The 91,471-nt window shown below is 36.3% G+C and carries 100 protein-coding genes and 2 pseudogenes (1 of these 102 running past the window's edge); 16 read left to right on the forward strand and 86 right to left on the reverse strand.

Annotated features, from left to right (window positions below; translation table 11 throughout):
- The 15 genes from ACZ5V8_RS11640 to ACZ5V8_RS11710 all read right to left on the reverse strand — a co-directional run.
- On the reverse strand, positions 1 to 1,072 hold the 5' portion of the coding sequence (locus ACZ5V8_RS11640; RefSeq protein WP_464218867.1) for a radical SAM protein. 104 nt of this gene lie to the left of the window's left edge; 1,072 of the gene's 1,176 nt are visible here — the first part of the coding sequence; the start codon lies at positions 1,070 to 1,072; the stop codon falls past the left edge of the window.
- A complete protein-coding gene (locus ACZ5V8_RS11645) occupies positions 1,072 to 1,371 on the reverse strand; it encodes a hypothetical protein (RefSeq protein ID WP_464218868.1) in 300 nt (99 codons plus the stop codon). Before ACZ5V8_RS11645 ends, ACZ5V8_RS11640 begins: the two co-directional genes overlap by 1 nt.
- Positions 1,372 to 1,504: 133 nt before the next feature.
- Complete coding sequence (locus tag ACZ5V8_RS11650; protein WP_464218869.1) at positions 1,505 to 2,608, reverse strand: radical SAM protein; 1,104 nt, start codon at positions 2,606 to 2,608, stop codon at positions 1,505 to 1,507.
- Positions 2,605 to 3,426 (reverse strand): hypothetical protein, encoded by an 822-nt coding sequence (locus ACZ5V8_RS11655; RefSeq protein ID WP_464218870.1) that lies wholly within the window; start codon positions 3,424 to 3,426, stop codon positions 2,605 to 2,607. Before ACZ5V8_RS11655 ends, ACZ5V8_RS11650 begins: the two co-directional genes overlap by 4 nt.
- Positions 3,426 to 3,806, reverse strand: a complete 381-nt coding sequence (locus ACZ5V8_RS11660; RefSeq protein WP_464218871.1) for a hypothetical protein — start codon at positions 3,804 to 3,806, stop codon at positions 3,426 to 3,428. The genes ACZ5V8_RS11655 and ACZ5V8_RS11660 overlap by 1 nt, the downstream gene beginning before the upstream one ends.
- A gap of 33 nt (positions 3,807 to 3,839) precedes the next feature.
- Positions 3,840 to 5,186, reverse strand: coding sequence for a type IV pilin protein (locus ACZ5V8_RS11665; protein ID WP_464218872.1), 1,347 nt, complete (start codon positions 5,184 to 5,186; stop codon positions 3,840 to 3,842).
- Between the two features lie 40 nt (positions 5,187 to 5,226).
- Complete coding sequence (locus tag ACZ5V8_RS11670; RefSeq protein WP_464218873.1) at positions 5,227 to 5,799, reverse strand: type 4 pilus major pilin; 573 nt, start codon at positions 5,797 to 5,799, stop codon at positions 5,227 to 5,229.
- A 42-nt stretch (positions 5,800 to 5,841) separates the two neighbouring features.
- Complete coding sequence (locus tag ACZ5V8_RS11675) at positions 5,842 to 7,002, reverse strand: type II secretion system F family protein (protein ID WP_464218874.1); 1,161 nt, start codon at positions 7,000 to 7,002, stop codon at positions 5,842 to 5,844.
- Positions 6,999 to 8,816: a GspE/PulE family protein gene (locus tag ACZ5V8_RS11680; RefSeq protein WP_464218875.1), complete on the reverse strand. Its 1,818-nt coding sequence runs from the start codon at positions 8,814 to 8,816 to the stop codon at positions 6,999 to 7,001. The genes ACZ5V8_RS11675 and ACZ5V8_RS11680 overlap by 4 nt, the downstream gene beginning before the upstream one ends.
- A 32-nt stretch (positions 8,817 to 8,848) precedes the next feature.
- Complete coding sequence (gene pilP / locus ACZ5V8_RS11685; RefSeq protein WP_464218876.1) at positions 8,849 to 9,403, reverse strand: type IV pilus biogenesis protein PilP; 555 nt, start codon at positions 9,401 to 9,403, stop codon at positions 8,849 to 8,851.
- Complete coding sequence (locus ACZ5V8_RS11690; protein WP_464218877.1) at positions 9,396 to 10,763, reverse strand: hypothetical protein; 1,368 nt, start codon at positions 10,761 to 10,763, stop codon at positions 9,396 to 9,398. Before ACZ5V8_RS11690 ends, pilP begins: the two co-directional genes overlap by 8 nt.
- A gap of 9 nt (positions 10,764 to 10,772) precedes the next feature.
- A complete protein-coding gene (locus ACZ5V8_RS11695) occupies positions 10,773 to 12,428 on the reverse strand; it encodes a hypothetical protein (protein WP_464218878.1) in 1,656 nt (551 codons plus the stop codon).
- A gap of 215 nt (positions 12,429 to 12,643) precedes the next feature.
- On the reverse strand, positions 12,644 to 13,057 hold the full coding sequence (locus ACZ5V8_RS11700) for a helix-turn-helix transcriptional regulator (protein ID WP_464218879.1): 414 nt from the start codon (positions 13,055 to 13,057) through the stop codon (positions 12,644 to 12,646).
- Positions 13,058 to 13,107: 50 nt separating this feature from the next.
- Complete coding sequence (locus ACZ5V8_RS11705; protein ID WP_464218880.1) at positions 13,108 to 14,364, reverse strand: WD40/YVTN/BNR-like repeat-containing protein; 1,257 nt, start codon at positions 14,362 to 14,364, stop codon at positions 13,108 to 13,110.
- 27 nt (positions 14,365 to 14,391) lie between these two features.
- Entirely contained in the window at positions 14,392 to 14,556 is a 165-nt protein-coding gene (locus ACZ5V8_RS11710; RefSeq protein WP_464218881.1) for a hypothetical protein, read from the reverse strand.
- Positions 14,557 to 14,694: 138 nt separating this feature from the next.
- Here ACZ5V8_RS11710 and ACZ5V8_RS11715 point away from each other — a divergent pair, with 138 nt between their 5' ends.
- A complete protein-coding gene (locus ACZ5V8_RS11715; RefSeq protein WP_464218882.1) occupies positions 14,695 to 15,945 on the forward strand; it encodes a hypothetical protein in 1,251 nt (416 codons plus the stop codon).
- Here ACZ5V8_RS11715 and ACZ5V8_RS11720 read toward each other — a convergent pair.
- The 13 genes from ACZ5V8_RS11720 to ACZ5V8_RS11780 form a co-directional block, all read right to left on the reverse strand.
- The gene (locus ACZ5V8_RS11720) at positions 15,942 to 16,664 is read right to left on the reverse strand and encodes an SAM-dependent methyltransferase (protein WP_464218883.1); all 723 of its coding nucleotides are present in this window, start codon (positions 16,662 to 16,664) and stop codon (positions 15,942 to 15,944) included. The two genes, ACZ5V8_RS11715 and ACZ5V8_RS11720, sit on opposite strands and share 4 nt — an antisense overlap.
- Before the next feature lie 6 nt (positions 16,665 to 16,670).
- Positions 16,671 to 16,793: a hypothetical protein gene (locus ACZ5V8_RS11725; protein ID WP_464218884.1), complete on the reverse strand. Its 123-nt coding sequence runs from the start codon at positions 16,791 to 16,793 to the stop codon at positions 16,671 to 16,673.
- A gap of 135 nt (positions 16,794 to 16,928) precedes the next feature.
- The gene (locus tag ACZ5V8_RS11730) at positions 16,929 to 17,855 is read right to left on the reverse strand and encodes a substrate-binding domain-containing protein (protein ID WP_464218739.1); all 927 of its coding nucleotides are present in this window, start codon (positions 17,853 to 17,855) and stop codon (positions 16,929 to 16,931) included.
- 2 nt (positions 17,856 to 17,857) lie between these two features.
- On the reverse strand, positions 17,858 to 19,279 hold the full coding sequence (locus ACZ5V8_RS11735) for a hypothetical protein (protein ID WP_464218740.1): 1,422 nt from the start codon (positions 19,277 to 19,279) through the stop codon (positions 17,858 to 17,860).
- Positions 19,276 to 20,712, reverse strand: a complete 1,437-nt coding sequence (locus tag ACZ5V8_RS11740; RefSeq protein ID WP_464218742.1) for a peptide MFS transporter — start codon at positions 20,710 to 20,712, stop codon at positions 19,276 to 19,278. The genes ACZ5V8_RS11735 and ACZ5V8_RS11740 overlap by 4 nt, the downstream gene beginning before the upstream one ends.
- A gap of 80 nt (positions 20,713 to 20,792) precedes the next feature.
- Positions 20,793 to 22,073, reverse strand: coding sequence for a hypothetical protein (locus tag ACZ5V8_RS11745; RefSeq protein ID WP_464218743.1), 1,281 nt, complete (start codon positions 22,071 to 22,073; stop codon positions 20,793 to 20,795).
- Between the two features lie 147 nt (positions 22,074 to 22,220).
- Positions 22,221 to 23,180 carry a ParB/RepB/Spo0J family partition protein gene (locus ACZ5V8_RS11750; RefSeq protein WP_464218744.1) on the reverse strand — a complete coding sequence of 320 codons (960 nt, stop codon included), beginning with the start codon at positions 23,178 to 23,180 and terminating at the stop codon, positions 22,221 to 22,223.
- On the reverse strand, positions 23,173 to 24,255 hold the full coding sequence (locus ACZ5V8_RS11755; protein WP_464218745.1) for a ParA family protein: 1,083 nt from the start codon (positions 24,253 to 24,255) through the stop codon (positions 23,173 to 23,175). The genes ACZ5V8_RS11750 and ACZ5V8_RS11755 overlap by 8 nt, the downstream gene beginning before the upstream one ends.
- A gap of 66 nt (positions 24,256 to 24,321) precedes the next feature.
- Entirely contained in the window at positions 24,322 to 24,834 is a 513-nt protein-coding gene (locus ACZ5V8_RS11760) for a hypothetical protein (RefSeq protein ID WP_464218746.1), read from the reverse strand.
- A gap of 9 nt (positions 24,835 to 24,843) precedes the next feature.
- The gene (locus ACZ5V8_RS11765) at positions 24,844 to 25,656 is read right to left on the reverse strand and encodes a prepilin peptidase (RefSeq protein WP_464218747.1); all 813 of its coding nucleotides are present in this window, start codon (positions 25,654 to 25,656) and stop codon (positions 24,844 to 24,846) included.
- Between the two features lie 8 nt (positions 25,657 to 25,664).
- On the reverse strand, positions 25,665 to 26,576 hold the full coding sequence (locus ACZ5V8_RS11770; protein WP_464218748.1) for a phage integrase N-terminal domain-containing protein: 912 nt from the start codon (positions 26,574 to 26,576) through the stop codon (positions 25,665 to 25,667).
- Positions 26,573 to 27,382, reverse strand: coding sequence for a phage integrase N-terminal domain-containing protein (locus ACZ5V8_RS11775; protein WP_464218749.1), 810 nt, complete (start codon positions 27,380 to 27,382; stop codon positions 26,573 to 26,575). Before ACZ5V8_RS11775 ends, ACZ5V8_RS11770 begins: the two co-directional genes overlap by 4 nt.
- Positions 27,383 to 27,934: 552 nt before the next feature.
- Entirely contained in the window at positions 27,935 to 28,339 is a 405-nt protein-coding gene (locus tag ACZ5V8_RS11780; protein WP_464218750.1) for a hypothetical protein, read from the reverse strand.
- 1,103 nt (positions 28,340 to 29,442) lie between these two features.
- On the opposite strand from ACZ5V8_RS11780, the gene ACZ5V8_RS11785 reads away from it, so the two are divergent.
- A complete protein-coding gene (locus tag ACZ5V8_RS11785; RefSeq protein ID WP_464218751.1) occupies positions 29,443 to 30,963 on the forward strand; it encodes an NAD(P)H-hydrate dehydratase in 1,521 nt (506 codons plus the stop codon).
- On the opposite strand, the gene ACZ5V8_RS11790 is transcribed toward ACZ5V8_RS11785, so the two are convergent.
- The 4 genes from ACZ5V8_RS11790 to ACZ5V8_RS11805 all read right to left on the reverse strand — a co-directional run bounded on the left by ACZ5V8_RS11790 (position 30,948) and on the right by ACZ5V8_RS11805 (position 34,288).
- Positions 30,948 to 32,357, reverse strand: a complete 1,410-nt coding sequence (locus tag ACZ5V8_RS11790; RefSeq protein ID WP_464218752.1) for a cryptochrome/photolyase family protein — start codon at positions 32,355 to 32,357, stop codon at positions 30,948 to 30,950. The two genes, ACZ5V8_RS11785 and ACZ5V8_RS11790, sit on opposite strands and share 16 nt — an antisense overlap.
- Before the next feature lie 12 nt (positions 32,358 to 32,369).
- Entirely contained in the window at positions 32,370 to 33,203 is an 834-nt protein-coding gene (locus ACZ5V8_RS11795; protein WP_464218753.1) for a MipA/OmpV family protein, read from the reverse strand.
- A gap of 43 nt (positions 33,204 to 33,246) precedes the next feature.
- The gene (locus ACZ5V8_RS11800) at positions 33,247 to 33,693 is read right to left on the reverse strand and encodes a lipocalin family protein (RefSeq protein WP_464218754.1); all 447 of its coding nucleotides are present in this window, start codon (positions 33,691 to 33,693) and stop codon (positions 33,247 to 33,249) included.
- A 184-nt stretch (positions 33,694 to 33,877) separates the two neighbouring features.
- Positions 33,878 to 34,288 carry a hypothetical protein gene (locus tag ACZ5V8_RS11805; protein WP_464218755.1) on the reverse strand — a complete coding sequence of 137 codons (411 nt, stop codon included), beginning with the start codon at positions 34,286 to 34,288 and terminating at the stop codon, positions 33,878 to 33,880.
- 338 nt (positions 34,289 to 34,626) lie between these two features.
- Between ACZ5V8_RS11805 and ACZ5V8_RS11810 the strand changes: the two genes are divergently transcribed.
- The 6 genes from ACZ5V8_RS11810 to ACZ5V8_RS11835 all read left to right on the forward strand — a co-directional run bounded on the left by ACZ5V8_RS11810 (position 34,627) and on the right by ACZ5V8_RS11835 (position 38,127).
- Entirely contained in the window at positions 34,627 to 34,950 is a 324-nt protein-coding gene (locus ACZ5V8_RS11810) for a YbjQ family protein (protein WP_464218756.1), read from the forward strand.
- 17 nt (positions 34,951 to 34,967) lie between these two features.
- Complete coding sequence (locus tag ACZ5V8_RS11815; protein WP_464218757.1) at positions 34,968 to 36,230, forward strand: DNA polymerase Y family protein; 1,263 nt, start codon at positions 34,968 to 34,970, stop codon at positions 36,228 to 36,230.
- Between the two features lie 124 nt (positions 36,231 to 36,354).
- On the forward strand, positions 36,355 to 36,954 hold the full coding sequence (gene lexA, locus ACZ5V8_RS11820) for a transcriptional repressor LexA (protein WP_464218758.1): 600 nt from the start codon (positions 36,355 to 36,357) through the stop codon (positions 36,952 to 36,954).
- Between the two features lie 14 nt (positions 36,955 to 36,968).
- Positions 36,969 to 37,370: a hypothetical protein gene (locus tag ACZ5V8_RS11825; RefSeq protein WP_464218759.1), complete on the forward strand. Its 402-nt coding sequence runs from the start codon at positions 36,969 to 36,971 to the stop codon at positions 37,368 to 37,370.
- Between the two features lie 191 nt (positions 37,371 to 37,561).
- Complete coding sequence (locus tag ACZ5V8_RS11830; protein WP_464218760.1) at positions 37,562 to 37,849, forward strand: hypothetical protein; 288 nt, start codon at positions 37,562 to 37,564, stop codon at positions 37,847 to 37,849.
- Between the two features lie 56 nt (positions 37,850 to 37,905).
- A complete protein-coding gene (locus ACZ5V8_RS11835) occupies positions 37,906 to 38,127 on the forward strand; it encodes a hypothetical protein (protein ID WP_192485208.1) in 222 nt (73 codons plus the stop codon).
- Between the two features lie 2 nt (positions 38,128 to 38,129).
- On the opposite strand, the gene ACZ5V8_RS11840 is transcribed toward ACZ5V8_RS11835, so the two are convergent.
- The 28 genes from ACZ5V8_RS11840 to ACZ5V8_RS11975 form a co-directional block, all read right to left on the reverse strand.
- On the reverse strand, positions 38,130 to 38,969 hold the full coding sequence (locus tag ACZ5V8_RS11840) for a DNA/RNA non-specific endonuclease (protein ID WP_464218761.1): 840 nt from the start codon (positions 38,967 to 38,969) through the stop codon (positions 38,130 to 38,132).
- Between the two features lie 116 nt (positions 38,970 to 39,085).
- Positions 39,086 to 39,373: a hypothetical protein gene (locus ACZ5V8_RS11845; RefSeq protein WP_464218762.1), complete on the reverse strand. Its 288-nt coding sequence runs from the start codon at positions 39,371 to 39,373 to the stop codon at positions 39,086 to 39,088.
- Entirely contained in the window at positions 39,370 to 39,672 is a 303-nt protein-coding gene (locus ACZ5V8_RS11850; RefSeq protein ID WP_117002135.1) for an HU family DNA-binding protein, read from the reverse strand. Before ACZ5V8_RS11850 ends, ACZ5V8_RS11845 begins: the two co-directional genes overlap by 4 nt.
- 158 nt (positions 39,673 to 39,830) lie before the next feature.
- Positions 39,831 to 42,590, reverse strand: coding sequence for a DUF6876 family protein (locus ACZ5V8_RS11855; protein ID WP_464218763.1), 2,760 nt, complete (start codon positions 42,588 to 42,590; stop codon positions 39,831 to 39,833).
- A 111-nt stretch (positions 42,591 to 42,701) separates the two neighbouring features.
- Positions 42,702 to 43,274, reverse strand: coding sequence for a hypothetical protein (locus ACZ5V8_RS11860; RefSeq protein ID WP_464218764.1), 573 nt, complete (start codon positions 43,272 to 43,274; stop codon positions 42,702 to 42,704).
- A 10-nt stretch (positions 43,275 to 43,284) separates the two neighbouring features.
- On the reverse strand, positions 43,285 to 44,328 hold the full coding sequence (locus ACZ5V8_RS11865) for a DUF6094 domain-containing protein (RefSeq protein ID WP_464218765.1): 1,044 nt from the start codon (positions 44,326 to 44,328) through the stop codon (positions 43,285 to 43,287).
- The gene (locus tag ACZ5V8_RS11870) at positions 44,325 to 45,008 is read right to left on the reverse strand and encodes a hypothetical protein (RefSeq protein WP_464218766.1); all 684 of its coding nucleotides are present in this window, start codon (positions 45,006 to 45,008) and stop codon (positions 44,325 to 44,327) included. The genes ACZ5V8_RS11865 and ACZ5V8_RS11870 overlap by 4 nt, the downstream gene beginning before the upstream one ends.
- 104 nt (positions 45,009 to 45,112) lie before the next feature.
- Positions 45,113 to 45,652: a hypothetical protein gene (locus ACZ5V8_RS11875; protein ID WP_464218767.1), complete on the reverse strand. Its 540-nt coding sequence runs from the start codon at positions 45,650 to 45,652 to the stop codon at positions 45,113 to 45,115.
- 91 nt (positions 45,653 to 45,743) lie between these two features.
- Positions 45,744 to 45,962 carry a hypothetical protein gene (locus ACZ5V8_RS11880; RefSeq protein ID WP_464218768.1) on the reverse strand — a complete coding sequence of 73 codons (219 nt, stop codon included), beginning with the start codon at positions 45,960 to 45,962 and terminating at the stop codon, positions 45,744 to 45,746.
- A 75-nt stretch (positions 45,963 to 46,037) separates the two neighbouring features.
- The gene (locus ACZ5V8_RS11885) at positions 46,038 to 46,217 is read right to left on the reverse strand and encodes a hypothetical protein (protein ID WP_464218769.1); all 180 of its coding nucleotides are present in this window, start codon (positions 46,215 to 46,217) and stop codon (positions 46,038 to 46,040) included.
- The gene (locus ACZ5V8_RS11890) at positions 46,217 to 46,648 is read right to left on the reverse strand and encodes a hypothetical protein (protein WP_464218770.1); all 432 of its coding nucleotides are present in this window, start codon (positions 46,646 to 46,648) and stop codon (positions 46,217 to 46,219) included. Before ACZ5V8_RS11890 ends, ACZ5V8_RS11885 begins: the two co-directional genes overlap by 1 nt.
- Before the next feature lie 13 nt (positions 46,649 to 46,661).
- Positions 46,662 to 47,153, reverse strand: a complete 492-nt coding sequence (locus ACZ5V8_RS11895; RefSeq protein ID WP_464218771.1) for a hypothetical protein — start codon at positions 47,151 to 47,153, stop codon at positions 46,662 to 46,664.
- A gap of 68 nt (positions 47,154 to 47,221) precedes the next feature.
- On the reverse strand, positions 47,222 to 47,671 hold the full coding sequence (locus tag ACZ5V8_RS11900; protein ID WP_464218772.1) for a hypothetical protein: 450 nt from the start codon (positions 47,669 to 47,671) through the stop codon (positions 47,222 to 47,224).
- Positions 47,672 to 47,756: 85 nt separating this feature from the next.
- The gene (locus ACZ5V8_RS11905) at positions 47,757 to 48,482 is read right to left on the reverse strand and encodes a DUF2786 domain-containing protein (protein WP_464218773.1); all 726 of its coding nucleotides are present in this window, start codon (positions 48,480 to 48,482) and stop codon (positions 47,757 to 47,759) included.
- 47 nt (positions 48,483 to 48,529) lie between these two features.
- Positions 48,530 to 49,027, reverse strand: a complete 498-nt coding sequence (locus ACZ5V8_RS11910) for a DUF1281 family ferredoxin-like fold protein (RefSeq protein ID WP_464218774.1) — start codon at positions 49,025 to 49,027, stop codon at positions 48,530 to 48,532.
- 122 nt (positions 49,028 to 49,149) lie between these two features.
- A complete protein-coding gene (locus tag ACZ5V8_RS11915; RefSeq protein ID WP_464218775.1) occupies positions 49,150 to 49,515 on the reverse strand; it encodes a hypothetical protein in 366 nt (121 codons plus the stop codon).
- Positions 49,516 to 49,598: 83 nt separating this feature from the next.
- On the reverse strand, positions 49,599 to 50,675 hold the full coding sequence (locus ACZ5V8_RS11920) for a toprim domain-containing protein (RefSeq protein ID WP_464218776.1): 1,077 nt from the start codon (positions 50,673 to 50,675) through the stop codon (positions 49,599 to 49,601).
- A 105-nt stretch (positions 50,676 to 50,780) separates the two neighbouring features.
- Positions 50,781 to 51,140 carry a hypothetical protein gene (locus ACZ5V8_RS11925; RefSeq protein ID WP_464218777.1) on the reverse strand — a complete coding sequence of 120 codons (360 nt, stop codon included), beginning with the start codon at positions 51,138 to 51,140 and terminating at the stop codon, positions 50,781 to 50,783.
- 111 nt (positions 51,141 to 51,251) lie between these two features.
- Positions 51,252 to 52,202, reverse strand: a complete 951-nt coding sequence (locus tag ACZ5V8_RS11930) for a hypothetical protein (protein ID WP_464218778.1) — start codon at positions 52,200 to 52,202, stop codon at positions 51,252 to 51,254.
- A gap of 81 nt (positions 52,203 to 52,283) precedes the next feature.
- Positions 52,284 to 52,502, reverse strand: a complete 219-nt coding sequence (locus ACZ5V8_RS11935; protein WP_464218779.1) for a hypothetical protein — start codon at positions 52,500 to 52,502, stop codon at positions 52,284 to 52,286.
- A gap of 87 nt (positions 52,503 to 52,589) precedes the next feature.
- A complete protein-coding gene (locus ACZ5V8_RS11940; protein ID WP_464218780.1) occupies positions 52,590 to 53,117 on the reverse strand; it encodes a hypothetical protein in 528 nt (175 codons plus the stop codon).
- Positions 53,118 to 53,138: 21 nt separating this feature from the next.
- Positions 53,139 to 53,405, reverse strand: coding sequence for a hypothetical protein (locus tag ACZ5V8_RS11945; RefSeq protein ID WP_464218781.1), 267 nt, complete (start codon positions 53,403 to 53,405; stop codon positions 53,139 to 53,141).
- A gap of 81 nt (positions 53,406 to 53,486) precedes the next feature.
- A complete protein-coding gene (locus tag ACZ5V8_RS11950; protein ID WP_464218782.1) occupies positions 53,487 to 53,924 on the reverse strand; it encodes a hypothetical protein in 438 nt (145 codons plus the stop codon).
- A 620-nt stretch (positions 53,925 to 54,544) separates the two neighbouring features.
- Positions 54,545 to 54,838 carry a hypothetical protein gene (locus ACZ5V8_RS11955; RefSeq protein WP_203249970.1) on the reverse strand — a complete coding sequence of 98 codons (294 nt, stop codon included), beginning with the start codon at positions 54,836 to 54,838 and terminating at the stop codon, positions 54,545 to 54,547.
- On the reverse strand, positions 54,825 to 55,139 hold the full coding sequence (locus tag ACZ5V8_RS11960; protein WP_203249971.1) for a YqfO family protein: 315 nt from the start codon (positions 55,137 to 55,139) through the stop codon (positions 54,825 to 54,827). Before ACZ5V8_RS11960 ends, ACZ5V8_RS11955 begins: the two co-directional genes overlap by 14 nt.
- A 3-nt stretch (positions 55,140 to 55,142) precedes the next feature.
- A complete protein-coding gene (locus ACZ5V8_RS11965) occupies positions 55,143 to 55,352 on the reverse strand; it encodes a hypothetical protein (protein WP_203249972.1) in 210 nt (69 codons plus the stop codon).
- Positions 55,352 to 55,861 (reverse strand): PaaI family thioesterase, encoded by a 510-nt coding sequence (locus tag ACZ5V8_RS11970; RefSeq protein WP_464218783.1) that lies wholly within the window; start codon positions 55,859 to 55,861, stop codon positions 55,352 to 55,354. The genes ACZ5V8_RS11965 and ACZ5V8_RS11970 overlap by 1 nt, the downstream gene beginning before the upstream one ends.
- Complete coding sequence (locus ACZ5V8_RS11975) at positions 55,854 to 56,072, reverse strand: hypothetical protein (protein ID WP_464218784.1); 219 nt, start codon at positions 56,070 to 56,072, stop codon at positions 55,854 to 55,856. Before ACZ5V8_RS11975 ends, ACZ5V8_RS11970 begins: the two co-directional genes overlap by 8 nt.
- Positions 56,073 to 56,210: 138 nt before the next feature.
- Here ACZ5V8_RS11975 and ACZ5V8_RS11980 point away from each other — a divergent pair, with 138 nt between their 5' ends.
- Positions 56,211 to 57,635: an ERCC4 domain-containing protein gene (locus ACZ5V8_RS11980; protein WP_464218785.1), complete on the forward strand. Its 1,425-nt coding sequence runs from the start codon at positions 56,211 to 56,213 to the stop codon at positions 57,633 to 57,635.
- A gap of 457 nt (positions 57,636 to 58,092) precedes the next feature.
- Positions 58,093 to 59,484, forward strand: a complete 1,392-nt coding sequence (locus tag ACZ5V8_RS11985; protein ID WP_464218786.1) for an NAD(P)-binding domain-containing protein — start codon at positions 58,093 to 58,095, stop codon at positions 59,482 to 59,484.
- Here the strand turns inward: ACZ5V8_RS11985 and ACZ5V8_RS11990 are convergent.
- The gene (locus ACZ5V8_RS11990; RefSeq protein WP_464218787.1) at positions 59,440 to 60,624 is read right to left on the reverse strand and encodes a hypothetical protein; all 1,185 of its coding nucleotides are present in this window, start codon (positions 60,622 to 60,624) and stop codon (positions 59,440 to 59,442) included. The two genes, ACZ5V8_RS11985 and ACZ5V8_RS11990, sit on opposite strands and share 45 nt — an antisense overlap.
- A 604-nt stretch (positions 60,625 to 61,228) precedes the next feature.
- Between ACZ5V8_RS11990 and ltrA the strand changes: the two genes are divergently transcribed.
- Complete coding sequence (ltrA, locus tag ACZ5V8_RS11995) at positions 61,229 to 62,572, forward strand: group II intron reverse transcriptase/maturase (protein ID WP_464218788.1); 1,344 nt, start codon at positions 61,229 to 61,231, stop codon at positions 62,570 to 62,572.
- Positions 62,573 to 62,844: 272 nt separating this feature from the next.
- On the opposite strand, the gene ACZ5V8_RS12000 is transcribed toward ltrA, so the two are convergent.
- The 12 genes from ACZ5V8_RS12000 to ACZ5V8_RS12055 form a co-directional block, all read right to left on the reverse strand.
- The gene (locus ACZ5V8_RS12000) at positions 62,845 to 63,675 is read right to left on the reverse strand and encodes a class I SAM-dependent methyltransferase (RefSeq protein WP_464218789.1); all 831 of its coding nucleotides are present in this window, start codon (positions 63,673 to 63,675) and stop codon (positions 62,845 to 62,847) included.
- A gap of 588 nt (positions 63,676 to 64,263) precedes the next feature.
- Complete coding sequence (locus tag ACZ5V8_RS12005) at positions 64,264 to 64,686, reverse strand: hypothetical protein (RefSeq protein ID WP_464218790.1); 423 nt, start codon at positions 64,684 to 64,686, stop codon at positions 64,264 to 64,266.
- On the reverse strand, positions 64,673 to 65,701 hold the full coding sequence (locus ACZ5V8_RS12010; protein ID WP_464218791.1) for a site-specific integrase: 1,029 nt from the start codon (positions 65,699 to 65,701) through the stop codon (positions 64,673 to 64,675). The genes ACZ5V8_RS12005 and ACZ5V8_RS12010 overlap by 14 nt, the downstream gene beginning before the upstream one ends.
- A complete protein-coding gene (locus ACZ5V8_RS12015) occupies positions 65,694 to 66,182 on the reverse strand; it encodes a hypothetical protein (RefSeq protein WP_464218792.1) in 489 nt (162 codons plus the stop codon). The genes ACZ5V8_RS12010 and ACZ5V8_RS12015 overlap by 8 nt, the downstream gene beginning before the upstream one ends.
- Positions 66,160 to 66,420: a hypothetical protein gene (locus ACZ5V8_RS12020; protein WP_464218793.1), complete on the reverse strand. Its 261-nt coding sequence runs from the start codon at positions 66,418 to 66,420 to the stop codon at positions 66,160 to 66,162. The genes ACZ5V8_RS12015 and ACZ5V8_RS12020 overlap by 23 nt, the downstream gene beginning before the upstream one ends.
- Positions 66,421 to 66,533: 113 nt before the next feature.
- On the reverse strand, positions 66,534 to 66,851 hold the full coding sequence (locus ACZ5V8_RS12025) for a hypothetical protein (protein WP_464218794.1): 318 nt from the start codon (positions 66,849 to 66,851) through the stop codon (positions 66,534 to 66,536).
- A gap of 2 nt (positions 66,852 to 66,853) precedes the next feature.
- Positions 66,854 to 67,171, reverse strand: a complete 318-nt coding sequence (locus ACZ5V8_RS12030) for a hypothetical protein (protein ID WP_464218795.1) — start codon at positions 67,169 to 67,171, stop codon at positions 66,854 to 66,856.
- On the reverse strand, positions 67,164 to 67,409 hold the full coding sequence (locus ACZ5V8_RS12035; protein WP_464218796.1) for a hypothetical protein: 246 nt from the start codon (positions 67,407 to 67,409) through the stop codon (positions 67,164 to 67,166). The genes ACZ5V8_RS12030 and ACZ5V8_RS12035 overlap by 8 nt, the downstream gene beginning before the upstream one ends.
- A gap of 36 nt (positions 67,410 to 67,445) precedes the next feature.
- Entirely contained in the window at positions 67,446 to 68,021 is a 576-nt protein-coding gene (locus tag ACZ5V8_RS12040) for a DNA-binding protein (RefSeq protein WP_464218797.1), read from the reverse strand.
- Positions 68,022 to 68,035: 14 nt separating this feature from the next.
- Positions 68,036 to 68,692 carry an ATP-binding protein gene (locus ACZ5V8_RS12045; protein ID WP_464218798.1) on the reverse strand — a complete coding sequence of 219 codons (657 nt, stop codon included), beginning with the start codon at positions 68,690 to 68,692 and terminating at the stop codon, positions 68,036 to 68,038.
- A gap of 3 nt (positions 68,693 to 68,695) precedes the next feature.
- Positions 68,696 to 69,211, reverse strand: a complete 516-nt coding sequence (locus ACZ5V8_RS12050; protein ID WP_464218799.1) for an HD domain-containing protein — start codon at positions 69,209 to 69,211, stop codon at positions 68,696 to 68,698.
- Positions 69,212 to 69,220: 9 nt separating this feature from the next.
- A complete protein-coding gene (locus ACZ5V8_RS12055; protein WP_464218800.1) occupies positions 69,221 to 70,174 on the reverse strand; it encodes a recombination-associated protein RdgC in 954 nt (317 codons plus the stop codon).
- A 755-nt stretch (positions 70,175 to 70,929) separates the two neighbouring features.
- On the opposite strand from ACZ5V8_RS12055, the gene ACZ5V8_RS12060 reads away from it, so the two are divergent.
- Positions 70,930 to 71,874 (forward strand): COG2958 family protein, encoded by a 945-nt coding sequence (locus ACZ5V8_RS12060; RefSeq protein ID WP_464218801.1) that lies wholly within the window; start codon positions 70,930 to 70,932, stop codon positions 71,872 to 71,874.
- A gap of 193 nt (positions 71,875 to 72,067) precedes the next feature.
- On the opposite strand, the gene ACZ5V8_RS12065 is transcribed toward ACZ5V8_RS12060, so the two are convergent.
- From ACZ5V8_RS12065 to ACZ5V8_RS12080, 4 genes are all read right to left on the reverse strand, one after another.
- Complete coding sequence (locus ACZ5V8_RS12065; protein WP_464218802.1) at positions 72,068 to 73,762, reverse strand: AlwI family type II restriction endonuclease; 1,695 nt, start codon at positions 73,760 to 73,762, stop codon at positions 72,068 to 72,070.
- Entirely contained in the window at positions 73,762 to 75,663 is a 1,902-nt protein-coding gene (locus ACZ5V8_RS12070) for a Dam family site-specific DNA-(adenine-N6)-methyltransferase (protein WP_464218803.1), read from the reverse strand. Before ACZ5V8_RS12070 ends, ACZ5V8_RS12065 begins: the two co-directional genes overlap by 1 nt.
- Before the next feature lie 120 nt (positions 75,664 to 75,783).
- Positions 75,784 to 77,253: a YfjI family protein gene (locus ACZ5V8_RS12075; RefSeq protein WP_464218804.1), complete on the reverse strand. Its 1,470-nt coding sequence runs from the start codon at positions 77,251 to 77,253 to the stop codon at positions 75,784 to 75,786.
- Entirely contained in the window at positions 77,246 to 78,253 is a 1,008-nt protein-coding gene (locus ACZ5V8_RS12080; protein WP_464218805.1) for a recombination-associated protein RdgC, read from the reverse strand. The genes ACZ5V8_RS12075 and ACZ5V8_RS12080 overlap by 8 nt, the downstream gene beginning before the upstream one ends.
- 197 nt (positions 78,254 to 78,450) lie before the next feature.
- Between ACZ5V8_RS12080 and ACZ5V8_RS12085 the strand changes: the two genes are divergently transcribed.
- The gene (locus tag ACZ5V8_RS12085; protein ID WP_464218806.1) at positions 78,451 to 79,518 is read left to right on the forward strand and encodes an IS701 family transposase; all 1,068 of its coding nucleotides are present in this window, start codon (positions 78,451 to 78,453) and stop codon (positions 79,516 to 79,518) included.
- Here the strand turns inward: ACZ5V8_RS12085 and ACZ5V8_RS12090 are convergent.
- Positions 79,508 to 79,633 (reverse strand): hypothetical protein, encoded by a 126-nt coding sequence (locus ACZ5V8_RS12090; protein ID WP_464218807.1) that lies wholly within the window; start codon positions 79,631 to 79,633, stop codon positions 79,508 to 79,510. The genes ACZ5V8_RS12085 and ACZ5V8_RS12090 overlap by 11 nt on opposite strands.
- A gap of 321 nt (positions 79,634 to 79,954) precedes the next feature.
- On the opposite strand from ACZ5V8_RS12090, the gene ACZ5V8_RS12095 reads away from it, so the two are divergent.
- Positions 79,955 to 80,371, forward strand: a complete 417-nt coding sequence (locus tag ACZ5V8_RS12095; RefSeq protein ID WP_464218885.1) for an Mpo1 family 2-hydroxy fatty acid dioxygenase — start codon at positions 79,955 to 79,957, stop codon at positions 80,369 to 80,371.
- 43 nt (positions 80,372 to 80,414) lie between these two features.
- Positions 80,415 to 80,975, forward strand: a complete 561-nt coding sequence (locus ACZ5V8_RS12100; RefSeq protein ID WP_464218808.1) for an L-threonylcarbamoyladenylate synthase — start codon at positions 80,415 to 80,417, stop codon at positions 80,973 to 80,975.
- Here ACZ5V8_RS12100 and ACZ5V8_RS12105 read toward each other — a convergent pair whose 3' ends face one another.
- The 3 genes and pseudogenes from ACZ5V8_RS12105 to ACZ5V8_RS12115 form a co-directional block, all read right to left on the reverse strand.
- Positions 80,976 to 82,358: an aldehyde dehydrogenase family protein gene (locus ACZ5V8_RS12105; RefSeq protein WP_464218809.1), complete on the reverse strand. Its 1,383-nt coding sequence runs from the start codon at positions 82,356 to 82,358 to the stop codon at positions 80,976 to 80,978. It abuts the gene before it with no gap.
- Positions 82,359 to 82,387: 29 nt separating this feature from the next.
- On the reverse strand, positions 82,388 to 83,701 hold the full coding sequence (locus ACZ5V8_RS12110) for a thiamine pyrophosphate-dependent enzyme (protein ID WP_464218886.1): 1,314 nt from the start codon (positions 83,699 to 83,701) through the stop codon (positions 82,388 to 82,390).
- Positions 83,699 to 84,034 (reverse strand): annotated as a pseudogene (locus tag ACZ5V8_RS12115) (thiamine pyrophosphate-binding protein); the annotation flags it as partial. The pseudogene ACZ5V8_RS12115 and the gene ACZ5V8_RS12110, both read right to left, overlap by 3 nt.
- 320 nt (positions 84,035 to 84,354) lie before the next feature.
- On the opposite strand from ACZ5V8_RS12115, the pseudogene ACZ5V8_RS12120 reads away from it, so the two are divergent.
- A pseudogene (locus tag ACZ5V8_RS12120) lies at positions 84,355 to 85,404 on the forward strand (MFS transporter); the annotation flags it as partial.
- A 2-nt stretch (positions 85,405 to 85,406) separates the two neighbouring features.
- Here ACZ5V8_RS12120 and ACZ5V8_RS12125 read toward each other — a convergent pair.
- From ACZ5V8_RS12125 to ACZ5V8_RS12145, 5 genes are all read right to left on the reverse strand, one after another.
- Positions 85,407 to 87,374, reverse strand: coding sequence for an LTA synthase family protein (locus tag ACZ5V8_RS12125; RefSeq protein ID WP_464218810.1), 1,968 nt, complete (start codon positions 87,372 to 87,374; stop codon positions 85,407 to 85,409).
- 27 nt (positions 87,375 to 87,401) lie between these two features.
- On the reverse strand, positions 87,402 to 88,904 hold the full coding sequence (locus ACZ5V8_RS12130; RefSeq protein WP_464218811.1) for a glycosyltransferase family 39 protein: 1,503 nt from the start codon (positions 88,902 to 88,904) through the stop codon (positions 87,402 to 87,404).
- Between the two features lie 189 nt (positions 88,905 to 89,093).
- Complete coding sequence (locus ACZ5V8_RS12135) at positions 89,094 to 89,378, reverse strand: hypothetical protein (protein WP_464218812.1); 285 nt, start codon at positions 89,376 to 89,378, stop codon at positions 89,094 to 89,096.
- A 191-nt stretch (positions 89,379 to 89,569) separates the two neighbouring features.
- The gene (locus ACZ5V8_RS12140) at positions 89,570 to 90,322 is read right to left on the reverse strand and encodes an MFS transporter (protein WP_464218813.1); all 753 of its coding nucleotides are present in this window, start codon (positions 90,320 to 90,322) and stop codon (positions 89,570 to 89,572) included.
- Positions 90,315 to 91,382 carry an IS701 family transposase gene (locus tag ACZ5V8_RS12145; RefSeq protein ID WP_464218806.1) on the reverse strand — a complete coding sequence of 356 codons (1,068 nt, stop codon included), beginning with the start codon at positions 91,380 to 91,382 and terminating at the stop codon, positions 90,315 to 90,317. The genes ACZ5V8_RS12140 and ACZ5V8_RS12145 overlap by 8 nt, the downstream gene beginning before the upstream one ends.
- Between the last annotated feature and the right edge of the window lie 89 nt (positions 91,383 to 91,471).

A 91,471-nucleotide genomic window follows, 5' to 3' on the forward strand; every position in this document is an offset into this window, starting at 1 on the left:
CTTTCGTTAACAGCGCCTTCCATGTTTCACAATAATAAAATTTACTGCTAATGCTGCCATCAAATAACATACTGTCAGAGGGGCATCCCCCCTGACATTCTCTAAAATGCGGGCATTTAACACAGTCAAGATGCACCTGATAGCGCCTTGACTTAATGACGCGTAATGCTTGCGCCTCATTAAGATGATGGGTAAAAGTCTCTTGAGGTACCTGCTTATTATCGACTACCAAATCAAAGACATTACCAAAGGAAAAATCTTTATTACGTGTATCTGAAGATACTGCACAATTATATAAATCTCCATTAGGCTCAACAGATAGAAAACGTCCACCGCATGATCGCGTGTAAGGACATTTATGTGACTTATGAACACCTAATACACTGTAGAGGAAATCAGCTAAAGGAATAACGTCAAATGCAGGTGCATCATTCACCCATCTATCCCATAACGCCAGTAGCGTTTGCGTATATTTATGCGCACTCATCAGCACACCATGATCTTTAACCCGCCCCTGTGGACGCATATAATTAATGCGAATGGATGGCGCTTTATCGCCATGACTGATCGCTAAATCATACATTTTTACTGCCTGATCAATATTTTCATCAGAATAGGTGCCAATAATGCCTGTGCTAAACCCGTCATCAATAATGTTTTTTAACTTCCACTTAAAGACCTTTTCAAACTTTGCAGCATCCCCAAATATGGTACGCATGCCACCATATTCAAATGACGTGCTGATACAACCATTAAAAACCTGATCAATCGTATCCTTCCAACGCGTAGATTTATATAAGGTAATATTTGACTGCATTTCAAAACGTACATCAGGATGCGTTAACTTGGCATATTCATAACAACTGGTATAAAACTGAGGTGACATTAAAAGCGGCTCACCACCATGCCATATCCACTGTACCTGCTGGTTTAATCCAGGCTTTAACGTATCCCAGATATGCATGAACTTTTCAACTGTCCACTTTTCTTTGTCATAAGGAATAGCACTGCAATAACTGCAATCAGCATTACATGCCTTGGTTGGCTTAGCAATAACAACAAAAATATTCATCACTGCCACGCCTTACTTAAAATATTACACATACTTAATTGTGCATTAGCCACTCTCGCAATCATTACCTTTCGTATTTCTGCGCTTTGATTATTTTTATTATGATTCAAATGCACATCATACTTTCTGCACCATTTACGCACGGTATTTACAGAGTATGAACTGATTAAAACCACGTCCTCATAGACAAGTCCACGCTTTTCAAAACTCTTTAGAACAGCTTTAACTGGCTTATGATAGGTAGACTCTGCCCATTGACAAAAAGGTTTCCTTGATATTTTCTCTTGCACTTTTTTCATCTAACATAGACTCATCACGTGATTGATAACTTATCTTGTCATAAAATAATTTAAGACCTACCCCCCTAAAGTGGGGTGAAAGCAAAAATAACTAAAAAAATTCAACAAAATGCAAATGCGAGTGTGAAAAAGGCTAATTCGTATGGCTTGAGCGGCTTTTAAAGTCAATATAGCGAAATAATAGCGTCTTAAACTCAGCTGACTGGCATCTTGATTTAATATGATTTAAAAATACTTTATATCCCATACATTCTTCCTGATTTTGCGGCATATGAAGACACACTCGACGATTGCAGTTTTTAAAAAATTCACATGACAGGCAACCTGATTGAAAGCTTTGCTGTTGATACTTGATGTTCTTCAGCCGATCAGGTGAAAAGAGTATTTCATTCGGGGCACGACTATTCAATCTCCCAACACCTTTATCAATCGCTGATTGTATGGTGCAAGTACTTACTTTCCCATCCGGCTCAATCACAAAAAAGCCTTTCTGACAGCCTTCTTCTTGAATCATCGGTAAATTTAACGCAATTCTGGGATAGCTCTTACAGATATCAACATTGATATATTCACCTTTTGCATAAGCATCTAAAACCCAATCGAATATACGGCAGTACATTTGTGACTGCTCTAAATTACTGGGAATTTCTGCCTGCTGTGACTCAGGTACACCTGTTTTAAAGAACTGTGATATCTGCACATTCTCAACACCATAGCTCATTAAGGTATCCATTAGATAAGATTCTCGACCTATTTCACTTTTCGTTAGAGTACAGTTGACAATCATCGGCTTACCAAGCTTTTTGACAGCATGATATTTTTTTAACCATAACTGGTGATAATTGTTAACTGAACCATTGATTTTACGCGTACTGAAATCTAATGATGTTTTTATCAAATCAACATATTTATTGATATAAGCGGCATGTTCATCGCGATAAGCAATCAATGACGTGTTAATACGATGCTCAATCATGGTATCACTGGCCAAGGTGTTTTTAATACAATTATAGGCATTGGCTAGGAAATCATAATTAAGTGTCAGTGGCTCACCACCTGTAAAACTCAGTCGCAACGTTTTTTCATTCTTAAGTTTAAGGTTTGTGTTAACCAAGTTACCAATGCGCTCATAAAAGTCATTCGTTAAGCGTAATTTATTGTGACGATTAACCAGAGGAATCATGCAGTGATCACACCCCACATTGCACCAGTTAGTCAAGCGAACCTGAAGCATCATACCGGCATTCTACTATAGTAGTCATAATCAACATCACAACGATAAGCCTGATATTGATCCTGATTTGATATCAGCTGATTAATCGTTAAAGCCGCAGCAATATCATGTAAACGCTTTTCATATATGTTTTCATGTGTTTTTAAATGTCTTCTACCAATAATCAACCCCTGGCGTCGCCTTATCGTGTTTTGATCGTACTTCTCCAGGTGTCTTGCTTGGTCAATCCCTGTGTGTATGACACAATCTGCACTGAATCCCATATAGCACTTAGGCACAAAGCATGACTTAATTATCTTGAATATACCCCTGTAATATTTAATCTGATTATTTTTAATCATTTTAATCGTGCATGAGCGTTTATGAAATGAAGGGTAATCGAGTAACAAAGTAGAGTTCAATTTCAACCGTGAATATTGTGTATAGTGTCCTTTTATATCGGGCAAAAAAGGATAAGCGCATTGATACTGCGTCGTCTGTTCATTAGGGTGTAGCTTAAAACTAATATCCAAAAGATGCGCTGGTAGTATGTCTATATTATCTTTTTGGCATAGCTCATGCCATACTCTGTCTATTGACCTTAGATCGATAGCTGTATTTTTGTATACATAAAGCGCAAGCTTATGATCAAAAAAAGTATGGATGCCCCTTTTAGTATGATCAACATTAATGGTCGTATAGAAAGGTGAAAGACATACCAGTATCTTTGAGTCAGGGTAATGCTTTAATAGACTGGCCAGTGTAATCACAGTTAAATAATCATCATTGTTATTAACAATAAAATCATAATGTTTAACCTTAACTGGCGGCTCTAAAATCATTAGTAATGCCCTCTCCCACAATCACTATGATTTGAATAGCACGGGGTGTACGACTCAACATAGCAAGGTGTCACTATATCCTGCTGATTACTGATACCATTAATATTATTAGAGTCATTATTATTATCACCGCTGCTCATAAGGTTACGATTTTCATGTAAAATCTGCCCTGGGCTTTTATAAAACATTTCAGCATTTGCCTGCTGTTGAACAGCATTCGATGGTATGACAGGCAAATCTTTGGCTTTTGACTGGCTGATAGCCTGACCCAGAGCCTCAACTGAATTAATAGAATGTGTCGTATCTGCATAAACGGTGCTTGATAATATAATGGCTTCTGATGCCAGTGATACCAAAATTGCTCTATTAATATTTCCCATTGTGTTAGCACTCCTTATTTATTTTATTTTTCATTATTTATTGGAATAGTCACAGTAAATCTCAGCAATAGCTTCAAATTGAGTGAGGTTGTGCTGTATAATTTGCCATCCATTACCATTTGTCTGCGCTCGAACACCAGAAGCTGCATAAGGCACAGTAAAGCTAACTGTGGTATATACAACATGTCCCGGAGATATTTCACGATATGGTGCTGAGAACTTTACTGGAAACTGTTTTACTTCCTGCATTTGTGGTAATAGGAATATCTTATTGATACCACCTGTTGCAGCACAGTGTGCATCAAAGGGAACAAATGTTGTATTCTGATTAATGGTATAACTGCGCACAAATACCATCCCCAGATAATCAGTCAACTTAGTATTGCCTTTACTGGCGATCGTCAGGTCATTGACATGTACATTAGAATCCCCCTTAACACCATTTTGCTTGCCAAGATAAACATCACCACCGCTATTACGATTCAGCGATAATTCGCCAACTGAGTTAATGCCAATATTATTATTAGCTGACATCGTAATATTTCCATTACCATCGCCAAGCTTAACTGAGCTTGCTGCACCAGATAACAGTAAAGGTGCACCATTTGATGTAATCTCAGCTTGGGTAGCTGACTGCATTGAAATGGTTGATACATTTAACAACTGACGTTTATTATCGGCAATAGCAGGATTATAGGTAATATTGTTCTGCATGGAGTTGCCGCCATCCACACGTAACCAGACATCTTTTGTTCCTTGTAAGGTGATGTTGACCTGAAAGGTTGCATTGACTTTATCAAAGTTATAACTGGTAATCCCATTGAATGCGCCATTGGACACTGACCCATAATATGCGCGCGCTGCATTAACAACACTTGCTGCAAGACCTGGATCAGGTTTTAAGACACCATTTGTTGTCATACTGGTAATCGCACCAAAATTAATTGTCACACTTAAACGACTGCTACCTCCAATGTTATTCACCGTCACTACAGGTGGTGTTCGCATTAATTGTGAATTAATAATAAAGCCACAGGGTAAGTAAACCGTAGCTGAACTACCACCGCAGCTCGTTGGCAAAAGCCAGGTTACACCAGTAAACGTATCACCTGCATGCACAGTATCTGTAGCAAGCTTAGCATCAACCGCAGCAATATATTGTGCAACATTGTTACCTGTTGCCCTTGCCTCTGATTCACGTGCCTTATAGCTGCTCCATGACATATATGCTATCAATAATAGCCCAGCAATCACAAGTACCATCGACAATTCAATCAATGAAAATCCTGCCTGTTTATCAAATTTCAGCAAATGCAATTTCTGGTTTTTCTGATCGCTTTTATGATTCTGATTACTTAGCTGCTGGCTAAAAACTCGCATAAAGCACTCCATTAAATATAAGTTAAAAGCATTTAAAAAATTAGTAGAAAGTCAGAGCAAGCGTTGCTGGATCAGCACCTGCACATGCTGTAGCTAAGGTATCTGACGTTGCAACCGCCTGACCATTTGCCGTCACGCCCAGTGAATTGCCATGCAGATACTTTGCCCCTATCGTTGTACAATTATCTTTAGGTATATTGGTTACTGTGACCTGAAACTGCGTATTGTTATAAGGCGCAACCGTAATAACAGAGGTATTATCCTTACCATACCAACTGGTACCAATGACCTGAGCACCTGCTGCTCCATGCAGCATATCTGGCATGACAAAACCGGCATTAATGACAGTTTGCGTAGTCAGTCCGGTGTAATCACCACCAGAAGGTCGGTATAATTTTGTTACCCCCTCAGAAATCATTGATATCTGCTTAGTCATGTCTTCGTTTTTAACATTACCTGACAGGCTGTTATACAAAATAATAGCGCTAATAACGATAATAGCAGCAACAGTTAGAACCAGCGCTAACTCAATCAATGAAAAGCCCTGTTGGTTTCGATATTTTCTGTATTTGTTATATTTACTGTGTTTTGTTAAAAGTTTGTCTATTCTCATTTTAATCTCCTTTAATTAATCTCGTGTTAAAAATTATAAATATTATGCTGAAATGGTACCCAGTGCCTGAAGTGCGATAACAAAGAAAGCCAAATATGACCCCATAGCTAGAAAGAAAAGCCCTGAAATAAACTTAAATGAACGCTTAATCTGATTAATCTGTTCATCAAAATAATTAACAGCCAAATCATAAATCCCCTCGCCCAGTTTACCCGCATCTGAGTAAACCCCTATTAATGCCGAGATATTGCGATCAAAAAAACCAGTATTCATCAAAGTTTCACCAGGCTCTGCACCTTGATCAAGAAAAGCAAGCATAGCATTCACATATGAGGCAGTATAACTGTTGGCATTGTTTCTTATACTCAACAAAGAGAAATGCAAAGATGTCTGAACATTATGCTTATCTTTATTACTGTCCTTATTGTGACTGCTTAGCAGCAATGACAGGGATACCAGAAATTTAACCGTCGATATTTTTTTATAAATTGAAAATGGCGGGAAGTAGTCCAGTATTTGACGCACTTTGTTCTTCTGCTGAGGAATGATGACGACGATTGCCACCAACAGCACCATTAAAATGGCAGAAATAATAAAAACATGATCAACCATCCACTGATTAAAATGGCTGAATTTAAGTGTAATAGCAGGCATTTTATCTTTTGGAATTGATGCATTAAGGCTGGGCATAAGTTTCATTGCAGAAAAATACATCATTCCCACCATAGCGACTATAAACATGGCAGGCTTTGTCATGCTGATCAGGATTGCTTTAATTAGTGCTCCTTGTTTATCGGCATGCTTGACGACATTCTCCAGACCATTAGCTATTTCATAACTGTCGGACGATAGAATTGACATCTCAGACTTAGGAATATAAGGAGCAATGGCATCAAAAAAGTTCATCCCTAATTTGCTGTAACGAAAATTCACATCATCAAGTATCGATATCAAAAGCGCATCTTGGTTAAATAGCTTGCGCCCACATTTCTTAAAGTTATAACTCATTCTCTCTAACGCCATATTCATTGACATTCCTGAGCCTAAAAGCATCTTTAAAGATTTATAGAGCTTCATGCGTTTACTACTTGTAAATTGACTAGCAAGCCATTTCACCTGTAGCTTGGGATATAAATGTAGTTGGTTGCCAAATCTGTCCTGCGCTGGTTTGAATATACTGATGATATTAAATGCCATACTCATGCCATAGCCTTATTCAATATACTTTTAAGGTGCTCCTGTTCTACTAATTCGCCTTCTGTTCCTGCATCTAAAGCACCTACTTTATATTCAACAGAGTAAGGACATATCTGACCTTTAAATACCTTAATCAATGCATCTTCCTTAATAGTCATTCCACCAACACTTCGCCAGGCTCGATAGGCACTTATCAGATCTCCTTTTCTGATGTTTTGCAGAATGTTAGCATTCGGCTTAAGGAATTCAGCGATGACTGTTCTACCAACCACGCCTGAATGATCACAATGTTCACATCCACCGGTATTGCGAATACGAACTTTATGAATCACATGCTCTGGTAATGCGTAAGCTTTAATCACATCAAGCAATGTTTGCTGGATACTCATGTAATCCTTATTTTTATTTATAGCTTCATCGATAGTTAGAGCGCATGATGGGCAAAGCGTCTGCACTAATGTCTGATACACAATAAGCTGTAAGAAATTCAGTGAACATACCACGTCACGATCAATCCCTATACCACATAAACGCTCAATGGTTGAGATTGCATCCTGTGCATGCAGGGTTGAAAAGAATACATGACCCGACTGAATTGCTTTCTGGCTGAACTTTGCAGTACCTTCGTCACGAATTTCATTGCAGTAAATCATATCTGGATCCAGACGAACCATCTGCTTAAGAGCCAGATTAAATTTGTGTGTGATCTCAGCCTCACTGAATTGAACTGAGTCGTGCACAGCTAACTGATCTACACCATCGATAATATATTCAACCGGAGATTCGACGGAATAGAACTTTTTAGTGCCAGCCGTGACACGAACAAAGTTGGAAATCAAGGTCGTTAATGCCGTTGATTTTCCAGAACCTGTTGTACCTGAAAATAGAATACCACCATGTGGTAACTTAAGCACGTCATTGAAATACTTTATCTGTGTTTGACTATAACCCAGATCTTCAAATGATTTAATGGATGTTTTATCCGTTGAAAGTATACGCATCACCACAACATAAGACTTACTCAACGCCACATCTTTAATATTAGGAGATTCAATAGCGTGCGAAGCAAATCTTATTCGATATCTACGCTGGTTAACGACGCGCTCGAAAACAGTCTGCTGCATTCTTCCTGGGTCAAACATCTTCTCTTTCTGACCTTCAACACCCTTCGTGTTATACATTGCTCTCATCATTTTATTGGCAAACTGCGAGTCATAATTTGCATAGGCGCATCGTTTAATTTCATCATGAACTCTTAACGAAACTTCACATACCTGACCACGAACCCTAAAATGAATATCAGACGCATCCTGTTCTATTGCATGAGCCAACAGATTATCAAATTCAGTTGCTAATGCTTCTTTAGAGTGATTGAGGTCACTGCTTTTGATTTTTTGCAAGCAATCACTTAATACAACCGCTCTGGCAATAATCGTTTTAACTGCCTTTAAGTCATATTCCTTCAGAGCTTCTGTTTTATACTTCGCGAGTTTATCAGCAAGCTCTTTATTAGGCGTTAAATTAATTGACTGTATCACCGCTAAAGCACGCTGACCATCTGACAGTATATGCTGCACAAATAAAAACTGTGACTGCTCTTCTTTGCTGAAGCATCGAGTGTGTGATGGATCACAGTAAAGTAGCTTTTCTGCCTTTATATTTAATTCATCAAAACTATTACACACATTAAGGTTGCGCTGCGATGTAACTATCTGCTTAGCATCAAGTACAGATTTAGATGGTGATATATGCCTTGTTGTTTCAAGCTCCGGTATTAATTTACCTCGGCTTCTAGAGTTGATCCATGATTTTATCTGCATAATAATACCCACTTATTTATTAGTTTGATCTGTTATTTTTGAGTTAAGTACAGATACTTTTTCTGTTTCTTCACAGTGTTGTACAAAACAATTTGTGTTTGATGCACAGCGATGACTTTCCAGACACCATCGAGACTGTCGCCTTTCTTCACAGGAATAACATTACTGCCATACTCAATAACAGCTGTTAGATCATCACCCATGCCATAAACCTGCTTTAGCCCATAGTCGTACTGTGGCAGTAATGTCTGACTTTCAACTTCATGAACTGGTTTAGTGGCCTGTGGCAATGCTACAGGCGCTTGCGCCACAGGTGTTTTATTCTTGCTTAAATGTTTTAACTTTTGCTGTAGCGTCTGTGCTTTAACCTGTGCTTCAAGTAATTCATTGTGAGCGCTTTGCATATCTGTCTGCTCAGAAAGCTGCTGCATATTTTCAAGATAATTGTCAGCACCCAAAGAAGCACCCTGTAACGCAAAGAGCATTAAACCGATTAGACTAACTTTACCTGCTACTCTTACTGCACTTAGTTCTTTTAATTCTTGTAGCACTTTTGACTGTTTTATTTCACTTATCTGTCTATTCATACATATTTCCTTCAAATTGCCATTTTTTAATTTGCCCATGATCAAACACCATATTGAATGCCTTAATCGTTAAATAGGCATTGTTTGTTGTTGCTTTAATTAATTGCTTAAATGCTGTAATTCCTTCACCTGAAACACTCATCATCTGTATGTGATTACCCGTGTTATCTGATAGCGTTTTATCTAACGTATAGGTCAGATGGTTATCCTGCAATTTACTGATTAAAGAGGATAAAGCGTTAAACCTGCCTTTTTTGTCTTTGAAATCTGCCAGTGTTATATTGTAAACATGTTGTTGTGATCTTGATGACAAATAGTCAAATCTAATCGTTAATGCTGCTGAGTTGGTGTTTTTGGCTACTTCCATCTGTGTGGCATTGATATCCTGTTTCAAAAGAATTAAATCATTCATATTTGCATAGTGCATACGTTGATACGTCACCACCAGATCACTGGTTTTTTCGGCATTAAATTGTATGCCTGAGATTTGCCAACCATGGTTATAATAAGACATATGATTAACTGCACTTAAAAAGTTACTTAACACATAAAAAGCATTTTTTGACTGAATGTTTTTTATAAACAAATCGTGCTGACGTTTTAAATTTTCTGCCTGAATCTTCTGCCTTTCTAACTGCTGCTGCTGTAAAGCTCTTTCTCTAGCTGCTTGGTCTAAATGCGATTTATAGTATGAATAGCCATACCAAATTGCAGAAATCACAATAATGACCGCAATAACTACATATTTAATCTTTGGCTTTTTGATAATGGTAACGCTATATTTACGCCACGATGGGTCTGTATGTGATAAAAGTCCTGATAGATTCAATGTCTGTATTTCAACAGCATCTATTAATCCACTTAACGCAATCAGTGATTCATCTTCTATATCCAGACATACCGTATAAGGTTTTGCATTTCCTTTAATTCGGTAGCCTACATATGGCAAAGCAGAAATAAGTGCATCATGCGATAATAGTTCATCACCTGAAGTATTAATATCCATCTGACTTTCCTGCGTAATGCTACCATCCCTTAGTAATGCATCCGTTGCTTCCTGATGAGAGAGTAAAGTACCACTACTGACCACAGCACCTCTTTCTATCATACAAAGCCAGTAAAGCGGTTTGCCATTGTTATCTGTCAGACCTAACTTATCAGTGATAAAAAGCAGGTTTTCAAACTGGTCTGCCAATATCGCTGCAACAGATATCTTGGCAATATTAGCCTTATCATGTGTGATAGCAGTTCGTTTTGAACTGGCTTGATAAAAGCCAGTTTGACCGAGATTATCTCGATAAAATTCTTTTTTACTGGCAGTAGCTACCCAGGTAAGGTCAAATGCATATTTATCTAACATCAAATCCCCCTATTTACCTATAATGTATGGGGTAACAATGACGACCGTCACTGTATGATCATGATTCGCTGCATTATTCCCACCAGCCAGTATCGTGCCAGGAATTACTGAGTTTTGACCCGTTGTATCCTCACTGTTTTGAAACCCCGTCAATACAATTGTTTGACCCGATGTTAGCACTACTTTAGGAATCATGAATGATTTATTTCTAATATCAGGCAACTGCATATAACTGCCCTGATCATCAATCTTTACATTCTCCATGTTAAGCAGTGTGGCAATACTTACCGTCAGATTGATCATGACTGAGTTATTGCCGATCAGTTTAGGCGTAACTGCAACGTTGTAGCCAACGTTAACAGTTCCTGGTGTTGCGCTTTTTTGAATATTATCGCTACTTGACCCACTGCCACCTAGTGTATTAACCGTGACCTGTTTGATATAGCTGATTGATCTTTGATTTTGTATAGGAACAACTGAGTTGTTTGCCGTATAAACAGTTGTTGAAGTCACCTTTGAGGTCTTGCCAAGTTTGTTTAGCGCGTTAACAATTAACTGTGAACCAGCAAAGGGTCCATGTGATATCCCACCTGATATCTTTGCTGTCTGTATTGTACTATTCAACGCATCACTTGTAGCTACCGGAATTGGTGTGGTGTCCCAATCCAAAGATCCAGAAGTAACTTTATACATCAGGTTCCAGTTAAAGCCATAATTCTGCGCATTAGTTTGCTGCACATCGTATATATCAACTCTAACAGCAATACTTTTGCTAACCGTTTTATTGATTGTTTCAATATAGTTTGAAACCAGCTTCATCTGAGGTGGCGTGGTCACAACCGTGATATATCCTGTTTCCGGTGATGATTCAACATGACCATCCTTACCAATAAAAGATTTAATCGTATCAATCACTTTATTCCAAGCTTTATCATCCGTTGAGTCATATGCAGTTTTAGTATTCTGAACTCCTTGAACTTCAGGTGAGTTACTGTCAATACTGGTTTTTCTACTTAGTACACCTGGCAAATCATCAAGCAAAAAGAATTTGGTATCATAATAATAAAAGTCTACAGAGTTTGATTTTTCATTATATCTCCACCACAACCCATAATTTTTAGCTAACAAAGATAAGAGTGTCTTAACATCCCCCGTGTAATATAATGATGTTTTAGAGTCTAGCAAGCTGCTATCTTTACTTTGCGAGTTATTATTACTGGTATCCTGCATCACAATAACAGGTTGCACAGAGGTGCTGCTATCTGCATTGACCGTTTTTTTCTGATCAGATGCAGAAGCATTCTCTAAAAACCCATAAGCATCTGAGGTAATACCCATTGGAATATTTGTCTGTGAACCAATTAACTTAAGAATATTCTGAATTGTCATTGGTTGCGAAGTATTAAAGGTTATCTTCTCATTAAAAATATCTGGTAACTTAGTGGTGTTATCCATTCGCTTAAATGCTTTACTTGCCACATAAATATTGTTGTTATAACTGATCAGATCTGGCTTGTAAGTATTCATCTTATCTGCAATCTGATTGGCCTTATCAATATTATGCTTGGCGATATCATCTGTTTCCTGCATTTGCGCACAACCCAAGAGGCCTGATGACACTAATGCCATCACACATAAATTGCACCAGAGCTTTTTATTGAACATATGGTTCTCCATGTTTAGTGTTTTCATTTGCTAAATTGCTGAGTTAGCTATCTCATAGAGACCATATTGCCTGAGTTTTAAGGTCAACCTACCCCCCTAAAGTGGGGTGAAAGTGAAAATAATTTGATTTTTTTGATTACTGATAAATAAAATTGGTAATAGATAGATTAAGGCGACAAAAGAATACATAAAGTGGATGTAAAAGGGTTCTTAGCTTATAAATTAGCTTCCCCCAGCATAATGCCAAAATAAAACCCTAGCTGAAGCAGTGTTTTAACACCAAACTTAGTTTTTGTGATTGCGACAATCTCTTTAGCATAATCAAGAGAAATGTTCATTGCAGTAGAAGTTTCAGAAACGGTCATGCCTTCAATTTGATATAACATTAATTCAAGCTCTCTCGGCTTGATTTTATTTTCACCGACTTTTAGCGTGAAACTAGTGTCTTTTTTTTTACTGTTTTTATATTGATCTAACAAAGTGATATTTGACTTTAATGCCTCATGCAACCCCTTATGATCTGACACACCTGCAATTTTCATCAATGACCTTAAGTACTCAGGATGAAGTTTGATCATGGCATCAAATGAGAATTCAGAGCAAGTTTGCTTTTTAACTGGTGCGCTCATACTTATTTCTCCTCTCTTTTATTTCAGATACTATACAACTACTTACAATATCAAGTATTACTAGTGGCAATACTCAACGATGATCCTTCAGATAATTTAGTAATCTTGCTTCCAGTCTGAGCAATCTGTTGCCAGTTTCCCGTATTATCATATTTAAATATCTGTCCTGTATTACCTGATGTGGCCAGATAAATAATTTCGTTATCCATCCCTCTTTCAATATAAAAGTCATTGGTATCCTGTGTATTTACAACTGGGTTAAGTGAGCTATCCCACATGCCGGGGTTATTGATATATCGATATGTATTATCATTAGTAGCAAAGGACATCAATAAGTCTCCACTGTTTCTATCAAATCCAAACCCAAGGACATTGTATGATGCAGGACCTGTTGGCAAATTGACCGCTGACCAATTTCCAGCTGAAGTAGCCTTATAAAACTTAGTTGTGGCACCCTGTTTACCAGCAACAAAAACGCTATCATTTGTTTGTACTGCCATATCATTAATTTCTGTCAAACTTGGAGGTGAGTCAAAAACAGACCATGAATTATTTTGATACTTGAATATTGACCCACTTCCTGCCCCCGCCGCAAATAAACTGTTATCTGATGTGAAAGCAATTGCCATCACTGAGGTGATGCCTATATTACCTAAATCACGCCACGTAGCACCGTCTTCATTTAACTGATAAACATGTCCATTATCTCCACCGATATATACAACGCCATAATGATCTACATTTAAAGCAGTTACATTTGTTACTGCCGCTGGTTTACTGATAGTACTCCAGTTAGTATCTGATGCTTTTTTATAATGTATAGTGCCATCGATACCCAGAGAATAAAGAACTCCTGTATCAGTAAGGTTATAGCTTAGCGATTGAGCTACATTGTTAATGATTATACCGTTACTCTGTGTTTTAAACCCTTCTGTATAGCCAACCGTATTTTTGGCATTTACATAGCCATAGCAACTTTGACCAGGTTGCAATACAGTTAATTGATCACATGAATCTGGACAAGTCGTCGGTGTACACCATGAAGTATTGCTAGTGCCATCATAAACAGTAAAGTTAGAAGAGTCATCTGGTAGTCCAAAGTCAATATGACCAGTTGCATACTGATCGTTATTAGTAACAGTCATCTTAATAGATGCACCAGACATTTGCGTAAAGCTTACCGTAACTTTACCATATTCTTGTGGACCTGGTGATGCTCCACCCTTACCTCCACCGCCACCACAGGCTGATAATATTGCTGATGATGCAATGATAGACGCTGCTAATGTTAATTTCCTTGTATTCATTTTTCTCTCCGGGTTTATTAATATTAATTAAGTAGATGAAACTGATTCAGACTGAAGTTTTGCCTGAGTTATGTATTTAGATTTTAAGTCGTAGAATTCCTTTGCACGTTGTTTTGCAAGCTCTTTTTTAAAATCGACAATTTCTACTTGTTCATTATGAGTTCTATTATTATCAGTCTGTACTGGTTGCATGGCAAATCCCTCTGATTTTATCTGGTTATAAATAACATGTCTGTTTAAACATGTTATTTATAATATTTTGTTTTTCTTTCATTGTCAACTGGGATCGTCTATATTAATCAATACGTTAATTTTAAAGATCTGAATCAGATGCTCAGTAGAAAAAAAACTGACTGGAGTGAAATTAAGTCAGAGGTTAAGGAATTAAATTATCCCTTATTTGAAATAGTTGATGCACTTAACCCAAATTTGACAATTGATAAAATTACCTATCCATATGGTTTTACTATATCTGATAACAAGTATTTTTATTCCCCAAATGAAAATTCTGGATTTGACGCTATTGACGCTAAATTAATCCCGTTATTCCTTAGTAGAGATAAGAAGTTGGAAATTTTTATTGAGTCAGATAACAGATTGATTCCTGACACCATATATCACAAAGGTGATTTTTTTCCTATTATATCAGGTGTTGGCAATAATGAAGTGATTACACGCCCACAGTCACCATACACTTGGGTGGCTGGGTTGCGTAACATTATTATTACACCGGCACAATTGAATAAAAATTACAATAGATATAGAGAGGAGAGAAATATTGATATCAACCTTAATATTGATAATCCAGAGTCTCACTTTCAACTTATAAAAAATTTTTCTGATCATTACATGAGAGATTGGAAAGCAAGTTTTTATACATTTGGTCAAGAATGGCTTGATAAAATCAATAATGATAAAAACTGGAGTGATTTTAAATTATTTCTAATTGATAGAGAAAGAAATGTTGATAGCTACAGAGCAAATATAGTTTTTTTAGAGTATGCCATGAATGAAATTATACTTAACAATAAGATTAATATTATGCAGCATACATTTGAGCTAATGAAACAGATAATAGCAATTGCTCTTGGTTTCATGCCATCTTATAGACCATCTTTAGACGATACTGGATTACCAACTCATGAATTCATAACTGATTATTTAAATACATACAGGTCAAGTACTATACCTTTCATCTACGAACCTGCCTACATTAATGACAGTGGTAATATTTTATATTTATCAGTGTCCGCAGCAAATTATTTCCTTAATGAAAGGAAGAACATCAGACTAACATATTATCTTGATGAGCTTCACAAATACTTTTATTTTATTCTAGAGGGACTTTCTAAACATAGGTTAACTCAAGGCTCTGCTTATGGTTGCTTGCATAATAAATTAGAGCTTAAATATTATTGTACGCAAGGAAGTAAAGACTACCTCCTTGGGTCTAGTGATTTATATAATAATGACGCTAGATTTTCATCTTTGCGAGATAAATATAAAAATAAAGTAGCTGATAATTTCGTACAGAGAACGATATTCAATCAAGCGGTAATTTCAATAAAAATGAATAGTTAACTTAATCTTGGAGGCAATATTAAAGTTGTCAGGCTAGAAATCATATCTTTAGATAAATCATCCAAAATAACTGACTGTATAATTGAATTTACTCCCTCATATAAAGTAGCTTCATAAATAATGCATGTTTGATTTGGAGTATAAAATTTTCGGAGATAACTCTTGAGGGAGTCGAATTCTCGGTTTATAGTTTTATGGACGTGACCTTTTTCATTTATGAAACCAGCCTGCAATATAGTCAAATAAGATTTTGTACTTATATTAATCTCCCTATTTAAAAGATCTTGCCCCATATATATTTGCATGCCATATTCAGCCGGATCAATATTTAAATCACTAAACATACAATCAATAGATGAAATAGCAGGACATGATATAATATTGATGTCTTTTTTACTTGCTAACTCAATAATTTTTTGTGCTGGGTTAACACAAAATAAGGGATGTCCATAAAATATTGTACAAATGTTCTCATATTCATCTATTATCTCGATTACAAAATCAACAATCTTCTGATAGCACTCTTGTCTATTTTCAGTTGAATAGTAAATCTTGCTTAGATCATATGATTTATTTGAATTTTCTTCTACATACTCTTCCATTATTGGCTCATTAAGTAAATATAAAACCACATCAGCTCTCTTTATATAAAGCTGAGATTCATAACTCAAGTGCGCTATTGATTTTATGCCAGAACCAAGAATGCAGAGATTCTTCATATATGTCTATTTTACTCCATCACAATAAGCTTCTTTTATCTGGCTTTCATCACGTACTATCTTAGAATCATGATGTTTTATATGTTTTTGATAGCTCCCTATCAACTTTACATATTCTTCTTTAGTCATTTTAACCCCTTTTATATTAACTAAAATATCTAATTTATAATGTTATTTTAGATTAAATATCTAAAAGTGCAAATCTTATTGCTTAAATAGATGAGTTGAACTCATTTTTCTCATCAAACATGCGTTAGTCAATAACTAGTGTGTTGATGTAATTAGTTTAACATCTATTTTATGCTTATCATGCTTACTATATGGTGATCCTTTTAAATAGTTCATGGCCACCTCTGCTGCCATATTACCTAATTTTAATGGTTGCTGTTCAATCGTTGCATTTATAAGTTTTTCCTTTACTGCTTTTATTGCCTCCGGAATTCCATCATAACCCACAATTACTATATCGCGTTTTAATATTTTAGCAGCATTAGCTGCACCCAAAGCCATTAAATCATTTTGAGCGAAAATAGCATTGATTTCATTATTAGCTGCCAATATTTTATAGGTTATATGTTCAGCCATATCTTTATCATAATTAGCAGGGTACGATGCAATGATTCTAGCTTTTGAATTTTTTATTACATCATTAAATTTTTCTGACCTCAGCTTTGTTGAAGATGCTCCAACATTACCAGTTAACTCTAGTATCCTAGCATCATTGCCTAATTTCAGAAGAATATAATTAGCTGCTAGCATAGCGCCTTGAGTATTATTTGATTCAATATGCGAATATACTTTTATTCCATGAACTTGCCTATCTACAGTGATTATTTTAACCCCCTTACTTTCTGCATATTTTATTGCATTATTAGATAAATATGAGTCAACAGGATTAAATATAATAACCTTAAACCCTCGGTCTGTTAAATTTTTTAAATCTCTTGATGAAAGAGAAATATTATCATCAGAGTTCAGGACTGTAGCACTAAACCCATTTTTATTAAGTTTATTGTATACACCTAAGGCTATATAGCCAAAAAAATCATTATTTAAATTAGACATTATAATGCCTACTTTAGTATCGTCCCCACGTCTAGAATACACTATTGAGTAAATCATAAATATAGCTATAAATAATAGTGAAAACAATAGTATTAATTGAGCTTTACTTATAAAACGAAGGTACATATTTAAATCTTAGCCTTAATGATATGTGACACGATTAATAAAATCATAGTAAATAAAAATAAAATTATAAAAGCAACTATAAGTGCTTGTTTCATATAGTACAGTTGAATCAATTTATCTCCAGTAAAAATGAGTTTACTTGTAATGGTTCCTACAATTGTAGGAGTAATACTTTTCATCATAAATCCAATAATTCCTAAGAAAATTTCTTGATTATTATTTGGGATAAGTCTTTCAACAAGCGTATAGCCTAAAGGTTGCATAATAACTTCACTGATGGTTATCGCGGAAATAAACGCAAATATGGTAGTCATATTTACCTCTAAAGAACTAGATAAACTTATTGATATCATTGTTATACCATAGCCTATAGCAATAAATATGAAACCAAATTTAAATGATAAATCATAACTTATCTTACTTCCTGAATAACACCAAATAGCGATTAGGCTTATTAAAATTAAAATGGTTGTATTAACTATTCCTACCCACTCAGATCCGCCGTAAAAAATGAGACCAAATAAATTATTATTGCTATAGGTTACTATCATTTCATTGGCTAAGAAATACATCATATAATATGCAATCCAAAATATAGAAATATATAAAAGGTAATATATAAATAAATATTTTTTTACTCTCTTTACTTTTTTCTTACCCAAAGATCCTTTAAATATAAAAGCCAATAGGTATATTATAATTCCAATAGTAATTAGCAAAATTAAAATATCACATACCCAGCCATAATTAATGCTAAAACTAACATAGGCAATTAAAATCAGAGCAACTAAAATTACACAAAAAGCGGATTGCCGGATCAAAAAGAAGTCATTTAAACTCTTTCTAAGAATTAGAAATTTATGACCATATATATAAACAGCTATAGTAAGAAAAGAAAAGACCAAACCACTTAAAAATAAAGCACCAAAGTCAATCACTAAAATACCAATAAAGGCACCTAGCATTAAGCCAAAATTGAAAAACAAGATATCTATTGTATAAATAATTTTATCAAGTCTTTGATCTGCATTTACACTCTTCAGGTAGTAGTTGATAAATACTATTAATGATGATATTGAAAAGCCATAACCAACTATATAAAACGACAACCCAATTTTAATCAAATTAATATTATTAAATGCTAATATATAGGTTCCTATTATTTGCAGTATCAATGAGTACGTCATCAACTGCTTAAAGTTAATTACTCTTGTCCCAATGACAGCTGCAATAGCTCCTATTATTCCAGAAATCGCCATTGCATGATATATGATAGATATTATTGAATCAGTTGCTAATGGTTGATTATCAAATAAATGCCTATACATTGAATAAAAAAACATGCCATAAGTTGCTGATAACAAGCCTCCTAACAAAAATAAAATCATTAATGGCTGCTTTGGGATTTTTTTAATATTTATCATTTAAATAGTTTTCCTCTTTTAATAAGGATTAAAATAATTGCGGCAGCTATTGATAACAAGCTCAATATTAAAAATACTAACGAATAATTTGAGTTATTGACTAATGGACTATTATCTTTGATATTAAAATTAACAGCTCCTGAAAAATAACTGGAAATAACACTTGCTGTACTGCCACACAACAGCATCCATGTACCCATCATCAAACCTTGTAGCCTTATTGGCGCAAGTTCTGCAATCATAGCATATCCTATAGGTGCTACCATCAATTCACCAATAGACTGGAAAAAGAAAAACAAACTAATCCATAACACCGAGCTTTGTCCTTGGGCATTAGCAAATAAAATGCCAACAGGCAAGAATGCTAAACCAACCCCAATACTTAATAACCCTATGGAAAATTGTACTGATACAGTAAGTTTCGTTTTTTCCCTAATCTTTGCAAATACTGGTGGCAGCAAGAATCCACCAACAGTAATCACAATAACGTTAATGTTGCTTAACCACTGAGGTGTTATTTTGTAACCAAAGAGCTGCATATTAACATTGTGAGCTGCAAACAGAGTAATTGCCATTGGAGCAAGATAATACATTGACCAAAAGATCATTGCGAAAATCGCTAATACCACATATTGCCGTATATTTGACTTATCTTTTAGCCGCGGCTGTTGATTAGCCAACCAAAGATAAAACACAATAAAGCAAGCAGATACAATTAGCACAACCTTTTTCAATGAAAACGGATTTATCAGGGATAAATAAATCACTGGGATCAATATTACAAAAACTAGGCACATCAAAATAAAACGCTTATTGATGATCGACTTTCCATGCGTCTTAATTGCATAGATGAGTGAAGTTTCTTGGTCTGCTATTGATTTCCAACCTAACAAAACAATTATTATCGCAATAATATTAAAAATTGATGCAATTATAAAAAGCTTATTGTATGCGTGACTTAACTGAAAGTAGCCAGCAGCCGTGTAACCAAAGAAAAAACCAATATTACTTCCTGCATAATTCCACAAAAAAGCTTTTTCACGTTTTGGATGATCATGTTGGCATCTTTGAGTGATCATCATATTTAAACAAGGTGTATTTATACCAACGCCTATTAAAAATAACGTTAATCCTAAATACATTGCTGTAGTACCTGATGCAACAAGCACAAAACAAGCAACCGTCTGAAAAATCATTCCTAAAACAAAGAGTACACGATAGCTACTAAGTAAACCGCCTAGATAGCTGCCAATCATGTGCAATCCATAATTATACACAAGAAAAACAGCAACAATTGCATAAGCATTACTTGAACTGTAATGAAAAGCCTCTGTCATATATAGCGCTAAGCTTGAATATAATACTGCAAAACTTACTGTAGAAAAAATCTGAGTAAGAAAAATAATCAGTAAGCTGTTTTTTAGTATTCTCAATATAAAACTCCTATCAAAATTTATTATCCATAGATAACTTTTTTTATTTTATCTATTTAATTAAGGTAAATAAATAGCCATCAAGAAACAAAGCCATATGGCTTAGAGTATTGTCTATTACCTGCATTGCATAACATTTTTTTAACGATACTAAGGCAATGCTTAAACCCCTTACCTCGGAAATGATACTCAGGGTTTGAAATTTGATATTCAATCCATGAATAGACCTCACTAATGCTACCAATCACTGCTTTGCCTGTAGTGTCTAAACATTTTAAAGTTTGAATGATCGCAATATGTTGTCGAGCTGTTAGTGTTTTCTTGCGTTTATCTTCTGCTTCAAAAATAGCTTTTTTATATTTCAATCTTTTATCGCCAGTCGGAAGAATAGTATTATCACCTTTTTTCCTTAGTTCAATTTTGATTGCGTCACTTATCATCTCTATTTGATTATGGTATATCCCCGCTTCTTGTAGCTCAACAAGAGTATCAAATAGAGAAATGAAGTCTAGAGAGTTTTTTTCTGCAAGGTTTATTACCGCTTGCTCTGCTTCTTCTGTCATTTTTTCTAAATCATAAGTGAAAACTAAATTAACAGATTTAACAATTTGAGAAATTTGATTATCTAAGCATTTAGATTGTTGGTATTTATTATAATTGTTATTTTCTTCTTTTATTGTTTTTTCTTTTATATAGGATTCCGCCAAATTTGCGGAGTCTGATCCCGCCATTTTGGCGGGGTCTAATTGTAGGGCTGTTAAATCGTCTTGTTCATCACTACTAATACAATCTGTGGTAATAGCTGTTTCGATACCGTGCTCTTCTTTTTCTATGGTTGAAAATGTATTATGCGAATGGTTTTGATTTGGGTATATATCTATATCAGCTACATCATTCTCACCTCTATTAGCTTTATTTAAAGTTATTGATTCGTTATCTGATTGACTAGATGTAACGGTTGTTAGTACATCTTGAATAGTAGAATTATATTCTTTTTTAGAATTTACATTATTCTTTTTATCGACATTAAGAAGCTGATCAATATGACTCATGATGCTTTTAAATTTATCAGTGATATAAATTTTTGTTCTTACTGCTCCATCGTAACATTTAATTTTCACTCGATCTATCCAGTCATTTTTATCAAGATCTGCTAAAGCTCTTTCGCATGAGCGTTCTTTAAATCCAGTCTCTTCAGAGATGTAATTAATATTAGGCAAAAGAAAGAATGGTTTTCCTTGTTCATCATAATATTTAGTTCCTTGGACTCTAAAAAACAACAAATCTGCTATTTCAGCATAATTGTGATTACCTATCTCTTGGCGTAAAATCTTACGACCAGCATGAAAAATTGTAGACATAAAACACTCCTTATATAGTTCATTGACAAATAAAGAGAATTCCATTATATTTAGAAGTGCGAACTGTCTAATTTAAAAAACGGACTCCCTTTAAAAGTCTTTTTTTGATTAGGCCTCTTTCGGGGGATAAGTCCCCCGGGGGACAAATCAAGATTTATCAATGTTATTTTCAATAAAGCTCTTTAAAGCCTCATATAGATCTTCCTTACGTAATCGTTGTTTTTCAAATAGAGATGTTATATCTCTTGGGAAATGTATACTTGGACAGTGATTATTGTCTTTTCTTATTGTGAATAAGTGCCTACCATCTGAACTGTATACTTTATTGTTAAAGTCATCGTCTTGCTTTTTTGAATTATATTTTTTAATGTGATTTTGGATTTTGCTATGCCCGTATTCGCCAGATTCAATTTTGGTCGCAATTGAAATTATGGCATCTATATTTTCACCATTCTTAGTTGAAGTATATATTGATTCTGCTGTAGTAGCTGATATCTTAGACATGTCAGATATTTTATTGGTGATTGACTCTGGAATCCTTGAAAAACACATTAGCTTAGATATTTTTTGCTTAGATATTCCTGTTTTGTCAACTATATCTTTCTGCTTCAGTATATTGTTAGATATGAATTTATTGATTTGAAGATAGAGTGAGTAGTCAGAATTGTCTTCTCTATTTCTATTTTCTGATAGTAACTGTAAAGCAGACGTGGCTAGATCTATGTCTTTAACAACAACTTTGAGCTTTAGATTTTTTAATATTGCGGCTCGGTATCGACGTTCACCAAAAATTAGCTCATATGTTTTTCCATCTTTAGGGTTGTATCTGACCGTACATGGTTGTAACTGCCCAACTGATAACATATTATTTGCTAAGTTATCTAATTTATCAAAATCTAACTTGTCTCTATCAACCTTGTATTGTGATATATAGACATCACCAGTGTCTATTTCTATTATTGACTCTTCATCGCCAGTTTTTCCAGAAGGGTCATCAAAAATTTTTCTGTTTTTATATTCAGAATCATCTGATGTTGAAACAGAAATAGGAACCTTATTAGATTTTGGTTGATTAAAAAAATTATTTATTAAATCTTTTTTACTCATTACTATCTCCCGTCTGCTTAACCAGTTTATTCCATATTGAAGTTATTATTCCATAGTAGTCATCAGCTAGGTTGGAAGTAGGCGCATATTCAAAAATAGATTGATGAGCTGCTCTTGCTTCTTGTGCTACTATGGATCTTCTTGTTGGCATAGGAATTATTGAGTTTTTATATAAACTCAGGTATTGAGCATAAATATTCTGACTTACGGTGTTATTTTCAAGCATTGATGGAATCATTAAGTAATGGTCCCATTGCAGATGCATTGTGCTTTGAAAGTCTGCTACTTCACCAAGATTAGTTTGAAGTGCTTCATAGCATTCTATTTCACATGCAGCTGGCATAATTACGTTATTAGCAGCTACTAATGCATTTTCTGTTAGGTCATTCCACCCTGGTGTACAATCAAATAAGATAATATCGTAATTGCTTAGTTTTTTAATAAGTTTTTCTTTAAATATATATTCTCTTCTATTTTCGACTCTCATCTTTTTTGCCATAAAATTTAAGTCTGGAGTTTCTGGAATAATGTCTAAAGTTGGTAAGTCTGTGTTTAATATTACTTTATCTATAGGCGCCATTTCAAAGAGAAAGTGATGAAGTCCTAAATGGCTAGATTTACCAATATCATCAAAATTTTCTACTGGTTCAGGAGGTAGGATATAGCGTGTCAGTGATCTTTGGAAGTCGAGACCAATTACAAGAGTTTTTATTCCGTTAAAAGCAAGTGTTCTTCCTAAGTTAGCAGTCAGGGTTGTTTTTGACACACCGCCTTTAGGTGTATATACACTTATTATTAATTGTTCATCTGGTTTACGCAAGAATCCAAATTTTTCTCCAATTTTTGGGAGTTGATTAGTTTTCCACTGCCTTATTGATATGCTTCCTCTTTTCCCAGAGAAAGATTGTGGTATTTCCCCTTTTTTCTCGGCATATATAATAGGAGTTTTCGTAGATGTGTTTAATCTAAATAATTTTACTAGATCACTAGTTGTCCAATTCTTGTCCATGTAGGCAAACCCTTTTAAACCTTTATATGCAATTAAAATGCTAAAACCGATTAAAGTCAATAACATTAGATAATATTTTTTGATAATTATTCACTTTCATAAACCATAGTTTCAGAGTGTGACGTTCTTTCATTATTCCCAACTGATTAATGTAAACAGGCTGTGATCGCTCAATAAACCATGGTTTAATGTTGGATCGAATACAGTTAAATTAAATTCACATAAGTTAGCGTGTTGATTACTATGTATTAAAATTGGCTGCAATGGAGCATCGTTATACTTTGTGTTTTTCTTAATGTGTATGGGTAAAATAACAGCCTTTGAACACTTCGTTTGTTCACAAAAGTGGGAGTCTTCATGAATGGTTACTGATGTTTTAAATATGTGACAGGCTATCATTTTGGGTTTGTATGGATTAAAAGCTGCTAATATATCCGCGTGATATTTATCAAAGTTCTTGTTCCTATAATCACAAAAATCTTTAATGTTGGTTCCACGATATGCTGGATCATTTTCAATAAAATTAATAATGTCTTTGTCCTCATAATCAATATACATTACATTATCTGGTTCATGTATTCCATGTGGCGTAACTGTTTTATTAAATATCTCAATAAGTTCACTTTGATGTTTTTGTAGAGACATGACTAACCCTTAATAAAAAATAAAATTGTTTATCGGTTTCTGAAAAATCCAGAAGGTGAATGTGGCAATAGCTATTGCTGTTCCATAAGGTATGTATTTATTTTTTTGATCATTTAGCAGCAGAAAGTAAATTAGGACGCTGTAAAGCGATGATAACAGCAAAATGACAGGGAGCGATGCAAAGCCAAACCATGCTCCTATTGCTGCAAACAATTTAAAATCGCCATTTCCCATTGTTTTCTTTTTGATGATCAGACCAAAAGATACTGCTATAGCGAAGAAAAGCAAATATCCCAGAAGGGCACCAGTAACAGAATTACCAAAGGATGTTAATCCATCAAAAAAATTAAGTGTTAAACCAATTAGGATTAAAGGTATCGTAATAGTATCCGGCAGTAACAGATGTTTGAAATCAATGAATGCCAGAGCAATTAATGAGAGCCATAAAAGACATAACGCGATAGTGACTATAGTAATTCCGTATACGGCTAGCGTATAAACGCAAATAATGGTGCTTATAATCTCAATTGACGGATATCTTATAGAAACATTTATTTTGCAATTTCTACATCGTCCTTTAAGCATTACATAGCTAAGGACTGGGATATTATCTAAAGGTCTTAGATTATAATGGCAGTGTGTGCATTGAGAGGGCTTAAGTAGATTAATCTTTTGTGAGGTCGCGTCTGCATAACCAGAGATAATAAGCGGTAATCTGTAGATCACTACATTCAAAAAACTGCCAAAAGCCAATGCGATAATTGATGCAAATCCAATTGTTATGCAGTTTAAAGGTATTAGTGAAGCGTTAATAAAAGACATTCAAAACCTCACCCGATGTAATTTTTAATTATGGCCACTCTGGAATGGCCAAGTTCATTCGATATGATTAATCGTGCATCTCTATCAATCTTTTTTTGTGAAGCTGATAACTCCTTCCTTTTTGGACCACCAGCAATAGGGCAATCCCATCCGTTCCCCTTAGATGCTATATTAACGATTTCTTTATAGCGATTCTGAGCATAAGCGTGACGTAAGCCATGTAAGTTATATAAGTTGTTCTCTCGTGTAACACGGTCATAAATTTTACGCTGTTGAATATAGCTTTTATTCTTTGGAATCATCGAACCATTACCGGCAAGTTGTCTAGCTTTTTGGATGACTTCTAACTGTCTCTCATTGCTGATTGGAATAGTGCGCTCTATGCCGCCTTTTGTCCAACTTCCTTGAAGTTTTAGGTAGTACTGCCCAGATTCATTTTGCTGTAATGCTTCTTTTGGTTTTATTTTTAGGCACTCTTCGCGTCGTAAGCCAAATTCTTTTTGCAGTTGAATTGAACAGTATAGATTCTTGTCTTTAATTTTATCGATGTTGATAGCATGAATGGCTTTATTTTCAGTTGGAATGTAAGAGCGCTTTGCTATGCCATACTGGCTATTTGATTTGTCAATGACGTGATTTCGATTATAATGCTCACAAACCTTACGTAGATCAGACATTCTATTTTTAATGGTACCAGTAGATACACCCTCTTCTTTCCAATGTGCAACTAACTCATTTACATGATTAGCTTTTAAATTGCGTATATGACGGATGTTATAGCCAATCTGATGTAAATCACCAAAACACGTTTTTAATCGCTCAGTCATGCTCTGTCTTGTGGCAAATGACATATTTGCTTTATTCTTAGCTGAAAACTGGTGAATAGAATAATTTACCTCTTTAAGCGCTCGCTTACTCATGATAAAAATTCCATTAATTTACGTATCTCAGTGAAACCCATATCAGACATCACCATTTTATAGGCCTTATCTTTATCAACTTTTTTTCGCTCAAGCTCTGCCAGTTTATTGCGCGCATAAAAATGGCGCATGTCTACACGCTCCTTAATTCCGCATTGGTATAATTCGGCTTTGTAGAGGTAGATGAGTAGGTTCTCAGGTATAATATCTATAATCGTAGGATGCGTATGTGTTAAGCTACGGCGATTTTTGATTGCTATTTTTTGCGATTGCGACATGATAGATACGTAGCGACTTTTTCTATTGTGTGAAATTTTCCTTGATATAAACAGGTCATCTTTTTGTATTGCTGAGCCTAAGTCAATTCTTATCGATTCAAGATGACTGAGACCAAACTGAAACTGAAAATCAAGTATTGATTTTACAAGAGGGTTAAATACCTGATCAGAAATAGAAGCATCAATATATGCACGCACCTTGTTCTTAGGACGTTGTAGATTCATGGCTTTTAATGTTGGAAAATCTGGCTCGGTTCCAGTTGAAAGGATAAACCACTTTAAAATTGAAATTTTATTGCGGATAGTAGAGATGGAGTTATTATTTTTTCTCCAGTGATCCACTAATTTTTGCAGATGCTCTGCATTAATTAGCTTTAAACTTTGTTGTGCAATAGACAGATACATCAGGTCATCTACGATGCGCACAAGCACATTCTTTCTTTGAACCCTATAAGTAGGTGTTCCCTGTGTTACTTTATCAGTTACTGCAAATACTTCTTTAAGAAGCTTTAACTTTAAATATTTCATCCATACGTCTCTGGCGTTATATCTCTCGCGCGTTTAGTGTTATGACCGCTAAATTATGTTTTTCAACATAAAGTCCCTTTAGTTAAGGGAAGAGCGGTATTTTGTGACATAATCTTCACAAAGCGTATTTCTCTGTTGGCCACTACGCCAACTTGTCATCTTTTTCATCTTTTTCATTTTGTCTTTCCTTTTTTATTGAACAATCTTTTTTTTCAAAAACCGATACTGCCATAGATTCAAAATCAACCTACCCCACTTTAGGGGGGTAAAAGTGAAAATAATTGAAATTTTTATTCATAGCGTTATCTGTTCTATTTTTAATCTGTTTTGAAATTTTGTTTTCTGGAAACTGTTTTATTTTGCCTGTAGGCATTTTTTCGTCTTTTAAATCTGTTGTCTTATTTCTTATATTTGCACGGTTTTAAAACCGACCTACACCACAATTGTGGTGTTTTCTTTAAATTTTTTTCATTTTTTTATGTTTTTGAATCTTAATTTCTTTCATGAATGTTTTTTGATCTTTCATTTTTATGAATGCATGTGTCTATATGTCTACATATCATTAATAAGTTTCATTTTTTCAATAATATCGTTTTCTACTGAATTTATGTTTTCTTCTGTCATTAACGCGTTAATGATAACGCGGATGTCAGGTGAGTAGCCTTGTATGTTGTTTTCAAGTATGTAAGTTTTGATTGTCTGCTTTGCTTTTTCTAAACTATCTTCATGGATTAATTTGTTCAGGAACATCCCGTAGGATGGCATAAAGTTGTATATGTCATTTATTTTTTTGATTCGTGATTTAATTTCTTCTTTATTTTTCTTAAAGTCTTCTGCGTTATTATCTAATTTTGTTTCGTCTCGTATTTCATTTGCGATTTTGACTAATTTTTTATAATTCTCATCGGTATAAATTGACTGTTGTTCGGTTGTCTTTTTCTCTATATAGTCGTTCATATTTTGTCCTTTATCGTGTTCTTTATTTTTTGATATGCTTTTTTCAAGTGTGACTTTTTCTACATACTATTTTTTTGCATACGTGTTTTTTATGTCTTATTTTTAATTTTCATTTGTCGATGTTTTAAAGATTAACAACAACTGTGACACAATCTACGTACAGAAGGTGTAAAGGAATGGATACATAGCTTGTTCATTCGATAGGGCTACATATAAGGAACGGACATATAACGAGTATATGTGGGGGAATCATTCTAGAAGCATAAACTGCTTTAGAATGGCTGATATACGATTAACTCTCTTTGCTGGCTATGCCGACTAGCGACACAAGATTATTCGGTAATAAACTAAAACCCTAGCAATCGTATTCATCAACGGACACCTTGCTATTTAGGAACCAACTTTTTGTGGCAACTAAGTAGTGTGGCATGACTCACCGGTGTACATGCGCGACAAAAGACATTTTTCAATGTTTCTGGCATTCCAGCCTTCATCAGTTCTGCTTTAAGTTATGGCGATAAATCGCTTTGTTTTTATGTTATGGAATTTTTACTGAGTCTGCAAGTACAAAATGGCTGTATTTTACGCTGCCATTCGCAAATATGAGGAATGCTAAAAGCGGTGACTAAATTATAGTCTGTTTGTCGAATTTAGGCCGCAGGCCCTTTCTGTCTATTCGGGTTGCTCTTGTTTAACTGCGCTCAATGCTTGTAAAACAAGGGAGCAGCTCATTGCTGCATAGCAACCCTCATTGACAGCAGGGCGGGGAAAATGAATCACTGATCTCATTGATCGTGATGGATGTTTTAAGAAACTTCGGGTCGTGCCTTCCCTGCGTCACTGTCCAAACAGTGACGCAGGGAAGGCTACGAAGCCAGTCATTATTTAAGGCTTTCCCAAGTGGATAAGCCTCAACAAATGACCACGAGCACAGCTCTAAATATAGCGATAATTCTCATTGAATTAATCGTTATAATTTTTGCCTTAATGGCAAAAAACAACTCATTGTTGTAGTTAAAAACTCAATATTAACAGAGCATTGGTTACATAATGATTTATTATGTATTATAAATAATTGGAGTTATTGCTAACGGAAAAATGATATGTTTGATAATGCACTTTATACTGCTGAACAGTCAAAAAAGATTGATCAATTTATTATAAATCACGTAAACATTAATGGACTTGACCTGATGTCAAAAGCGGCTTTTGCCTGTTTTTTTGAAATTCAAAAGGAATTATGCGATCGAATTACTGTAGTTTGTGGTATGGGTAATAATGCAGGTGATGGCCTAATGCTTGCAGCTATTTGCCACATGTCGGGCATAAAGGTTACTGTTTATCTTTGCAATTCAGTAGAACGATTAACCCCTGACAGTCGATATATGTTTGATCATGCTGAATCAATAGGCGTTGATATAAAACAAATTGAAAACATTGATGATTCCTTCATTGGTAGCTTATCAAGCTCTGATATTGTAGTTGACGCTATTTTTGGTACGGGTGTAAATCGAGATATTCATGGCGTATTTGAGATGGTGATAAACAGTATTAATCAGTACAGCAGAAACACACTAAGCGTAGATGTGCCTTCAGGCATTTGTGCCAATACAGGCAAAGTCTTTAATGTTGCGATATTAGCGCAAAAAACGGTGACTTTTATTTGTAAAAAAGTCGGCTTGTACACAGGTTATGCACCTAATTATACTGGTGTAAACGTGTTTGCTCCTCTAGTTGATTTTCCTGTTGAGATCGATGAGATTCCAGTTGCTGAGATGCTTGAGAAATCAGTTATAGCTAAATATTCATCATTACTTCCCAATAAACCAATCATTAATAAGAGCGATAAAGGTCATCTTGCTATTGTTGCAGGAGACAAGGGCATGTTTGGTGCAGCAGTTCTTGCTGGAATGGCCGCCTTAAAATCTGGGGCAGGGCGTGTCAGTGTTTTCACTCACCCTGATAATGATTGTAGCACCCTTAATTCTGTTCATCCTGAGATTATGTGCCATAAGCTACATTCAGCAACTGAGTTATTAAAGCAGCAAGATAAATTTAACGTAATTGCTATAGGTTGTGGCTTATCAGCCGGACTAGATTGGTCAGAGCAGATTATCCCTTCAATTCTTAATATTGATAAAACCATGATTATAGATGCTGGGGCTTTAGATTTTTTAAAGATAGGAGAAACAGCTTTTTCTTCATCAAAAATTATTACTCCACATGAGGGCGAGGCAGCAAGAATCTTGAATATCAATGCAAATTGCATTCGTAATGATCGTATTAAAGCGGTTAAAAACCTCGCTGAGACATTTAACTTATCGGTTTTATTAAAGGGCTGTGGTAGCCTAATTTATACGGAAAGCAAACTTCATTTAAGTCCCTATGGACATAATATATTGGCAACAGCTGGCTCTGGTGACTTACTAACAGGAATTATTGGCGGTCTAGCTGCCCAGCTCAATTCAATAGAGCATGCTTCTTTGTGTGCCCTATTGCTCCAAGGTCTTGCTGCTGAAAATTATGTGAAAAAATATGGTCATTATGGATTTACAGCTTCTATGTTGTTAGATGAGGTTATCTTGATAATGAATAATATATCATCTTATTATGATAGAGACTGAAATGCCTGCAACGCAAGTTCTCGTGAAATTTTTATATCAACAATTGGCAAAGGATAGCTTTTTCCCAAATTAATCTCTGCTTTCATTAAAATGTCTTTAGGCGCTTCCCATGGACTAAAAATATATTTATCAGGTAACTTTGCAATTTCAGGAATGAATTGTCTGATATAGTCTCCGTTAGGATCAAATTTTTGACCTTGAGTCACTGGGTTAAAGATACGAAAGTAGGGCGCTGCGTCAGTACCACATCCAGCTACCCATTGCCAGCTTGCAGCATTGTTAGCAAGGTCTGCATCTAAAAGCGTATCCCAGAACCAGCGCTCGCCATGATGCCAATGAATTCTTAAATTTTTCACAAGAAATGAGGCAACTATCATACGCACACGATTATGCATATAACCAGTCTGCCATAACTGACGCATACCAGCATCAACCATTGGAACGCCAGTTTGCCCCGCCTGCCATGCTTTAAGCCATGAAGTGTCATCAACCCATGGGAATGTATCAAATTTGGGCCTTAAATTTTTTTCAGGTATTTTGGGGTGATGATAAAGTAGGTGGTAGGAAAATTCACGCCAGCCTAACTGACTACAAAAAGTATCCGTATTTGTGTCATGCTCAATACTTTGTAGAGCATCCCATACCTGATGGGGCGATATTTCGCCAAAATGTAAATATGGTGATAGCTGTGAGGTATGATTTGCAGAAGGAATGTCTCTTCCATTTTTATACTTATTTAAACTATTGTTGATAAAGTTATCAAGAGATTCAAGAGCAGCTTTTTCACTGACATTCCAATGTGATTGAAATTTTTCAGCCCATGGAATTTGAGAAAGTAAACCAAGTGATTTAATACCATCAGTATATTGATCGTTGATTAATTGCAAATTATTCGGTGCTGGTAAAGGTTGTCTTGGCGATTCTGCCTGCAAGCATCCTTTACGATAAAAAGGGGTAAATACTTTATAGGGCAAACCTTCAGCATTTTTGATTTGCCATGGTTCCCATAATAAAAGGCTATTACTACTTTCTACTGTTATCTCATGGTTTTTTAAATCTTCTTTTATTTTGGTATCTCTGTATATCTGCCACGGCTCATAACATCTGTTCCAATAGATGGCGTCTACATCAAAACGCTTGATCAAGTCCTTCAATATATCAAGAGGGTCACCTCTGTAAACGGACAAATTATGATTAAGTGAATTATTAAGCGATATTAGTGATTGATATAGCCACCAGCAACTGGCACTTCCGGGTAAATATCTGCCAGCATTGACATCATCAAAAATATAAATTGGCAGTACACGACCATGGCTGAGTGCTTTTATCAAAGATGGGTTATCCGAGATACGTAAATCTTGACGAAACCAGTGAATTGAGATTTTATCTGACATGATTTAATACACTTAAGTAAAGCTGAAATTATATGTGAGTGAGAGTACAGTGGTAAAAATATAACGCTGACTAACCATCGGGCTATCATAAATCTGATCGGGTAATCGATTAAGTCTAGTCGCAACAAATAGATTCCAGCGTTTTGAAAAATTGATCAGCATGTTTACCCCTAGATATGGACTTAAAGCACCGTTTGTACTGTATTCAGGTAAACCTGATCGAGTGGCTTCTGATGCGCTAATACCATAAAAGTAGTTTGTGATTTGCTCACTGCTATAGGTAACACCTAATGATGGTGTGATAAAAAATAAGAATTTACTGCTGACAGGTAAAAAAAGCTTTTTACTATACTCAGCGCTTAACAGATAGCCATTGGTCTTTGTGGTGACATCAATATTCGCACCAAGGTTAATATCACCGTATGTGCTTTTGAAAGATTGGCTTAGACCGAGCATAAAAAGATAGTTTCTATTATCCAAGAGCCTTAGCTGAAGATCATTGCTTTTATCTGCTTTAAATACTTCAGGGTATAAAAACAACTGGATTTTACTAGCGGTGTTATTTGTATGGAAAAAACGATATGAGGCATAAGGTCCATTTAACGTCAGATCTTCACCTTTATAACTGATTACGGGTACAGGAAGTATCGTAGGGTCAGTATCTTTATATGGGTTGGGAGAAAAAATACCAGCAAATCCAATACCAAAAGGATATTGCACTGGACTAAATTTTTCGACAGTGTTGTCCTTATTTTCTGAATTCTCCTTGTCATTAGAAAGATCCTTTGATTGATTAGCTGATAGTATAATGGGTGTTGCTAAAATGATATAGAGTAGCTTTTTCATGTAACCTCTTAGTTAAAGAATTTTTTTGATAGAATCACCACATTTAGCAGTCGGTGTTGTCAGCACTAATTAGCTTACTCAAGTCGTAGCCCTGAGATAATGCAACTTTCTTCATTAAATTAAAAGATTTTTTGTCTACAGATTTAGTTCTACTGAGAAACCAAAGATATTCTCTTGATGGTTCTCCCACTACGGCATATTTATAATTAGACGAGACGTATAAAATCCAGTAATTACCAGTGAATGGCCAGAAAAATCTCACCTTGAGTTTGCTATTATCATCATGATTGACGCGCCATGCCTTTGCAGTTGATGTTTTAATAACGCCATTCTTATTGCACTGATTGGTGACAGATATATAGTCATTATCGATGATTTTATAGTCGGCCGTAGAGCATGCGCAACCTTTCTGGAAACTATTAGGCAGTCTAGCAATTTCATGCCATTTGCCCATATACTTATTCAACTCGACATTTTGTGCAACTCTCATCGGTTTATAATTTGCACATCCACTGACAAAAAGAAAAAACAATGCAGTCCATGGTTTATATGATTTTATCAAGGTATGACTTCCTGTATAAATGATTTTGATTATAACTTATTAGTTTATCGATATTATCATGATTTGAAATGCCTTTATTAATATAAAATTAGGATGCCAGATTATTATGCTGTTAATGAATTAGCTTACTTGGCATTGAATTTTGTTCCAAATCATAAATATGCTTCACTTTTTCGGAAGCTATTTGCAGATCAATCATTAAAGGACGATAACTTGGGTTTGATGTAGCCTTACTGACACAATTTTCATAAATATCAATCTTGCTCGTAATACTATCCTTTACGAGCTCATGATAAAGCTTGGATTTTTCAAGCAATTCATATGTTGTCAAACAGGTGCCAAAATTGATAGGTACTTTGTTTAAGTTAATGATGAATTCATAGCTTAGAATTTTTTGGTGTTGATCCTGTGCAATGCCGATACCACCGTCAGCATGGAATAGTTTTAATGTGCGCTTTAACAGTTTTTTAGCTTTTTCAAAATTTTGCTGATCTTCGGTTGTTTTAAAAACAATATCACTCATATCATTCATATGTCTATATTTACGTTAAGTTCTCAAGCTTTGTGCTAATATTGTGTCTGTAATGACTTAATTCAAGCATTAAGTAAGTTGAATAATGATAACTTCTTCTTTTTTGATAATGGGGTGCTATATGAATGCAATTATAATGATATTGATGTTTTTGCTTACAACGGCTGTGGCTTTTTGTCTTTTTGTATTGCAGGACAATGTGTATTCAAATCTAAGAGAATTAAAAATTCTGATTTCAATAGTGGTGAGTTTTCTCCCTGCTTATTTTATTATCTGTAAAATAAAGCAAATAATAAAATTAAAACAAATCAATCAGGAAGGTATTTAGTATGCTTGTTGTAACAACCAATGAAATCCCGAATAAAAAGATTATAGAAGTAAAAGGTGTGGCACATGGCATTATCGTGCGTACGCCAACGTGGACACAGGGATTTTTCGGTGGATTGAAAAAGATTATTGGTGGTAATAATCAAGCCTATGCAAATATGGCTAATCAAAGCCGTGAGGATGCCTATCAGAATATGATTGAGCACGCTCAATCACTTGGTGCGAATGCGATCGTTGCTTTTCGCTATGATACCTCAAGTATGGATGGCAATGGCGAAGCAATCAGCGAGGTATTTTGTTATGGCACAGCGGTGGTTATTGAGTAGGGTGGTTTGCCGTTATTATGTCATTTTACTGTCCTGATACTAAAACACATTGGACAACCTGTGTCTGCTTAACTGACCTGATGGCATTTTTCCCATCGTGTGAGCAGGTTGATTTTCCAGAATTGCGCGGATGTCCTGTGGCGGTGACGAATGGTGATAAAGGAACAACAATCATATCTTCAAGCTATGAAGCGCGCGATTATGGCATTAAAACCGGCATGAAAATGTCTGAAGCGCTAAAGCTTTGCCCGCAACTGATAAAGCGTCCATCAAGACCGGATCGCTATGCTGAAATTTCTGGCAATATCATGCGGGCACTGATGGATATTACACCAGATATTAGTGTTTACAGTATTGATGAATGTTACATTGATTTAATGCCTGTTTTAAAGCTCTATGGCTCGGTTAAAATTATTGCTGAGAAGATCAGAAAAACCGTGTTTGAAGCAAGTGGTGGCATTCGCTGTTCCATTGGTATTACTGAAGGTCAGCTAACAGCAAAATATTGCGCCAGGAATAAAGGTGAAACAAGCATTGTGACGCCTGATCAGATCAAGTCATATATTGGTAGGGCATCTATCGGTGATATATGTGGGATCGGTAAGAATATTGAGCGGTACTTAAATCAATATGGGGTATTGAAATGCGCTGATATTGAGAGGTTTCCGATGTCAATATTATCCAATAGATTTGGTGATATTGGACGCAGGTTATATTCGGTATGTCTAGGGCATGATCCTTTACCTGTAGATACAACAGACAAAGATCATAAATCCATGGGTCATGGCAAAGTTACTGCTGGTGAAAATGATCGCGATGTCATTCGTGGGATTATGCGCCAATTAGTTGAGCGGTTAACACGCAGGATGCGTCATCATAAAGTGGTAAGTGATTTATTTTTCATTGGGTTTAAAACAGCAAAAGGTTGGGTAGGGCATAAATATAAAGTTCAACCTGCAACAAACAGTACCAGCGTGATCTGGTCATATGTTCAAACCCATTTCAAAAGCTGGCATCATGAAGCGCTTTATCAGGTACAGATTACAGCATTATCATTGCAGTCCAGTGAAATCAGGCAGCTTGATTTATTTGAAGACCTTCTTGCCCCTGATCCAAAGGTTACCAAACATGATAAATTGGATGATGTTAAAGATTTAGTGAACGATAAATTTGGTAAGCATACCCTGCGAAGTGCCGCTGAGCTTTTGGCTGATAAAGCAAACATGGTGCCTGTTATAGCTTTTAACTTTGATGCTACGGGTAAGAAAAACAGTCTTTGATAGCAAAAATCAATTAAGTTTAAAAAAATAGAACAAAATAAAAAAATATCTCTTGATTTAAAACTAAAATAGAACATAATAGGCGATATGGAAATCAAATTAGTCAAAGGTGCAGGTGCTGATTATGCTTACTGATAAAGAACAGCAGGTGCTTGATGCAATAGACAAGTATCAACGTGAGAATAAATGCTCTCCAACCTTTGAAGATATTGCTGTTTTACTGGGACTAAAGTCAAAAAGTACAGCGCATTATCATATTAAAAGCCTGAAAGAAAAAGGATATATCCATATTCCGGAAGGTAGACGCAAATATATTGAAATCGTTAAAGGTGTTAATGATTTTAACATCCCATTAGTGGGTACTATTGCTGCGGGATTACCATTGGATGCTTATGAGGTGATAGAATCAGTTGATTTATCAGCGATGGTGAGTGCTAAAGATCGGTACTTGCTGAAAATATCTGGTGAGTCGATGAAAGACAGCGGCATTATGGATGGTGATTTGGTGCTTATCCAAAAACAGCAGCTTGCTCGTGATGGTCAGATCGTGGTTGCATTAGTGGATGAAAAAGAAGCGACTCTGAAAGAGTTCAGGATGCAAAACAGCACTTCAGTTGCTTTGATTCCACATAATGATGCGATGCAACCAATGGTTTATCCTGCCAACAGAGTGACCATACAAGGCGTTTATATTGGGTTGCGACTTGATCGCAATTACATTTGATGTGTGGTGGTGCGATGTATATCAGGGATGAAGAAATACAAAAGGTTTATTTTCCTAACCCTAAAGCATTGTTACCTGTGCTAAAAAGAGATGATAGCCTTGTTTATTTGCCGTGGGGCAGACGTGAAAAGCAAGCGGGTCAACTTCCATTAGGTGGTTGGGCGCAGTATGAAAGTTTAAAAAAAGGGGTCTGGGATAAATATTTTCCTAGGCACGTAAAAATTATGGTCAATGAGTTTATGGAGCGTGACAAAGCCACTGGTCAAACAAGCTGGTTCAGTGTTACAAAAGGTAGTTACATTCACGGGATTATTGCTCATTTGCAGGATGAAACGCGTTTATATGTGGTAACGATTCCAGCGCATGATAAAGACATTCATGACAGATGGCCGAGGATTATTGTAAACACAAGATAGAAAGTAAAATCATAGAAAATCAAGCAATAAATTTGAGAAAAATTTAAAGGTTTCAAAGCCAGATAGTTGCGTGATATTTTTATCACAACTCCCCTCCCTTCCCTTGCTCTATCTGGTTTTGAAGGCACATTTAGTGCTTTGAAAATCACGTGCTAAGATAGTGTGGTGTTAAACGAAAAGTGGAGAAAACAATGATGAACAGTCAGCGTATTTTGACATTTTTAAACGCTAATCCCAGTATATTTTACTGGCATATTAGTGAATTTGAAGCTATTGAGAATGGTGTGCAGGCAAATGCCAGCAACAACCATCGATTAAAGGTCATCTTTAAAATAGGTGAGGGCTTCCAGATAACACTCATGCATAAAGGTAAATTCAGAACAAAGATGGTGAAGTGCATTAAAAAAGTCACACCGTTTGATTTGCATGATGTCATTACCAATGTCTTAGCATTAATTCGTCAACCCAATGCTGCATGAGGTAATTGCTATGATGTACACAATAAATATTATGAAACTGCTGATGAGGAGGATTTATGCAGAACACTACTATTATCAACGCCGTCAAAAGCTTCGTGAACGGTTATACCAATGTATTTAAAAATAGGTTTGCCATGGAAGATAATCATAACTTTGAACAAGTGCTAGCTGGCACAGAAAAGAAAATGGAGGCGCAATTGATGCTAGATGCTGGTGTGCCTTTATCAATCATTGCCAAAACTCTGGATATGAAAATAAGTGATATTCTTGGAAGATAGGTTTAATGACGTTTTTTTCTGAAGTGCGTTGGCCACATGTTTGATACGGTATTAACCATCTGTTTTCGCTCACTTTCAGGTAGTTTTTCAAGTAATTTCAACCCTGTTCTTTCCTGAACTTCTTTGAGTGATACACGATATTTGGCAATATCTTTTTTATTTACTCTGGCATTAGGCATAATGAATGCGATGACTTTAGCACCTTGTATTTTCTCTGGTGCATAGATGACTTTGAAAAAGTAATCAGGGACTGCAACTTTATTGTTACCAATGGTTTTGTGGACTTTCCCCTTTTTAAATACTGGACCATCAATCACCCAAATTGATTTATAAAGATTGGCCCATGAACGAACATCTTTTTCAAGCTGCGCCCAGCCAATACGGTTAAGTTCTGGTTTTTGCGGACTCATGTTACTGAGTAAAAATGATTGTGAAGCACTTTTTGCATTGAAGTCCATTGCAGCATAAGGCGCAAGATGGCCTCTATCGTAGCCGCTTTTTTTGTAATCCGAAAGTTGTGACTGATAGCGAGGAGGGACGCCTGGATCTGGTCTGAAGTTATCATGTCGCTTGATAGTGCTGTCAACAGATTTACCTGTTAAATGATACGCAACCCAGACCGGTTGCTTAGTGGTATAGCTATAACCAACAATATAGCCATCACGGCACAAGTACTGATCTGTTTTCGCAATATCATAGGTATTGGTAGATGCAGGGATTCCATATTTCAAGAACCCCTGACATTTAATTTCAGTAGTTTGTGGTGTGGCTGACATTGCAAATGCATTGCCAGAAATAAGGGTTCCAATAAGTGCAAGTGAAGTTAAGAGTTTAGTGAACAAAAGTCTATTCTCCCATTAAATTGATTTAGCTAGATGACGACATATTAGAGTTAAATTATATCTTTCAGCTATATGCCGTATAGAAGTTTATGGTTTATCAGCAATGCTGCGGACAGTTACGACTGCTTTTGATTGGTTGCAGTGTTGCACTGGGAAGTCTGGTGATGCTTGCGGATAAAGGCGATCGCAATTTTGGTATATGACCACAGCAGGGCAAGACTACAGATGACTGCCACAATGTATCCTGTGGCTCGTCCAGCATCATCTGGGAAAATATGCATGGCATTAATTAATGCGCCAACGCCAGCCAGTATCAAGGCAAAAAGTATTACACTAATGATAAATGCAACGACACAACAAAGCGCAAGCTTAAAACTACATTTTGCAGGACAGCAGCGCATCATTTATTCACAGCATCTTTAAGTTTTTTGCCAGAACTGAATTTAATGGCATTAGATGCCTTGATCTTCATTTTTTCACCGGTTTTTGGATTACGACCCTCGCGTGCAGCTCTTTGTGATACACTGAATGAGCCATAGCCAACAAAATTTACACTGTCTCCATTTGCAAGTACATGTTCTAGTGACTGTAATACTGCATCAAGCGCTTTTGCTGAATCAGTCTTATTAAGACCTGATTTTTCACTGACCAGTGCGACAAACTCATCCTTTTTATATGATTTGGATTCTGCTTTTTTAGACATAACGATGTTTCTCCATTTTATTCAACCTCTGTCAAAGTAGTGATAAACTACAGTAAATGCAATGATTGTTACTGCATTTATTGTCTGTATAGCGTGAAATGATTTTTTTCAGGCAAAAAAAAGCCCATCCTACTGTTGTAGAATGGGCTTAAGTATTATTAGTATTCAGTAGGCAGCATCATCACAAATGTTGCTTTTTGATCTTTGGGATCATCATCTGTTGCCAGATATAAGCAAATGTCTTCCTCTGCGGTGAGATCAACCCAGTTATAAGTGGATTGATACAGAATACGATTATTTCCATCATCAATCGTCAAAACAGAGCGACCTGTTTTTTGAGAGAATGTCACTGAATAAAAATAATCATTTTTCTTTTTACGTGCCTCAGACAGGAAAATTGCTGCATCCTGAATTAACCAGAAGCAGTTTAATTTTTCTGCCAGATCTTTTACGCCTGGGGTGATAATCGTGTTATTAAAAATTCGATAACGAACAAGATCACCCATATGACAGCGTAACTGTATCTTGACATCTTTGTTATAGATATTATTAGAAGTTGAGCAGGATTTATCTTCAGATTGTATCATCTGTGCTTCAGATTCCTGAGTCATATCTTCTTTATTAATCAACTTTCTGGCGATAGCCGTTTCCATGTTATCCGCATCTTGATTTAGTGCTTCTAAACCACAGTTGGGCATCTCACCAGAGGTTGATTGTGTGACCTTGATTTTCTTTGCCATTAGCTCTAGACAGGATTGCTGTGCGGTGCCCTTGTAACAGATGAAAAAGATCTCAACTGGAACGGTTTGCCCAATACGCCATGATCGACGCATTGCCTGCATAGCTGTATAGACGTTATAACCAACCTGCATAAAGACGATGCTTGGAAAATCCAACAGGTCAAGACCTGTCTCGACTAGCTTAGGATTGGTAATAAGCACATCTATACCTCGATCAACCTTATCCATCACCCAGTCTTCACGTTTTTGTGTGCTGACAGATGAGTTGAGGATTTCAGCTTTAATACCTTCACGCGTTAAAAATTCTTTTAAGCGTTGGCGGGTATCTCGCTTATCGGTTAATGTGCTGTAGACTAGAACACGTCTGTTTTGTGATTTCTGCTTTACGCATAAATCAATCAGAGCCTGCTCTTTAACAGATGGTTCATCACCTATCAAAGCATCAGCTTCGGCAATGATATTACCTGTTCTTGGATGGCAGACGGTCATAGGCATAAATGCGCTATCACTGTATGACATTAATGCGCTTAGCACTGTACCAAGAAGCGTTCGATCTCCTTTAGCTAATGCTTGCTCCATCTCACTTCTGAGTTTTGATGAAAGATCTGCATACGTGTCGTTTAACTCATCTTCCATATCAAGCATGATGGGATCATGCTCAGTATATGGAACCAGTGCATCTGCATCGATATCTTCAAGTCTGACAAAGACCGTGTAAGGCAGGAGATAACGGGCAACACCTTTAACTGAAAATCCAGGCGCAGGTGTTGCGCTGACGTTTCTATTTCTACCACGAGCAGTTTTGAAATTTTCCGCTTCCTTTTCGCTATAGCTGAATTTCAAGATGCCATAGGTTTCAAGAAAGCTTTGAACAGAACTGCTCAGTGACCCATGATCACTGTAGCAGTAACCATCATTATTCATCACAGATGGCATTGATCGATGCAAAAGGTAAAATAGATCACTTGCATAGCCACCCATTAATGTGCCCGTCAGTAATAATACTTTCTGGCACTGAGAGGCAACAACTCCCATCGCTTGACCCTGTGCACTTCCTCCGTTCTTATATTCATGCGCTTCGTCACACATTAAAAGCCCAAAATAGTTGCGAGGAAAGTAGCGTTTGATAAACTCGCTGACCTGAAAATTGACGTTGCTTAAAGCAAATTCATTTTTCATAATTGCCTTTTCAAGTCGTCTGGCTTCATTGTCATTAAAAACAAATTCACCTTGTTCATCGATCAGATTAATCATTTGATAAAGATTATCTTCCAGTGAGTTTAACAGAAGGTCTTCGCCAAAAGAATTTAATAGATTAGTTGCCTTAACTTTGCCAATGGTTGGTAACTGACAGAGTGATTTACGCAGTTTATCATAATTTGATTCTTCAGCTTTTTTTTCAATGCCATACTGCCATAGCTTATTATTACAGTAATAACATGTGTGCTGCTTTTGTGGTAAATCCCGTATATCATGAAAATAACTGTCACCATGTTTAACCGGTTCACCACAATCGCCACAACACAGTACATCAGAATCAAGTGACTCATTTGTGCTTTGCTCAACAACAGCCAGCTTACGTCTAGCAAATGCATGTTGCCAGTTACCACCCATGCGTAATCGCACACGACCTACTATGAAAAAAGCAGGGCGATGACGACCATAACGCGTAAGGTGTTCACGGATCTTATTTAAAGTACGGATGGAGCCTGAGCCATTAAGAATAATTACATCGACATCATCAATGGTATTCTCAATTTCTCGTTTCCATTTATATACCAAGTGTGGCGGGCAAAGGATTAGGGTTCTCTTATATCCTTGATGGTGCATTAAATTTGCAATGCAAATGCCCATCATCGTTTTACCTGTGCCCATCTCACCATTTAAAATGCCCATCCGCTTTTTACTGTCTATAAAAAGTTTCATCAATGCCTGAACTGCATTTTTCTGAGCTTCAAAAGGTGTGCGTTTTAATTGTGACATTAACTCATGATAATAAGGGTTGTTATCACTGCTATCTTTATACAATGGTGTCACCTGAGCTTTTACCTGTTCAACCAATGAAGATTTGAACTCATTTAAAAAGCTTGCCAGTGATATTTTTTGTAACCCTTGATCGGTTTCATCGTCAGATAAATCAATGGCATTATCTATATTATCTATACTTACATTTTCCATATAATTATTCCTCTGGTTTGTTTTTATATTTTCTATTTTGAATTTAAACCTAGAGGAACAATCCCTAAAGGAATTGCTTCCTCTAGGGATGAAAAAGATGAAAAAGTACCGTTATGCTGGGATAACTAGCTGCTCTGTTTTTAGCATTTCTACTACAACAGGGTTAAGTGCCAGTATATCCAACGTAATGGTGTAGCTTTTAAGTTTTGTTCTGTCTGAAGATGAAAACACCTGATTTTGCATGATCTTTCCTTCTTCAAACAAATGTGTGATCAGTTGCATTTTCCATTCATCAAGTAATGGCGTAACTGTCATGGTCTTTATTCGCTGCCATAACAAGTCATGGGTGCTTTCACCTTCACGTACTAAAACATGCGCATTAATTGCACCTTCACTGAAATGAACATCACGCTCATACATTTGGCAATGAATAAAGTGCGCAAATGTAGGGTTATTGATTTTCATTTTCTTACAGTGAAGTCGTTTCCTGTCAGGAAAATCAACATGAAACAAAGTGCTATGACCATAGCAGCGTATGCGTTTAAGGTTATTATTTTCAATCGCAGCAAGTATTCGAGCAATAGAGCTTTCACCGCCATAAATGGAAGCAAAGATAAGCTCATGATGCTCGTTAATGACAGCGCAATCCATAAAAACCTGTGTGTATTCTTCGATTTCAAACATAACAGCTCCTTTAATTGATTTGGTATAACTGACCAAAGTTCTCACTACCATGGGTAACATCGATACCAATAATCATCGGTACAAACTTTTCAGTCTGTTGATATTTACTGATATCTCCATTAACGGTAACGGTTGCTTCAGGCAGTTTTTTCTTAACGGTCCCCTTAACGATCATGCGTCGGTTTTCAGACTCAACCAGACCTGAAATCATGCCTGATATGATTGCCTGAGCCGTATGCCAGTCGGAAAGGGGCATTAAAGGATTTGGGTAAGTGTTTTCAATTTCAGTAAAATCGCGCTTAAAACTATCCCACAGTGTGGAGACACCTCTAGCGTTGATTACATCACTGACACTTCCAACAGTTAGGTTTGTGCTGTTCAGAATGAACGGTTTATTGATCGAAGGAATGCTATAAAGATCTGGAGGTGATTGGTAGTAATGATTATCTTCAATTGCCTTGACCATTTCTTTTGCACGCTCATTGATGTTATTAGCCTGCGACATTTTAATTTTTCGGCCAATAATAATCACCTGTTTGAATGCCTGTTCTGGAGAAAGACCGTAACTAACATCATCACAATGCGAGCAAAGATATTGTGCTAGCTTATAATCTAATGCCTGAACAGGTATGACGAGCACTAATAATCCATCAAGCATTAACGAATGAATATACTTTTTAATAAAAGCATATTCCAAACGCTCACTGATAGACGATTGCCCATACGGTGGATTCAAAAAAAGCACGGATGCATTGGCTCGGGAGTATTTCACCTGGTTTAATGCATCGGCATGAATACAATGATCAATAATAGCTTGTGACTTTTGGAATCGCTCGTCATCTAACTCAACGCCAAAGGTCTTACCATAATGGCAAAGTTCGCGTTTGAGATTTTGTAAAGCAATCCCTTCTCCACAGCATGGAACAAAAATCACTGTATTTGGATCATCATTGTGCTCAATAGTGCCTATAATCGTATTGAGTGTATATCCATCAGTAGGATAGTAGCCCATCTTTTCAAAGTTATGAGAAATAGCAGGGTGTATAAGACTCATACTTTTTCTCCTTCACCCTCAAGATGCCATTCTTGTGTTGTACGATCAAACTGTGCACCTTTTGACTTTAAAAAGTCGATGATTTCACGTTGTTTTTCACGATTCAGTGAGGCATCTATTTTGTAAGGGCTACTCAAGAGCTGATAAGGCTTCCCAAAAAGAGTTAATTCTTGAGGAGTCACATCATCAGCAGGATTATCCCTTAACTGCTCATTTGATAAAGATTCTTCAGCAATATCATAATCACTACTATCATTAGATTGAAGCGTAGTAAGTTGATCTGTTGATTCCTCATCTAAGCTTTGCAATGAAGGTTCCTCAGTCACTGTGATTGACTTAGGAGCATCCCCATTATCATGTGCCTTGTTTGCTGGTTGCTTATCAGTTATCACTGTCTGGTTATCTAATTTACTTTCTTTAGCTGATGATGAGGCTGATTTCTCAGCTCTATCATTAGAGTCAAACTTTTTAAGATAAACAGCGGTGATTTTAGCTTCCATAATTGGAATCTGAATAACTGACTGATAGCCATCAACGCTGACCGGTTTTTCAATCTGCGATGGTTTGATATGCTCAACGTCGAAAACACCGAAAATATCCTGATCACCTTTGCGTGATACAAAAAATTGTCCGATTTCAGTCGTTAAGATATTGCTTTTAAGTGTACCTTTTAATAACATAGTTTTTATCCTTTTGGGTTAGTTTTAATTAACCTAAATCAGATAAAATACTCCCATGCCTCGGGAGTATTTCATCCCGAATCAGGGTTTGCTATTCATGCGGTTTACATGATTTTTAATGATGACTTCATGTAGTTGTGTTTCTCAGGGTTGTTTATTCCTCTTTCAATGGGATTAAACATCATATCGCTCTGAATATCAGTGCTGTAACAATAGCAAAAAGCTATCCCCTGTGATGCCAGTCCATTTAAGAAAACAAGACCATCACCATTAAACAACTGACTAAATTGATTAAATTTAGCATGAAGCTCATCAGGTGTTAGCACTACTTTGTAGATGATATGATAAGTGCGTTGATAATCTGTTAGGGATCTAACATTAATTCTCACGTAAATTAAGGGCTCATCTTCAAATTCAACAGAATCTTTAATAAACTCAAGATATTCACGATCACCAACACTATATTCTTCGACAAGCAGGGCTTTGCCGTTGTCTCTGAGATGTTCAATGAAATCTTTTTGATTACTCTCAGGGTGTTGAGTCAGATAATTGCTGAGGCCATCATTATAAAAAGCCTCACCGTTTGGGATATCATACTCAACACGTTCATATTCTTTGTAGGCAACATCAAATTTAACAATCATTTTATTTATTACTCCTTTTGTTATGTGATATCAAGAGCAATATTCCATCAGGAACATTGCCCCTGATGGGTTTGATTATTAATTATATATGTTATAAAAAGTTCTTTAATTGATCCTCTAACTTTTGAAGTTGACTACTATATTGTATGGATTTAGTAGACATATGTTTTAGTCTTGAATATGCCCTCATGCCATAACCCCAGGGGATCTTACTGAACTTTTCAGCTTCTTCGATTCTAGTGCGTTCCAATTGATCTTCTTTACGTGCTATGGCACGCTTTAAACTATCAATATTTTTATATGTTCTCATGTTTTGTCTCCTTTTTATTAAAGAGAGGCAAACAAATCCTTACGAGAGGCAGCTTGCCTCTCGTAGAGGGGTTGATTAATTAAAAAATTCGTTTGCGACAGTTTTACTGTCTATGGCATCTTCAATCAAACAGAGTTCTTTGTGAAGAAAGCTCTGTCTAACTGAATCATTTGACTGCATAAACTCAATTTCTAATTTTTGATACTCTTCTTCTAAATCATCAATGGAAAAATAATCTTCATAGTGATTTTTCATTATATTCTCCTTGAGTTTGAATTGAGTAGATTGGCTTTGCTGCGCTTTATTCTTTCATAATGTGCCATAATTTTTTCTTGATCTTTTGCATCAAAAGCAAGGATCATTCTGGCGCAGTTTAATAAAACGGTAGCGCGTCCATTATCAGAAGCGTATCGACTTATTTTATTTGTATCTTTCCGCATGAATTTCTTCATGTGTAAACGGCTAAATGCAAACATATACATCGTCGCTTTAAAGTTACCGTAGCGATATCTGTAATAGAGTATGTTTACATAACCACATATTTTAATCGTTTGGTTTATAGACGATTTCAATAAGGATAAAATAACCCATAGTAAAAATACGGCTATAAAAACGACAACTAGAAAAATTAAAATCAATCCTGAAATTGAAATAATATTCTGAGCCATACTACTGGTGATTAACATGATACAACTCCTATTAGCTATGCATGTCAATGAACACAATATAGCTTGATTCTGGATTGCCATCACAACGAAAATCGGTGATGCCAAATTCATCATACTGATATTCAAAGTAATTTTGCATGCTCTTGATTTCATATGGCTTGTGTTTAAATTTAAAAGCCTCATGCATATGTCGAGCATATTTCTCAAGCTTGTAATAGTCCAATTCAGTCAGGTGGGAGCCACCTGATTTGAATTGTAGTGCTATATCCAAGTAAGGCACGGATTGTATGTCTGAATTGATAGCTTCTTCAATTGATTTAATGGTGTTGTATTGTGATTCCACTATATTGTTGAAGCGGCTATCGTCATCAGTCAAAAAGATACTCTGATCATGAATAGACATAGCTGCAAAAACTGAGCGCCAATTATTTTCATTGCCCCAGTCTAGAATCTCAGATTCAATTGAACAAATGGCATTTTCATGGCTATCAGCGTTTGTAACGATAAAATGTAAATTATGCATGATATTCCTCTCTCATTAGTTATTAGCAGAGAGGATACCCCAGGGAGTATACTCCCTGCTGGGTGTTGTTATAATTGATCTTTAAGTATTTTTAGTCTCATATTCCAAGACACATTGTCATACTCTTTAATCATGTTCAGAGCTGCCAGTATTATTTGATTGATAATAAAAAGCGCCTTAGCTTTTCGCTCATCTGAGACAATCTCTTCAAAATAACCTAATTGAAAATAGTATATGTCGCATATGGCAATGATTTGCATAGGTTTTAAAAACGCAAAACCATCCTCAAAGGCATATTTGAATTTATGTGTAATGATATCATCTGGAAAACAATAGTGCCTATTTAAAACAGCTAGATTTTCATCCACAAGCATTTGACCAAGTGCATCATATGCATCTAGATCACGTGTAATATCTCCATATTCGGGTTCTGTGTAGCCATCAGCTACTCCAAATACTTCGATTGCGTAATATACTAAAGCACTGATGTGTAAGTCAGGTACAACTATAGTTGACATGATGTCTTCCTCTCATTTTGAGATATATTGAGAGAAAACAGTCCTGTATTGGAAGACTATTTATCTCCCAATATATCGGGTTTATTTAGTTATGGCCAATACCATAAATATGGTTTTGACGGTTAACGGCATTATTTATTTGTAATTGATTTGCATCAGATGCACCAGCTTTAAAACCATCAAGGTTACCAGCTGATGAACTTTCACCTTTTACAAAGGAACCATGTTCCTTACGGTAAAATGTTTCAGCTTCAGATATGCGATGCTGATGATCAATACAAACAATTTGATTATGATTATTGTGATCTGTAAAAAATTGATTTCGACATTCTTGCATTCGTTTAAAAATATTTTTACTAAACCCTAATCGGTAAGAATTAACTAGTGCTCTAGTATTTTTGGCCTTACCTACAAGAAGTTTGCTTTTATAATTTTTAACGTTTCTTTCAAGCTCACGAGATAGGAATACCACAAGATAAACTGTGTTTTCAACATCACGTTGTCTGCCAGCAATGCGTATTGTAGCTTTAGTCCTTGTTTCTGAGTAACCATTGCTATAAATGGCAATACAGCCTGATAGTTTAGCCATATCAGCATATAAATGGTTATACCAAAAAGGAATTCTCGTATATGGGGTTTCAATTGTTTTACTAATCATTTTCTGACCATAAACTTCTTCTTTGGTCAAATTATGTTTATTCATGAGTGACATTGCCTGTTTAAGCGCAATGTTTGCTTCATTTTCATTATCAGACATTGATAGCTCAAGTAATTTCTTGATCTTATCTTTATGCTTATCATTGTATTGCATTTTATTTTCCTTAAAGCATGTGTAAATAACCGTTTCAGCACAACTGACTAAGCAAGCTTATTCAGTATGTCTGGTGCTACTTCATAATCTTCTGCGATGTTTTGAGCATTATGACCAAAAACATCTACAAGAAGCCTGAAATATTCCAGTGTGTTAGGCTCAATGGATATATCGTGAACGATTTTATCCTGATAAAAATAAATGCCTGCAATGCCCATTCCGCCCTCAAAGTAATAAAGTTTAACATTGATTGCAGGATAAGCGTTGATTAAGGTTTTAATAAATGCAACAGGTGGTGTCCATGCAGTATCAAAACCAATAGATACATCTTTGTCTGATGCTCGATTGATGTCTAAATCTGCTAAATGAACATTCCATTTGGTTCCCCAGTTTTCTCTCGTCCATTCCTGATCATTTACAATATCATTCGGAAGAGGGCACAAAAAATCAAACAGGCAGTTATGCTTATGTATCTCACACAACAGGCTATCGAGGGATCTTTTATCTGCATTGAGGATGAGTTTATTGTTACACCAGTTTGGCATGACTTGTCTCCTTGAATTTAAAGGGGCAAGCCAACCCAAAGGAGACTTGCCCCTTTGGGTTTGATGTAGAAGCTATGGCAGCGATTTACGCTGCGGCCATGGCTTTTGTTTTGAATAAAATATTAATGGAAAAATTGAAGATAACCGATGATGGCAATACCCACTGTAATAATGGTACCAACAATCCAGCGTTTATGAGAACGCATTTCTTTAATTTCATCATCAAAACGCTTTTCTGAAATTTCCATACGTTTATCAAATTCACGTCTCATTTCAAGGATAGTTTCTTTTGCTTCACTGCGAAGCTCAGTAATCGTATCTTTTGCAACACTGTTTAACATTTCTATTATCTCCTGTTCTGTACATAACTGATCATGCTCTGTGTTTGAAAGTATCTTCACAAGCGTCTCTGCCTGGTTACGTTCAAAATCACTCTCAATTAATGCATCTACGATTTCCAGTTTAGCATAATTTAACTTTACGGTCATTAGTGCTCCTTTATTTACGTTAATGAAAACAAGGAGCAAACCCATACAGGAATTGCTCCCTGTATGGGTGATAAAGTGAAAGCTTATGCAGCTTTAAGTATGGATATTAATTTATCCCACATCGCTTTGCAGCGCTCAGGATAATCATTCCAGTCACCAATTTCTTTTGGAGCCAAAATGACGGCTTCAATACCCATTGCTTTTGCTCTTTCTTTTAGTTGCTTGGCACTGTCAATGCCAACGTTAATTATTTCACCATCTTTAGTTTGCTTATCACCATCATTGTCAGCCCAGATAATGAGTTTCTGAGTATTAGATGGGATATCAAACCTAGCTAAGTTGCCAGCAGTAAGGCAGCAGGCCATATCAACGTAAAGTGGTGCTTGAGATAAAACCGCATGTCCATTCTCAAAACCTTCACTAACATGGATAACACCTGGCATCTGATTGAACTTTGATTTCATCCAGAGTGCGCTACCACTGTGCCAACCTTCTTTGGGGGATGGCATCATTTTTTTAGGATTATCACATTTCGCTTTATTGAAAGCATCATCTAGAAAAACACGCTGAACATTGCGTATTTTATTATCCAGATTGCGCATAATACCAATGATGGCATTATTGGTATGCTTAACATCATTTTCATAGTGCTCAGCATCTTTAATAAATCGGATGTTTTGATAATAGCAGTTGGGCAGTGGCTTTAATCCTCTATTGATGAAGTATTGCCTTGCATCATTAAGGTGTTCACTGCTTTTTACCAGATCAATGATATCGTTAATTGCTTTATGAAAATGTTTGCGCTCAATATAGGCCTGCTTTCTTTTATGGGCTTGCTGACGCATTTTCATTTTCTCAAGTTCTTCTGGTGTGGGTTCTAATCCCCCCATATAATCAATCAGCATTTTAACCACTTCTGAACAAGAACGTCCGGTAATAAATACCAGAGTGCTTATCCCATCGTGATTACAACCACAGGTATTACAGAAAGTAATTCCACGATCTGCATACTTGCCTTTTTTGCCGTAAAATGCCTTTCCTGATTTGCCACCATGCTGTGGACAGTGAGTTGGATTGCCATCAAATCCAGTTAAAGATTCGATAACGGTATCCCACTGACCATAACAGTACTGTTTAATTTGTTGGATTGGATCGCTCATATCTGACTCCTTTATTAAATGTTGATCAAAAAACAAAAGAGAGAATGAACAATCCTCTCTTTAAGGAGGTGATTGGTCACTCTCCTTTTAAGAGATTAAGCTAAGTTAAATATCACAGCATTCTCGTTTCAGATATCTTGTTGTTGAAACGATATTAGTGATATTTTCCGCAGAAGTATTTGGTTGTTTAATTGCGTCATGCTCATTGGTTGCATTAGCGCGAAGATCAGCAGCAATAAGCAACAAAGTTCTATATGCAAGTTCTTTGTTTTCGCTATGTTGTTTTAGCATACTGCTGCGTCTCCGAGCTTTTGACTGTGAGAAAAATTCAATACGACGAATAAGACTGCCTAATACAGCGTTATCCCATATGTCTGCATTTTTCAAATACTGACTGACTCGTTGAATATTTTCTCTTGCTTTCATAAGAGGTTTAGGCATATAACTATTATGATTTATATTCATTACTTTTCTCCGGTTGGTTAAACAAAAGGAGATAGCAATACCCATAAGAGAATTACTATCCCCTTATGGGTTATCACGACTTAGTGATAAATGTGATTTTATATTAATTATTTATACTCCAGAGCACATTTCTCCAGCTAACATCTCAGGGCAGTCCCATGTTCCACATGCGCTACAGATGTCTGGTTGGTTGGCTATGGTCATTCTATGGAAATAATCAGATTGACTGATTATACCTTTTTCATATAGTTCATGAAGATAGTCATCATCCCACAGCGTTGTGGTTTTCATCTCTAGAAGTTTTTGGCGTAAATCATCCAAATAAAACTTTGGATCCTTTATGGCCAATTGGTCAATTAATGATGAATTACGAGACGGTCTTCTTTTACTAATTGCTTTATCAATATATCCAACAATGTTAATTGGCTTAAGTGTGCTAATTAACTGCTGTTGCAAATAGATGTGTGCCATATTTGAGTGTGAGTAAGGGGTCATTAGCACTGGTGTATGTACGCCAGCGCGTTGTGCCTTTTCAATTATTTTCCTTGCTTCATACTCTGAAGGAAACAAGCCAAAATAATTATTAAAAACTACTACCCAGTCATCAGTGTCATTCACTAATGCATACTCATCAATACGTCTATCTTTATAAGCAGGATATATACCGCCATATTCATTGAATTTAGCTAAATGAAGATCATAATGTTGGATACGACGACATATCCAGTTTCTTCCACGAGAAGTATCACTATAACCTAATTGCTGTTCTAACTCATGCACTTGCTCTTGAATGTAAGAGTGAGTGAATTTCGGATATAACCAATCTATTTTTGCTTTAGTATTTTCATGTTTAATAACATCACCATGTATCACAAGACACTTATGAACAAGGTTTGTTATTTGTATACAACTTAACTCGTTATAATCATTGTTCTTTATGAATAATTCAGCTTGCTCCATTGCTTCATTAATGGAGCATGTTGTTACTTTAAAATCATTTCTGCTTTCATTATGCTCGTGAGCATTAAAGATGCCAGATATTTTAAATGTAAATTTATTCATTATTTTCTCCTTGAGAATGATTTATTCGCTGGGAGAAGAACAATACCTTTGATGGGAGCTTGTTAATCTCCCATACTGGGTTTATTTGATTATATTGAATTGCTTAATAATGCATTTGTATCGCACTTCATTAGATTTTCGGACAATTGATACTGGTTTTAACTCCATATCAGTGACTCCAATATTGAAAATGCCAACCTTTTGCAGCTCCTGATCTACAAGAGCATAAAGTTGTTCATTACCAATTTGTGCAATGCTAAAAGCATCAATCTCAATATGTAAATTTTTAGGCAATTTCATGATCTACTCCAATAACGTTGAACGCAGAAGAAAATAAATTGCCTACACAGGAGGTAAAATATTTCTCCTGTGTTTAGGATTTATAAGTTAACCATAAAGGCAATCATCTGATTGTTCAGATTCGGCATGGTTATTGTCAGCCTTGTTTTGTTTAGACTTACTATAGTTGCTTGAGTTATTTTTATAGTTACTATTTTTTGATTGTTCTGGGTTATCTTTCATAGAACCACGTGCTGTGGAAAGTATTTCCTCGATTTGCGTGTCTATTTTAGACATCCTTTCAAACATTTCATGTGCTGATAAGGATTCCACATGAATTGCTTTAAGTTGCCTTACCAGATCTTTTAAGCCTGCCTCTATTTTCAGTGCTCTTACAAGAGAGCTGATATTTTTTAGAGGTGCAAACTGCTTGGTTTTATCAAGTGTCTCCTTAACTGGGTGGCTTAAAATACCATCGAGTTTTTCTAACATCAAGTTTATGCTTTGCTTTTTATTGTTCATCTTTGTATCTCCTTTGAATGAATTTATAAGAGAAAAAGATGCCACAAAGGGAATCTTTTCCCCTTGTGGGTTTGAATGAATGCCATATGATGATTGCGCGTCTGCAATTTTCATCTTGAGGCATTTGAACTTTGACTAAAACTGGCTTAGATAATCATTATCTTCAGATTCAGTTATTGTCACATTATTGTTATGATCAACGATGCTATTGTCATGTTGAGCGGTCGTAATATTCATTTCCTCGATAGAGCATTGATCTCCATTATCGCATTTACCTGTTACTTTGGTATATTCGATATGAACATTTTTTGCCTTGAGTGCTTGAGCTATTGCATCATGTGTATTTGCAAATACGCAATTAACAGAAGCAAGAATTACGATGGTGGTTAATATTTTTTTCATTATTTTCTCCTTGGATTTTATCTGGGAGAAAACAATATCCCAACTGGGAGAAAGTTTAGCTCCCAGTTGGGTTTGAAATGTTTAAACAAAATACCATATGGCGACCGCTGCAATTGCAACTGCCCACCATGGAATATTTCGCTTTGGTTTTTGTGTAGATTCGATAATAGGTGTTGTATCTATTTTCAGAGTATGCGCTAGTGATGCTTTATTATTGGGCAGCACATGCATGGCACGTTGAAAATCAGCAACAACAACTTCTGGATGTACAAAAGGGACAATCCAGAGTGCATCGTGTAAAACGTATACGCCATAGCCTTTAGTCTTCATTGTGCTGTTAATGTGTTTCATTACATCAATAGCTCTTTTATTGGACTCAAGCTTGTGGTACTCACCGTTACTGTTAATAACCAACTTTGATAGCTGTGTATTTTTCAGATTTTCGATGTGGCCTAACTCACTTTTAAGTGTTTTAGGTTGACCAGATGACTGTACGCTTTGTGTTTTTTGGTTTTGCATTGATATTCTCCTTTTGGGTTTATGACACCCAAAAGAAAGAATCAATACAGTCACCCAGTTGGGAAGACAGTATTGTATCTCCCAAGTGGGTTGATTAAATAATATTAATTACCTGAAGCAATACTCCAGATAATCATAAATTTATATTTATTCCTTTTTTAAAAATCAAATATTCGTTCAATAACGAATACCCTCAATATCAATCTACTGAGTACGGACATACTGCTTGTTCATTCGATAGGGCAGTATGTAAAGGAATGGATACATGAATATGTATAAGGTAATCACCTGTAAAGGTGGTAAATCAATGATTGAATCTCTTTGCTGACTATGCAAACAAGTGCACAAGATTAAGCGTTATTAATACGAATAACTAAACAATCATTATGGATTTACGGACACCGGAACTATTAAAAATAGCTGTGGCATGACTCACTGGTGTACATGCGCTTGTAAAAGACTTCTCAAAAAAGAGTTTCTGGCATTTCAGCCTTCATCAGTTTTACTCTTACAAAAAACCGCCTGTTTCGCATTGTTAAGTTGGCTTGACGATTATGTTATGACCAGTATTTAATAAAAATCATGATCAGTCAAGAAAAATTCATTAAAAGTTAATTTACCTATTTCATCTTATGAAAAGTGCTGCGTCGATCTTTGCAGTAAACCTCAAGTACTTTGCTATCATAGTAAAACCAACCTCCAGAATCTGGATCCATCGGAGGATTAAAGTAAATTCGTGCATGGTCAGTGTCCTCAACAATGGTGCCTTGAAATTGCACTTTGTGGTCATCTATATAGTAGAATCCATCAAACATAGTATCGATCACATAAATATCCAGTCGAACATCACTATGGTCTTCCCAATTGCCGATCCATTCTCCCGTGAGTGCCCGACAAAGATCAATACGATTCAAGTTTAATCACTCCATAAGCAGGTGTTTCGTATGGGTGTGATGATTTTAAAGCGGCAAGGACATGCTTAAGCTTGGTTTCACAATCGCATAGAAATTCGAGTTTATATTCTGGTTCATGGTGAATTGATCCAATGGATCCAATCGCAGGGTGGCTGCCATCAAGTGGCTTGAATTGACCTGTGCCTTGTGTTTCCCAAGAACAATGGGAGTAACCGCCAAAATCACCAATACCAATCTCAAAGAGCGCCTCTTTGACGGCTTCTTTATGTGATTCTGGCACATAAACATAGACCTGATGCACTGCTTACTCCTCAATATGTTTGATGCGTGCTACACGGATGGTTTCCTCGCGTCCATTAATCAACAAAATTGCTGCGGGATAATAGTAATCACGGACAATAACATTTTCATAACGTGTGGTTTTTTCACTTTCAGAACTCAGTGATATTTCCATAGTCACTGCTTTACCTGATTCCAGTAGATCATGAATTTGATCAATTTTAGATTTTGCCATTATGCCTTCTCAATGCTTTTTATGTATTCTAGCACTAACTGTAACTGTTCAGGAGGCATAATGCCAAGTTTATCAATAGTCTGTGCGGGTAGTGGGCTAAAGACACCAGTAGTTGACATGATAAGGATGTTTCCTGAATTATGCACTTCACCTTCAACAATTATTTCTGATTGCGTATGTTTAAGGTATTTTGCCGTGATGGTGTAGCTGTCACCAAACTGTGCTGGATGATGGAATTGGACTTCAATTTTTTTGGTCACGCAGACCATCTTAGCCAGAAGTACAGCTTCCCATCCCAGTATTTCATCCATAATGGTTGTTAAAATGCCACCGTGTAGAATGTTACCCCAGCCGATATGTCTCTCCAGTGGCTGAAACTGAGTATAAATAGCTTTACCATCAGTATAAAGTATCAGTTGTTTATTAATGGGGCTAGTCTCACATTTGCCAAAGCAACCTCTTTGATGTTCATGAGGTGTTAGTTTCTTCAGTTCAGAAAAATTAATCATCAATTGCCTCACTGTTATGCTCATTTGAAACTTGAAAATCAGAAATCGATTCAATCCATAGTGATACTTCAGTATTATGTGATGTTTCGATCTTAACGTGGTTGCGGGCAATGTTGATTACTTTGCCTGAAAATGTTTTATCTCCGATAATGGTAATAGTGACTTTACTATTATTTATTTTTGCTTGTTGAAGTTGTTGAGTAACATCCATTTTATACCTCCTGTCATAACTGTATGAATACCGCTATATTATTCATAATTTAACCTGTTAAGCAATGTTATTCTATGTCATCTAAACAAGCTTTGTTATAGTGGCTATTCTGCATTAGTAAAGAGTATTCGATCATTTATGTGGAAATTGGAAAAAACAGACGACAAAAAATACCCCTACCTGATTACCATTGAAAAATCAGAAAAAACCAATCTGAAACTATTGGTGCAGAAAAAGTGGCCATCAGATGATGAATCCGTTTTTTGTGTTCGTCATGATGCTAAGCCAGAAATTAATGCAATTGAGTTGATTGAGGAGGCTGAAGTTAGTTCAGCCAGATGGTTGGAAGATGGGACTAAAGTTTCAATTAAACTCAATCGCGCAAGCAATCAGCAATGTGAATTTCGATTTGTCACAAAAAAATATAAAAACAAGCCAGGTGAGTATGAGCAGATATTCTTCAAATCAAAGCCTGATGATAAGGGTGCTTCAGTCTGGCGTGTGGAGGAGACAAACAGTGATAAGTTTCCCTACCGTGTAAGCATCATAGAAAAAGGCAATCCAACGCTGTCACTTTTAACACAGGATAAATGGCCAGGAGCCAGCGGGAATATCTTTTGCATACGAGCCAATGAAAAACCAGAGATTGTTTCTGGTAAGATTGTAGAGGAAGTCCCTGTTGTTTTTGTCAAGAGAGTGGGTAAGCGTTTGTCTGTCATGCTTGATCGATCGATGAAAAAACGCTGCGAGTTTCTATTTTTGCGTAAGAAATACAAAACCAAAGAGGGAGATTATGAGCAGATTTTCTTTAGAACGCAGCAAGGGATTAATCAGCATCGCACCCGTGGTAATTTAAGCTTACAGCCAAAACTGACAGAACTTGAAGTAATCATTGACAGCAATGAACGTTATCCATGGAAATTTGGCGAGCATAATATTACAAGGCAAAATTTATCCGTTGGTGATTATGCACTGATGCTTGACAATGAGATCGAAGCAATCGTCGAGCGTAAAACATTTGATAATATGCTGTCAGACATTGCTAAAATTCAGGTTTTACACCAGCAACTGACAGAGTTATCGACCTATCGTCATGCGGCAGTGGTGATTGAGGCGCAGTATGGTGATTTTCTCTCGAGTGATAAAATTGGGAAATATTCATCGCCTGCGCATATGGGAAGGGCGCTTGCTGAGCTATCCGTCTTACACCCTAATTTACCCATTATTTATGCAGGTAATAGAAAAGAAGCAAATCACTGGTCATTAAGATTCTTTGAAGCAGTACTCAAAAAACACAATGACCCAAGCAATGATGCTATTGCAACAGCAGTTGCTAAAACACGTACCACAAAATCAACACCACTGTGGCTTAAGGTTAAAAAGGCTGTGTTGCAGGAAATGCCGAATGAATTTACTTTTGCTGATTTAAAAAACCATCTGTCAGATTTAACCGGTCAGCAGATAAGATCACAGCTTTATAAACTAAGAGACGATAATGTGGTCAAAAGCGAAGGCAAAGCGCGTGCAGTGAAATGGTTAAAAGTATTAAAAATGGGTGATTGAATTATTTAGTATGAATATAGGGAGTATATTTTCCATTTTTCTGAATGATTACAAGTCTGTTTGTAGATTTATTGAGTTAAATTAGTTATTATTTAGCAGTGCAGATAGCTTATCTTTAAGTGAACTACCCCATCACTTAAACGTAGGTTGCCTTACTTGCTAATAGCCCCCATCTAGAGGCAAAAATTAAAGGAATATATATACATTTTGGCATGGATATCTGCATTTTAAGATTAAATCCTGACTATGGATGAGTATAGGGATATGAGTGTTGTAATATTCGTGTTTGAGCGTTAAATATGAGTTCATTCATATGCATTTTAGATTTTGATAATTTGATACGTAATTACCTTTTGAGTTTATATTATCTAAAAGTTAATCCTCTTATAATGGTCATGCAGATGCTAAAAGATTAGCTTCCGCAGGTAATATAAATCTTTAAATACAGGGGGTTACGATGTATGTTGTAAATCAAGTTAAAAATAAAATGTCACCTTATCAAGTAGATTTGGTTGATGATATGGTGAATGATCTATCAGACACAAGTCGAGTTTATTTGAAAAATATTTTATCAAGATCTTATGTGATTGGTGTGCAGCACTTAATGGAAACGGAGTTATGCTTATTTGATGGTTTATTGTGTGCAGGTGCAATACTAGAACAAATTAGATTTGCTGGTAAGTTGTATTCCGATTATTTTCCTGCTATTCAAACCTTGAGAGGTAAAGGTATTAATATTCACACCATTAACCACACGGTAAAGCCAGGAGAGTTTTCTATTGCAATAAAGCAGACAATTAGAGATATGTGGCAATATGCATTAGATGACATTGAGGATGCAAATAATATTGATAACATCATTATTTTAGATGAAGGCGGCAGGGCATTAGAGGAAATTCCTCGCTATTTGAAGAATAAATATAATGTGATTGTGATAGAGCACACAAGGGGAGGTCTGTACAATAGTGCTTCTCAACACATGAATATACCTATTTTAAAGCCCGCATTATCTGCGGTTAAAAAAATATTAGAATCGCCTAAAATTGTTAATAAAGTTGTAAAAACGGTTTTGCAAAAAATCAGCAAACTACCCTATTCACAATACAAGGTATATGGTGTGGTAGGGTTAGGTAATATCGGGGCTGCCTTGTCAAGAGATCTTGTTAATAATGGCTATGAAGTCATCGCTTTTGATACAGAGTCTGAAAAGTGCAAACCACTGAAAGATAGAAGCAGAGTTACACTGGCTGCAACGTTGGATGAATTAATTCATAATTCAGAAGTCATTATAGGAACAACAGGAAAAGACATTAGTATGGACTTTAATTTTAAAGAACACTTATGTCATGATATCTTCTTGATTAGTGCTAGCTCTGAAGACAAAGAATTCAAATCACTTCTGAAATCAGTTGATAGCAATAAACCATTACAAAACGATATTAGATTAAAAACAGACAACGGTAATACCATAACCATTCTTTCAGGTGGATTTCCTGTCAACTTTGATCAAGCCAGTGAGTCTGTGCCAATTAAAGACATATGTATTACACGTGCATTAATGTTGGGGTCGATTTTTCAAGCCTGTTTTTTACTAAGGTATTTAAATTTAGATGAAGTAACAAGTAACTTAAGTTTGGCAACGGATGCCTCATTACAATATTACTTAGCACAAAAATATCTGGCTTATGATCATGGCAATGACTTTAACCATGAAGTGCAGCAAATTTTTTCATCATTAGACTGTATAAAGTCTTTTTCTGAAGGTATGAGTCTTGACTGTGATGAGTTTAAATTATTACTTACTCTAAAAAATGACTTCAGCACAAGCGCGGAAAAATCTAGAGCTTGATAAATTATCAGTAGCAATATCTATGCCAATTTCATGACTTGGTCTGACTAATTTATTGTCATGTATATCTTTCTTTGAACTGTATATATTAATGGGCAGTGGTATATCTTTATTGTTCTGGTTAATACAATTAAGTGTGTAGGAAATCTTTTCACAAAAAGCATAATAGCTTCTTAAACTTTCAGATAATACAACGTTACCATCTAAAAGTGTTGGGTGTAAAAACGAGTAATATACACTTTTTATAGTGGAACTCTCGGCTGTTCCAGCCAGAGAAATTATATCTGGCTGATATCGGCATTGATAGATTTCTGATAATGCATATTTGATTTCATCAATAGGGGCATCCATTGATGTAGATACTCTAAATGCTGGAGCTTTACCTTTATGAATTTGAATTAAATGTTTTAAAGTTTCAATGTGCTGTTGATCCAGTTTGATATTATATTGAGACAATGTTAGTGATAACTGTTCCCAATGTAATGAATTTTTCATCATCTCCACGGATGAATTTACTGATCTCCATGAGTATTGTGTGATGAAATCAGCTAATAAATGATGGGAAGGCTTGCGCTTGATGACGGGATCTACGATGGATTTAGGGAAAAACAGGATTTTGCATGTCCATGGCTGAGACTCAGCAATCGCTTTAAATAGGTGATAATGCTGATGATAGGTTGCCGGAAATATATCATTTTTGAGATGGAAATGCTGTTGTAGTTTTTTGAGTCTTGATACTTCAGTTAGCTTCTGTAGACAAAATATGCTTTTACTTCCAGCAGTAATTGACCAAAGTGGTTTAGCGTGGATGTTGCATAGTGCGTCAAGAATTTCATACGTTCCAAAGATGTCACCCTGATGCAATAAGTTTAGGGGGATTGTTCGAGTGCTATTATCAATATAAAGCTCAGCATTATTTGATAGAATCATTGACAAGGGGATATTTGCATAGTTTAAGTCATCTAGTATTCCATCAGTTTGGAGCCTCCCATTAAGTAAAATGTTTTCACCATAGCAATAGCTTCCCTCATAGAAAACATCATCTGCTGATACAATGTCTTCAATTGCCTCAAATAATTCTTTGTTTTCTTGCTTTACTGATTGGGCAACATCTTGCCATGTGCATGATTTCAATTCCATTATCTATCTTTGTTTTTGTAGCTAAAGTTTAGTCATAAGACATAATAGTTAATTACAATCAGAATTTATATATATTTACGCACTTTACCTGCATTTACAGCAGGAGAAGTCTCTGATATCTGGAGTTAAATCACTGAGTGCGCCAAGCAAAGCTAAGGCAATCAAGCTGGACAATCCAGCCCAGATAAAGGTTAGCCACCAGTCTGGAACCGAACTACACATAATGCAAGGCAACGAACATTATGAAGCTGTAGTAAGGGCGGTCTATCAGCCACAACGAAAGTGAAGGTATTGAGCCCCGTAATATACATCGTCACACCTGATCAAGGCTTTCATGTGCCTGAAATCAGTACTGCGCTATACGTAAAGGCAAGTATGCGTGGAGGTGTCGGGGTCTGAGTCCGTAGCGGGTAGATGAACTGATTGCTTTGGAACTTGGGAGAACCTTGCTATTTCTGAATGCTTATCTTGGAGCCTAAAAAGCTAGAGATAAGTTTAGCAAGGTAGTCGGACTAGCTCATAGTAGAGGTGTAAATAGGGTAATGCCTATTGAGGTTTAAGACCACTTGAAGGGGTTAGCAGTTTAACGAAGAGGATAATTTGAATGATGCCAAACGCAGAGTTGAATAAAACATTGTTGAAGCTATCTTCTATAGCCGAATGTGCGCGAGGAAATCGAGCCTTTGAGTTTACGAGCCTAGCTCATTTACTTGATGCAGAGTTTCTCACCTATTGCTACCACGGTCTTGATAGAAACAAGGCGGTAGGGATAGATAAAGTAAGTTGGCAAGAATATGGCAAGCATTTGCCTGACAAGATTGAGAGCTTGGTGATACGCCTAAAGAATAAGTCATTTAAACCACTACCTGCAAGAAGGGTATACATTCCTAAGGGAAACGGAGAAAGCCGCCCCTTGGGCATCTCAGCAATCGAGAATAAGATTGTAGAGACTGGAGTTATGCTGATACTGCAGAGTATATACGAGCAGGATTTTCTAGGATGTTCGTATGGGTTTAGACCGGAAAGGAATACACATCAGGCGCTTAATGATGTCGATAAGGCAATTATGACACGACCGATAAACCACCTAGTTGAGGCAGATATTAAAGGATTCTTTGATAATGTGTCACATGACAAGCTAATGGGCTTTGTAAAGATACGAGTAAAAGATTCTAGTTTGCTACACCTAATAGAGCGTTTTTTAAAAGCAGGTTACGTTGATAATGGCGTATTAATAGATACGGAAAAGGGTACACCCCAAGGAAGTATCCTAAGCCCAATGTTAGCGAATATATTTTTGCATTATGTGTTAGATAAATGGTTTGAAGATACGGTGAAGAGTCATACCAAAGGATTCTGCAAACTTGTAAGGTATGCGGATGATTTTGTGTGCTTGGTGCAGTATCAGGAGGATGCACGCAGAATTGAGCGGGCACTCTCAAACAGGTTTAACAAGTATGATCTACAGCTTCACCCAGAAAAGAGTCGAAATATTAGCTTTGGCAGGTACGAGAGGCTCAATGCGTCAAATACAGGTCGAAGAGCCAATACTTTCGATTTCCTAGGTTTTACTCATTATTGTGATAAGACAAGAAAGGGTTACTTTAAACTGGGGCGGAAAACAAGTGCTAAGAAGTTTAGAGCGAAGTGTAAAGATTTAAACACTTGGTTCAAGGCTATTAGGAACTTGTTGCCGACGAGGCAGTGGTGGAAAACACTCAAAGCTAAGCTAAGAGGGCATTTTGAATACTATGGCGTGAGCGGGAATTTTCCTGCAATCGCAAAATATTACTCAATTGCCAAAAGATTGGCAAAGAAATGGTTAAATCGAAGAAGCCAGAAGCGGAAACTAAGTTGGGAGAAGTTCAACAAATATATTGAACGTTACCCACTACCGCAGCCACGAATAACACATGATTTTTATACTTTAACAGGTTCAGTGAGTTAAGTTGAAGAGCCGTATGTGGGAAATCTACAAGTACGGTTCTGTGAGGGGCATTCTGCTTTCTCACATTATGTTTGAAATTTAAAATATAAAAGGAGAAACAGAGATGTCTACTCGACAAATATAGCAATTTTATTGCGCGAAAAGCTTCGATATCATTCGGAGCAGTTAAATTGAATGTTTAACAATAGTTTTAAGAAATTTATGGTGGGGGCTTACGCATCATAAATGGGGTAGTGCCAGCAATATTTTTTGCTGGCACAAAAAAATGGCTTTTATCTTGTGATAACTATTTCTGTTTGTTGTGGGAATTTTGGACCTGGCATTGTAACTGCAACAGTGTAACCACTGCTAATTCTTGCAACATCATCCTTATTCAGATAATTGATATAAAAAGAATGATCATTTTGGTTATGATTAATAAATCCCGATGGTCGTAAGTGATAATTGGTGATGACATCATACGTTGCATTTAGGAATGCCAGAAACTTCTCATGCAGAGTAGCTGGTGGCTTCTCAGTATATCCATGCTCGATAATAATTGCTCTTCCATGCTGAGATAAGCATCGAAGGAAAGATGAAAACTCACTCCAGCGGCAGTTATCTTCGACATGATGTAATACCCATCGAGCAATGATAATATCATAGGATGCTTGCTCACTCTCTTCAGGAGTTACATAGCATATGCTATTTGATTTAATATCAGGATAGGGGTCATATCCATAAACGCCAACATTGATTGAATATTTTTCCTCTAAGAATGATTTTAATGATAGTTCATATTCTCCATTACCAATCCCATAACTAAAAATATTGACATCCTTTTTTTCAAGACATAGAGGCTCAATCGCATTTAATATAGATTGATTGGTAATCACATTATGATAATCCCAGCAAGCCAATATATCTTGTGGCGCAAGTAGTTCTTTGTGGTTCTGGCATGTTTTAATAAATTCATGACAGACTTCAGTTAAACTTGCTTCATCACTAAAATATAATTTAATTAATGACCAGTTCGTTCTGGTATATTCAATTAGTCTTGCTGCAAATTCATTTGCTAAGGTATTCCCAGACTGATATAACCCAAGCTCATTAAAAGTCCTCATAAGCAGTGTTATATCGTGCAGGTTTAGCTTTATTAGATTTATGTCTTCAAGTGCATTCATATGTCTTACCACTAGATTGTATAATTATTGTTTAAGTTCGATATTATCCTAATATGCTGCCCACATCAATTCAGTTTAAGGCTATGCATTATGTATAATAAATGGCTTACATTGGTGGGAGTTAATGAGCGAGTCACTCTAAAATGCATATGTGCATATTGAACGCAAATTTGTTATGGTGCATTCATTTAAATATGGCCAGTTTACTGATGTATTCACTCCAGATCCTAACTATATGCATAATATGCTGCTACACTTAACATAGCTAAGAGAATGGCAACAGCTATTATCAAGTCAATGCTTAAACGAATAACATTATTTTCAATATAATAAAATATTCTGTAAAGCATCAAAGGAACTGGTATTGTGCACATTAATACTAAAAAATAATTTGATATTAAAGTATTTATAATCATTTTGGGACTCCCTAGTTTTCACTTGCTGTTGTTTGATTATCTTTTAATTTAGATAGCTTACCAAGTGGATTCGATCGGAGTGAATAGTGAATATGGAAATAATGACTTTATCTTATGGTTTAATGTATGGCTGAATATAAAAATCGCCATTGGTTCCAAAACCAATGTCATAGACTTTTACATGGTTGGTATTTGTATCAATGTTCACACTACGGTAATCACCACCGCAGAGTGATGATTTTTTAGCAGAGATTAAACTTTGTCCCGATGGTAGGGAGAACGTAGTTTTTTCGCCAGCGTTAAGATAAGCAAGTTTATTTCCATTAACACTGATTAAGATTGAACAGCCACCACCAAAAAATCCTTTGTCACGTACTATTGTTATTTCATTTTTTCCATTTGGTGCATATGTGTCGTCTAATAACGCCTTGATCGCGCTAGCTTGGTCTATAGCTATGGGAGTTGTCCCACAGCTTGAAAGCGCAAATGTCGTTACTATTAGTAGAAATATGGATAACCATCTATTTTGTTTCATTGTTGATTCCTTTGTAAAAATATTGATAAATATTTCTGTTAGCATTGTTCTCAAAAAGATTAACTTTTTTGATGTAGCGCTGTTGTGTGTTAAGCGACTGATTGGTAATTTCACGCATTTTGACCAGATCGGCACCTGCTAGTGCAGCACTGGTGTTAAAGCCCGAGCGTAATCCATGCGGTGAGAGGTTAGTTGTATTAAGATCAGCCTGTTGACATCTCTTTTTAAATAGTCGATAAAACCCTTCATAAGAGAGCTGCTCATTTCTGACTTTGCAACCACCTTTGTGCAGTGACTTAAAAATATATTCTTGATCTGTCAGACCAATCGCCTCTAGCCAATGCTGCAATGCTTTAACTGGGCAATGTCGGGTCGATTTTGAATTAAATGGAATTGCAACCTCATGACCCTTAGCCAGTTGATCTGTTTTAGACTGTCTTATGGTGACAATCATGCCATGAGCATCATTGAAATTTACGTCCTCATTCTTCAGTGCCAGAAGCTCAGAGGCACGAAATCCGCCCGCGAAACCAACAAGCAAAAGTGCTCGATCGCGTACACTTAAGAGATCATTAGCATTGATACGGTCAATAATTTTAATGAGCATATCATAGGTAACTGGATCAGATGCATTTTGATTTTTGCTGATGTCGCGCTGAATACCCTGGAGCAGTGTGTCTATTCTTGGGTGTGCTAAAGGCGACAGGTGTCCCTGTGTTTTATGGTGATAGTCTATTGATGCTTTAATAACGGCAATTGTTGACCAGCTATAACTCTGGTCATGCAGATAGACGAAAAAGGCATAGGCAATTTCTGGGGTAAGTGGCATTGATGTCACCTTAAAGCCATCACAATAGCTCTGCAGTACTTTAAATGCTGATTGGTAGCGCTTTATAGTATTGCTGGCACGTGATTTCTGCTCAAGTTCTAAGCCCTTATCATAAGCATGCTTAAGCTCTTCATGAGCAGTTTCTTCAAGATCATGACCAAGAATCAAGTCAGGCATTTTATCCATGACTATTATCATCTTCGTTTTTTGCACCAGCAAGAATACTGTTATCGACCATGCGATAGATACGTCTGTACATATCGGGCATATCCGCTTTACCAAAGTGCGAATCGCCTGTTGAAAGAAAGCGCCACATCTGCCCGATATCATCTTTAATAGTGTTAAATTGAATATTATTCTGGATAAGCCAATCAAGATGTTCTGTCATATCATCCACTGCGTCACCTGAGTACTCTCTGAATTCCATGAGTAATTTAAGTTTGCCATAAAATTCAGCCAAGGAAAGTGACTCGAACAGTGTCATTTCAAAGCTTGCGCCAGAGATATCAACACAGAAGTAAACGGGCTTATTGTCTTTATTGACGTAGCAGTGTACATTTGCATTCAGGTAATATTGATCAAGCACTTTTTTATATTCTTGATAACAGCGTGTATAAATTGCCAGATGGTTGGCTGTAAATACTTCATTGGGGCTGACAATGTTCATCTGGGTCATCACCTTTGGGCGTAGTTGACTTAGATCTTAAACTGATCTGATGGATTTTCTCAATTTCAAGAGGGATCAATGATCGAGTATTGTCCTTTGTTGAAAGAATATGAACAAACACATTACCGACGTCGTTCACAGTGCCATGGATCTCTTGATAATTATCATAGAGTAAATAAATGGGTTTATTCTTTGCTTGTGCTTTTTTTAGTTTTTGTGTGTTTGTGTGTAGATTCATTTTTTCTTCTATTGTGTTTGCTTGTTTTGTTGTTTCTATCCTGTTTGATTGCGCCTAATTTTTGGCGCATTATTTTCTTGAGAATGCCTAGGTAGCTATCATTGCTCATACGGTTATTTTTCATCGTTATCCTCATTAATGCCTTTTACTTCAATAACCTCATCTTTTTCTAGCCATATTTCTCGATAATCAAAGCCATCTTCTGTTAGTTTGCGAATAAAGTTCTTATCTATTTTTTCTAATGTAACTGAGTCAAGCTCAATTAAAATCAAATTGTTTTCATCATCTATTTGCTTGATTGTCCCTGTGTAGTCAGAGATATCCAAACCTTTATAGTCAGGATCTTCAGTGCCACATTTAACTCTAACCGTGGCACCCAATCTAAGCTTGTCTGCATTTTCTTTTGATTTGCGCCAATTAAATTTTAACATCCTTACAGCACCTTTCTCTTATGGCTCCACGATCTAGACAATACATTGATTCGATTAAGCTCTTGACTTCTAAGTTGACTGTAAATCGATGACATTGCAGCTTGTGCATTATACGGTTCTTGATCAAGTTTGGTGTTTAACGGGTAACCATATCTTCTTGTGTATTTTCTAACAGTCGTTTCCTTGAAACCAGTTTCTTGACAAACTTCTTTGTAGGATTTGCCTTGCACCTGAAAATTATATAGAACTTCATTCAATGGTAAATTGTATTTGGACTCAACAACCGCTTTAAATGAATCATTAGAATATTGATTAGCCATTATTCGACGACCTCAATTTATCTAGACCCTTCATCATCAGTAGCGCTAAACCATGTTGGGATATAGCCAACTTAAACTGGCTTACGCTAGTGTAACCTAAAAGGCTAGAGATTTTAGTTAATGGCGCACCCTCACCATTTAAAAACCAGCGGCTTGCCGCTCTGTTGTTAGCAAAGTAGCTAACCTGAACACCCAGCATTGGCTTGCCGGTTTTATTTTTTGGTTCATTAAAAATCAAGGTATTTATCCTTTTGTGAAAGTCCAATAATATGTATTAGCTTTCGGTTTTTTTATCTTTTTGTCTTTTTGTTTTCAACACTGCCATCTGAATTTCAACATCATGCAATTTCTGACGTATCTTACTCAGTTCATCAGCTATTTTTTGTTCACGCTTATGGCTGTCTTCCAGTCTTAAAGCACTAATACTGAGTTCTTTTTCAAGTGCCATGATCTTTGAGGTGGTGGCATGTTGGCATTTTTCCAGTTCATTTTGCAGTTCAGCGGTCGTTTTTTCAAGCAATGTTACCTGATCGAGCGCTTCCCGTGTATGTTGTGCCTCGAGATTTAGCTTTTGTTGATAGCTTGCTTCCTGTTCGCTTAACATACTTTTATATGCCGTCTTTAATGCGGTAATAAGTGTTTTAGGTAAGTCTGTAGCATCAGAGACCACCTGTTGCTCCTGCCACTGTTTGATGAAATCAGAAACGGTTGCAAATCCGCCACCTGTCACTGCAAGCACATTGCGCACGGTGACTTTTTCACCATCTGTCATTAATTTTTCGCATACCTGAGCGACTTCATCAAAACTCAGATTATCACGCTTTGCTCTTTTTCCTATTTTATCTGGCATGTTTCAGTACCCGTTCATTTATCTTGAAAACTCAGTGTAACAACAGCTCCTTTGCTATTATCATTCCTATTATCAATGCTGAAGTTTGCTTTTAATTTTTGCGCTATTTGGACACATTGATCAAGTCCTATACCTGTACTGTGTGATGTTGAAATACCTTTTTTGAAGTAATCATTTTTACTTAATTGACTGAAATCAAATCCGTGTCCATTATCAATAAATGATATTTTGTTTTCTTCACATCGTATTAAAATCTCAGTCGCACCGGCTTTAATTGCATTATGTCTAATGTTATTAATAAGCATTTGCATTTCTAGCGGTCTAAAAATACAAATACGGGTAGAGCAATTTTGCAATTTCACAGATAAATTATGCAGAGGCGCATTATTAAGGTAGCTTTCAATAAATTCGTAGATATCTTTGTTTACTGCAAAGGTTTTAGCATCCCAGTTATTTGAAGTAATATCGTTAATTAATTCTTTCATTTCAGACAGGTGAAATAAGGTATATTCAAACTCTGTAATCAAGTCTTGTATTGCTACTTTGTCAGGGTTTTTGTAGTAACTTTTTAGCTCTGCCTGAATATTAGACTGTATTCCATGAGAGATTTGTTTTAAGGCATGTATGATCGCGCCAGTATTAGGCTCACCTGTTTTTATCTGATCTTTCATATTTCAACAGCCCCAATGCTGATCAGCAATAATCTGATGCGCCATATCTAGTAAGGTTTGATCACCTTCTTTTAAGACTTCCAGTAATAATATCTTTTCTTTAAAGTAAACTTTACCAAATTGTTTATCATACTGAAAAATCGATTTAGAGTTATCAATTAGATCCGCTATTTTGATTGTTTTAGCAGCTGGCGGAGCCTTTGTTATGTGATCCCTATCGAGCGCCTTTCTTTTAGCTCTATTGCCGTCATCTGGCTGACTTACATCAGTTAGCCAATAGACAAGTTCAGCAACTTCTTTTCCAAAACTAGCTTCTATTTCTGATAACGTTGTATCAGTATCTTCCACAGTGTCATGTAGCAATGCAGCAATCAGCATTTCTTCGGTATGATCAACCTGACTTACAAGCGCTTTTACAGCACGAGGATGAACAATATAAGGCTCTCCCGTATACTTTCTTAGCTGTCCGTTATGTTTTGATGCTGCAAAGCTATCTGCCTTTGCTACCTGCTTACTCATTTTATTTCTCTAACTTTTAATTGTTAAGACTTCTTCGGTTTCTCTTGCTTCTTTTGCTTCTGTTGTTTCTGCTTTTTTGTTAAACACACCCATCATGAATTCTATAAAATGACGTAGCGTTTCTGTCATAATGACAAAATCAGCATCGAAGCGTTCTATCTCAGATTCAGTGACAATGTCGTTAGCCTTATCCTGGACCAGCTCTAGAAACTTAAGCGACTTAATCATAAACTCATCATTAATCACAAAAGATAGTTCATCTTGCCATGATAGTGCTAATTGTGTGACCTCTCTGCCTGAGTCAATCAAAGAGATAATATCATCGGTAAATAAATTTTGTCGCTGACAACGAATAACACCGCCATCATTGTTGTTATCCTGTAATACACACTGATCTTCTATGGTTAACTCTTGCGGATATTCATTGGTTTTTATCCAGTGAGTCAGTAGCATAGAGACGGGTATTAAATCAGGCATTCTTATTTTTAAGCTGCCCAGTGTTTTACGTAAATTAACGGTTAAGACTTCTGCTTTTTTGCTTGAAGAAGCATTAACAACAAGCCAGCCATTCGCAGTGTCAATATAAGCGTGTATGACAGTATCACGTGTAAAGGCGCGTGGTAACAGGCTTTGGTGAATCTCTTCCTTTAAGGTGTCTTTTTCTTTCTTTTTAACTTTTCTCGATTCGCGCAATTCAATTTCTTCGACTTTTTCATCGAGGATTTCTTTAATTACCGTTGCAGGTACAATCTTTTCCTGAATTTGAAAAGCCAGCATAATAAAGCCATTGGCTTCATAGGCAATCGGTGAATCTTTGGATACGGGTGAAATCCATCCCGTTGAAATTGGTTGAGACGGTGAGCATGGGCTAAACCGATGTTCTTCCAGGCTTTTTTCAACCATTTCAAATGATAAATCAAACGGCTCGATAAATTCAAATAGTGCTATATTTTTAAACCACATTGCATAATACTCCTTATTTGCTGTGTTGTTAATATCATAAAATATCAGTATCGATATTTCAAGATATTATTTATATTTAAATCAAGTCATCGGATGAGTTTATTGGCAACAAGGCATATATTTCTATAGACTGCATTTTACTGTCGCTGAATTCAGCTATTTTTAATTAATTTCACTATTTTCGGATTTTAAAGCTCACCATGCAGATTTTATGCTTTTGGCAAACAAATGCATTACTATGCTTAAGAAATCCTTATTATCGCAATTTATGAGCGCCCATTTTTCAGTCAAATGGTCAAAATTTGTCAAATTTCGTTTTGTTACATTTATTCTATTTAGTCAAGAGAATGATACTTCTCTGTACTTAAATTCAATTCGGCAGTGAAATTCAAATCTTAGGTGCTAAGATTTTAGCGGGCTAATCACATAAAATAGAATGTATTATAAACATTAACTAATAAATGTCGCAAATAATGTAATAGTAGTCAGAGTATTCATGTGACAGATGAAATTGTATAAATGCTTTAAATGTAGGATATATTGCAATATTAAAAAATGCATGTCGCATAATGTCGCAATAGTAAAACAAATGGCAACGCCCTGTATTCTGGTGGTTGGCAGGCTTTCCCCATGCTTACTGTCGCAAAACGGATAAGATTTTTTTGTGCATCTAAGTATTGATCGGTAGTCATGAACAGTGTTAAATTAGGACATGCGTTATGTTATAATATTGCCTAAAAAATTGAGCTTAAATAATGGCGTCGAGTTTATCTGAAAAAGTTGTTGAATTCCTAATGAATAATCAAGACAAGAAATTTACCGCTAAAGAAATTTCTAATTGGATTTTAGCAACATATCCAGATGAATGTTTGCTAAAACAAAAGCGTTCAACTGCAACTGTAAAGACTTTAGATGGTAGAGATGACATCCTGCGACAAATTACTGCCGAGATTGGGGCGCGGCGACCTCGTATCCAGAAAAAACACCCTAAGATTAAAACAACTGAAGGGCGACCGCGTAGGTATTATTTTACAACAGCATCTGATAAAGCGGAAGTTGACTATGTTGAGCAAGATGATACTGTTTTAGGAGCGCAAACTGATAGTTACACTCTTAAAGAGCCTGATTTATATCCAATATTATCTAAATTCATATTATTAGAAATGGATATTTATAGTAAACGTATTGATGAAAAGCGCTCAAGTAATACTAAAGGGCATCGAGGCAATATATGGCTTCACCCTGATGTTGTTGGCATTGAAGACTTAAGTGCTGACTGGCATAATGAAATCAAGGATTGCATACAGCAGTATGGAGTTAAGAAAACAAAGCTGTGGTCATTTGAAGTTAAAATCAAGATTAATCGATCAAATTTACGTGAATCTTTTTTTCAAACAGTTAGTAATTCATCATGGGCTAATTTTGGATATTTAGTTGCTACTGAAATCGAGGGAACGGAGACTATGAATGAGCTACGTATGTTGTCTGGTCTACATGGCATTGGCTTTATTCTCCTTGATGTTGAAAATATATCTGAAAGTCAAATTCTAATTCCTGCCAAAGAGAGAGCGGATGTTGATTGGAATACGGTTAATAGACTAACTTTAGAAAATAAAGATTTTCTGGAATACGTAAAACTTGTTCGTCAATTTTATCAAACAGGTGAGATAAGAAGAATTGATTGGGAACTATGCGGTTGAAGACAGAGCACCACGGGTGATACCTGTAGGTTAATGTGAGTGCCAAAATTAAATACTCAATTTAATTTTGATCGCTTCACAACGTGGAGCGTTAACCGCATAACGAAGTTGTGCAGCGGCTCTGCCTCTAAAGTACCACGGGCTCAGCCTGTGAGTATCTATTTTATACAGGATATGCATATAGGCAATTAGTTTAGTAGTTAGTTTTTACTACTGCTAACCTAAATTGTTCTGAAATTGCTTTTTTCCAATCTGGAGCAGGTCTTCCGCTATTCAATCTGCATTTTATGATTATGTTCTGTAGAATATTTAACAAGCTGCTAGGGTTTGACTTTCCTGACTCAAGAAAATATTTAAAGTCATCTAGTCTCACGGGTACAATATGTACATTAATTTGTTTGTCATCTGGCAGATACCATTCACCTAATCTAAACGTATTAGCTGTATTTGTGTCAATTGTTATAGCTAAAAATAAGCCATAAACTTCTTTTTTTGAATTTGCATATTTTTGAGAAAATTTTGCAACATGGCGTCGGACAGGTTCACCTTCTGCGGCTTCTTGTCTTGAAGATTGCGTTAATGTTACTTCGACAACGAGCACAAAATCATCAAATTCAAATATTAAATCTGATGTTCCACTTGCTGCATGTGATATGGGTTTAAAATCTGGATCAATTTTAAAGTTCCTTGATTCCCAAGGTGGATTAATAATAGAATTAATTGCAAGAAATGCACGCCACACTATCCATTCAAAATAAGCTGGTCTATCGGCTTTGGGTATTTCTAGTTCATCCCCATTTTCGAGAGTCGTAGAATTTTTATTTTCTAGCAATAAATTAATATATGCTATAATCTCATCCATTAATTCAGCTTGTTGAGATGCAAACTCTACCTCTCTTATTTGAAACAACCTCTCTTCAAATTCATATCTTTTAGCATTAATTTGAGCAACATCAATTATCGAGTTTAATTCTTCCTCTGAAGTTTCGATACCATACGCATTAAGCTTTTTAGAAAAACTTAATGCTGTATTTTTTGCTACATTAAAATTATCTGTAGGCAATGGAGCCCCATCGCATAGCCCCTTATAATATTCATTTAAACTTTGAGGCATCCAGAAATGTTCGCTAATTTCAGTTGCTATTGATAGCTTATCTTCATCAATTAGAATGCTAGTTCTTGAAGATTTAAATAAGCCTGTTGATTTTAAATATCTAAAGTTTGTATCTGCGTAATCATTTTTTAATGTACTAGGTTTAAGGTTAGTTTCCAGATAGTTCTTAGCTAAGAATTGTTCTTTTTCTCTAGTGTCAAGCTTATTAATCTCCTCTCTAAAAAGAATAATGTTCTCTGCAATATGACTAGCATCTTCATTATACCAGGCTAGCTCAACAAAAAGCGCCATTTCATCTTTATTAAGCCTGCTGGTTCCCGTTTTCATTTTAAGTATTAGCATAACTTTGAGCACAAAAGAGAATGGCGAGAAGTCAATTTCACTTCTGTCATTAGCAATGCGATATGCAGATAAGGCTCTGAGATAGCATTCCTGCCATGTTTGAAGATTATCTGAGTTTATAAGAGTATGTCCATTTTTAGATATAAAGTCTGGGGGACCGATATGCTCTTGAACATCTGAATGCTTTGATGGCAGTCTTGGAATTAAGAAACCCATTTTCTCCATTGCTGAGCGCCATTTTCGACCAACGCTATTGGTTTGATCGCTTCCAAGTGTAACTAAACCTGATTCGCCTAAACAACTTCTTAATTTAGAGTCTCCGTCAACTCCTCTTATATTTCCCTCTAATTTGTAATTACTAATGGTAATAAGCCCATCCCTTAAACGTAAGGCTGAGCGAACTGTTGTATTGCCAAAATGCCAAGCTTTCATCAGTAACCTACGAATATATATTCTTTCACTGAGTTATTATTATTGTTTTTTTTGTGTCCTTGATTACCAATTGAGTATTTATGTTCAACAGGAACAACCTCAACATGACTTTTATATTTCGATAATAAAGAAACCATCTCATCTAGGGTTGGTAAGCTATTCGATGAATATGAAACTAATAGAATACTAGACCTGTGTTTTTTGAATAATTTTTCAAAGGCCTCATTCGCTCCAGTTCTAGAAGAAAAAGGTGTGGGGTAAGATTTAAATTTTTTTGTTTTAGTATGCTCTTGAATTTCGACACCTTTCCAGTCCCTTGCTATGCCCTCGACAAAGTGATAGCGTCTTACATATTCATTATCCGAGTGCAAAGAATAATAAGGAGGGTCAATGTAGACTAAATCAGCTTTCGTATTGATAGACATCGCGTCTAAATTCTTTGATTTATTCAATTTGCCATTATTAAATATTGCTGCATTAATTTGGTCTATAGCATTTAGGAAATGCTCCTTTAAAGAAAGTTTCAAGTCTTTCCTTCCGTCATTATAACGATAACCCACATAAGTGAAGATGCCCCTCGGTCTTTTTTTAAAGCAAGCGCGAACCAATGCTGTGGTAGCAATAGCACGTTTTGTACCATTACTTAGCCGTTTGATGTTTGCTCTTATATGGTCAATGAGGGCATTTTCTTCATCATCAAAATATAGATCTTTAAACTTATTTTGGACAAAGTAGTCACTATCTGTATTTTGAGACAGCAGGGCTTCAATGTCTTTGCTAGACAAAGTGATGCTATTATTTTCAACCATTGCTTTTGAAAATAATGACGAGAAAGTCATATAATCATTACTGATAACTTTTTTACCTTGAGCTTTAAACATGTAACTTACAATTCCAGAGCCAGAAAACAAATCAAGAACACTCTCATATTCAAAGTTACTTGCTATGGTCATGATTTGTTGTAACAGCTTATTTTTTGAGCCCATATATCTTGTGGCGGGGTATAGATCCACTTGTTTAGGTAGAGATTCCGGCACTAAAGAGAGGTTGATTTTGTGCTTAGGGGATATATTTACAATAACATCTTCGCCAGTTCTTTTCCCACCTTTGCAAGATATATGACGCTTTGTTCTGTATACATCAATTTTAAATTTTCCAAATAACTCATGTACTAGAGGATGATTTGAATTAGTCAAGATTATATAACAGCCTAAATCGTGTAAACGATGTATTTCCTGGGCTAATTCAATATGATCTTCTTCATAAAATTGTTCTTTAGTATACCTCTTAAAGTCAGCATAGTCTGAAATTGGTAGGTATGGTGGATCTAAAAAAATTAAATCGCCAGGCTCTGCATATGTAGATAATATTTTTTTATAGTCACCATGTATAATATTGGCTTTTTGGAGTAATACAGATGCAGCATACAAATTCTCATAATCTATGATTTTTGGATTTTTATATTTTCCATAGGGTACGTTGAATTCTCCATTTCTATTAACTCGGTAAAGACCATTAAAGCAGGTTTTATTTAAAAAAATTGTTCTTGCTGCCATTTCTGATTGAGCAAGTTTATTTGTGTCTTTTGCTCTTATTTCATAAAAACACTTTTCTGAATTGTTATAATGTTTTAAGTGTTCTATAACATTTTCTAGATTGTTTGCAACTTGCGTATATAAATTTATTAACTCTGGATTTAAATCAGAAATAATAGCTTCTTCAGGTTTTAAATTAAAGAATAATGCTCCACCACCAAAAAATGGTTCTATATACTTATTATATTTTTTAGGTAAGCAGCTATTTAACTCATTTAATAATTGTGATTTACCACCAGCCCACTTTAAAAGTGGTTTACATTTTTTTATTTGAATTTCATTTAAGTTATAAGAAACTGCTTGCATTTATTTTTAGCCAAAAATGTTAATAAAATTTGTTAATATTGATTTTAGCATAATCTGAATCTTGATCGGAGACTTTTTGTTCTTTGTTTTCAATCCATGCCGAAGTGTTTTTAGCAATAACTATTTGTCAAATATTGAAGGATTAAAATGTATCAGATTACTTTTGTTTAGAGATACAATTTGTATGTTATTTGTTTTCTCAAGTAGTTTTAATGCCTTGTCACGTCTTGCTTTATCACGCAATGGACTTGATCTTAAAATGTCTCTAGGAGTCGTTTCGACTAATTCTTTGTCTTTGATCCATTTAAGGATAATTTTGGCATCATGCTCAACTTGAGTTTCTTTGTTATCACCAAAGATGCGTTTAGCTTCGTTAAGATGCCATTCAATGATTTGATAAGCTGACTCAACGTAGTTGACCCTAATTTCTGTGCCCTGTTGATCGTCAAAAATATGAAGAAGTGCACTTAATCGAGCAATATTTTCACTGGCTTTTGATGCCAGATCATGAATGCTGTGCCAATGATATTCATTGGCAATGGCTGACTCAATATAATCAAAATATTTAACCCATATTGACTTAGCTGTCTGGCTAAACTTAAGCGTTGGGATATGCCCAAAACCATACTGGTCAACGGGAAGTGTTTTATTCAGACAGCTTTTGATTCGCGCATGAAAGCGCTCAAGATCTTCATTAACACTACTGGCAGGTTCTTTATAGTAACGATTACCCATGGTTGATTCAGGATAAGCAAAAAGTGTCCGTGCAAAGAAACCACTATTGCGATTAATCCCATCATGTTTTTTAGTCATTTGCTCTAAAAGCAGCGGCTGCATCATCAGATTCAAGGTGAAGCGTCTGTCTTTAATGAAAAGATTTCCCGTTGTTTTGCGATGAATTGATATGGGCTTACCATCCCAGAGGCGGTTTAATATACTGGCAAACTTTGTGTTGTCCTTCTGCATAGTTGGGCTAGATAGAAATATGCCTGCCTCATCTGACCAAATACTTCCGGTTGGATATTCTTTTGACAGGTTTTCGCTGAGTGCTTCAACCGTTATATCCTCATATTTTAGTTTAGGCAATAGCGGTATTTCAGGCTCATCAAGCATTACTGAGTCATATTGAGATTCCTGCTCATCTGCATTTTCGCCTGCTTTTGCCATGCGCTTTAGCATCATCAATAAGCCTTTGCGCTTAATTGACCACGTTGTGTGCTCATTCTTCATGCGCTGGTATTCAGGTAGCAGATGTTGAGTTGTTTCAAGTTCCCATTCTTCAATTCCCTGTCCAAACACCTTATCTGCTGCAGATTTTCGCTCACCACTGGAAGCCACGGTAATAAAATACATCGAGATTGGACTAACTAAAACAGCGTCACGCGCGACATTGGCTAACCCTTGACAGGCAAGTGAAATATTAGACAATGCACTATTAGCCAGCAGCGCTATTGGCTGTTGACCATAGTCTGCGTATGATTTTACCGCATTTCTAATAATCTCAGGCAAGGCATCAATAGGATATTCATGTTTGTTTGCTGATATGTGAGATAACGGTATGGGTGTTCTCCAATCCTGCATTTTACTCATGATAGTCTTCAGTTTTTTCTTCAGCAGTTTTAGCAGTTTCAACACTTTCGTTATTTGATTCTTCAGCTACCTGTGATTGTATATCATCATAGACCAGTGGCACCTGATTATCCGTTGTATTGAAGTAAGCTTCAGCTTGATTTAAAAGCTCAGCAAATGTTTCCGCCATCAATAGAAAGTCCGCTTCTTGGCGCATAATTTTATCTTCCTTTTCTAACTCATTATTAAGATCTTTTAAGCCTTCAAGAAATTTGATTGATTTCCACTGAAAACGATCATTTACCGTTAAGCTAAGCTGATCACGCCATGAGATGGCAAGCTCAGATATGGCACCACCTGCTTCAATAAAGGCTAAGATATTGTCTGACAGCATTGTATTGCCCTGACAGGTGATATTGGCAACGCCATCGCCTTGGTCGGTTACAAGTTTGCATTTATCTTCGATCACTATATCACTGGGTGCGGTTCCATCTTTAAACCATACCGTTAACGTTGCTGATATATCCTCATAAAGTGGTTGAATCTTCAAAGACCCAAGCGCTTTGCGTAATAGCGCTGAGAAATCATCAATGGTTTTGTCTGAATTACTGTCAATGACAAGAAAGCCATTAGCAGAATCAATATAACCATAGGTTTGTTTTGATTTACTAAATGCCTTGGTTAGTAGCATCTGTTGTACTTCATCTTTAATCGTTTCTTTTTCGTGCTTACCTATTTTTGTATTTTGCAGACGCTCAATTTCTTCGATCTTCTGTGCGGTATGCTCATTAACAACCTGAGATGGCAACACCTTCTCCTCTGTTTTAATACAAAGCAGATGGAATGCATTGATACTGTGGAATGTATCTTCATGATCTTTGATAAAAGGATGCACCCATCCTGATGCTGATGCCTGACCTGGTGCGCATGATTTAAAAGCAAAATCACCGAGTGAATTTGCCAGTTGCTCAACGTCAATTTCTTGATTTAACTTAAATGCAGTAACATTTTTAAAAAACATATAATCCTCAACTTTAACATTAATTTCAGTATTTTAATCGCTGACTTATTATACATTATCAGCAACTTCCACAATAATTATTTGTTTTACTTTTCTTTTTGTCTTATTTAGGACTTACGCATTGATGGCAGCGTGATTATATGTTAGTTCCCCTGTATACTGATATGCACATGAATATGGATAGACTTTCAATAAAGATGGCAAGATTAGTAACTCGACCGCCAACAGCTCAATGCACATTACCAATGTACGTTGGTTTCCTTATTAGCGAACCCAAATTCGTTAGCTGTCAACGTGTTGCTGAAGTCTTGAACATATCCCATGATAGTGTGAATCGTTTTTTACAAAGAGAAAGCTATACACCCTTAGATTTGTATAATGAGGTGAAGCCAAATATTGACCCTTGTGGTGGCGTCTTAAGTGTTGATGATAGCGTATTAGATAAACCCTATTCTCATCAGATCTCCTATGTTGGGCATTATTATTCCGGAAAGCATCATGCTGTGGTGAAAGGAATCAATTTGATTACGCTATATTACACTGACTCTCATGATCGCAGCTTTCCTGTTAACTATCGTATTTATGACAAATCTGAAGGCAAAACCAAGAATGAATATTTTTTGGAAATGCTTCATGAAGTTCTATCATGGGGGTTATCCCCTGCTTGGGTCACTGGTGATAGCTGGTATAGTTGCGTTAAGAATTTGAAGGCCATAAAAAACCATGGTTTGGGATTTTTATTTGCACTAGAGAGTAATCGCAAAGTATCTGAGCATAAAGGAAAGTGGCAACTTGTGCGTGATTTAGAAATACCCGATGAAGGTTTATTAGTTTGGCTAAAAGAATATGGACATACCAAGCTTTTTAGGACGCATTTGAAAGACCAAATGAGGCATTATGTTATGGATGTACCATTTTCTGAAGATCCAACTGATGACTCAGGGAAATGGATGACAGTTACCCAATCAGTTTTTTCCAAACTCCATGCACAGCACTGGCAAATAGAACAATACCATCGAGTTATAAAGCAGGTGTGTCATATCGAACATTTTCAGGTACGCACTGCATCTTCTGTCAATACACATATTTTTGCAGGTATTTGTGGTTATGTTGCACTACAAAGAATGAAAGTGACTGACCTGATGAAAAACTGTTATCAGCTATCCAGAGATCTCTTTAAAACAGTTATTGCACAGTTTGTAAAAGAGTTTGCACCCTCAATGGGATCGCTATTACCAAAATTTACGCCATCCATCAATGCGTAAGTCCTACATATACTCCATGCGTTGCAATACTATCAAAAGACAGGCTTTTTGCCCTTTTTCTTGCTTTTTCCCTTTGTGAAATTTGCTCCTGCAAGTTCATGGTTTTCTCATCCATATTCCCTCCTTTCATTACGTACTAACCAACTATATACCACCCGCAAACCATTTTACCCTATTTCTGCCATTGAATTTCTTGTTCTTTTGAGTCATCAGATATTGCTAATAGTCCGAGCTATTACCTGCAACCCAATGACTTAAAACTATCAAAAACTTCTTCAACATTAAACACCGAAAAATGATTCGCGAGTGCTATAGCCATGTATGTTAGTGAAGCAAAGACAGTGGAATTTTCAAGGAAGATACAGGCAGGTATTTTTAAATAGATAAGTTCATGCTACCCTTTATGCTATCAATTACACCTTCACACCTATTAGACATGAGAGATTTACAAAGCTGGCTAGATGAGTATGCACAAAGCCACCAAAACCAAACCAATAAGAAAATTCACTATATCTGTGTTCCTGTCATCATGTTTAGCCTGCTTGGAATACTATGGAGTATTTCAGGTTGGCTACTTGGGTTGATCGTTGTGGTTAGTATGATTTTTTATATCAAACTGTCGCTAAAGCTGAGTATTTACATGCTTGTTATCACATTAGTTATGATCGGAATTTTAGCGATTCTCCCTTATATGTTAACTATCTGTATTGTTCTTTTTATCATTAGTTGGATATTTCAATTTATTGGTCATCAGATAGAGGGGAAAAAGCCCTCTTTCTTGAAGGATTTACAATTTCTATTAGTGGGCCCTTTATGGATATTAAGCCGTGCTATTGATACAAAATTAAACTAGAATAATGCCATCTTTAGTATGAATATAATCCATTAATTTAATAATGATAAAAGAATCTGCAATTATAAACGCAGTGAATCACCTGCAGCAGCATGATATCGTTGCTTTGCCGACAGAGTCTATTTACGGCTTAAGCTCAATCATCACCCCTAAAGCTATCTCACAAATCATTGCCTTAAAAAAGCGCCCTAAAGAAAAAGGATTTATTGTTCTTTCTGGAGATATCAACCACCTTATCCCTTATATTGATGTAACCAATCTCAAAGCAGAGCACTTAGACAAAATACGCCAAAACACTACAAAAAGAGCCACTACTTGGATTTGCCCTGTTAAGAAACAATACCAATGGCTAACTGGCAAATTTGATAGCATCGCGATACGACTTAGTACACATCCTGTATTGTGTGAGATTACCAAGCGGATGGGAGAGGCAATCATCTCAACAAGTGCAAATATCTCTAGTATGCCACCTGCTGCAACAGCCAATGAAATTTTGCAATATTTCAAAGGAGAAATTTCGTATATCTACCCTGAAAGCACTCAAGGTACAAACAAGCCCTCAAAAATTATCGATCTGATATCTGGCAAAGTTATTAGGGAATAATCAGCTAGCGACAAGCACTGTTTTCACATTTGCAAGCTCTCGAAGCGCTTCAACGGAACACTCTCTACCATAACCCGATTGCTTGACACCCCCAAATGGTAAAGCGGGGTGAGAGGCGACACATTGGTTAATAAAGCACATCCCAGCTTCAATTCGATGTTTTGCCACCTTTTTTGCATAATCGATATCTTGTGTGAAAATGCCGCTTCCTAGGCCATACTGTGATTGATTTGCAAGCGCGATTGCCTCCTCGTCATTATGCGAGACAATAATACTGATTACAGGACCAAAAAGCTCCTCCTGAAAGGCTGTCATTTCAGGGGTGACATTTGTCAACACAGTTGGCTCATAGTATACAACATGCGCATTCTCACTTGGAACTTCTTTGCCGCCTATCAGCAATCTTGCACCTTGATCAATACTCTTAGCAATTTGTCTATTGAGATTATCCCTAAGATGCGCCCTGGCCATAGGTCCCATTGTTGTCTCATCATCCAACGGATTCCCCATTTTAATCGTTTTAACAGCCTCAAGAACTGCTTTTTCAAATGCCTCTTTAATACTGACATCCACAATTAATCGCTTGGGTGAAATACACACCTGACCTGCATTGGCCATTCTCACTTTGACTATGTGCTTCGCCACTTCATCAACATCAACATCAGCACGAATAATACAAGCATCTGAGCCACCTAGCTCTAAAACGGCCTTTTTAAACACCTCACCTGCTTGTTTGGCAACAATGGCTCCCGCTCGATTACTACCCGTTAAGGTCACTGCCGCAATATCAGGATGTTTAATAATATGCTCTGATAAACTCAAATCAATTGCGATGTTTTTAAAGATATTTAACCCTGTTGCTTCAAAGATAATAGATTCAATCGCATAACCTGCACCAATGACATTCTCTGCATGTTTTAATACAATGCCATTACCGATCAGTAAACTTGGAATTGCAGCTCTTAAGACCTGCCAAAAAGGAAAGTTCCACGGCATAATGGTATAGATCACACCAAGTGGCTCAAAGACACGCTCAGCATTAAGCCCTTCAAAATCAATTTTCTGAGCCGCCATAAATGCTTTGCCATGCTCGGTATAATACGAACATAAAAAGGCACACTTCTCTACCTCAGCGATACTCTCTTTAAGCGTTTTTCCCATTTCATTTGTCATAAGAAGCGCATAGTCATGCTTATTTTTAAGCAAAATTTGTCCGATTTTTTCAATACATTTAAGCCTTTGATCAATCGTATGCTCATGCCAACGTTTTTGTGCATCTTTTACATCCAAAATCACTTCATCTAACTGTATCTTTGATAAAGTGGGATACTCCCCGAGAGTCTCTCCCGTTGCTGGATTTATACTTTGATATTTATCAATCATCACTTTTCCACCGTTGAAATTAAAAAAGGTTAAACAATTCGTTTTAAATGTTCAAAGAGCTTCATATTCTCACTATAGTCAATTGGAACCAAAAGAACACTTGGTCGATCTGTTATCTTATCAATTCTCTCAAATGCCTCAGCCAACATAGAAGGCGCCTCAATCACTTCGGCATAACAACCAAAAGCCTCTGCTACCTGTAGTAAATTTGGGTTATGTAAATCAATATGTGGATACTGATTAAAATGCATTTCCTGCTTCCACTTGATTAATCCATAATGATCATCAATCCATATAATAACGGTAATAGCTTGTTTTAATGCACTGGCAGAGGCTAAAGCTTGTATACTCATAATGAAACCACCATCACCACAAAGTGCTACAACGCGCCTATTAGGGTGAATCTGTTTTGCAGCCAATGCCGATGGCATACTGCCGCCCATAGAGCAAAACCCATTACTGATAAAACAAGTTTTTGATTGATATGCTCGATACTGCCTTGCGACCCACATCTTATGTGCCCCAACATCACTAAATAACAAATCATCATCGGCTAAAACTTCTCGCAATCTATGTAAAAATGCTTTTGGTTTAGAGGGGAATGAGTCATTGTTATCATCTTGATTAAGATCATCCTTAACCAGTTTTTGTATTGCTTTAAATGATTGAATATCATCTTTAGTACAGCCTTGAGTGAGTTGTTTATTAATCTGAGTGAGTATACCTCCGATATCACCGATCATCTCTAAGCTTGGCAAATAGGCACTATCCACTTCAGCCGGTGCAACGTTGATATGAATAATTTTTTTATCCCCACGCGGGTTCCATCTATCAGGCGCCCATTCAACAAGATCATAACCGATAAAGATCACAAGGTCAGCTTCATCAAATGCCTTAACTGCTATATCTTTCATCCCCATACCAACGGTATACAGTGATTTCTCATAATGATCTGAAATCACCCCTTTACCCATAAAAGTGCTTGCACCATAAAGATTTGCCGTTGTTAGAAAGCGCTTAAGCGGTTTATCTAACGCTTGACGCACAGCTGAATCACCTGCAAGAACAATCGGTTTTTTAGCACTTTGCAATAATTGAATAAAACTTGAGATCGACTCCTCTGCAATCTCTTTGTTATCACTGACTGTAATTTTTGGCAAAATACTGAGTTTGGCATTTACTTCCATTGCTGCAATATCTTCTGGAAACTCAATTAAAACCGCCCCTGGTAAGCCCTCTTGTGCTCGCTTGAATGCCTTGGCGACGATTTCAGGAATCGTGTCTGCATCACGAATCGTCACCGCCCACTTGGTGACAGATTTATACATATCCACCGAGTCCATATTCTGGTGTGATATCTTATGTAACCTGTGTGTACTTGCCTGACCAATAATGACAATTAAAGGCATATGATCCATATTTGCTTGAGCAAAACCTGTTAGAAGATTGGTTGCCCCTGGACCTCATGTTGATAAACAAACTCCAGGCTGTCCTGTTAAATAACCCTCCATCGCTGCACTAAATGCTGCTGTTTGCTCATGACGCATGGTTAAAAACTCAATGTTAGAGTCTAAAAGTGAACTCATTACATCGGCATTTTCCTCACCTGGAACACCATATATTCTATAGCTTCCTTGTGCCTCAATGCACTTTAATAACAAATCAGATGCTTTCATACAAGCCACCTTTTTGAAAAGCTGATAAGTCAATCTTAGCAAGGATCATTATCGATGCAACACCTTCACAAGCATTGATAATGCTTATGACAATTTTTTATTCTTCAGTATACTTAAACGCATCTAGGGTTATTGGATAACAATATGCAAATACACAAATACAAACATCATGACTGGATCATCTGGTTTATCGTCGCGTTTTTTTATTTCTATGAGTATATTTTGCGCTCAGCACCAAGCATTATGATCAAACAACTTAAACAGTACCTTCATGTTAATAACCTAGCCATTGCTGCCATTATCGGGGCTTTCTATATAGCTATGCCCCACTACAGCTTGTTGCTGGCTCTTTAATGGATAAATTTGGCGGTAAAAAGATTTTGCCTTTTGCCGTCCTTTTATGTGCCATTGGCTGCTTTTTATTTATTGTGCAAGATAGCACAACGATGTTGATTGGTAGACTATTGATCGGTGCGGGCTCAGCATTTGCCTTTGTTGGCATTATCTATGTTGCAACGAACTGGATAGATAAATCTCATCATGGGCTTGTATTTGGGTTAACTCAAGCCATGGGTATGATTGGCGGCATTGCAGGGCAAGCTATTTTAGTGCGCACAACAACTGCGAGTAACTGGCCAAATGATTGGATTGCGCTCGCGGTTATTGGGGTTATTCTAACGGTTATTCTTTTATTTATTATTCCTAAAAGGCCTGCTGCATTAACAAAAGCCGCTCATAAAAAAGGCAGCCTTTTTAAAAACTATTTACCTTTTATCAAAAATTATCGCTGCTGGTTTATCTCGCTATCAGGCGGGTTTATCTTTATTCCAACAACCGTATTTGCAATGCTCTGGGGCGTTCCCTATCTAGAAAAAGCATATTTACTTAGCTCTCAAGATGCAGCAACACTTTGCTCACTAGTATTATTTGGTTGGGTGTTTGGCAGCCCCCTTGCTGGAATCATCTCTGATAAAATGCAATCCTTTAAAGCCACGATTCTTATCAGCTATATCGGAGTATTGGTGGTTTTTAGCTTAATTATTTACACTCCGTTATTTAGTGATATGATCATCTTGGGCATAGCCATGTTCTTATTAGGCTTATTCTCAGGCGCCCAAATTTTGGTATTTGCTGTCACTAAAAATCATACCCCTGAGCATGCCAAAGGCACTTCAATAGGTGCGTGTAATTTTCTTGTATTTATCACAACAGCTATTTTAATTCCACTTTCTGGTATTATTATGCGCCTATTCAATGATCAAGAGATTCAATACTTTAGCGCGCATGATTTTGAGGCCAGTTTTATATACATTATCATTTGCATTATTATCGCTTTTTTTGCGCTACTTGCAGCACCGAAGGCAGAATAAACTTACCCTTTTAAAAATAATGCTGTTACATCAATAGAGGCATAATATTGATAAAGTAAATGCTCAAGTGCCTCATTTTTCTGGCTCGATTTGGTATAAAGCCCTTCTTCAAACTGATAGAACACAGCTTGTGAACCGAGTAAAACAGCGCCATCTTTATTTGCAGCCAAACCTGTCGAGTTAAACGCCACACCCTCCTTGGCATTTGAGAGCATGCTATGCCCAATGGCATAATAGCTGGTATTTGGCAGAGTGAGCTCAATTAAAGTTGGCATAATATCCTTATGCGAGCCAAACTTACTTGTATCAATCGTATATCTTGCCAGTGCTTCACTTGGAGCATATAAATAAAACGGAACTGCTGATTTTAAAAACATCTCTTGATCAGAGGTTTTATACCCTCGATAAGCGTGATCACCTGTGATTGCGATTACCGTTTCCTCTGCTAAATGTGACTCTTTTACAGTTGACACAAAACGACCCAGTGCATCATTACAATATTCATATACTTTAAAACGCTTCAGTGCCTCATCTGATCGAAGAAATCGATTTTGGTATTTTTCAACTAAGGCCATATTTGCAAACTCAAACGACGGATCTGTAGAAAAAGGCGGGTGATTTGTGGTACTCAATACAACAATAAATTGTGGCGTAGTTGCCTTTTGCAGATATTTGCCAACATAGTCAATCAGATATCCATCATATAGCCCCCACTCATTGCCAATATCAGATTTCTCATCGAGTCCAAGCTCATGTGTAATATTCTTCTCACCTTTTATATGATCAAACCCTTGCGACTCAAGAAATTTACCAATGTTTCGCCAAGAGAGAAGCCCTCCATAGGCTGCCATTGTTTCATAACCTAATTGCTTATAAAGCGCGGCAACAGAAGAAGGTAATAGCTGATTTAAGTATTGTGATTCAGTAAGTGCATTTGCAAAAGGCAACATCATCATATTTGCAATCAATGAGGCAAAACTCTCTGCTGTCCCGTTTGCATCTGATAGAAAGTTATAAAATACCTGATCTTGATCAAAGTGCGGCTCTAATGAGCCTAAAAGCTTTCTTGCCTCTTTATCTTCAATTAAAAACTGGGAACCAAAACTCTCCATCATAAACACAACCACATGTGGTGGCTTTTTTTGCTCGAATGAAGCGCTTTGACGCAGCATAAGCTCTTGAACGGTGCTGGCATTAGAATGTGGCGATATGACTTCTTTCACTTTATTGAAGTCCTGGTACAGCGGCGTTTCAAACTCTTTATTATTTTTGCTTTTCTTACGCATTTTCATCATGTAATACATCAAGGTAACAGGGTTATTACAAAGTGAATTTAAAAAAGCATGCTCACTGACATACGCATGTTTCACTGACAACGGCATATGTCTTAAAGTGCCACGTGTGAAGATAATATTTAGCACAACTAAAACAACCCAAATCAGCAAAAAGCTCCAAAGTGAGTGAAATATAGGAATAAACGCAGAGAGTAGTACCAGCTTTAAAACAACAAAGACACAGACCAATAAAAGCAAGATACCCGCAAGATACCCTATCACATTATAATCTTTCCAAATCGTAATTAATAAGGCTTTCAAATCATCATCGATAAGCCCCCAGATAAGGTAGTTTATTCTATCGCTGAAGTAAGAATAGAAAAAATAATCTGTAATAATCATCGTTAAAAATGCAATCAATGCCAGAAAATAATACACTAATATGATGATATAAAAGCTAAAGCTCAGCACTGGAAAGAAAAAAGCGGCAATTGCAAGGACTAGTGGAAAGAAGTTAACTGAAGCTATATTTTTCAAATCAAAGCGAATGCCCAGCACATGCGCTTTGAAAAGGTCTTTTTGATATGCTGGGCGCATTTTTTTATCTGAATAACGATAATAGAAAAATACCCGTCCTAAAGTGAAGATCACGCCACTTAACAAAGAAAAAGCGATAATGGGTAAAATAAGCTGCATATCAAGCCCCTGTAGATGCAATTTTAACTATTTAGTCAAATGGGCGGGTGGCAAATAGGCAATCTGAAAACGCATTGGCTTTTGATTTGGTTTTGCTCTTTCCCATTTTACTTCTTGAAAAGGTGTAATAATTAAATTGGGATATTCATTTAAAATCTCCTTGGAGAAATGATCGTGACCTTCCATTTGAGGAATAAGAATAAATACAGCACCTTTTTCACGCAAATCTTTCATATTAAGCGCAGGATTAAGTGCTGGATTAAAATCAATTAATCCTTCCGGGCGATCTTGAGAGTATCTTGCCATATAACTAACTGGACGGTTATACCCTGCCACATAGCGAAGTGGCGTATGATAGCGCTCATGCCAAGATTCTGTCATGATTTTAGCAATTGCTCTTGCAGGATAATTGGCACTTGAGGTCTTACTTCTTGATAGTGAAATACTATAACCTGTAATTAATAATACGGTAACGAGTCCCGCAACAAACATAACACGATATACTTTCGCTTTTGTTAAAATAGGTTTAGTCCATGCAAGTAAAATCACGCACCACATGCTTAAAAGTGGAATTCCCCACATCGTATAAATGCGCCATCCTGTTGTCATTGAAATCAAAACGGTTAATAAAAATGGTGCAATACCCACATAAAACAAAAATCGATGATCATATTGACTGATCACAGGCTTATCATTGAGTTTATTGTTTTTTACTTTGCCAAAATAACCAAAAAGAAACACAGCAACAGCGCCCATAAATGTGCCTATTTGCGCAAAGAAAAAATCAATCCCATAACCAAAATGCTTAGTAAAAAGACTTGCTGTATCCGCTGAGCGATGCAAGACAGATAGTGAAAACTGAATAGGAACAAAATCATAAACAAACAACCAAATAGCATGCGGTGTGGAAATGGCAAAAACAATAACAAGCGCCAAGTATATTTTATACTCTTTAAAAAAACGATGGTTTGATTTATCAAATAGCATAAACAGGAACATGGTTACAAGTGGCACGGCCGTGTAATACTTCGCCATCATCCCAACACCTGCAATCACACCCAAATATAACCAATGCTTTAGCCTATTTGTTGTCAAACTCCGGTAGAAATACAAAAACATCAAAGGCCAAAGCCCAAGTTCACAAGCATTATCGTTAAAGTCAACGACCCCTAAATTGTAATATTGGATGGCAACTAGAATAATAACAGCAACCAAGGCCAAATAATCATTTTTTAAAATGATTCTGCCAAGGCGCCATACGGACCAAATCGCTAAGAGCACCATCAATTGCGAGAGCAGATATACGCTCCAATCTTGATCACCACTTACCCAAAGTGCAAATTTTGTTAAAAGCGCATTAAACCAAGGATCTCTCGGATACCCCCACTGTAAAACCTGCCCCCACATGGCTCCCTCAGTAGAGTCCATTGGCGTCACAAACCTAACAAGTGAAGGGGTTAACACCCACAAAAACGCATAGATAATAAAAAACGACCAAAGTAAATAGCTTGCTTTTGGTAGCCTTTGCATAAAACACACTGTCCCTAGAAAATAATATTTTATGTATCATAACAAGGAAAATTTGTTTTTCAACTGCAATCTACCGCTAGAATAAACGCGCCTAAAATACGGTGATTTTAAATTATATTGCATTAACAGTCATGAAAAGGCTAAGGTTAAAACATCCTTGGAGATTATAAAAGAAAAAAGCTGCTTTTACTATTTAGGCGCCATTGGTTTAATATACTTTTTATAGCTCTCTGTTTCGCTGTTATCATCCACCCTCGCATTAGGGTAACCTAAGTGTTTCATAGTTTGCCAACAAACCAGCATTACAACTCCACCGCAAATAATTGCAATCACTAAATCAATCGGCTCATACAGCATGATCTTAGGGATAACCTTGCCAATTAATATATAAACAACAAAAGTGATAAAAAAACCAATCGCCAAGAGTTCTGCATAAAATACAAGATTCATAAAGCTTTTATTATTCGTATACATATCAATCATCCTCCACTCAAAGTGATCTATAGGCATCAGAAAAGTATTTCATAGCACTTTTCACTTTGTCTTCGCATGATTTCTGCAAACTTTTTTACAACTAAGTCCCACAAAATACTTCAAGATGGATATACTAATTTTAGCTGATTTTTATAATAATGGTTGGCTTAGATATAAAATAAGGCGCAACCTCACTCCACTGAGAGCTTGGTGGTCTCTTTAGTTGATTTACAAAATGTCTCCTTAATAAAGAAGCTTGAAACAATCAGCGCAATAAACATAAAGGCAATTAACACAATAAAAGCGCTTTGATAATTGCTAATACTGATAGCGCTTCCTTGTGATAAATGCGAAATAACAGCGCCAACGATTGGCGCACAGATGCCTGTCACCAGCATAATCATGGCATTATTTAATCCTAAGCCTGCTGCTAGATAATTATGATTACATTGCTCAGCCATGATAGCAAAGCCAATACTTTGCCCACTTGCGCCAATACCAAGAAGGAAAAAGGCAATTGTTATCACAACGATATTAATTGGGAAGTACACAATCAATATGACCGCAACCAGACCACAAAAGGCCGATAGCATCATAACTTTTTTGCGCTTATTTAGCACATCTGAAATAAGCCCAAGAAGCGGACAACCAATTGCATAGCCAAGCCAAGAGACCGTTAGCATGTCAGAGGAAGCATCTGAGCTAAATCCATGGAGCATCAAAAAAGCCTTACCACTATTTTCCGATAAATACTCAATTGAGAAGTACACACAAGCTGAGAAAATAGCAATAAGCCATACCTGAGGCTGCTTCATTAATGCCAAAAGCCCATAACGCACAGGCTCTGATTTTTTTAAAATACGAAAGCCTTGAATGTTATCTGTGTTATTTTTAACGATGCTAATCACCAACAGCGCAATCAATATACCATAGGACTTACGCATTGATGGATGGCGTAAATTTTGGTAATAGCGATCCCATTGAGGGTGCAAACTCTTTTACAAACTGTGCAATAACTGTTTTAAAGAGATCTCTGGATAGCTGATAACAGTTTTTCATCAGGTCAGTCACTTTCATTCTTTGTAGTGCAACATAACCACAAATACCTGCAAAAATATGTGTATTGACAGAAGATGCAGTGCGTACCTGAAAATGTTCGATATGACACACCTGCTTTATAACTCGATGGTATTGTTCTATTTGCCAGTGCTGTGCATGGAGTTTGGAAAAAACTGATTGGGTAACTGTCATCCATTTCCCTGAGTCATCAGTTGGATCTTCAGAAAATGGTACATCCATAACATAATGCCTCATTTGGTCTTTCAAATGCGTCCTAAAAAGCTTGGTATGTCCATATTCTTTTAGCCAAACTAATAAACCTTCATCGGGTATTTCTAAATCACGCACAAGTTGCCACTTTCCTTTATGCTCAGATACTTTGCGATTACTCTCTAGTGCAAATAAAAATCCCAAACCATGGTTTTTTATGGCCTTCAAATTCTTAACGCAACTATACCAGCTATCACCAGTGACCCAAGCAGGGGATAACCCCCATGATAGAACTTCATGAAGCATTTCCAAAAAATATTCATTCTTGGTTTTGCCTTCAGATTTGTCATAAATACGATAGTTAACAGGAAAGCTGCGATCATGAGAGTCAGTGTAATATAGCGTAATCAAATTGATTCCTTTCACCACAGCATGATGCTTTCCGGAATAATAATGCCCAACATAGGAGATCTGATGAGAATAGGGTTTATCTAATACGCTATCATCAACACTTAAGACGCCACCACAAGGGTCAATATTTGGCTTCACCTCATTATACAAATCTAAGGGTGTATAGCTTTCTCTTTGTAAAAAACGATTCACACTATCATGGGATATGTTCAAGACTTCAGCAACACGTTGACAGCTAACGAATTTGGGTTCGCTAATAAGGAAACCAACGTACATTGGTAATGTGCATTGAGCTGTTGGCGGTCGAGTTACTAATCTTGCCATCTTTATTGAAAGTCTATCCATATTCATGTGCATATCAGTATACAGGGGAACTAACATATAATCACGCTGCCATCAATGCGTAAGTCCTA

It is taken from the genome of Cysteiniphilum sp. GTC20157 (assembly GCF_055396795.1).

Excerpts from the sequence above, each read along its gene's own strand:
- ACZ5V8_RS11645 (WP_464218868.1), bottom strand. The coding sequence starts at position 1,371 with ATGAAAAAAGTGCAAGAGAAAATATCAAGGAAACCTTTTTGTCAATGG.
- ACZ5V8_RS11650 (WP_464218869.1), bottom strand. The coding sequence starts at position 2,608 with ATGATGCTTCAGGTTCGCTTGACTAACTGGTGCAATGTGGGGTGTGAT.
- ACZ5V8_RS11655 (WP_464218870.1), bottom strand. The coding sequence starts at position 3,426 with ATGATTTTAGAGCCGCCAGTTAAGGTTAAACATTATGATTTTATTGTT.
- ACZ5V8_RS11660 (WP_464218871.1), bottom strand. The coding sequence starts at position 3,806 with ATGGGAAATATTAATAGAGCAATTTTGGTATCACTGGCATCAGAAGCC.
- ACZ5V8_RS11665 (WP_464218872.1), bottom strand. The coding sequence starts at position 5,186 with ATGCGAGTTTTTAGCCAGCAGCTAAGTAATCAGAATCATAAAAGCGAT.
- ACZ5V8_RS11670 (WP_464218873.1), bottom strand. The coding sequence starts at position 5,799 with ATGAGAATAGACAAACTTTTAACAAAACACAGTAAATATAACAAATAC.
- ACZ5V8_RS11675 (WP_464218874.1), bottom strand. The coding sequence starts at position 7,002 with ATGAGTATGGCATTTAATATCATCAGTATATTCAAACCAGCGCAGGAC.
- ACZ5V8_RS11680 (WP_464218875.1), bottom strand. The coding sequence starts at position 8,816 with ATGCAGATAAAATCATGGATCAACTCTAGAAGCCGAGGTAAATTAATA.
- pilP (WP_464218876.1), bottom strand. The coding sequence starts at position 9,403 with ATGAATAGACAGATAAGTGAAATAAAACAGTCAAAAGTGCTACAAGAA.
- ACZ5V8_RS11690 (WP_464218877.1), bottom strand. The coding sequence starts at position 10,763 with ATGTTAGATAAATATGCATTTGACCTTACCTGGGTAGCTACTGCCAGT.
- ACZ5V8_RS11695 (WP_464218878.1), bottom strand. The coding sequence starts at position 12,428 with ATGTTCAATAAAAAGCTCTGGTGCAATTTATGTGTGATGGCATTAGTG.
- ACZ5V8_RS11700 (WP_464218879.1), bottom strand. The coding sequence starts at position 13,057 with ATGAGCGCACCAGTTAAAAAGCAAACTTGCTCTGAATTCTCATTTGAT.
- ACZ5V8_RS11705 (WP_464218880.1), bottom strand. The coding sequence starts at position 14,364 with ATGAATACAAGGAAATTAACATTAGCAGCGTCTATCATTGCATCATCA.
- ACZ5V8_RS11710 (WP_464218881.1), bottom strand. The coding sequence starts at position 14,556 with ATGCAACCAGTACAGACTGATAATAATAGAACTCATAATGAACAAGTA.
- ACZ5V8_RS11715 (WP_464218882.1), top strand. The coding sequence starts at position 14,695 with ATGCTCAGTAGAAAAAAAACTGACTGGAGTGAAATTAAGTCAGAGGTT.
- ACZ5V8_RS11720 (WP_464218883.1), bottom strand. The coding sequence starts at position 16,664 with ATGAAGAATCTCTGCATTCTTGGTTCTGGCATAAAATCAATAGCGCAC.
- ACZ5V8_RS11725 (WP_464218884.1), bottom strand. The coding sequence starts at position 16,793 with ATGACTAAAGAAGAATATGTAAAGTTGATAGGGAGCTATCAAAAACAT.
- ACZ5V8_RS11730 (WP_464218739.1), bottom strand. The coding sequence starts at position 17,855 with ATGTACCTTCGTTTTATAAGTAAAGCTCAATTAATACTATTGTTTTCA.
- ACZ5V8_RS11735 (WP_464218740.1), bottom strand. The coding sequence starts at position 19,279 with ATGATAAATATTAAAAAAATCCCAAAGCAGCCATTAATGATTTTATTT.
- ACZ5V8_RS11745 (WP_464218743.1), bottom strand. The coding sequence starts at position 22,073 with ATGTCTACAATTTTTCATGCTGGTCGTAAGATTTTACGCCAAGAGATA.
- ACZ5V8_RS11750 (WP_464218744.1), bottom strand. The coding sequence starts at position 23,180 with ATGAGTAAAAAAGATTTAATAAATAATTTTTTTAATCAACCAAAATCT.
- ACZ5V8_RS11755 (WP_464218745.1), bottom strand. The coding sequence starts at position 24,255 with ATGTTATTGACTTTAATCGGTTTTAGCATTTTAATTGCATATAAAGGT.
- ACZ5V8_RS11760 (WP_464218746.1), bottom strand. The coding sequence starts at position 24,834 with ATGTCTCTACAAAAACATCAAAGTGAACTTATTGAGATATTTAATAAA.
- ACZ5V8_RS11765 (WP_464218747.1), bottom strand. The coding sequence starts at position 25,656 with ATGTCTTTTATTAACGCTTCACTAATACCTTTAAACTGCATAACAATT.
- ACZ5V8_RS11770 (WP_464218748.1), bottom strand. The coding sequence starts at position 26,576 with ATGAGTAAGCGAGCGCTTAAAGAGGTAAATTATTCTATTCACCAGTTT.
- ACZ5V8_RS11775 (WP_464218749.1), bottom strand. The coding sequence starts at position 27,382 with ATGAAATATTTAAAGTTAAAGCTTCTTAAAGAAGTATTTGCAGTAACT.
- ACZ5V8_RS11780 (WP_464218750.1), bottom strand. The coding sequence starts at position 28,339 with ATGAACGACTATATAGAGAAAAAGACAACCGAACAACAGTCAATTTAT.
- ACZ5V8_RS11785 (WP_464218751.1), top strand. The coding sequence starts at position 29,443 with ATGTTTGATAATGCACTTTATACTGCTGAACAGTCAAAAAAGATTGAT.
- ACZ5V8_RS11790 (WP_464218752.1), bottom strand. The coding sequence starts at position 32,357 with ATGTCAGATAAAATCTCAATTCACTGGTTTCGTCAAGATTTACGTATC.
- ACZ5V8_RS11795 (WP_464218753.1), bottom strand. The coding sequence starts at position 33,203 with ATGAAAAAGCTACTCTATATCATTTTAGCAACACCCATTATACTATCA.
- ACZ5V8_RS11800 (WP_464218754.1), bottom strand. The coding sequence starts at position 33,693 with ATGAGAGTTGCACAAAATGTCGAGTTGAATAAGTATATGGGCAAATGG.
- ACZ5V8_RS11805 (WP_464218755.1), bottom strand. The coding sequence starts at position 34,288 with ATGAGTGATATTGTTTTTAAAACAACCGAAGATCAGCAAAATTTTGAA.
- ACZ5V8_RS11810 (WP_464218756.1), top strand. The coding sequence starts at position 34,627 with ATGCTTGTTGTAACAACCAATGAAATCCCGAATAAAAAGATTATAGAA.
- ACZ5V8_RS11815 (WP_464218757.1), top strand. The coding sequence starts at position 34,968 with ATGTCATTTTACTGTCCTGATACTAAAACACATTGGACAACCTGTGTC.
- lexA (WP_464218758.1), top strand. The coding sequence starts at position 36,355 with ATGCTTACTGATAAAGAACAGCAGGTGCTTGATGCAATAGACAAGTAT.
- ACZ5V8_RS11825 (WP_464218759.1), top strand. The coding sequence starts at position 36,969 with ATGTATATCAGGGATGAAGAAATACAAAAGGTTTATTTTCCTAACCCT.
- ACZ5V8_RS11830 (WP_464218760.1), top strand. The coding sequence starts at position 37,562 with ATGATGAACAGTCAGCGTATTTTGACATTTTTAAACGCTAATCCCAGT.
- ACZ5V8_RS11835 (WP_192485208.1), top strand. The coding sequence starts at position 37,906 with ATGCAGAACACTACTATTATCAACGCCGTCAAAAGCTTCGTGAACGGT.
- ACZ5V8_RS11845 (WP_464218762.1), bottom strand. The coding sequence starts at position 39,373 with ATGATGCGCTGCTGTCCTGCAAAATGTAGTTTTAAGCTTGCGCTTTGT.
- ACZ5V8_RS11850 (WP_117002135.1), bottom strand. The coding sequence starts at position 39,672 with ATGTCTAAAAAAGCAGAATCCAAATCATATAAAAAGGATGAGTTTGTC.
- ACZ5V8_RS11855 (WP_464218763.1), bottom strand. The coding sequence starts at position 42,590 with ATGGAAAATGTAAGTATAGATAATATAGATAATGCCATTGATTTATCT.
- ACZ5V8_RS11860 (WP_464218764.1), bottom strand. The coding sequence starts at position 43,274 with ATGTTTGAAATCGAAGAATACACACAGGTTTTTATGGATTGCGCTGTC.
- ACZ5V8_RS11865 (WP_464218765.1), bottom strand. The coding sequence starts at position 44,328 with ATGAGTCTTATACACCCTGCTATTTCTCATAACTTTGAAAAGATGGGC.
- ACZ5V8_RS11870 (WP_464218766.1), bottom strand. The coding sequence starts at position 45,008 with ATGTTATTAAAAGGTACACTTAAAAGCAATATCTTAACGACTGAAATC.
- ACZ5V8_RS11875 (WP_464218767.1), bottom strand. The coding sequence starts at position 45,652 with ATGATTGTTAAATTTGATGTTGCCTACAAAGAATATGAACGTGTTGAG.
- ACZ5V8_RS11880 (WP_464218768.1), bottom strand. The coding sequence starts at position 45,962 with ATGAGAACATATAAAAATATTGATAGTTTAAAGCGTGCCATAGCACGT.
- ACZ5V8_RS11885 (WP_464218769.1), bottom strand. The coding sequence starts at position 46,217 with ATGAAAAATCACTATGAAGATTATTTTTCCATTGATGATTTAGAAGAA.
- ACZ5V8_RS11890 (WP_464218770.1), bottom strand. The coding sequence starts at position 46,648 with ATGTTAATCACCAGTAGTATGGCTCAGAATATTATTTCAATTTCAGGA.
- ACZ5V8_RS11895 (WP_464218771.1), bottom strand. The coding sequence starts at position 47,153 with ATGCATAATTTACATTTTATCGTTACAAACGCTGATAGCCATGAAAAT.
- ACZ5V8_RS11900 (WP_464218772.1), bottom strand. The coding sequence starts at position 47,671 with ATGTCAACTATAGTTGTACCTGACTTACACATCAGTGCTTTAGTATAT.
- ACZ5V8_RS11905 (WP_464218773.1), bottom strand. The coding sequence starts at position 48,482 with ATGCAATACAATGATAAGCATAAAGATAAGATCAAGAAATTACTTGAG.
- ACZ5V8_RS11910 (WP_464218774.1), bottom strand. The coding sequence starts at position 49,027 with ATGCCAAACTGGTGTAACAATAAACTCATCCTCAATGCAGATAAAAGA.
- ACZ5V8_RS11915 (WP_464218775.1), bottom strand. The coding sequence starts at position 49,515 with ATGACCGTAAAGTTAAATTATGCTAAACTGGAAATCGTAGATGCATTA.
- ACZ5V8_RS11920 (WP_464218776.1), bottom strand. The coding sequence starts at position 50,675 with ATGAGCGATCCAATCCAACAAATTAAACAGTACTGTTATGGTCAGTGG.
- ACZ5V8_RS11925 (WP_464218777.1), bottom strand. The coding sequence starts at position 51,140 with ATGAATATAAATCATAATAGTTATATGCCTAAACCTCTTATGAAAGCA.
- ACZ5V8_RS11930 (WP_464218778.1), bottom strand. The coding sequence starts at position 52,202 with ATGAATAAATTTACATTTAAAATATCTGGCATCTTTAATGCTCACGAG.
- ACZ5V8_RS11935 (WP_464218779.1), bottom strand. The coding sequence starts at position 52,502 with ATGAAATTGCCTAAAAATTTACATATTGAGATTGATGCTTTTAGCATT.
- ACZ5V8_RS11940 (WP_464218780.1), bottom strand. The coding sequence starts at position 53,117 with ATGAAAATTGCAGACGCGCAATCATCATATGGCATTCATTCAAACCCA.
- ACZ5V8_RS11945 (WP_464218781.1), bottom strand. The coding sequence starts at position 53,405 with ATGAAAAAAATATTAACCACCATCGTAATTCTTGCTTCTGTTAATTGC.
- ACZ5V8_RS11950 (WP_464218782.1), bottom strand. The coding sequence starts at position 53,924 with ATGCAAAACCAAAAAACACAAAGCGTACAGTCATCTGGTCAACCTAAA.
- ACZ5V8_RS11965 (WP_203249972.1), bottom strand. The coding sequence starts at position 55,352 with ATGGCAAAATCTAAAATTGATCAAATTCATGATCTACTGGAATCAGGT.
- ACZ5V8_RS11970 (WP_464218783.1), bottom strand. The coding sequence starts at position 55,861 with ATGATTAATTTTTCTGAACTGAAGAAACTAACACCTCATGAACATCAA.
- ACZ5V8_RS11975 (WP_464218784.1), bottom strand. The coding sequence starts at position 56,072 with ATGGATGTTACTCAACAACTTCAACAAGCAAAAATAAATAATAGTAAA.
- ACZ5V8_RS11980 (WP_464218785.1), top strand. The coding sequence starts at position 56,211 with ATGTGGAAATTGGAAAAAACAGACGACAAAAAATACCCCTACCTGATT.
- ACZ5V8_RS11985 (WP_464218786.1), top strand. The coding sequence starts at position 58,093 with ATGTATGTTGTAAATCAAGTTAAAAATAAAATGTCACCTTATCAAGTA.
- ACZ5V8_RS11990 (WP_464218787.1), bottom strand. The coding sequence starts at position 60,624 with ATGGAATTGAAATCATGCACATGGCAAGATGTTGCCCAATCAGTAAAG.
- ltrA (WP_464218788.1), top strand. The coding sequence starts at position 61,229 with ATGATGCCAAACGCAGAGTTGAATAAAACATTGTTGAAGCTATCTTCT.
- ACZ5V8_RS12000 (WP_464218789.1), bottom strand. The coding sequence starts at position 63,675 with ATGAGGACTTTTAATGAGCTTGGGTTATATCAGTCTGGGAATACCTTA.
- ACZ5V8_RS12005 (WP_464218790.1), bottom strand. The coding sequence starts at position 64,686 with ATGAAACAAAATAGATGGTTATCCATATTTCTACTAATAGTAACGACA.
- ACZ5V8_RS12010 (WP_464218791.1), bottom strand. The coding sequence starts at position 65,701 with ATGGATAAAATGCCTGACTTGATTCTTGGTCATGATCTTGAAGAAACT.
- ACZ5V8_RS12015 (WP_464218792.1), bottom strand. The coding sequence starts at position 66,182 with ATGAACATTGTCAGCCCCAATGAAGTATTTACAGCCAACCATCTGGCA.
- ACZ5V8_RS12020 (WP_464218793.1), bottom strand. The coding sequence starts at position 66,420 with ATGAATCTACACACAAACACACAAAAACTAAAAAAAGCACAAGCAAAG.
- ACZ5V8_RS12025 (WP_464218794.1), bottom strand. The coding sequence starts at position 66,851 with ATGTTAAAATTTAATTGGCGCAAATCAAAAGAAAATGCAGACAAGCTT.
- ACZ5V8_RS12030 (WP_464218795.1), bottom strand. The coding sequence starts at position 67,171 with ATGGCTAATCAATATTCTAATGATTCATTTAAAGCGGTTGTTGAGTCC.
- ACZ5V8_RS12040 (WP_464218797.1), bottom strand. The coding sequence starts at position 68,021 with ATGCCAGATAAAATAGGAAAAAGAGCAAAGCGTGATAATCTGAGTTTT.
- ACZ5V8_RS12045 (WP_464218798.1), bottom strand. The coding sequence starts at position 68,692 with ATGAAAGATCAGATAAAAACAGGTGAGCCTAATACTGGCGCGATCATA.
- ACZ5V8_RS12050 (WP_464218799.1), bottom strand. The coding sequence starts at position 69,211 with ATGAGTAAGCAGGTAGCAAAGGCAGATAGCTTTGCAGCATCAAAACAT.
- ACZ5V8_RS12055 (WP_464218800.1), bottom strand. The coding sequence starts at position 70,174 with ATGTGGTTTAAAAATATAGCACTATTTGAATTTATCGAGCCGTTTGAT.
- ACZ5V8_RS12060 (WP_464218801.1), top strand. The coding sequence starts at position 70,930 with ATGGCGTCGAGTTTATCTGAAAAAGTTGTTGAATTCCTAATGAATAAT.
- ACZ5V8_RS12065 (WP_464218802.1), bottom strand. The coding sequence starts at position 73,762 with ATGAAAGCTTGGCATTTTGGCAATACAACAGTTCGCTCAGCCTTACGT.
- ACZ5V8_RS12070 (WP_464218803.1), bottom strand. The coding sequence starts at position 75,663 with ATGCAAGCAGTTTCTTATAACTTAAATGAAATTCAAATAAAAAAATGT.
- ACZ5V8_RS12075 (WP_464218804.1), bottom strand. The coding sequence starts at position 77,253 with ATGAGTAAAATGCAGGATTGGAGAACACCCATACCGTTATCTCACATA.
- ACZ5V8_RS12080 (WP_464218805.1), bottom strand. The coding sequence starts at position 78,253 with ATGTTTTTTAAAAATGTTACTGCATTTAAGTTAAATCAAGAAATTGAC.
- ACZ5V8_RS12085 (WP_464218806.1), top strand. The coding sequence starts at position 78,451 with ATGGCAAGATTAGTAACTCGACCGCCAACAGCTCAATGCACATTACCA.
- ACZ5V8_RS12090 (WP_464218807.1), bottom strand. The coding sequence starts at position 79,633 with ATGGATGAGAAAACCATGAACTTGCAGGAGCAAATTTCACAAAGGGAA.
- ACZ5V8_RS12095 (WP_464218885.1), top strand. The coding sequence starts at position 79,955 with ATGAGAGATTTACAAAGCTGGCTAGATGAGTATGCACAAAGCCACCAA.
- ACZ5V8_RS12100 (WP_464218808.1), top strand. The coding sequence starts at position 80,415 with ATGATAAAAGAATCTGCAATTATAAACGCAGTGAATCACCTGCAGCAG.
- ACZ5V8_RS12105 (WP_464218809.1), bottom strand. The coding sequence starts at position 82,358 with ATGATTGATAAATATCAAAGTATAAATCCAGCAACGGGAGAGACTCTC.
- ACZ5V8_RS12110 (WP_464218886.1), bottom strand. The coding sequence starts at position 83,701 with ATGGACTCGGTGGATATGTATAAATCTGTCACCAAGTGGGCGGTGACG.
- ACZ5V8_RS12125 (WP_464218810.1), bottom strand. The coding sequence starts at position 87,374 with ATGCAGCTTATTTTACCCATTATCGCTTTTTCTTTGTTAAGTGGCGTG.
- ACZ5V8_RS12130 (WP_464218811.1), bottom strand. The coding sequence starts at position 88,904 with ATGCAAAGGCTACCAAAAGCAAGCTATTTACTTTGGTCGTTTTTTATT.
- ACZ5V8_RS12135 (WP_464218812.1), bottom strand. The coding sequence starts at position 89,378 with ATGTATACGAATAATAAAAGCTTTATGAATCTTGTATTTTATGCAGAA.
- ACZ5V8_RS12140 (WP_464218813.1), bottom strand. The coding sequence starts at position 90,322 with ATGCGTAAGTCCTATGGTATATTGATTGCGCTGTTGGTGATTAGCATC.
- ACZ5V8_RS12145 (WP_464218806.1), bottom strand. The coding sequence starts at position 91,382 with ATGGCAAGATTAGTAACTCGACCGCCAACAGCTCAATGCACATTACCA.